Genomic DNA, 111854 nt, shown 5'->3' on the forward strand with positions numbered 1-111854 from the left:
CAGGCGCAAAGCAGCGTCAGCGCGCTCTCCTGGGGCCTGCCGGTGCGTAGCGATGTGACGCCAACCGACAGTAACTATCGGGCGGCAAAAGCGGCGCTCGACGGCGTGACAAGCTGGGAACCGAACTGGGACGATGTTGCCGTATCGCTATCGGCGGATATTGCCCGCTGGCATAAAGTGACCGACAGCGAGTAAGCCTGATGTTGATGAAAACGACTGCCTCCCACTCCCCGTCAATGACGGGGACTTCGGGGATAACCCTCGATTCTCTGCGCGTTGCGTACCACGGGAACGTGGTACTAAAACCGCTGTCGCTGACCATTGAGCCGGGCGAAGTACTGGCGCTGATTGGCCCCTCTGGATCCGGAAAAACCACGGTACTGCGGGCCATTGCCGGGTTTGTACAGCCGGCGGGTGGACGCATTTTGATTGGTGATACGGATGTGACCGGGCTGCCGCCTTACAAGCGCGGTCTTGCCATGGTGGTACAAAACTACGCTCTGTTTCCGCATATGAAGGTCGAGGATAACGTCGCCTTCGGTCTGCGGGCACAAAAGCAGCCGAAAGCGTCGATCGGTGAACGGGTGACCGAAGCGTTGAAAATTGTGGGCATGGCCGAGTACGCCACGCGCTACCCGCACCAGCTCTCCGGCGGCCAGCAGCAGCGCGTCGCCATTGCGCGAGCCATTGCCGTTCGCCCGCGGGTGCTGCTGCTCGATGAGCCGCTCTCGGCGCTGGATGCGCAAATTCGCCACAACATGGTGGAAGAAATAGCCCGTCTGCATCGCGAGCTACCGGAGCTAACCATTCTTTATGTCACCCACGATCAGACCGAAGCGCTGACCCTGGCGGATAAGATTGGCATTATGAAAGACGGGTCAATGATTGCGCATGGAGAAACGCACCGGCTTTACCATTATCCGCCTAACCGCTTCAGTGCCGAATTCCTCGGCCGCGCCAATATTCTGCAGGCCACGGCGCTGACGGATACCTCCGGCCCAGGGCTGGTCAGCGCCAGCTGCGGCGGCGGGTTGGTTCAGGCTTTCAGCCAGGGCGGACAGCATGGTAATAACAAGCTGCTGTGCATTCGCCCGCAACATATGAGCCTGGCGCCGCGCTCGGCGGCCAGCAACCGGCTTTATGCCACGCTGACGTCAGTACACTGGCAGGGGGATTTGACCCATCTGCTGTGCGACGTGGCCGGCGAATCGGTGCGTATCGTAATGACGCATGTTAATCCGCTGCCGCGCGCGGGCGATAAGCTGGCGCTCTACTTTGAACCCAACGATGCGGTCCTGATTGAGGTGTAATGATGTCGCAGACGTTAACGCTGTCGCGCCCGCTGCCGAACCTGCGTCCCTTCCTGTGGCTCCTGTTGCCGCTGCTGGTGCTGGCGACGCTGTTTTTCTACCCGCTGCTGCTGATCGCCGAACAGGCGTTGCGCGATACCCGCGGCCATTTGAGCCTCGGGACGTTCTGGCAGGTAATGGAGTCCCGCCGCTTTATCGGCGCCTTGCTAAATACTTTGCAAATTGCGGTTTTTGCCACGCTTGGCTGTCTGGTGCTGGGCAGCCTGATGGCGGTGATTCTGGTGTTTATCCCGTTCCCGGGTAGCCAGCTGATTAGCCGGGTGATTGATACTTTTATCGCCCTGCCGACCTTTCTTATCACCCTCGCCTTCACCTTTATTTATGGCTCGGCTGGCCTGCTGAACGGCACGCTGATGTCGCTGTTCGATTTTGCGCTGCCGCCGGTGGATTTTCTCTATTCGATTCAGGGCGTGATTCTGGCGGAAATCACCGTATTTACGCCGCTGGTCATGCGTCCGCTGATGGCCGGACTGCGGCAAATTGATAAAAGTCAGCTGGAGGCGGCGAGTATTCTCGGCGCCCACCCGTGGCGGGTCATTGCTGAGGTGATTTTCCCGGCGGCGCTGCCGGCGCTGATGGCGGGGGGCAGTCTGTGTCTGCTGTTAACGACGAACGAGTTCGGCATCGTACTGTTTATCGGTGCAAAAGGGGTGAACACCCTGCCGATGATGGTCTACAGCAAGGCGATTCTTGAGTCTGATTACAGCGTGGCCTGCATGATTGCGTTGATTAATATTCTGCTGTCGCTGGGGCTGTTTATGCTCTACCGGCTGGCGGCTGCGCGTACCGGCGTGAGGAGCTAACGATGTTAATTTGGTCGCATAAAGGCCGCGCGGCGGCGGGAACGCTGGCGGTGGTGTTGTTTGCCGGGTTCTTCTTCCTGCCGCTGTCGGTGATCCTGATGTCCAGTCTGAGTCAGCAGTGGAACGGCCTGCTGCCGTCCGGATTTACCTTCGGGCATTTTGTGAATGCGTTTCGCGGAGCGGCCTGGGATTCGCTGTTCTCAAGCCTGGTGGTGGGGTTTTGCGCCAGCTTGTTCGCGTTGCTGTGTGGCATGTGGGCGGCGCTGTCTCTGCGCCAGTTCAGCGCCCGGCTGCAAAAATATCTTGGTCTGGCGTTTTATCTTCCCAGCGCGATTCCTTCCGTGTCGGTGGGGTTAGGGATTCTGGTGGCTTTCAGTCAGGGACCGCTAAGGATGAATGGCACTTTCTGGATTGTACTGGCGGCCCACTTTGTCCTGATTTCGGCATTTACCTTTAGCAACGTCTCCACCGGGCTGGCGCGTATTTCGCCGGATATCGAAAATGTCGCCTCTTGCCTGGGCGCCTCGCCGTGGTATCGCCTGCGCTACGTGACGTTACCGCTGATGACGCCGTGGATGATCTCCGCGCTGGCGCTCAGTCTGTCGCTGTCGATGGGGGAGCTGGGGGCAACGGTAATGATTTATCCGCCGGGTTGGACGACGCTGCCGGTCACCATTTTCAGTCTGACCGATCGCGGGAATATTGCCGATGGCTCGGCGCTGACCATCGTGCTGGCGGGGGTGACGCTGCTGCTGATGATTAAGCTTGAGCGCATCGCTCGCCGATTGAGCCTGAGATAAGATTTCCCCGGTAGCGTGACGCTTACCGGGGGGAAGTACCTTGTCAAGCGGACTGGCGTCACACGCCGCCTCCGAGGCAAGCTATAGCATCAGAACCACGCTTCAAACATGCCGCCGACGTTCAGGGAGTCCAGCTGCTCGTCGCGGGTGCCGTTCACCTTCGCGGTATGGTTATTATCGACCTGACCGCCGGTGACGTAGAAGCGCAGCATCGGACGGAACTCCGGCCCCATCCCGATGGCGATGTTCTGCGACAGCGTCAGCTTCCAGCCGTGGTTATCCCCGCCCTGATCGTAATCAACGCGCTGGTAGCCCGCTTCCAGCCAGGTGGAGTGCACATCGTTCCAGAAGTACATCGGACGGACGATGGCGCCGTAGTTCTTGCGGTTGTCGGTGTTGTCCTTGCTGTTGTCATAGTCATGGAAGGCCAACAGGTATTCGACCTGCGCCTGCCGGGTGAACTTATAGTTACCTTCGAAGCTGGCGTAGACGGTGGTCAACCCGTCCGTTTTGTTGTAAACGCTGTTATCGGCGTTATCGGAATAGCGCAGGATAACTTTGTTCACGCCGCTGTCGTCGCTGTTGGCGTGGCTCAACAGCAGGCCGCCCTGCCAGGCATCAATCTGCGCGTCGTTGTCCACCGCTTTGGAGTCAAAGCCGTAGTTGGCGTAGACCTCGACATCGATGGGGCCGGCCTTAATGTTGTGGGTTTTGGTGGTCAGCGCATAGTGACCGTCGTCGCCGGTCCCGGAGCCGCCGGTACAGGTGATGCGCGACGGGTTAGACTCATCGGCCATGACTTCCGGACTACAGGACTCGACCTGCGAAACCGCGGCGACATCGAACTGAACGCCGCCGATATCGAAGTTTTTCACCCCGGCGCCCTGGCCGTCGTGGTTCATCCAGAAGTAGTCGTTGATCCCCTGCTGTGGACGCTGGTGGAAGTCACGACCGGCCCAGATATAGGCGCCGGGATTGGATGCCAGCACGTTGGTGACGCCAACATAGGCCTTCTTGAGGTTAACTTCGTCGCTCCAGTGGTCGAACATCACATTGATATCCCAGATGGCGCCCTGGCTGCTCTTAAAGGCTTTGGTAATCTGGAACTCGCCGCCGTTGCCTTCGTTACCCAGACGACCAATCGCCGAGGCGCCGTTATAGGAGCCATCGACGCCAACGAACTTCTGATCGCCGCTCTGGAACTGGGCGCCGTAGCGGGCGTAGCCGCTAAACTTCAGACCGAACGGAATCGCCATATCCGGCGAAGCGGCGGTGGTTTGCGGGTTGGTCATGACGTCCACTTTCTTATTGGCGGCGGCATCAATTTTAGTCTGACGATCCGCCAGCGCCTTATCGACGGCTTTCGCCACAATGGCGTCAATTTGTTCCTGAGTAAAATCTTGTGCAAGTACAGAAATTGGACACAGCGCGGCGACGACCGCCATTGCTAATGGCAGCATTTTTACAGTTTTCATCATTATCTCGCTTTTAATAATTCATATATATCCTAAATAGTTCGAGTTGCAGGAAGGCGGCAAGGGAGTGAATCCCGATGAGCTTACTTTGGTCAGTGATTCGGGTAAGCGAGCGCAGCCAACGCACATGCAGCTTGAAATATGACGGATATATTCAGATAATAGCCATCCCGCCAGGATTAGCTGGTGTATTTATTTCGGGCGCAGTTGTTAAGTATTTATATAAATTAACGCTGGTATAAATGAATTAATTCTTCTGAAAATTCACGCGCCAGCAGTGAATTCATTAAATGATCCTGAGCGTGCACCATAATTAACGTCATTGGCTGGTGCGCCTCACCGGCGTCCTGCTCGATGAGCCGGGTCTGCATCAGGTGTGCGCGGCGGGCATAGCCGTCGGCTTCATTCAGGAGTAATTTGGCTTCATTAATATTTCCGCTACGGGCGGCATGTAACGCTTCAAAACATAATGAGCGTGACTGTCCCGCATTCACGATAATTTCCATTACCGCTTCTTCTAGATCAATCATAATATTACCTGAGGTGATTAGCTTTATTATTAAAAGAATATAGCGAAAATTCCTTTTTCGCATTATTCCGGGAATGGTGATGTTTTATTATTTAAATTTTACGGAAAACAGGCCGCCAGCGGTATTTCCCCTGATTACTGGCTAACGGTTTCGGCAACCGGTACGGTATTTTTTGCTTTTTCTACTTCAGTTTTCATTAAAGAGCGTTCATAGGCGCGCAGGAACGGCAGGTAGATAACCGCTGACATCACCATGCAAATGAGGCACATGATGACCGGACTTAATGTCCAGTTAGCCGCCCATGAGGCGCCGACAGGAGCTGGCGTGGTCCATGGCGTCAGCGAGACAACCTGTGTCAGCCAGCCGAGACGGGTGGCGCCATAGGCCAGGATAGCGTTGATCATCGGGACGAAAACGAACGGGATAAACATCATCGGGTTCATAATGATCGGCGCGCCAAACAGGATCGGCTCATTAATATTGAAGAAGCTCGGCACGATGCCCATTTTGCCGATGGTCCGCAGGTGCGCCACGCGGCTACGCAGCAGCAGAAACGCCAGCGGTAAGGTCGACCCGACGCCGCCAATCAGGAGATAGTGGTCCCAGAAACCTTGCAGATAAACGTGCGGCAGGGCGGCACCGGCTGCCAGAGCCGCCTGGTTTGCCGACAGGTTTGCCATCCAGAACGGGTTCATAATGCCGGTGACAATCAGCGAGCCGTGGATCCCGGCAAACCAGAAAATCTGGCACATCAGCACGGAAAGCAGAATCGCGGGCAGGGAGTCGGAAGCGGAGACCAGCGGTGCCAGCAGGTGCATAATCGCCTGCGGCAGAATCATTCCGGTCTGGGCTTCAATAAACAGATTCAGCGGATGCAGGGTACCAATCACCACCAGTACCGGGATGAGAATTTCAAACGAACGGGCGACGCCGGTTGGCACCTCTTTCGGCAGGCGAATGGTGATGTTGTTCTGTTTCAGCCACGCGTAGACGCGGGTGGAGTAAATGGCGGTAATCAGCGCGGTGAAAATTCCCTGACCTGACAGGTACTGCGTCGAGATTTTACCGTCAGCATAAGGGGCCGCCACCAGTAAAAAGGCCATAAATGCCAGCAGGCCGGACATCACCGGGTCGAGTTGAAACTGGCGTCCCAGGCTGGCGCCAATACCGACGGAGATAAAGAAGGTCATCACCCCCATGCTCAGGTTGAACGGCAGCATCAGCTGTTCGCGGTACTGCTGCGAGAAATCCAGCCAGCCGCGGGCAAAACCGTTGGCGGTGTCCGGTGAAAAGGGGGGAAAGATAAATACCAGCATGAAAGAGCCGATGATCATAAACGGCAATGCGGCAGTGAAGCCATCGCGAATAGCGATAACGTACTTCTGCTGCCCAAGGCGTCCTGCCAGCGGAGTAATAGATTGCTCGATCACGGCAATCATGGACTGATACAGAGAGCTCATTTGCACACCTCTTATTGCGCCGGATTAATCAGCGACAGCGCATAATCCAGGACGTTATCTCCCCGTTGCATCCCGTAGTCCATGGCATTAATGGGCTGGACCGGAATATTCAGGGAGGCGGCTTTTTCTGACAACGTTTTCAACATGTATTTCACCTGCGGGCCGAGAAGCACCACCTGGTACTGCGGAAACTGCATGTCAAATTCGGAAACGCCGTAGGCGTCAATCTGCACCGGCAGGTTACGTTCTTTCGCCACGTCGACCATCTTCCTGACCAGTAAACTTGTGGACATCCCGGCAGAGCAGCACAGCATAATCTTGAACATCGACACTCATCCTCAAAATGTAAAAAGTTATTGCGTGGATGATTTGATATCAGACGGAAACCGGTTTCCATTCATAAAAAACAGAACTGTGATGACTGTCAAGATCTTCTCCTTATAGCGCTAATTAATTGGATTTTGCTCACAGATTTCGGCCGGTTTGGCGCTGTTTTTCCATGAAACGGAAAATCGGTTTCCAAATGAAAATGGAAACGGATATACTGGCGATGGTTATAATTGAAGCGATTCAGGGCCGGGGATGTACAGGGATCGGACGGGCCCTGTCAGGGGATAATGATGTCTACAATCAATGATGTATCACGTTTAGCAGGGGTGTCCAAAGCCACTGTCTCTCGGGTATTGAGCGGTTCGCGCGGAGTCAAAGAGGCCAGCCGTCAGGCGGTACTGCAGGCGGCAGAAGAACTCAATTACCGGCCCAATATGATAGCCCAGTCGCTGCTTAGCCAGAGCACCGGCTGTATCGGCGTGATTTGTGCTCAGGATAATATTAATCAAACGACCAGCTATCTGTATGCCCTGGAAAAACAGCTGAGCCTGCATCAGAAGCATCTGCTGCTCCGCTTTGCCAACACGCGCGCCGGCGTGATGAGCGCCCTCGAAGAGCTCAGCTGCGGCCTGTGTGATGATGTGTTGATTATCGGCGCGCGATTTCCATTAAATATTGACCGGCCGGATGTGGCGCTGATTGACTGCCTGGAAAGCGAAGGGGTGAACAATATTCAGTTTGACCACGCATTTGCGGCGGAAACGGCCTGTAACTACCTGATTAGCCAGGGGCGCCGACAGATTGCGCTAATTCATCCTGAAGGGAGCGGCTTTGCCGACCAGGTTTTGCTCGGCTACAAACATGCGCTGGAAAAAAATTTCCTGCCGTTTAATCGCAACCTGGTATTCCTCGACAGCACCTCGCCGTCGGTGGCGGTGCAGGAGCTGGTGAACAATGCGACAACCTTGAATTTCAATGCGTTACTGGTTGCCGATGAGCAACAGGCTCAGCACATTGTGCCGCAGCTGCTGGCGTTCAACCGGGCGGTGCCGGAAAAAGTCATGGTATTCAGCCTGGCCGGATCGTTACAGCTGCCCGGCATTCCGACCATTCCGGCGATTGAGTATTCGATGGACGCCATGGCGGCGCGCATCGTCAGCTGGCTGACGGAAAAAACCCAGATGCTCGGCGGCAGCATGTTGCGCGGTGATTTAATTATTCCGAAGCGCTGAGCGCCCTTCCTGAATCCTGCCGCGTGCGCTTTTCAGGAGGGCCGCCGCGCTGGCACCGTTCGACGGCAAAGCGTTGGCGGCAAAGCTGAGGCGATTATGTTTCCGGGCAGCTGATTTTATCGATGGCTGCCTGATAACCCTTCTGGTTATTTCGCTCTTTCGCCAGCGTGGCTTCCCGGACATATTCCTGATTTGCCTGAGAGGCGAGGATTTTATTGGCAAAATCGGTATCGCTCAGGGTCGTTTTTGGTGCGCATTTCTCTTTCACCGCTTTCAACACCAGCTGCTTTTGTTGCTCGAACTGCAGGCTCTTCAGCGGTGATTCGGCCCAGGCCGCCGTCGCGCTGAGGGTGGTAACCAGGCACAATATCCAACACGCTTTCATGGTGCTTCTCCTCAAATAGTAGCTTCAGTCAACTATATGCGCAGGATGCGAAACACGCAAATTATCAGGAAGTTAAGTTGTTTAAAATCAGATCTATGCTACCCGAACCCGGCGTCGGGAATCCACGGCGATCAGCACCACGGAGGAAAGAATCAGCAGAGTACCGAGCCAGTCCGGTAGCGTAAAGGTGATGCCCAGTAGCATGAGCGACAGCAGCGCGCTGCTCAGCGGTTCGGCGCAGCTGAGAATCCCCGCTTTCGCGCCGCCAATTTTCTGTGCCCCGTTTAAATAGAGGCTGAAGGTCAGCGAAGTGCCGATCACCACCAGATAGAAGAAAGCCAGCAGCAGACGGCCATTGACCACAAAGTGGGTACCCTGGCCACCGTAGAACGGCAGCAGCATTGCCCCTCCCAGCAGCATACTCCAGCCGACGATCGGCAGGGTGCCGTATCGGGCGATGAGCGTTGACGGCCAGGTGGTGTAGAACGCGGCGGCAAATGCTGACGCCACTCCCCAGAGCAGCGCCGACGGCGAAATGGACAACGTGGTGGGATTGCCGTGGGTTACCAGCAGGAACGTGCCTGCCAGCGATGTCCCGATGGCGGCCAGCACCAGCGGCCCCGGTCGTGTTTTGCGGGCCAGCGCAAACCAGGCGACGATAATGGTCGGCGACAGGAACTGCAGCACCGTCGCGGTCGCGGCGTTCGATTTCTCGATGGTCATCAGGAAGGTGTACTGCACGGTCAGCGCGCCACACAGCGAGAAGAACAGCAGGCTGAAGGCATCTTTGCGGTTTTGCAGGACGCGGAAAATTTTGTCGCCGTGCACAAAGGAGAGCATCAGGAGAATCAGGCCAGCGAACAGCAGACGCGTCATGGTCAGAAACGGCGATGACATCTGGCTTTGCTGCATAATGTACTGTGCGCAAACGCCGGAACTGCCCCATAGCACCGCGGCTATCAATACGTTCAGCATCCCTTTTTTGCTGGAGCCCATCTTTTCCTCGAATGAAATAGCGCAAAGGACGCATCATAGCATGAGCCAGCGAGGAGCAACGGGCAGGAAATGGTAGTCGGGCAGCAAACTGCATGGGGCTTAGTGGCAGGAGAAGTTAAATCCCGTCAAAAAGAAAATCTATTGATGCTTTAACGACTTCACGTTGGTGATTGAGATGACAAACCTCTTCCCCCAGAACGCGTTGTGGGATGCTGGCGAGTTCGTGAGTCATCACGACGTATTCTTCCCCTTCTACGGTGACAACTGGTGTTAAACGATCGGCGCGCGGACCTTTGTAATTTCTCAGCGGGAATAGTGGGATCACGACCCGGGTATTGCGCATTCCAATAATGTCACTTTGTACATCAAGGAGATAAGGATACACAGTAATTCGACCGGTATTTTTATAAACGTAATACTGTATCGTTAAAACGTCCTGTATTCGTCAGAGAGAAGTCCATTTTCCTCTGTTAAATCATTGAGGTAGTCGATTGCCCTGGCATTTTCTTTTTGCCAGCGTGCCATTTCGATGCTGTGGATTTCGCTTTTTAGAGCGCTCGTCAACGTTTGAGAAAGATTGATGCCGATCTCACGAGCCTGTTTGACCAGTATAGGATCCAGCGTCACGCTGACATTCTGCTTATTGTGTTTTACGGCTGGCATGGGGAATCTCCAGGTGTTAGTAACACGTGTAGATTATACGGAAAAAAATAAACCCGCCATGTGGCGGGTTAAATAATGTACTCCCTGATATATCCGATCCGCGCGCTAGCTCAAATCGACGTTTTTGCTGCCGAACAGCCAGGTGCAGATGAAGCCGCACAGATAGGCCACCGCCAGACCTGCGGCGTAAACCGCCATGCCGGCGTAGATCCCGCTCGCGGAGGTCATCAGCGGTAGCGCCACGAGGCCAGAAGGGCCAAAGACCGTATTCAGCCCCACCGGCAGGCCCAGCCACGCGATCAGACCGAGGAAAAAGCCGCCGCAGGCACCGCCGATACAGGCGGTGATAAACGGCTTCATGCGTGGCAGGGTTACGCCATAAATCAGCGGTTCGCCGATACCGAGAAAGCCGGGAATGATCGCCCCTTTAATCTGGGTCCGCAGCATCGAGCCGTGCTTCGCCCGCCAGTACAGCGCCAGCGCGGCACCGACCTGCCCGGCCCCTGCCATCGCCAGAATCGGGAACAGCGAGTTAAATCCTTGCGCATCGACCAGCGCAAAATAGACTGGTACGAAGCCCTGATGGACGCCGAACATCACCGCCAGCAGGAACAGACCGGCGAGCACCGCGGAGCCAAACGGGTTGCCGTTGAGATGGAGGAACAGCCACGACATCCCGGTAAACAGCCAGCCGCCGATGGGCATAATCACCGTAAAGGTCACCGCGCCCATAATCAGCAGAGTGACTGCCGAGGTCAGGATCATATCGAGGTTGGCCGGCATCACGCGGCGTACCTGCTTTTCCACCCACGCACCGAGAATCGAGGCAATCAGCACGCCGATAATGTTGCCGCGCGGGTCGATGCCGTGACCGAAGAAGGTGGTGATGCCGGAGAAGAACCCGCTGGTGGCTTCGGGGTTATAGCCGAGGACGAACAGCGACGCGATAATGGCGCCGTTGACTCCGGAACCGCCAAACGCTTTCTGCGCGTTATAGCCAATCAGGATGCTCAGGAAGGTGAACATCCCCTTGCTGAAGACTTTCATGTAGCCGATTAGCGCTACCAGCGAGGCGCTGGGATGGGCGTTCTCCAGCACGAACATCTGTTCTGCCAGCGTCGCGAAGCCGAGCAGCAGGCCGACGGCGATAAAACCGGGAATCAGCGGGGTAAAAATAGTGGCGAATTTGGCAAGAAACTTCTGCACGCCGCTGGTTTGCTTGCTTTTCAGCGCCTGTTTTTTCTCTGCCGCCACCGCCGCCAGAGACGGCGCATCGGCCGGCGCCTCTTCCAGCAGTAGGTTCATCATTTCCGCGGCGGTTTGCGCTTTACCGGGGCCGAGCACCACCTGAAACTGCTCATCGCTGACGATAACCCCCATCACCCCTTCAATCTGGCGGATGGCGGCGCTATCGGCGAGCTGCTCGTCACGTAGGGTTAAACGCAGGCGGGTCATACAGTTCCCCGCCTGGGCGACGTTTCCGGCCCCGCCAACATGCGTAAGGATCCGCGCTATCATCTCTTTATTTATTTTTGCCATTGCACGTTACCTGGTTGTCGGCGCTTAGGTGTTGCTCAGCGCTTTGCGGATAAAACCGTTATTTTGCGCCAGCAGGGATTTTGCTTCTGCAGCGCTCAGATTCGCCAGCACCATAACAATGGCGGTTTTACAGTGGCGACCGCAGGCGTCCAGCGCGGCCTGCGCGGTGGCGCGATCGCAGTCGGTTGCTTCCATAACGATCGATACCTGACGCTCAATCAGCTTCGCGTTGGTCGCTTCAACGTCAACCATCAGGTTGCTGTAAACCTTACCAACCCGGATCATGGCGCCGGTGGAGATCATGTTCAGCACCAGCTTCTGCGCGGTTCCCGCCTTCAGACGGGTAGACCCGGTGACCACTTCCGGACCCACGACCGGGGTGATGGCTACATCGGCCAGACGGGCCATTTCACCATGCGGGTTACAGCTGACGATGGCGACAAAGGCGTTCTGGCTGTGGGCATACTCCATGGCGCCAATGACGTACGGCGTACGTCCGCTGGCGGCCAGGCCAACCAGCACATCGCGGTTGCTGAAGTTAAGATTTTGCAGGTCCAGGGCGCCCTGCGCTTTGTTGTCTTCGACGTTTTCGACGGCGCTCAGAATCGCTTTGTGGCCACCGGCAATCACCCCGACCACCTGCTCCGGACGGGTACCGAAAGTCGGTGGACATTCGCTGGCATCGAGGATCCCCAGGCGACCGGAGGTCCCGGCGCCAATGTAAATCAGGCGTCCGCCGGCTTGTATCGCCGCGGCCACTTTATCTACGACCTGAGCGATTTGCGGTAAATAGGGGGCGATCGCGTGGGCCACCTGCTGGTCTTCCTGGTTAATGACCGTCAGCATCTCGACGGTGGACAGGGTGTCTATATTGGCGCTATTGGCATTGCGGCGCTCGGTCAGCAGCGCGCTCAGGTCGATACTCATACACAAACCTCTTCAATCACAGTTAAGCCAGATTCTAAGGAATTAATTATTCCAATCATGTGAAGGTTATCACGATTAACACTCAACGGATAATAAGAGATTTGCAGGCAGGTCGGGAAGCGATGCAGTAATAAATTTGGAATATTTTATTACTGCATTCGTTCTTAACGGGTCGGGTGGTTTTTTTGCAGGCCGAAGAACAGGGCGATCAGATAGCTAATGGTCATCGCGAGGCTCATTTTCAACATCGTTTCACCACCGAGCCCGGCCAGCGGCGCGGCGATGCCGCCGCAGACAAACATCAGGGTCCCCATCAGTGCCGAGGCGGTACCCGACTGCGCACGGCTGACCTCGCTCATCGCTTTTGATCCGGCAACGGTGCTGATCCCGCTCATGAACGACACGGTGAAGAACAGGCCGATTAGCGCCGGCAGCGGCAGGTGTTGCCAGGCGAGAAGCAGGGTGATGACTGCGCAGAGCACCGCCAGACTCAGTCCCCCGCGCAGCAGCGTATCGGCGCTATAGCGGCGCGAGAGGCGGGAGAAGATCTGCGCGGCGATAATCAGTCCAATGCCGTTTACGCCGAACAGCAGACTGAACTGCAGGGCCGTCATGCCGTACTCGCTCTGAATCACGAACGACGACGAGCCGATGTATGAGAACAGCCCGGCCATCATAAAGGCCTGAATCAGGCAGTAGCGCATAAAGGGACGGTTTTTCAGCACCGGGCCGTCGCTTTGCTGCTGTGTCGCGGCCGGACTTTTACCCGGCAGCGTTTCGCGCAGTACCGTCAGGCTCAGGAGCAGCAGTACGCCGCCGATAGCGGCCATCGTCCAGAACAAAATTCGCCAGTCGAACGCGGTAATGATGTAGCCGCCAATCACCGGCGACACCACCGGGGCGATGCCGTTGACGGTCATCAACAGAGCGAAAAACTGGGTCAGCTGAGTGCCCTGATATTTATCGCGAGCAATCGATCGGGAGAGCACTGAACCGCCAGCCCCGGCAAAGCCCTGCAGAAAACGCCAGCCGATCAGCATATGAATATCGTAGGTCGCGGCGCACATCGCCGACGAAAAAATAAACAGCAGCAGCGAGAGCGCCAGCGGTTTTTTGCGCCCGATGCGGTCGCTCAGTGGACCAAAAAACAGCTGACCGAGACCAAGGCCAATCAGCGCTGCGGTCAGCGAGAGCTGGGTTTGCGTGCCGCTGGCGTTCAGCTGCTGGGTTATATCCGGCAGCGCGGGCAGATAGAAATCGGTGCACAGCGGGCCGATGGCGGTTAACAGACCGAGAATTAACGCCCAGGAGAGGGAGATGCGCGGCATAAAAACTCCTTTAGCATACCGGGCGTTGCCGCCCGGTTGATATTGATTTAGCTGGCGCCGCCTCCCAGCGACTGCCAGAGCGTGATGCGGTTTTCCAAATCGGTTTGTTGCAGAGAAATTAACGTGGCCTGCGCCGACCACAGCGTGCGCTGGGCGGTCAGGACCGACAGATAATCGCCAACGCCGGTCTGATATCGCTTCAGCGCAATGTCCAGCGACGTCTGCTCGGCGGCGACATATTGCCGCTGGGCATCCAGCTGTTCGCTCAGCGTTTCCCGGCGCGCCAGCGCATCGGCCACGTCTTTGAAGGCGCTCTGAATGCTTTTCTCATAGGTGGCGATCAGTCCTTTTTTCTCCGCTTCCGCATAGCGTAGCTGGGCCAGATTGCTGCCGCCGGTAAACAGCGGCAGACTGATCGATGGGGCGAACGACCACACCTGCATTCCGTGGCTGAACAGGGAAGAGAGCGCATCGCTGCCCACGCCAGCGCTGGCGGTCAGAGAGATAGTCGGGAAGAAGTTGGCCCGCGCCGCGCCGATATCCGCATTGGCGCTCTTCAGATTATGCTCTGCCTCCTGAATATCCGGGCGGCGGAGCAGCACCGACGAGGATACGCCGGCCGGTACCAGGCGAATGCTGTGGTCGCCGAGGCTTTCCAGGGTGCCGGGCAGCAGACTGTCGGGGACGGTTTCACCGGCCAGTAAATTGAGCGCATTTTTGTCCTGCGCCACCTGGGTGCGATAGCTGGCGACGCTGGCACGCGCCTGCTGGTAAACGCTTTCGGCATCGCTGAGGTCGCCCGCGGAAGCGGTGCCTACCGCCATCTGGCGGGCGACAATTTTGCGCGAGTTCTCAGCGCTGGCCAGGGTCTGCTGGGCCAGCGCCAGATTGCTGTTATCCGCTGCGAGCGTGACCCACGCGGTGGTCAGATCGGCAATCATCGTCAGGCGCGTATTCTGCGCGGTGTATTCGCTGGCAAGCCAGGTCTCCCGTGCCGCCCGCGATAAACTCTGATTCTTACCAAACAGATCCAGCTCGAAGCTGGAAACCGCACCGTCGGCCTCTGCGGATGAGGTGAGGCCGCTGGCGACGGTTTTACTGCGGGTATGGCTAAGTTCAGCATCAACGGTGGGGAACAGCGATGCGCGAGCTTCGCCATACTGCGCCCGAGCGGCCTCAATGTCGGCAATCGCTTTCTGCAGATCGCGGTTGCTGGTCAGCGCCATGCTGACCACTTTTTTCAGCCGCGCATCGTTGACAACCTGCTGCCAGCTGCCGACCACCGCAGTGGCTTCGCCATGAGCGCCAGGGAGCGTCGCGGGAACCGGCGCCGCCGGGCGGCTATAGTCCGGATCGAGGGAAACACAGCCTGCGGTCAGGAGCGCAACAAAAACCAGGGTCAAACGAAACATAACTTACTCCTGAGTAGGGCGTTGGCGGGTGAACAGACGCTTCACCAGCACAAAGAACAGGGGAACGAAGAACACCGCCAGCAGCGTGGCGGTCAGGGTGCCGCCGATAATACCGGTCCCGATCGCCACACGGCTGTTGGCGCCGGCGCCGGTCGCTACCGCCAGCGGCAGGACCCCGGCGACAAACGCCAGCGAGGTCATCACGATGGGGCGCAGACGGGTTTGCGCAGCGCGCAGTGCGGCACGTGACAGCGAGTAGCCCTCATCCACCGCCGCTTCGGCAAATTCAACGATCAGGATGGCGTTCTTCGACGACAGGCCGATGGTGGTCAACAGTGCGACCTGGAAGTAGACATCGTTACTCAGATCGCGCATCCACGCCGCCAGCGCGGCGCCGAGCAGGCCCAGCGGGATCACCATGATCACCGAGAAGGGGACCGACCAGCTTTCATACAGCGCGGCGAGACACAGGAACACCACCAGAATCGAGATGGCATACAGGCTCATGGCCTGCCCGCTGGCCAGCTTTTCCTGAAGCGACATGCCGCTCCACGCCCAGGTGGTGCCTGCCGGCAGGCTGTTGGCCAGCGCTTCCATTTTTTCCATAGCCACGCCGGAGCTGAAGCCGGAGGCATTTTCACCCTGGATTTCGAAGGCGGCGGAGCCGTTGTAGCGCACCAGGCTTTCCGGGCCATATTGCCAATGGGTGGTGGCAAAGGCGGAGAACGGCGTCATGCTGTCATTGCTGCTGCGTACGAACCATTTACCGAGATCGGACGGCACGGCGCGGGCGTCGCTTTCTCCCTGAATGTAAACCTTCTTCACGCGTCCGCGATCGATAAAGTCGTTCACGTAGGTGCCGCCCCAGGCGCTGGAGAGCGTGTCGGTGACATCGCTCAGCGACAGTCCCAGGGAAACGGCTTTGTCATTGTCGATATCGACCTGCAGCTGCGGCATTTGCGGCAGGTCGTTGGCGCGGACCGACTGGAGTTCCGGACTTTGACTGGCGGCCGCCAGCAGCTGGCTGCGCATTTTCATCAGGCTATCGCGATCGGTACCGCCGCTGGCCATCAGCTCAAAGGTAAAGCCGTTGCTCTGCCCCAGGCCGTCCACCGACGGTGGGGTCATGGCAAACAGCGAGGCGTCGCGAATGCTGCTCAGATCCTGGGTGGCGCGCAGGGCAATCGCCTGGGCGGTGTTCTCGGCGCCTTTACGTTCGGACCAGTTTTTCAGCGACACGAAGGCCATCCCGGCGTTTTGTCCGCTGCCGCTGAAGTTAAAGCCATCGACGGTGAAAATAACGTTGGTATTGGCTTTTTCTTTGCTGAGGAACCAGTCGGTCACCTGGCGACGTACTTCGGCGGTACGCACGGCGGTGGCGCCCGCCGGGAGGGTGTACTGGACCATGATTTCGCCCTGATCCTCTACCGGCAGGAAGCTCCCCGGCAGCTTCCACATCGCCAGCGCCATGGCGCCGCAAATCAGCACAAAGGCGCCCATCATCATGGCAGAACGGCGTAGCCCGCCGAGCACGCGATGCTGGTAGCCCTGTTCGGTACGGCCCCACAGACGGTTAAACGCCCCGAAGAATCCTGTGGTATGCGGTTTAGAGTGGGAGAGCAGCGCGCCGCACAGCGCCGGCGTTAAGGTGAGAGCCACCACCACCGACAGCATCATCGCCGAGATAATCGTCACCGAGAACTGGCGATAAATCACGCCGGTCGAGCCGCCAAAGAAGGCCATCGGTAAGAAGACTGCCGACAGCACCAGCGCAATCGCGATCAGCGCCCCGGAGATTTCTCCCATCGATTTTTCGGTGGCTTCGCGGGCGGGCAGGCCCTCGTCGCGCATAATACGCTCGACGTTTTCCACCACCACGATGGCATCATCCACCAGCAGGCCGATGGCCAGTACCATCGCAAACAGGGTCAGGGTGTTGATGGAGTAGCCGAACAGGGCCAGCACGCCAAAGGTCCCCAGCAGTACCACCGGCACCGCCACCGCCGGAATCAGCGTGGCGCGGAAATTTTGCAGGAACAGGTACATCACACAAACCACCAGAATGATGGCTTCAAACAGCGTTTGAATAACATCTTCAACCGAGATTTTAATGAACTCGGTGCTGTCTTTCGGATAGGCGATATCGTAGCCCTGCGGCATCTGACGCTGATATTCAGCAATTTTACTTTTCACGCGCGTGGCGGTATCCAGCGCGTTGGCGCCCGGGGCCATCATCACCGCGATACCGGCGGCCGGGTGGCCGTTGAGGTTTGACGTGGCGGTGTAATCTTCGCTGCCCATCTCAACACGAGCGACGTCGCCCAGCCGCACCACCGAGCCGTCTGACTTGCTCTTGACGATAATATTTTTGAACTGATCGACCGTTTGCAGCCGCGACTGGGCGCGGACGGTGGCGGTTAGCTGCTGCGCGCTGGATGATGGCAGCGCGCCGATTTTACCCGCGGAAATTTGCACGTTCTGCGCTTCAATCGCCGTTTGTACATCGGAAGGCATCAGCGCGTAGGAGGCCAGTTTCGTTGGATCCATCCAGATACGCATCGCGTATTCTGCGCCGAAAACGCGCAGGCTGCCGACGCCCTCAACGCGCGCCAGCGGGTCCTGCATGTTACTGACCAGCCAGTCGGAGATATCGGAGCTGGTGGCTTTGTTATTTTTATCGTACACCGCGAGGATCAGCAGGAAGTTACTTTGCGATTTCACTACCGTGACGCCGGACTGTTGCACCTCGCTCGGCAGACGCGATTCCGCCTGCTGGACCTTGTTCTGTACCTGCACCTGGGCGGTATCCGGGTCGGTCCCCTGCTCGAAGGTGACGGTAATATCTACCGAGCCGTCAGAGCTGCTGGTGGAGGTGAAATAGAGCAGGTTATCCAGCCCGGTCAGCTGTTGTTCAATGACCTGAGTGACGCTGTTTTCCAGGGTTTCCGCAGAGGCCCCGGTATAGGTGGCCGAGATTTTTACCGCCGGAGGGGCGACGTCAGGATATTGCGCCACCGGCAGCGTCCGGATGGCGAGCACCCCGGCGAGCATGATCAGAATGGCGATAACCCAGGCGAAAACCGGGCGGCGCACAAAGAAGCGGGAAAACATCAGGCGTTGCCTCCGTCATTGTTGACTTCGACGGCTTTGACCTGCTGACCCGCAGCGACTTTGCTGGTGCCTTCAACGATCAGCTTATCGCCGCTTTTCAGGCCGTTCACTACCAGCCATTTGTCGCCGTATGCGTCACCGGTTTCGACTTCCCGTTGTTCTACTTTGCTGTTGCCATCGACGACGAGCGCGGTGGCATTGCCTTTGGCATCACGGGTGATGCCCTGCTGCGGCGCCAGGATCGCGTCGTCCATCACCCCTTCATCGACGTGGGCGCGCACGAACATTCCCGGTAACAAGACATGCTGTGGGTTCGGGAAGACTGCGCGTAGCGTGACCGAGCCGGTGGATTCGTCCACCGCCACTTCGGTCAACGCCAGATGCCCTTTTTCGCTGTAGGTGCTGCCATCTTCCAGGGTCAGGGACACGCTAAGCGTATTGTCGTTGGTCGCCAGCGCTTGTTTGCGCAGGCGCAGCAGATCGACGCTGGAGCGAGTGAGATCGACATACATGGTGTCCAGCCCGCGGATCGTCGCCAGGGCGGTATCCTGGTCGGCGGAAACCAGTGCGCCGGGGGTGACGGAAGAGATCCCGATACGTCCGGCAATTGGCGCGGTAACGGTGGTCCAGTTCAGGTTAATACGCGCGCTCTCCAGCGCCGCCTTTTTCGACTCCACGCTGGCTTTGTCCTGATTACAGGTCGACAGCGCATCGTCGGCATCCTGACGAGATACGCCGTTGTCTTTGACCAGCGCCGCGTAGCGCTGAGCTTTCTGACAGTCGGATACCACCAGAGATTGCGCCTGCTTCAGGGCGGCGGCGGCTTCGTTATAGGCCGCGCGATAGCTGGACGGGTCGATTTGATACAGCGCCTGGCCGGCTTTCACCATATCGCCCTCGGTGAACAGGCGTTTTTGAATGATGCCGCCTACCTGCGGGCGCACTTCGGCGCTGAGTGAAGCCGTGGTACGACCGGTCAGTTCGCTGATCACCGACACGGGCTGGCTTTTCAGCGTGACAACGCCCACTTCCGGCGTCACCTGTGGCGGGGCTGATGTTTGGGCATTATCGCATCCGCTCAGGATGAATAAGGCCGCTGCGATGGGGAGCATGGTATATTTCATTATATTTTTCTCAGGATGAACGACGTCCTCCCTGCTAATTAAATAGCAGGGTTCAGGCCAGCTGATGACGCATTTCCGATAAACGGAAACGACAAAAAGGGAATTTAAAATTCCCTGTTTATTAATTGCAGTTAATTATTTATCCATTAGCAACATAGCGGTTATTTCCCGATAAAGTTTCTCGAGGACTTCTGGTGCCACCGTCTGTGGAACAAGACGCCGGTAAATCGTCCCTTCCATCATCACCGCGGTGATCTCAACGCAGCAGCGGATGCGTTCGTCGCTCAGATGCGGATGCGCTTTGCGTATATGCGCACAGGCGTTGGCAAACATGCGCTTGTCGGCTTCCACCATCATGGCGGCGATTTGCGGGTTGCGGGTCGCTTCGGCGGCCATTTCCAGCATCAGCGCGTCATCATCTTCATCCAGGGTCTGTCGCCAGGCGAGCAGCCGCGGAATTTGGTCGGTCTGCGTTTTTCCGTCCATCTCGGCAATACGATAATCGATGATGCGGCGGATCATTTCCGCGATGATGGCGTCTTTATTGGCGAAGTAGCGGTAGATTTGCCCGACGCTCAGCTTCGCTTCGCTGGCGACCTGGGCCATGCTGGCTCCGTGAAAACCATGACGACGAAAGCAGTGACGTGCGGCAGCGATGATTTCATCCTGCCGGATCTTTTGCCGGGCGGCCAGTGCGTTGCTCATGGTTTTCTCCGTGGGGTCATAAAGTGAGAATGATCATTCTCATTTTTCCTTCATTATACGTTTCCAGCGGATGATGGAAAGGTTTTTTTAATTAAAAATAAGCACGGAAAATTTAGACAAGAAATAATGGAGAAAATAAGTATTTTTTGTGAAAGTAAGCGCAGAGATATCTTCATAATATTGAATTAAGGAGAATACAGATGGCATTGATTATAACTAAAAGTATTAATCCCGCGGATCAGGAAGAGTTGCTGGCAGGATTACGTGAATACAACCTGCGCTATCTGGATGCGACGCAGTTTGCTGACCTGGGCGTGTACCTCCGTGATGACGCCGGGGTCATGCTGGGCGGTTTGATTGCCAACAGAAAGGCCAACTGGCTCTGTATTAAGTATTTGTGGGTCAGCGAAGCTTCGCGCGGCAGCGGGCTGGGCGGAGAACTGATGCGCGCGGCGGAAAAGCAGGCGCGCGACGAGGGCTGTCGCCATGTTCTGGTCGATACCTTCAGCTTCCAGGCCCTGCCGTTTTATCAAAAGCAGGGCTATCAGCTGCAGATGTCGCTCCCTGATTTTCCGCACGTCGGGATGGCGCGCCACTACCTGTCAAAAGCGCTGTAGCCCCGGCGGGCAGCCGACAGCGCGTGGCTTAACCAGCAATTCCCCGGCGGATCAGCGTCAGCGCGTGGCTGACAATGGTCTGTCGGGTGACGGAGGTTAAGCGTGTGTCGCTACGCAGGCGGGAGAATGGCACCAGAACCAGGCTAATCAGGGTGGTGAACAGCAGCTCCGGCGACAGGGCCGGGTTGAGTTTGCCCTCTTCCTGCCAGCGCTTCACCGTTGTCAGCATCCGGTGATATTTATCTTCGCCAAAGCGCGCGTGCATATGCTGGCGCAGTATCGGCATTTCGCCAATCACCTCCTGCATCCACAGCGGCGCAAACCAGGTGTGCTTCTCCGCCAGCGTCCCCAGCGCCTCGATCAGCAAGGTGAAAGCGGTCACCGGATCTTGCGGATGGTCGATAAAAATCTGGCCTATCTCACTGCGCAAAGGCATGAAGCGCTCTTCCAGCAACTGGTCCACTAACGCTTCCCGCGAGCTGAAATAGTAGTGCAGCATCGCCGGCGTCACGCCTGCTTCTTTCGCAATCGCATTGAGCGAAGTATGGGCGATCCCCTGGCGGGCAAACAGCATCAGCGCAATATCCATAAGCTGCTCGCGACTGGCCGTGCCGGGCTTTTTACCCCGCGGGCGGCCCGGACGACGAGGGACATCATTGTCTTTTTGTGCGGCCATTTCTTCATCCTCTCTTGACGGGATTCATCATTTCCCTAAATATTAATTATACATTTAATTAATTTCAAGCGAGTGATGTGATGACATCTCAAGTCGCGACCCAACCGGCACCGTCGATCCGTCTGCTGTTTAGCGCGCTGATGCTGGTTATGCTGTTGTCGGCCCTGGATCAGACCATTGTGTCGACGGCGCTACCCACGATTGTTGGTGAGCTCGGCGGGCTGGATAAGCTCTCCTGGGTGGTCACCGCCTATATTCTCAGCTCGACGATTGTCGTACCGCTGTACGGTAAATTTGGCGATCTCTTCGGTCGCAAGATTGTGCTCCAGGTGGCAATCGTGCTGTTCCTGGTCGGTTCCGCGCTGTGCGGCGTCGCGCAGAATATGACTCAGCTGGTGCTGATGCGCGGGTTACAAGGGCTGGGCGGCGGCGGTCTGATGGTGATCAGTATGGCGGCGGTGGCCGATGTGATCCCCCCGGCCAACCGCGGCCGCTATCAGGGGCTGTTCGGCGGGGTATTCGGCCTGGCGACGGTGATCGGGCCGCTCATCGGCGGCTTCCTGGTGCAGCACGCCTCATGGCGCTGGATTTTCTATATCAACCTGCCGCTGGGGCTGTTTGCGCTGCTGGTGATCGGCGCGGTTTTCCACAGCAGCAATAAACGCAGCCAGCACCAGGTCGACTGGCTGGGCGCGATTTACCTGAGTATGGCGCTGCTGTGTATCATTCTCTTCACCTCTGAAGGCGGCAGCGTGCGTGCGTGGAACGACCCGCAGCTCTGGTGCATTCTCGCCTTCGGCGTGGTGGGGGTTATCGGATTTATTTATGAAGAACGGATCGCCGCGGAGCCGATTATCCCGCTCTCCCTCTTTCGCAATCGCAGCTTTCTGCTGTGCAGCCTGATTGGCTTTGTCATCGGGATGTCGTTGTTTGGTTCGGTCACCTTCCTGCCGCTCTATCTGCAGGTGGTGAAGGCGGCGACGCCGACCGAAGCCGGGATGCAGCTCATTCCGTTGATGGGCGGGCTGTTGCTGACGTCGATCGTTAGCGGGCGCATTATCAGCCGCACCGGCCGGTATCGCATGTTCCCGATTCTTGGCACGCTGTCAGGGATGGTAGGGATGGTGCTGCTGACGCGCATTACCATTTACTCGCCGATGTGGCAGCTGTATCTGTTTACCTCCGTGCTGGGAATGGGTCTGGGACTGGTGATGCAGGTGCTGGTGCTGGCGGTACAGAACGCCATGCCGGCGCAGATGTACGGCGTGGCGACCTCCGGCGTGACGCTGTTCCGTTCGATCGGCGGTTCCATCGGAGTCGCGCTGTTCGGCGCGGTGTTCACCCATGTTCTGCAAAACAACCTGCAGCGTCTGCTGCCGGCAGGGACGGAGCTGCCGCGGGCGCTGAATCCGGCCGCGGTGCATAACCTGCCGTCGGAGATCCGCCTTGATTATCTCGATGCCTTTGGCTCGGCGATTCATGCCGCCTTCCTGATGGCGGCCTGCATCATGGCGGTGGCCTTTCTGCTCTCATGGCTGCTGAAAGAGGCGCCGCTGAAAAAGGTGGCGAACTAGCCGGTTGCCGCGATGCGCGTCAGCGCCTGGCGCAGCATCGGCGTGGCGAAATCGAGAAATTTCCGCAACTTAAGAGGTGCCAGCCCGCGGGCGGTATACAGCAGGTGTACCGGCGCAGGCTCCGGTTCCATCGCCTCCAGTATCAGCGTCAGTTCACCGCACGCCAGACCAGCGATGGCCTGGTAGTGCAGCAGGCGCGCTACGCCGGCCCCCAGTCGCGCGGCATCGGCGGCGCTTTCCGGAGTGGTCACGCAGAGCACCGGCTGAAGCACCACGTGCCGGTCTTCCGCCATGGCCGCCTTAAACCGCCAGCCGCGATAGGGCATCGGTGATTCAATACGAATGGCCGGCAGCGTGCTCAGCTCACGCGGGCGCTGCGGGTGTCCGTGTTTTTCCAGCAGCGTCGGGTGGGCGCAGGTGACGATACGCATCTCGCCCAGGCGGGTGGCAACCATTCCGCTATCCGGCAGCGGACCAATGCGCACCGCGAGATCGATATGCTCGTCGAGCAGATCGGCATTACGATCGCTGAGCAGTAAACGGACGCGAATTTGCGGGTAACGTGCGAGAAACGCGGTGACAACTGGCAAAACATGCTGTCGGCCAAACATCGTCGGTGCCGCGATCGTCAGCTCGCCCTTCGGCTGCTGATATTCCCCCGCCGCCTGGCGTTCGGCCAGGTCAACCTCTTCGAGAATCCGCCGTGCGGCGGCGACATAATCGATGCCGGCGTCGGTCAGCGTCAGCTTGCGGGTGGTGCGGAGCAGCAGGCGCACGCCGAGCGTGCTCTCCAGCTCGGCAATATGGCGGCTGACGGTGGTCAACGGCATATTCAGCGCCCGTGCTGCCGCCGACATGCTGCCCAGTTCAGTAACTTTTACCAGCAGCGCCATGGCGCTCAAGCGATCCATAATTATCCCGTTTTCCGGAAAGATGATTGTCAGTATCGCAGTATTATCATTTATGGCGGCAGAGTCCATGATGAGCGCAGTAATCGCGCGTTCGGAGGATCTATGCCGGGGGACTTTCTCGATATTGCCATCACGCCTGATGTGATGGACGTTCAACATGAAATGGGGAGCGATGGTCTGTGGCAGTCGCCGTATCGCCAGCGCAGGGGAGAACGTTTCGGCGCCAGTGAAGAGGAGATGATCGCCACCCGCGACAGTGTTTATCTGGCAACGCTATCGCAAACCGGCTGGCCCTATATTCAGCATCGCGGCGGGCCGCCGGGTTTTCTCCATCTGCTGGATGACGCCACGCTGGCGATGGCGGATTTTGGCGGTAACCGGCAGTACATCACCACCGGCAACCTGCGCGGCAGCGACCGTGCCTGCCTGTTTTTGATGGATTACCCGCGCCGCGCCAGGCTGAAAATCTATGCCACCGTCGAGGTGCTGGCGAAGGACGATGATCCGGGGCTGCTGGCTCGGGTCACGCCGGACAATTACCGCGCCAGGGTGGAACGCCTGTTTCGCTTTCATCTGCAGGCGTTTGACTGGAACTGTCCGCAGCACATTACGCCGCGCTACAGCGCCCGGCAGGTGGCGGAGTATAGCCAGACGCTGCAGCAGCGTATCCAGGCGCTGGAGCAGGAAAACCTACAGCTACAACAACAGTTAACGCTAAAAGGAGAGTGACCATGACCGAAGTTCGCCCGCCGCTACCGCCGTTTACACGGGAAAGCGCGCTGCAAAAAGTTCGCGCCGCCGAAGATGGCTGGAACAGCCGCGACCCACAAAAAGTGGCGCTGGCCTATACGGCCGACAGCCAGTGGCGCAATCGCAGTGAGTTTGTCCATGGACGCGCGGAAATCATCGGCTTCCTGACGCGAAAATGGCAAAAGGAGCAGCAGTACCGGCTGATTAAGGAGCTGTGGGCATGGAACGATAACCGTATTGCGGTGCGTTTCGCCTATGAATGGTGTGACGACAGCGGCAGCTGGTTCCGCTCATATGGCAATGAAAACTGGGAGTTTGATGAGCATGGCCTGATGCATACCCGCTACGCCTGCATTAACGATCTGCCAATTGAAGCGCAGGATCGCCTGTTCCATTGGCCCCAGGGGCGCCGCCCCGATGACCATCCGGGATTGAGCGAGCTGGGGCTATAAACAGGCGATGTTATGGGTTAATCGGCTTTCGGGAAGTCGACGACCGTATCATTCACCCGGTTCACCATATTGGTGAACAGAATGGCGCTCACCGCGCTGATAATCTCAATCACCTGCTGGTCGCCGAAGCCGGTGTTACGCAGTGCGCTGACGTCGGCTTCCGGGAGCGTGCCGCGAGTGCGCACCAGGGTCTGGACAAACTTGACCAGCGCGTCGAGACGGGCATCTTCAGCAAACTCGCCGCGGCGCAGGGCATGGATTTGCTCGCCGCTGTAACCCGCTTTTTTGGCCATTAACGTATGCGCCGCCAGGCAGTAATCACAGCCGGTGGCTTCGCTCACGGCGAGGTTAATCGCTTCCAGCTCTTTGGCATTCAGGCTGCTTTTACTCAACATCGCGTTATGCGCCAGCGCTTGCTGCAATGCTGCCGGTGAATGACCGCCGATGGTCAAATAGGCATTGGGCACTTTACCCATCGCTTTTTTGATCGCCCCGAAAATTTCTGCGGCTTTACCGGTGACGTCTTGTTCACGAATATCAGCTAAACGGCTCATGGTGTGCTCCTGTGTCTGTGAGGGTGTGATGTGGCAATGGCGACATCTTAGGGATATGCGGCGTGCTAGACTGAGGCTCTTCGTCTCATTTTTTAGTCTTATCGTCTCAGGAGTGGCATGGACAGTCTCAGTCATCTGCTGGCGCTGCTGGCGCCGCGCTGCGAAGTGAATCTGCACTGCCGGTTTGGCGGTCGCTGGCAGGCCGGGCATGAGCAGATGCGCAGCGGCGTGGTACCCTGGCATTTTGTGTTGCGTGGCGAGGGGCGACTGATGGTCGGCAAACAAACCCGGCAGATGCGGGCGGGCGATGTCATCTTGCTCCCGCACGGCTCGCCGCACCTGATGGAAAGCCTGGTGGAGTGGGGGCAGATCCTGCCTGTCGCCCACCGCTTTAACGGGACCCTGACCGAGGTCCGAACCGGTACCGACCAGGATGCGCTGGAGATGCTGTGCGGCGAATTTTACTTCGGCCCGCACGTCAGCTGGTTGTTTGCAGAACCGGCGGACTTGATTCATCTGCACACCGACGAGCGGGCGGAGTGCCCGGAACTGGAGCTGCTGCTTAACGTGCTGGTACGGGAGAGCCTGATGGCGCGCCCCGGCGGCGGGGCTATCGTGCGTAGCCTCGGCGACACGCTGCTGGTTTTGCTGCTGCGCACGCTACTGGGTAGCGAAGCGCCGCCGGCAGGGCTACTGCGACTGATGAGCGATGAACGGCTGATGCCCGCTGTTTTCGCGGTGCTGGAAACGCCAGAGCAGCCCTGGACGCTGGAGAGTATGGCCGCCCGCGCTTTTTTGTCGCGCGCCACCTTCGCCCGGCATTTTGCCCGCGCGTATCACCTTACGCCGCAGGCCTGGCTTTCACAGCTGCGGATGGCAATGGCTGCGCGTCTGCTGCGCGTGGAGCGGCAGACCAACCTTGATGTGATTGCCGGGCGCTGTGGGTTCCAGTCGCAGGCCTCGTTCTCGAAGGCGTTTAAAAAACTGTATGGCGTGACGCCCGGCGAGTGGCGGCGTCGGTAAGCGGCTTGTCGCCGATGATCCTCGTGGCGGCCGGTGCCGCCAGAGGCGTAAACAAAAAATAGTCGTCCGGTTTTCGGTTGTGACGCCCGGCACGCGCGGGCCAGAATCCGCCATATCACTAGCGAACCGGAGGACTGATGGGTTTCGCACAACAGCAGCAACAGGCGACGCCTGTGCTGCTGGCGCATGAAGCCAACCACCGGTAGATGATTTTATTTCCGGTTGCTGTTTTTGCAGTTTAAAACCTGACCATAAAGTCGTTATAGTTTTGGACGAAAAATAATAACGACTTCTATGGACTGACAGGGTAAAAATGATGAAATTGCGTTTACGGACAGCCGCCGCCGTGGTGCTGGCGGGTCTGCTGCTGGCAGGCTGCGACCAGCAAGGTAGCGATGCGAAACACATTAAAGTCGGCGTCATCAACGGCGCGGAACAGGATGTCGCGGAAGTGGCTAAAAAGGTCGCCAAAGAGAAATATGGCCTGGATGTCGAGCTGGTGGGCTTCAGCGGTTCGCTTCTGCCTAACGAAGCGACGAACGCCGGCGATCTGGATGCTAACGTCTTCCAGCACCGGCCGTTCCTGGAGCAGGATAACAAAGCGCACGGCTACCATCTGGTGGCGATCGGCAACACCTTCGTGTTCCCGATGGCGGGCTATTCACGCAAAATAAAATCGGTGGTCGATCTGCAAGACGGGGCGACTATCGCCATTCCGAACGATCCCACCAACCTGGGGCGCGCGTTGCTGCTGTTGCAAAAAGAGCAGCTGATTACCCTGAAGGCGGGGACTGGCCTGCTGCCTACGGCGGTCGATATCACCGCCAACCCGCGTCACCTGAACATTATGGAGCTGGAAGGGGCGCAGCTGCCGCGCGTGCTGGACGACCCGAAAGTGGATGTGGCGATTATCAGCACCACCTATCTTCAGCAAACCGGTCTCTCGCCGGTGCATGACGGGATTTTTATTGAAGATAAAAACTCGCCGTACGTGAATATCATCGTGGCCCGCGAAGAGAATAAAGACGCGGAAAACGTGAAGGAATTTATGCAGTCCTATCAGTCGCCGGAAGTCGCCAGGGCGGCAGAGACTATCTTTAACGGTGGTGCGGTTCCCGGCTGGTAATCGTCAACACAAGGAGAGGTGAATATGGTCCGGCAGCGTCAGGCGGATTTACTGCTGGTAGCCGCTACGGTTATCGCCGCATGTGGGTGGATATTTTCTCGCGAAGCCATCGCGGGGATGCCGGTTTTCGCCTTCCTTGGGCTGCGTTTCTTTTTTGCGGCGCTGCTGCTGCTGCCGTTTTGTCGCGGCTTCCACGTGGAGAGGCGACACTGGCGGCAGATGACGATCGGCGGGCTGTGGTTTGCGCTGAACCTGTGTCTGTGGATCTACTCGGTCTCGACCACCGCCTCGCTGGGCGAGGGGGCGTTCATCATGAGCCTGTCGATGCTGTTTGTGCCGCTCACCGCATGGGTGATGATGAAAACACGCCCGGCCCGGGCATACTGGGAGTGCCTGCCGGTCGCGATCGTCGGCCTCGGGCTGCTGAGTCTGCATATGCCGATTGCCTTCCACCCCAGCCAGGGCTGGTTTCTGCTGACCGCGCTGGTGCAGTCGATCTGGTTTTGCTACACCAGCCGCTGCGCCCGCGATGTGCCCCTGATCCCGCTGACCACCGTGCAGCTGGCGATTACCGGACTCGTCGGGCTGGGGATCTCCGCCGCCGTCGAAACCTGGGACCAGCCGTTTACGCTACCCACTTTCGGCTGGCTGCTGGCCAGTATTGTTATCGCCACCAGTCTGCGCTTCGGCCTGCAAATGAAGGGGCAGAAGTACGCGGCGGTGGCAAGCGCGGCGATTATCATGGTGCTGGAGCCGCTGTTGACGGTTATTGCCGCCGCGCTGTGGTACGGCGAACAGCTGCCGTTGCAAAAGATTATTGGCGGTATGTTAATCCTGGTGGCCCAGCTGTGGTTTCGCTGGCGGATGCTCAGGCCGTTACGCTAAACCGTGATGCTGCTGCGCCATCAGATGCAGCAGCGGCACCAGCGACAGCCCGTCAGGCATCTCGCCACGGGCGATCAGCTGGCTAATTTCGGCGAAGGTAAACCAGCCTGTTTCCATCACCTCATCCTGATCCTCATCCATTCCGACATACGTCAGATCGCGGGCAAGCCAGGTGATAAACAGCTGGTCGCTGCTGCCATAGGAGGGGTTGTAGCGGATAATTTCTTCGGCCTGTTTCGCCTGATAGCCGGTCTCTTCCCGTAGCTCGCGCAGGGCCGCCGCGCGCGGCTCTTCCCCTTCATCAATACCGCCGGACGGAATAGCCCATACCACCTTATCGATCAGATACCGATAGTGGCGGATCAGCAGTACTTTGTCCTGCTGCATGGCGACAATCCCTACCGCCGGGCGCGGATAATGGACAGAGTAAAAATCGCGGCGCTCGGCGTCGGTGACGTCGATGGCCACCTTACGCATGCTGAACCACGGAGTGTGCGCAATCACTTCGGCGCCGTGCATATCGGCGACGGTCAGTCTCTTTTTCATCGTAGCCACTTCCTCAGAAAACGAGCGTTCAGGACATCATAGCCAGAGGCGGATGGCAACCGCAGAAAGTTGGCCCAATCTCATCGATCATTGCCCAAATGCCCATATTGCGCCAGGCTGGTGGGACGTACGATGTTCGCCAGATAACCGCGAAGAGGAGTGAACATCATGAAAATGACCCATATCCGTAACTCAACTCAGATTATTGAATATGCAGGAAAAAAGTTCCTGATTGACCCGATGCTGGCGGATCGTGGCGCCTGGCCGGGATTCCCGGGCACCGCCCGCGCAGAGCTGCGTAACCCGTTGGTCGGGCTGCCTTTTTCCCTTGAAACTATTATTGATGTCGATGCGGCGATCGTCACCCATACGCATGATGATCATTGGGATGAGGCGGCGATCGCCGCGATCCCGAAGACGCTGCCGGTTTTTGTCCAGCATGACGGTGATGCCGGACTGCTGCGTGGACAGGGATTTCAGGATGTCCGCCTGCTGTCGGAAGAGAGTGAGTTTGCCGGCATCCGCTTACAGAAAACTACTTCCGGGCAGCATGGCAGCGACCGCACCTATGCCGTGCCGGCTATGGCGGAGCGCCTGGGCGAAGCCTGCGGCGTGGTGTTTCGCCATCCGCAGGAGAAGACGCTGTGGCTGGTGGGCGATACCATCTGGCGCCCTGAAATTGAGGCCGATATGCTACGGCTGCGTCCCGATGTGGTGGTGCTGAATGCCGGCTACGCGCACGTGATTGGATTCGGGCCGATTATCATGGGCAAAGAAGATGTGCTGAAAGCCCATTTTACCCTGCCAGAGGCGAAAATTGTCGCTATCCATCTTGAAGCGGTCAATCACTGCCTGCTGAGCCGCGAGGAGCTGCGCGAATACGTGGCGGACAATCAGATTGCCGATTCTGTCAGCATCCCGCAGGATGGGGAAAGTATGATCTTTTAAGCCCGCCGCGAGGAACGGAGAGGATGATGAAATTAACCGATGTCGCAATTGTTGCCGTGGACGGGTTCAGCCCTTTTCACTACTCGGTTCCCTGCATGTTGTTTGGCGATAGCGTCTCGGAAACGAAACGTTTTAAGCTGCAGATTTGCGCCGAACGGCCGGGATTGTTGACCGCGCCCGACGGCTTTGCGCTCAACGCCAGCGCGGATTTCACCGCCCTTGAGCAGGCTGATATCGTGGTGGTGCCTTACTGGGGAGCGGTGCATCAGCGTCCGCCCCAGTCGTTGCTGGATAGCCTGGTGCGGGCAAGGGAGAACGGCGCTGAAATCGTCGGGCTATGCCTCGGCGCCTTTGTTCTCGGCTATGCCGGGCTGCTGGATGGCAAACGGGCGGCGACCCACTGGGAGTTTGAGCAGGCGTTTCAGCGGCAGTTTCCCGAGGTGCGGCTGGATATCAATGCGCTGTACGTCGATGACCAGCGGATCATTACTTCAGCGGGCACCGCGGCGGCGCTCGACTGCTGCCTGTATATCATTCGCCAGCGTTTCGGCAGCCTCGCGGCGAATCAGATCGCCCGGCGTATGATCGTGCCGCCCCATCGTGAAGGGGGCCAGGCGCAGTTTATCGCCCAGCCGGTACCGAAAAATACCCGCGACGCGCGGATTAACGGCCTGCTGGAGTATCTCCAGCAGCATATCGCCGAACCGCACAACCTCGACTCGCTGGCGCAGGTGGTAGCAATGAGCCGGCGCACGCTGACTCGTCACTTCACCAGGGCTACCGGCATGAGCATTGCCGACTGGCTGACCATTGAACGTCTGCGGCGCAGTCAGCTCTTGCTCGAAACGGGGAATATGCCCGTCGAGCAGGTGGCGGAAAGCGTTGGATTCCGCTCCGCCGTGACCTGGCGCCAGCAGTTTAAATCCCGCTTTGGCGTCAGCCCGGCGGAGTGGCGGCGCACCTTTCGCCGCGGGACTTAACCGGCGAGCGTCGCGCTGTCGATCACGAAGCGATATTTGACATCGCCTTTGACCATACGCTCCCAGGCTTCGTTGATCTGATCGGCGCGAATCAGCTCAATATCGGCGACGATGCTGTGTTCGGCGCAGAAATCGAGCATCTCCTGAGTTTCCGGGATCCCGCCTATCATCGAGCCCGCAATCGCACGACGGCGAAATATCAGATTAAACACTTCCGGCGAAGGATGCGGGCTGGCCGGCGCGCCGACCAGGGTCAGAGTGCCATCGCGTTTGAGTAACGTGGTGAAGGCATCGAGATTGTGCGGCGCCGCTACGGTGTTGAGGATGAAATCGAAGCTTTTCACGTGGGCGGCCATTTCATCCTCGTTGCGTGAGACAACCACCTCATCCGCGCCCAGCGCTTTTGCTGCTTCCCGCTTCGATTCTGAGGTGGTAAAGGCCACCACGTGGGCGCCCATGGCATGGGCCAACTTAATTCCCATATGTCCCAACCCGCCAATACCCACAATGCCGACTTTTTTCCCCGGCCCGACGTTCCAGTGACGCAGCGGAGAGTAGGTGGTAATCCCCGCGCAGAGCAGCGGCGCCACGGCGGCGAGTTGTTCCTTCGGATGGCGAATATGCAGCACGTAGCGCTCGTGTACCACAATCTGCTGCGAATAGCCGCCGAGGGTGTGTCCAGGCGCGTCTGCCGTGGGGCCGTTGTAGGTGAGAATCATATGGTCGCAGTAGTTTTCCAGTCCTGCTTCGCACTCTTCACACTGTTTACAGCTGTCGACCATACAGCCGACGCCGACCAGGTCGCCAACGTTGAACCCCGAGACCTGATTGCCGATGGCGGTCACCTGGCCGACGATTTCATGCCCCGGCACGCAAGGATAGAGCGTACCGGCCCATTCAGATCGTGCCTGATGAAGGTCGGAGTGGCAGACGCCGCAGTAATCGATGGCGATCTGCACATCGTGGGGGCCCGGGTCGCGGCGGGAGATAGCCATCGATTTCAGCGGTTGGGTGGCGGAGTACGTACCAATAGCATTGATCTGCATAGCGAAACCTCTTTCTGAATGAACGTGCTGGATGATTCGGAGGGGATGACCTGCTTTTTGGCGGCAACGGTAAGCGTAGCCTGGCCAGCGCGGGGCGTGGGGCGATTAGCTCAGAGTGTTAAACAGAAAAGGGAAAAAGAGACGGGGTAAAAAAGACGGGATAAAAAAGGAAGGGGGTAAAAGAGGCGGGATCCCTGCCTGACAGGGAACCCGCAGCGTTGAGGCGATTATTCAACCGGTGTCAGATAATCCAGGCGCAGCGGTTCAGCCAGCAGGCTGTCCATTTGCGCGATAAAGGCCTGAAAGTGCGGCAGGGCGATGTGCGCCTCCAGCGCGGACGGGTCACGCCACGACTCGCGCATGTAGAAGGTGTCCGGCGCATCGCGCAGCTGAAACAGGGCGTAATCCAGATTACCCGCTTCCTGACGGGTCGGCTGTAACAGCGCTTTCAGCGCCTGCCGCAGATCGGCCGTTTTTCCCGGTTTGGCTTTCAGAACCGCAATGGCAGATACCGTGTCGCTCGTCATCTTAAAACCCTTCCAGCACGATTTTGCCGACCGCGCGCCCGGTTTCCAGCTGGGTGTGCGCTCTCTGCAGGTTACTGGCGTTGATTGGACCGTAATGCTCGCCCAGGGTCGTTTTGATGGTCTTATCGTCAATCAGGGCCGCCACCCGGGTCAGCAGCTGATGCTGGGCCAGCATATCCGGTGTTTCAAACATCGAACGAGTGAACATAAACTCCCAGTGCAGCGAAATGCTTTTGGCCTTCAGCGGGCGGGCATCGAGGGTTTCCGGATCGTCAATCAACGCCAGCTTGCCCTGTGGGGCGAGGGCCGCAATCAGCTGCGCGTAATGTTGTTCAGTACTGTTGAGGCTGGCGACGTGCGTCACGGCGTTTACCCCAATCCGCGCCAGTTCTTCGCTGAGCGGCTTGCTGTGATCGATAACATGGTGTGCTCCGGCATCAAGTACCCATTTTTGGCTTTCCGGGCGCGAAGCGGTGCCGATGATCGTCATACGCGTCAGTTTGCGCGCCAGCTGCGTGAGAATGGAGCCGACGCCGCCCGCCGCGCCGACAATCAGCAGCACATCCCCGGCGTTGCCGCCTTCCTGCACGCCAAGACGGTCGAACAACAATTCCCATGCGGTGATGGCGGTCAGCGGCAGGGCGGCGGCAGAGGCGTTATCCAGCGAGCGCGGCTTCAGGGCGACGATCCGTTCGTCGACGAGCTGAAACTCGCTATTACTTCCCGCGCGCCCCAGCGCACCGGCATACCAGACTTCATCGCCCGGCGCGAACAGCGTGACCGCCTCGCCAACCGATTTTACGACGCCAACCGCATCCCAGCCCAGCACGCGCGGGGTATCGCCGGTAAATCCGGCGCGGACTTTGGTATCCACCGGATTCACGGAAATCGCCTTCACTTCAATGAGCAGGTCATGCCCTGCAGCAACCGGAACCGGCAGCTCGATGGCGCTTAAAAATGGGACGTTACTGCCTGCGGTAGCGGCGCGGGTAATGGCAATCGCTTTCATATACTCTCCGGTTTTAAATGGGATTTCTGTGGGAATCCATTAATGGTAGACCCCTGATGGGAAGGGAAAAACGGGGCCTGGGCGATAAGAGTTATATTGAAAAGCTGAAAATCGGTTTGGGGATAGATTTTGAACTTCCTGCCAGAATGACTGAGTCGTTTGGAAATCGCACCACTCTGCCCTGATGCATTCATTAGAATTTATTCGACCTCAGGCATCTCCTGATGTTTGAAGCCGTGAGACGCTAACATCAAGAGCAGACCGATGTGAGAAAGGTAAGACGATGAGTATGCGCAGCAATCAGGGATTCTCACCAGTATGAGAATGCCCTTTTCCAATATCAGCTTATTGCACCTAATGTACATTCAACTTTTGATTTTATCTCCGCGGCATCTTTCTTGCTGACTTCAATAAAGCCCTGCGCATCATATGGCACTTGCCTTGTTTGCTCGTCTTTAAACACCTGTGGGCTAATATCTATCCATGCTTTATCTTTCAGTTTTCTGGCATAGAAAGACAACTCATGATTGTTATAGGTAATTTTTGCCAATACTTTGCCTTGAGCTGTCCTGAAATCGCTATAGCAAACCGCCTTATTATCCAGTGTTATTTTGGTCGGGTCTGCAGGAGTGAGTTTTGGCGGGGTTGGTGTTTGGGTGCTCAGTTGCTGATTTCTGACCAGCGCAGCGCCAGAATGTTTACCATTGTCGTAGCAGATGGAGCCAATGGCCAGAAAGAGAGCAAGCGTAATGATGGATTGTAGCCAAAATCTATTGCCCGCTTTCTCTAATTTAGCTTGTTGTTCTTTCACCTTTGCATTCAGGTTAAGAACTTCTCTGGCTAATTCCCGGCTTTCTACCTGGACCGTCGCTAAAGCCTCTATGCTCTTATTTGCTGCCTTCAGATTGTTAGTCGCGATGGCGTATTGATCGCGTAAGTTTGAGAGTTTTAACGCATTCAGATCGGCTTCTCTTTTGCACTGTATCGCAACACGTTTAGTCTGGTGGAGATCGTCTTCAAGAGCGTTAATTTTACGCTTCAGCCCGTTAACTTCTGCTGTGTTATCCGCATGCCGATCCTCGTCTTCATCGACTTTCAGACGCAGCAAATCAGCAGGATTAATCCCGAGTTTTTGCATATTTGCTGCCGCCATTTTTAAGGCGGTGGCTGCTTCATTGGCACTACTATTATGAAGTGCAGAGCTAATAAGTTTCTTTATTCTTTTCATTTATATGGTTGGGATATATTTTTACAGCATTTTACGCTTTTAAATTTTTTGGATAAGGTCGGTTTGATCAAAAAACAACGCAATCTCTAGACGAATCCTATAACCGGCAATGAAGGAAGAACGCATCAAATAATACGATTCATCACCAGGAACGAAGGCAATGCGCGACATCCTGTTCTGGGTTTGGCGAGCGTTGCAGATGATGGTGTATTTTTTGCGCGGATGTCAGCAACCATCGATGGTCGCCTATGGACGATAGTTTTCTTCGCGTATTTTTTAATGAGAAAGTGACGAACGGGGGAGCATTTTGGCGGAAGATCACAGGAGTTGAACCTGCCCGGGACCGCTGGCGGCCCCAACTGGATTTGAAGTCCAGCCACCTCACCGGAGATGACGATCTTCCGCGCCTCGATTGCTACATGGAGGCGGGGCGCATTATAGCTACTTTCAGGCATTTACCACATACCTGAACGCACTTTTTTACTGTTAAAACTGGACTTTACAGAACAGTCTGACACAAACCCTCGTAAAATCAGCGGGTTACACTTTTATATTTTTTCTGCGAGGGCGATCTGGCAGGAAAAAACGACGCTGGAGAGATACGCAGCCGCCACCTTACGTCTCAGCCAGCAGGGCGCATGCATGCCATGTCGCTATTCGTCCTTTCCTGCCAGTGAGTTCCCCCACAGACACTCTTGCCGTTTGGTGGTAGCGTAATCTGCCGCTGAGAGGAGCCCGCCATGGACTTAGAAAATATCTTTCGTGACGTCAAGCTGAGCAAAACGGAAATGACCGTGCTGCGTTTTATCCAGAATGACCCTGAGCAGTGTGTGCGGGAAGGTATCCGCAGCGTCGCTGAGCGCTGCTATAGCAACCCCTCCTCGCTGGTGCGGCTGGCGAAGAAACTGAAGTTCAGCGGCTGGCTGGAGCTGGTCTATTTTATTAAATTCAATATCACCATGCCGAAACTCGATGTCACCAACGACATCGACTACATGAGTATTCAGCCGACAGAGCGGCTGGCGCCGCTGCTGGAAAGCCTGCAGCAGCACCGCATCCTGGTTCACGGCAGCGGCTTCTCGCAGCTGATCGCGCAATATATTTATAATAAGTTTCTGGTGACCGGCGTAAACGCCAGCCTCGCGCTGTGGCCGGATTATGAAATTCTCGAGCAAAAAAACGCCGCCAAATTTGACTCCATCTGGATCGTCTCAAAATCCGGGCGCAGCAGCTCGGCTCTGAACTGGGTTAAGGCGCTGGAAGGGAAAGAGATTAATCTGGTCTGCTTTACCGGCGATTATCAAAGCCCGTTGGCGCAGGCGGCGGATACCGCATTTATTATTCATGACCCGCAGAAGTTCGACGATGATATTTACTGGAGCAACCCGTTTTTTGGCTACTGCATATTAGGTTTTGAACGATTGCTGAAGATGTGGTTCATCGAAATGCGAAAAGAGACGCTGACTCCCCCGGTATGACTGGCTATTGATTCAGGCGCCCCGCTGAGAGAAAGCGGGGAAAGCCCGGGAGCCGATGTTCCCGGGCAAGTGCAGGTTTTCTTCGTTACCGACTATTGCCAGTCGGCGAACTGCGCCTCGTCGAGATAGGCCTCGACAAGGGCTTTGGCCAGCGAAAAAGAGCCGATCAGCGGGTGCGCCATTAATGCGCGTATCGCCAGGGATTTATCGCGCTGCAAAATGGCCGCCACTGCCAGCCGCTCATACTCTTTCACGCTGGCAATCATGTTCTTCTGCGCTGTCGGTACGTGCGCTGGCGTCACCGGTTTTAAGCCGTCTCTGCTCAGATCGCAGCTGATCTCAATCACATCGTCAGGACGCAAGAAATCGAGAGTGCCATTATTGGGCATAGAGACCACGATTCGTTTGGTGGTGCGGCTGTTGACCGCCTCCAGAATATCCAGCGCTACCCCGGCGTAGCCGCCGGTATCCGGCTCCTCGATAAACTGGCGCAGGGTTAACGGTTCGCGGGTATGGAATTTCTCCTGCTGTGACTCGTTCTGCATGTAGCTATTTTCCCGGCGCAGGTAGTGCGTCATCCACAGAGAAAACGCCGCCTGCGGATCGGCTTTCACATCAATGCCGCGCAGCGCGTCCCGCATATCGCGATTGATACGGGCAATCTGCTCGCCGCGTGTTTCGTCCGCGTCCTGAATCGCTTTTAACGCCACTTCGCGATAATAGTAATAATAGAGGTACTCGTTGAGTAATTGCTTATCACACAGCTGAACCAGCTCCGGCGAGAAATACTGCATCGCCGTTTTACGGTATAAATCCGGGTTGGCGATCAGGCGTTCGGTCACCTCTTCCCCACGCACGGTAATGTGGGTAAACCAGGAAAAATGGTTCAGCCCGTAGCACTCGACGCTGAGATCGCGCTCGTCGCAGCCGAGAATCTCGGGCAGTTCGCGAATCAGCTCCGACGGCGCATCGCAAATACCGTACACGCGGCGCTTAAAGCCGGACTTGATGATCGCCTCGGTGACCAGCCCCGATGGGTTGGTAAAGTTAAACAGGATCGCATCCTCGGCGGCATGCTCTTCGATCAGGCGACAGTAGTTGAGGATCGCCGGGATCGAACGCATCGCCATGGCAAAGCCGCCCGCGCCGGTAGTCTCCTGGCCTAAGGTATTATGCTCAAGCGCAATACGCTCATCGCGAATACGACTCTCATCGCCGCCAACCCGCAGGGTGGTAATCACATAATTTGTGCCTTTCAGCGCAGCGACCGGATCGGTGGTCGTACTGAACGCAATATCCGGACGAATCGTATTAAACACGTAACGGGCAATTTCACCAAACAGGGCCAGATTATCTTCCGAGCTGTCCAGAAATACGACTTCCGTTAAACCTATGCGGTGGGCATTATAAGCCAGAGATTTCGCCAGAAATGCAGAGCGAACGCCGCCCCCGCCTAATACGGTTAATTTCATACATCACTCCCAATTAATTTTCTGCCAGCCAGCTATCAACTCGGGAACGAACCTGTCCCACTTTGACGCCATAAATAACCTGAACTTCATTACGATTTCGTACGACGCCATTAGCACCGGTGCTTTTCAATATGAGATCATCAACCAAATCCATATTTTTAATTACCACGCGCAGGCGAGTGAAACAGTTGTCGACCGAAATAATATTTTCTTTGCCGCCGAGGCCACTAATAATCTCATCGGTCACCGACTGCGGATTACCGACCTTTTTACGATAATCTGCTTTGCTGTAGAGCTTCACGTTATCGTCGTCTTCACGGCCCGGTGTTTTTAAATTCAGCTTCACCACCAGGGTGCGGAAAATAACGTAATAAACGGCGAACTGACCGATACCGATAAGTACATACCCAGGCCAGCGCGTTAATGAGACCGGCAGCGGCAGGTTGTAAATCAGGAATTCGATAAGCCCGGATGCGCCCCACGGCCGAACGGTAAAGATGTCACAAACCGCTTGTGACGCGGCGGTCAGGGTGGCGTGAATCACCCAGAGCAGCGGCGACACGAACAGGAAGGTGAACTCAATCGGCTCCGTAATACCGGTGAGCATTGAGGTAATAATGGCGGGCAGCAGAATCGCCTTAGCCATCATTTTTTTCTCCGGTTTCGCCGTGTGATAAAAGGCCAGCGATGCGCCAGCGAGGCCGAAAATCGTGGTCATCCCCTGCTGCGAGAAACGTAGCGCATCGTTCATGACCGGGGTCAGATCCGGGTGGCGCATATAGGCGAGGAAAATCGCCTGGGTACCGGAAACGACCTGCCCGTCAACGTTTAGCGTACCGCCGATTTGCGTGAGCTGGAACGGTGACCAGACAAAATGGTGCAGGCCGGTGGGGATGAGGAATTTTTCAAAGAAGCCATAAACGAAAACCCCCGCCACGCCGGCATTTTTCATAAATCCGGTTAACGCTCCAATACCGTGGGTCATAAACGGCCAGATCCAGGTGAAGGCGATGGCATAGAAAATCACCACCGGAGTCATGGCGACCAGGGTCAGCTTGGCGCCGCCGTACATTGACAGCGCGCCGGGTAGTTCGATGTTCGAAACTTTGTTATGCACCCAGGCGATGGTACAGCCGAGGATAATGCCGAGGAACACCCCCATATCGACGACCACAAAACCGAGCAGTTGCGTCTGACCGGTGCCGTAATATTCGCCATTAATTTTTTCGGCGATGCCGTGGGTATGTTCCAGCCACGAATGGTTGGCGCCCAGAAACATAATAAAACACATCACTGAAACCAGTGCGACTTCTGTTTTTTTATCTTTCGCCAGTCCATAACTAATACCGACGCAAAAAAGTAATCCAAGATTGCCAAACAGCGGCCAGAACGTATCACCGAGTAATTGTCCTAGCTGATGTAAAAAACTGGTTTCAGAAATTAATGTCGGGTTGGTTAAGACAGAACTGAGTGCCAGAATCAGGCCAATGACGGGCAAGAACAAGACTGCACCGATCATTGCTCTGGAGAATTTTTGCATATTCTCCAGAATACGTTGACGTATTGCGGACATAGTCGTTCCTTTATTTTTATATTTACATAGGGTTTTTAATTGTTATCTCTACTTCCAGTATTTTGTTTATAGCAACTCCGATCTTTGAAAGAAACAGGTTGCGGGAAATAGGTACAGATAGCCGCAAAATGCACACAGGTTTCGCAGAGAGAAAGGAGTGCCTGAGGGGCCGATGGACGAAGAGCAGAGCGAGGCCCTCTCTCCGGCGAAGAGAGGGCGGAGGGCGATTACGGTGCTGGCGGGGGAGCGATCGGCTGAGCCGGCTCGCTGTTTAGCTGGCCGTTGCGCATTACTTGCGCAACCTGCTGTTTCTCCATATTCACCGCGCTGAGCTGGCCGTTAACCGTCGGTTTCAGCGGTGCATCGGCCTGCACGCTGCCGCTGGCGGTCAGCTGGAAATTACCGTCGCCGGAAACCGGCAGGGCGGGCCAGCCCCAGGCCTGCAGAATGTTCAGCGGTACGCCGCGGCCGTTCAGGCTCAGCGTGACCTGGCGCTGGGGAAGCTGCGACACCGCGGCGGTGGCCTGCAGAATACCGCGCTCGGTAAAGGCGCTAAGCTCGGTAATGTTGACCGTTGAGGCGTTGGCGCTGAGCTTGAGCGACGGGCGCCGGACGTCAACGCGATTAAACGTGGCGGCGGCGGCGTTCAGCGTTGCGCTGCCGCTCCATACGCCCCAGCGTCGATCCTTCACCAGCTGCAGCTCGCCGCCGTAACCGTCAAGGGCGGTGATCTGCCACGGGAACGTGGGGTCGATATCGATAACCAGGTTGCGGCTGGCGCTGAATTTCTTCAGCGTCAGGCTTTCCAGCCACGTGGGCAGCGACTCCATCCACAGCTGTTTCCAGTTTTCCGGCAGGGTATATTCCAGTCCGGCAAAGGCGGTGTCATCCAACACCAGCGCGTTACCCGCGCGCAGCCAGTTGCCAGAAGTCCGTACCATTCCGCCTTCCCAACGTGAGGAGAACTGGCGCAGCGCGATGCCCTGTGGGGAAAATTCGGCATTGGCGATGGGATCAAGCAGATGCAGCGATCCGTTAATAAATTCGCTGGCGTTCATCGACAGCGTGCCGTCATCGCTTTGCCATCCGCCCTGGCTCAGGGTCAGGTTGCGCAGATTAAGGTCGAGATCCGTCACCGCCCAGTCCGGCCCCTGCAAACGGGCGTCGGTCACGTCGAGACGGCCAATTTGCAGTGAAGGGACGCTGGTCAGCGGGGTAAAGAATTCTGTCAGCGATTTATCGCTCTGCAGGCGAATTTCGTTGAGCTGCAGATTATCAACCCGCCAGCTGCCGTCGGCGCTGCGTTTGGCGTTGCCGGTGAGCGTTCCGCGGGCAATATCGGCGCCCAGCGTGGATAACGTCACTTCACCATTATCAAGGCTTCCCTGGATCAGCACGTTACTGGCATCCACGCCGTTCAGGGTCAGCGAGCCTGCGCTCATCTGAATCTGCGCTTTTTTCCCCAGTACGTTGCCTGCTTCCGGCGCCCACGGGCTGACGCCGCCGGTTACCCGCTGCGCGCTCAGGTCCCAGCCGGTTTCCGGGCTGTTAAACGCCATATTGCGCAACTGCAGACGATCGGCGGCAAAGGGTAAAGAAGCGGAGGACGGCGAGAGATTTAACGTCCCGTCGCTCAGCACAATCTCGTCGGCGTGCAGCGGATCGCTGAACTGGCGGGTACTGAAGCCAATATCCACCGTTTTAGCGACCAGCGTCGGCGGTTTGCCGTCGCGCCCGAAAGTGACATTTTGCAGTTGCAGGTGGAGAGGTGAAGAGAAACTGTGATCCATCGCGTCGAAGGAGACCTGCCAGCCGGTGCCCTCGCTCAGCCAGGCGCTGGCCTGACGCGAGCCCCAGTGGGTCTGTAGCAGGAACCAGGCGGCAACGATGGCGACCAGCAGGGCGGTCAGCAGCCAGAGAATCAACTTTCCAGGAAATTTCATGGTCTTACATCCTGAGCGAGGCACATAAGGCTGTTATGCCCGAATTATGCGCAATCCTCAAGACAGGAATTGTGTAATCAGATGATGTGAGGGGCCAGGAGGGTCAGACTTCAGGCTGCCCCGGCCGCGCGCGACCGGGGAGCGGGGGAGGATCAGCTTTTCTCTGGCGGGAAGACCAGATTCAGCACAATCGCCGTAATACCGCCGGCGGCAATCCCTGAGGAGAGCAGGTTCTTCAGCCAGTCGGGGGCAAACTGCAGGATCAGCGGCTGCTGGGAGACGCCGAGGCCCACTGCCAGCGACAGGGCGATAATCAGAATCGCACGGCGGTTCAGCGGTTCGCGGGAGACGATACGTACCCCGGATGCGGCGATAGTACCGAACATTACCAGCGTTGCGCCGCCGAGCACCGGTTCCGGAATATGCTGGACAAAGCCGCTGACCGCCGGGAACAGGCCCAGCACGATCAGCATCAGCGCCACCACGAAGCCGACATAGCGGCTGGCGACACCGGTCAACTGAATCACGCCGTTATTCTGGCCGAAGCAGGAGTTCGGGAAGGTATTAAAGACGGCGGAGACAAAGGAGTTCAGGCCGTTAGCCAGCACGCCGCCTTTCAGGCGCTTCATATACAGCGGACCGGAGACCGGCTGTTCCGACACGTCAGACGTGGCGGTGATATCGCCGATGGTTTCCAGCGAGGTGATCATAAAGACCAGCATCAGCGGCAGCAGCAGGCTCCAGTCGATGCCCAGACCGTAATAGAGCGGGGTGGGCACGGTAATCAGACTGTCGTTCGCCGGTGCGCTGTTGGCCGGCAGCATATCGAGCAGCCAGGCCGCCAGATAACCTGCCGCCATGGCGATCACCAGCGACGCGATACGCAGATACGGGTTGCGCTGGCGGTTAAGAATAATGATTAGCGCCAGAACGATACCCGCCAGCAGCAGGTTTTTCGGCGCGCCGAAGGTATGGTCGGCCATGGCCGAGTAGCCACCGCCGATGGAGGTCAGCCCGACCTGAATCAGCGACAGGCCGATAATCATCACCACGACCCCGGAGACCAGCGGGGTAATAACCCGTCGGGCCAGGTGCAGGACGCGCGAGATGACCATTTCCGTGCAGCTTGCCAGCATCAGGGTGCCGAACAGCGCGGCCATCATCGTCGGCACGTCGGCGCCACCGGTTTTCAGCGCGGTACCGCCCATAATCAGCGGGGCGACGAAGTTAAAACTGGTGCCCTGAATCGAGAGCAGCCCGGAACCGACCGGTCCCCAGGCTTTAATCTGAATGATGGATGCCACACCGGAGGCGAACAGCGACATACTGATGATGTGCTGAGTGTCCTGAGCCGGAAGGCCCAGCGCCTGACAGATTAACAGCGCCGGCGTGATGACCGCGACAAACATCGCCAGCAGATGCTGAAAGGCGGCGAACAGGGTTTGCGGCAGCGGCGGGCGGTCTTCGAGGCGGTAGATTAATTCGCTGGTTGTTTTATGCGCAACCGGTTGCGCAGCTTCTGACTCGGCGGTGTTAACGGACATCACAAACAATCCCAAGGTGGCAAAGCGGGAATTTTATCGGACTGTAGTACAAAAGCAAACGTTTGCCAGCGTTTGCTGAGAAATATTTATACAACTAACCGGGGGGGGACATTAATTAACATTTTGTATGCTTGATCGCATCAATATCAAAACAAAATATCTTTTCCTGTCATTTTTTGCGCGGTTCTGCTTAAAATCCCCGTCCGATTCCTCAAGATGAGAAGTAATCGACACCGGGAATACCGACGCGTGTGAATGGATCATGCGCCTTTAAGGAGCTCTTTTTATGTTTCATCTCGATACCTTATCGACGCTCGTTGCCGCAACATTGGTGCTGCTGTTGGGCAGACAACTCGTGCAGAATGTCCCCTTCCTGAAAAAATACACCATCCCTGAACCCGTTGCGGGCGGCCTGCTGGTGGCGCTGGCGCTGCTGGTGCTGAAAAAAAGCATGGGTTGGGAAATCGACTTTGATATGAGTCTGAAAGACCCGCTGATGATGGCGTTCTTTGCGACCATCGGTCTGAACGCAAATCTCTCCAGCCTGCGGGCCGGCGGCAAAGTGGTGGGTACCTTCCTGATTGTGGTGGTGGGACTGCTGCTGCTGCAAAACGCCCTCGGCATCGGGATGGCGAAGCTGTTAGGACTGGACCCGCTGATGGGGCTGCTGGCTGGCTCCATTACCCTGTCTGGCGGCCATGGCACCGGCGCCGCGTGGAGTAAGCTGTTTGTTGAACGCTACGGCTTTGCCAACGCCACCGAAGTCGCAATGGCGTGCGCCACCTTTGGTCTGGTGCTGGGTGGGTTGATTGGCGGCCCGGTGGCGCGCTATCTGGTTAAACACTCTTCTTCACCGGACGGAACGCCGGATGATCAGCTGGCGCCAACCGCCTTCGAAAAACCGGATATGGGCCGCATGATCACCTCGCTGGTGCTGATTGAGAGCATCGCCTTAATCGCCATCTGCCTGACGGTAGGGAGGGTGGTTGCGCAACTGCTGACGGGCACCGTCTTTGAACTGCCCACTTTTGTCTGCGTACTGTTTATCGGGGTGATCCTCAGCAACGGTCTGGCGCTGTTAGGTTTCTATCGCGTGTTTGAGCGTGCGGTATCGGTGCTGGGCAACGTTAGCCTGTCGCTGTTCCTCGCCATGGCTCTGATGAGCCTGAAGCTGTGGGAGCTGGCTTCGCTGGCGCTGCCGATGCTGGCGATCCTCGCGGTCCAGACGGTGGCGATGGCGCTGTATGCCATCTTCGTAACCTATCGCATGATGGGGAAAAACTATGATGCCGCGGTACTGGCTGCCGGGCACTGTGGTTTTGGTCTCGGGGCGACGCCGACGGCGATTGCCAATATGCAGGCCATTACCGACCGCTTTGGCCCGTCTCATATGGCGTTTCTGGTGGTGCCGATGGTCGGCGCGTTCTTTATTGATATCGTGAATGCGCTGGTGATTAAGCTGTATCTGCTGTTGCCGATATTCGGCTGAATCCCCGCCGTCTTTCAGGCCACAGGTGCGTTGACTGCGTTTGCTTGCCCCGGTCACATCGTTATCTATGTGACCGGGGATGCATGCACTTGTCGCCTTCCAGTGACCCGAAATCCATTGGGGATTGCCGGATAAAGGTCTGTCGCCCGGTCAACGTTGCGCCACCGGGCAGTCCTGTGGTCGCGGTTACTCGTGTTCTTCCCACGCCAGCGCGCGTTTCACCGCTTTTTTCCAGCCGTTGTAGCGGTAGTTACGCTCGGTAGTTTCGATACCCGGGCGGAACTCGCGCTCAATCACCGCTTTCTCCTGCAGCTCATCCAGATTTTGCCAGAAGCCAACGGCCAGACCTGCGAGGTAAGCGGCGCCCAGCGCCGTCACTTCACGCACTTCCGGACGTTCTACGCGGGTGCCGAGAATATCGGACTGGAACTGCATCAGGAAGTTGTTGGCCACGGCACCGCCGTCGACGCGCAGGGCGTGCAGACGAATCCCTGAATCTGCCTGCATAGCTTCCAGTACATCGCGTGTCTGATAGGCAATAGACTCCAGCGTGGCGCGAATAATATGGTTGGCGTTCACCCCGCGGGTCAGGCCAAAGATGGCGCCGCGCGCATACGGGTCCCAGTAAGGCGCACCGAGACCGGTAAAGGCCGGAACCACATACACGCCGTTGGTATCTTTCACTTTAGTGGCAAAATATTCGGAATCGAAGGCGTCGTTGATCAGCTTCATTTCATCGCGCAGCCACTGAATCGAGGCGCCGGCCATGAATACTGCGCCTTCCAGCGCATAGTTCACTTCCCCACGTGGGCCGCAGCCGATAGTGGTCAGCAGGCCATGCGTTGAGGTTACCGCTTTTTCCCCGGTATTCATCAGCATAAAGCAGCCGGTGCCGTAGGTGTTTTTTGCCATCCCTTCTTTGACGCACAGCTGGCCAAACAGCGCCGCCTGCTGGTCACCGGCGATACCGGCGATAGGAATACGCGTGCCGCCTTTACCACCGATGTTGGTTTGACCGTATACCTCGGAAGACTTGCGCACTTCCGGCAGCATCGCGCGCGGAATATCCAGCGCCTCCAGCATTTTGTCGTCCCAGTCCAGCTCGTGGATGTTGAACAACATGGTACGCGAGGCGTTGGTGTAGTCGGTCACGTGGACGCGGCCCTGGGTCATTTTCCATACCAGCCAGGTATCCACGGTTCCGAACAGCAGTTCGCCGCGTTTTGCCCGCTCGCGGGCGCCTTCCACGTGATCGAGAATCCATTTTACTTTGGTACCGGAGAAGTACGGGTCAACCACCAGGCCGGTGGCCTTGCGAATGTACTCTTCCATGCCGTCACGTTTGAGCTGTTCACAGATCTCTGCGGTACGACGGCACTGCCAGACGATAGCGTTATAGATCGGTTTACCGGTTTCCCGCTCCCACACAATGGCGGTTTCACGTTGGTTGGTGATCCCGATTGCGGCGATCTCGTCGGAGCTAATATCGGCTTTTGCCAGCACTTCAACCAGCGTGGAGCTTTGCGACGCCCAGATCTCCATCGGGTCATGCTCAACCCAGCCTGGATGCGGATAAATTTGTTCAAATTCTCGCTGAGAAACGCTGACGATATTGGCATCGTGATCCATCACAACGGCCCGGGAGCTGGTGGTGCCCTGGTCGAGCGCAACGATATATTTTTTGTCGGTCATAGTATGAGTCCCGTAGTCAGATTACAGCGAAGCGTTGTGTTGCGTAGTCGAGGTGCTTTCTTTCTCTTCCTCGACACAGGTGTCGCAAGGCAGATGGCGGCCGATCAACTTACGATAGCTGAACGCGCCCAGCGCGGCGCCCACCACCGGTGCGCACAGCGGCACCAGGAAATAAGGAATATCTTTACCGCCGGTGAAGGCGACGTCACCCCAGCCGGCAAGCCAGGCGAACGTTTTTGGTCCAAGGTCGCGAGCCGGGTTCATGGCAAATCCGGTCAGCGGTCCCATAGATGCGCCGATAACCGCAATTAACAGGCCGATCAGGAGCGGCGCCAGCGGGCCACGCGGAATCCCATTACCGTCATCAGTCAGTGCCAGGATAACGCCCATCAGGATAGCGGTAATCACCATTTCTACCGCGAAAGCCTGCACAAAATTGATATGTGGGTTCGGGTAAGTGGAGAAAATACCGGCCAGCTCAAGACTTTCGACGCTGCCGCGCACCATATTGTGGCTGTGTTCGAAATCGAAGAAAAGATTGTAGTAAAGCCCGTAAACTAACGCCGCTGCGCAAAAGGCGCCTGCGAATTGAGAAATGATAAAAGGAACAACTTTACGCCCGTCGAAGCAGGCAAACAGCCACAATGCGATAGTGACCGCCGGGTTAAGGTGTGCACCGGATACGCCCGCGGTCAGGTAGATAGCCATGGCCACCCCCAGACCCCAGATGATGCTGATTTCCCACTGACCGAAGCTGGCTCCCGCAACTTTGAGCGCCGCGACGCACCCAACGCCGAAAAAGATCAACAACCCGGTACCTAGGAACTCTGCGATGCACTGGCCTTTTAATGTTGATGTTTGGCTCATATCGAATCCTGAAGCGAAGTGGTGATTATTGTATGTATGAAGGTCGTAGACGACCACGCTGCCTTGTAGGCATAGTGTTAATTTATCGTTAACGAACAAAAACGAGAAATATCGAAATATAAATGTGTGTGCTGCGTCAAGAAAATGAGCGTTTTCGCGCCATAAACGCGTGTTGTGACACATTTGCCCCGCATTTCCGGCGGATTTTGTTAACCCATTGATTAACAATTGCCGGATAACTTCCACAGAAACGCGCCGAATGCGCCAGGTAAAGACTGAAAAGTGTTGCAAACCGCAATCTGCGCGGGTTGTCGCTGGACAGGGAAGGCGGGGATTCATACAATCGACTGCATGACCACTGTAGTGCGCTTATTTTCGTTAAGGCGTCACCGCGTAGGTACACAACATCATTCGGGATGTGTCAAAACGGCAAGCGAATGAATCCTCGCCGCTTACTTCGGTAAGTGTTCGGGAAGAACCCGCTAACGCAGAAGCAGCTTGAAGGACGACGTGTACGGGATAGTACTCTATCAACGCCTTGCAAGTTCAGGAGAGGTATGACGATGTCATTAGAAGTGTTTGAGAAATTAGAATCAAAAGTACAGCAGGCGATTGATACCATCACTCTGTTGCAGATGGAAATCGAAGAGCTGAAAGAGAAGAACAACACGCTGGCGCAGGAAGTTCAGGGCGCACAGCACGGTCGTGAAGAGCTGGAGCGTGAAAACGGTCAGCTGAGAGAACAGCTGCAGGGCTGGCAGGATCGTCTGCAGGCGCTGCTGGGTCGCATGGAAGAAGTGTAACCCTCTCGCCCTCACCCTCTCCTCTCCTGGAGAGGGTAAGCATTCCCCTCCGGTTTACATATACTCGCAAGTTATAGCCAATCTTTTTTTATTCTTTAATCATTGTTTCGCTTTCTGGCACGCTTAACTCATCACAACACGACATAAAGAGAGCGGTGCGATGAACAAGTGGGGCGTTGGGTTAACTCTGTTGCTGGCATCCGCCAGCGTTCTGGCCAAAGACATTCAGTTATTAAACGTATCTTATGATCCAACGCGCGAGCTGTACGAACAGTACAACAAGGCATTCAGCGCGCACTGGAAACAAGAAACCGGCGACAATGTGGTGATTCGTCAGTCGCATGGCGGCTCCGGCAAACAGGCGACGTCGGTGATCAACGGTATCGAGGCTGATGTCGTGACGCTGGCGCTGGCCTACGATGTTGATGCGATCGCGGAACGCGGCCGTATCGATAAAAACTGGCTGAAACGTCTGCCGGATAACTCCGCGCCGTATACCTCCACCATCGTGTTCCTTGTACGTAAAGGCAACCCAAAACAGATTCATGACTGGAACGACCTGATTAAACCGGGTGTGTCGGTGATTACGCCAAACCCGAAAAGCTCCGGCGGCGCACGCTGGAACTACCTGGCCGCCTGGGGCTATGCCCTGCACCAGAATCACGGCGACCAGGCAAAAGCCCAGGAGTTTGTGAAGGCGCTGTATAAAAACGTCGAAGTGCTGGACTCCGGCGCGCGCGGTTCGACCAATACCTTTGTTGAACGCGGGATCGGCGATGTGCTGATTGCGTGGGAGAACGAAGCGCTGCTGGCGGCGAACGAGCTGGGCAAAGATAAGTTTGAAATTGTGACTCCGAGCGAATCGATTCTTGCTGAACCGACCGTCTCCGTGGTTGATAAAGTGGTCGATAAAAAAGGCACCCGCCAGGTAGCTGAAGCTTACCTGAAGTATCTCTACTCGCCGGAAGGCCAGGAGATTGCGGCGAAGAACTTCTATCGCCCACGTGACCCGGCAGTCGCGAAGAAATATGCCGATGAGTTCCCGAAACTGAAGCTGTTCACCATCGACCAGGAGTTTGGTGGCTGGACGAAGGCACAGAAAGAGCACTTCTCAAACGGCGGTACTTTCGACCAAATCAGTCAGCGTTAATCGTTCCGAACGCCCGGTTAAATAACCGGGCGTTTTTATTTAGTCATCAAACTACGCTACTCTTCCGTTTCTGGCTGGACAGGAAAAGATGATGAGAAGAGTACGATACCTTTTATGGCTGCTGCTGGTGCTTGTACTGGCAGCGGCGGCCGGCGGCTGGTACTGGCTGCATTCCGGTAACCCTGACGCGCTGCGACAGATTGTTTTGCAGCAATGCGTTCCTAATCAACAGCAGCACCAAACTCCCTCGCCGTGTGCCGACGTCAATCTGCAGGGCGGCTACGTGCTGTTTAAAGATCGCAACGGGCCCTTGCAGTATCTGCTGATGCCGACCTATCGAATTAACGGCACCGAGAGCCCGCTGCTGCTCGACCCGTTAACGCCGAACTTCTTCTGGCAGGCATGGCAGGGGCGCGACATCATGAGCGAACGCCGCGGTTCAGCGGTACCGGATAACGCCGTGTCATTAGCCATTAACTCCCGCAGCGGACGCACGCAAAACCATTTCCATATTCATATCTCCTGCTTACGCGAAGATGTGCGCGCCCGGCTGGATAACGATGCCGCCGCTATCAGCAGCCGATGGCTGCCGCTTCCCGGTGGTTTGCTCGGCCATGAATATCTCGCGCGGCGAGTCACTGAGTCCGAGCTGGCGCAGCGTAGCCCGTTTCTGATGCTGGCGGAAGAGGTGCCGGAGGCGCGTGAACATATGGGGCGCTTTGCGCTGGCGATGGCGAAGCAGAGCGATGGCTCGCTGGTGCTGCTGGCAACCGAGCGCAACCTGCTGACCCTGAATCGCGCCTCTGCTGAAGAGATCCAGGACCATCGCTGCTTGATTCTGAAATAACCTTTATTGCTGAGCCATGCAGGTTCCTGCATGGCTGGCTATTTTTTGATAGGTTTACCTGCCTCGCCCCCGATCGTATTCTTGCTGAAAAAACGACAGGAGACAGGCATGTCGCTCTGGTTTTCTCACCCTCTGTTTCTTCCCTCGCTGATTATCGCGATAACCATTGTGCTGTGGGCGACCTCGCTGTTGCCGGAGTTTATGACCGCGCTGCTGTTTTTCGCGGCGGCGATGATCGCCAAAATTGCGCCGCCGGAAGCGATCTTTGGCGGGTTTGCCTCGTCGGCATTCTGGCTGGTATTCAGCGGCTTCGTTCTCGGGATTGCGATTCGTAAAACCGGGCTGGCGGACAGAGCGGCACAGGCGCTATCGGCGCGACTGACGGACTCCTGGCCGTTGATGGTGGGTAGCGTCGTGCTACTCAGCTATGCGCTGGCCTTCGTGATGCCGTCGAATATGGGACGCATCGCGCTGCTGATGCCCATCGTGGCGGCGATGGCGAAACGGGCCGGTATCGCAGACGGTTCGCGGGCCTGGTATGGCCTGGCGCTGGCGGTGGGTTTTGGGACCTTTCAGCTGTCGGCGACCATTCTGCCCGCCAACGTCCCGAACCTGGTGATGAGCGGCGCGGCCGAAGGTTCTTACGGGATCCACCTTAACTACCTGCCGTATCTGCTGCTGCACACGCCGGTGCTGGGCTGGCTAAAGGGGGGAGTATTAATTGCCCTGATCTGCTGGCTGTTTCCTGGCAAACCGCATCCGCCGCGCGAACTGATCCCGCTTCCGCCGATGAGTCGGGACGAGAAGCGCCTGGCCTGGCTGCTGGCCGTGGTGCTGGTGCTGTGGGTGAGCGAGAGCTGGCACGGTATCGGGCCAGCCTGGACGGGGCTGGCAGCGGCAGTCGTCACGCTGCTGCCGCGGGTTGGCTTTATCAGCGGCGAGGAGTTTTCCAGCGGGGTGAATATTCGTACCTGCATTTACGTCGCCGGGATCCTCGGACTGGCGATTACCGTGACCCAAACCGGCATCGGTGAGGTGGTCGGCAATGCGCTGCTGCACGTGATGCCGCTCGACAAAGAGAGTCCGTTCACCAGCTTCCTGGCATTAACCGGCATGACCAGCGCCCTGAACTTTATTATGACCGCCAACGGCGTACCCGCGCTATACACCACGTTTGCCCAGAGCTTTTCCGATGCCACCGGTTTCCCGCTGCTCAGCGTGATTATGATTCAGGTATTGGGCTATTCCACGCCGCTGCTGCCGTATCAGGCGTCGCCGATTGTCGTGGCGATGGGGTTAGGGAAAGTGCCGGCAAGGGCGGGAATGCTGCTGTGTATCGCCCTGGCGGCGGTGAGCTATTTGATTCTGCTGCCGCTGGACTATCTGTGGTATCAAGCGTTGGGGAAATTGTAGCGGCATAAAAAAGCCCGGATGCGGCGCCTGCGCGCGTTGTCCGGGCTCCTCGTATTGCGTTATTCCTTCGCCCCGGTAAGCGGTACGCCGCCGGGGCCGGACTTAGCGCAGGTTACGCTTTTTTCGCTGCTTCAGCAGCTTTCACGATCACCGCGAAAGCGTCTGCTTTCAGGGAGGCGCCGCCAACCAGCGCGCCATCGATGTCCGGCTGGGTGAACAGTTCTGCTGCGTTAGATGCGTTAACGGAACCGCCGTACTGGATGATGACCTGCTCAGCCACTTTCGCGTCTGCTTTCGCAATGTGATCGCGAATGAATTTATGCACCGCCTGAGCCTGTGCCGGAGTCGCTGATTTGCCGGTGCCGATTGCCCAGACCGGTTCGTAAGCGATAACCACGCCTTCGAATGCCGCAGCGCCCTGAGTTTTCAGAACGGCGTCAATCTGACGTGCGCACACTTCTTCCGTTTTGCCCGCTTCGTTTTCTGCTTCAGTTTCGCCGATGCACAGAACCGGAATCAGACCCTGTTCTTTCAGAACCGCGAATTTCTTAGCGATGAACTCGTCAGACTCGTTGTGGTAAGTACGACGCTCAGAGTGACCGATGATGATGTATTCAGCACCGACATCTTTCAGCATTTGAGCAGAGGTTTCACCGGTGAATGCGCCGGACAGGTTCAGGTCAACGTTCTGCGCGCCCAGGTGAATGTGGCTACCTTCTGCCGCATGCTTAGCCAGATCGATGTACATTTCTGGCGGAGCGATTGCAACGGCACAGCCAGAAACGCCAGCCAGTTCGGTACGCAGGTTAGCAACCAGTTCGTTTACCATATGGCGGCTGCCGTTCAGTTTCCAGTTACCCATCACTAAAGGATGTCGCATTTTAATTCTCCACGCTACGTTAAGCGAATTAAGGAATATAGCCACCCGTCAGGGCAGCATGGTCTGTCAAACAGTATAGAGATTCATCGTTGGAAAGGCTTTGCTTTTTGTCATTTATTATTGCTCTCCAGCGTTTCAGATAGCGCCAGCTTAATCGGTTCAACAGCGAAGGTCAGCCCTTTTTCACCGTTGTCTGCGACAACATAACGTATCGCGCCTTCCGTTTCAGAGAAGTAACGTTTTCCCTTGCCGGCGGCGAGCATTTTCTGCAGTTTTTGCTGGCTCTGAGCCACGCTTAAGGTGGGCGCGAACATGCGTAACACGGCGCTCATATACTCCTGCGCTTTGGCCTTCGCCGCTTTCTGCTCGGGCCCCTGAATAGGGAGCCAGGTCACCTGCATCGATTTTATTTTCAGGGTGCCGCGCTCCAGCGCCGTGGAGGCGTAAAGATTTTCATTAATTTTGCTCGCCGCACGCGTCAGATTTTCTCTGTCGCGGCTGGAGGCAATGGCGCGAAATTCATTCAGCTGAAGCTTCGGATTCGCCGCGTTGAATTTTTCCCGAAAGTCGCTGATAGACATATCAAAGGTAGGGGCGCCCGCCAGCAGATAAGGGGCCGTGGCGGAGGATTCGGGCACCGCGGACAACGCCTTCGGGCCGACGGATAAGGCCGTCAGCCCAATAAAACATACAGTCATCCACGTCTTCATGCCGGTCTTTCCTTTTTTTGCCTGCAGACGATTAAAACGGGAACCGTCGCGCTTGTCAAAAAGTGACGGCTTCAGGGTAAACTACGCGAATGATGATGATAAGGAATAAAACATGACCCTACAGCAGTGGATGTTCTCAATTAAGGGGCGTATCGGGCGCCGTGACTTCTGGATCTGGATGGCCATCTGGGTTCTTGCCATGAGCGTGCTCTTTACCCTGGCCGGCACCAATTTGCTCAATGTGCAGACCGCTGCGTTTATCCTGGTGTGCCTGCTGTGGCCGACGGCGGCGGTGACGATCAAACGCCTGCACGATCGCGGTAAATCGGGGATCTGGGCGCTGCTGATGATTCTGGCGTGGATGCTGCTGGCGGGGAACTGGTCGGTGCTGCCTGGCGTCTGGCAATGGGTTGTCGGGCGGTTTGTGCCGACGCTGATTATCGTCATGATGTTCATCGACCTGGGCGCGTTTGTCGGTACCCAGGGCGAGAATAAATTTGGTAAAGATACACAGGATGTTCGCTGGAAGGCGGAGCCCTGATTACCAGTATTGCTCGGCGGTCATGTGGCCCGGCCGGCGGCGTAAATGTTTCGTCATCTGCCGGGTTTCTTTCAACAGCTGCTGGGTATCACGCACCATCTGCGGGTTTCCACACAGCATCACGTGGCTATTATCGGCGTTCATCGGCAGGCCAACGGCCTCTTCCAGGGCGCCGGTGTCGATAAGAAACGGAATCCGTCCGGCCAGCGAACCGGCGGCGGTTTCACGGCTCACGATGGTCTGAATCCGCAGCTTGCCGCCATAGCGCTGTGCTAATTCGCGCATCAGCGGCAGGTAGCTTAAATCGGCCTCATAGCGCACGGCGTGGACCAGCACCAGATTTTTGAAGCGCTCAAGGTCTTTACCTTCCTGCAGAATTGACAGATACGGGCCGAGCGCGGTGCCGGTCGCCAGCATCCATAAGGTCTCGCAGTCAGGTACCTCTTCCAGAACGAAGAATCCCGCGGCCTCGCTGACCAGCTGAACGTCATCGCCCGGTTTGAGCGCCGCAAGGCGTGGGCTGAGCTTACCGTCCGGGACGGTGACCAGATAGAACTCCAGATCGGGATTGCCCGGTGCGTTAACGTAGGAATAGGCGCGCTGAACGCGCTCCCCGTCAATTTCCAGCCCGAGCTTGGTAAATTGCCCGGCGGTAAACGGGTGAACCGGCGCGTGGACGTACAAACTGAACAGCGTATCGGTCCAGAACTCTATTTTTTTTACTTTACCGTTAACCCAGTCCGCCATCATCTTCTCCCGTTGCGCAAAGCGTTGCCTTATCTTCGTTGCACGCGGCAAAGATTTCCAGCCTGACGGCGCCGAAAAGCTCTATTGATCAAATATTCTCGTCATACTTCAATTGCCTGTGCGTTGGCGGCAGCCGTTTTCGGCCCGTCCCTGGGCCTGGCGCCAGCGTGCAATCCGCACGCGCGATCGGAGGCTTACAGAATATGCAGCTGAATATCCGGGTCTTTACGGTCGAGATAATGAATGGACTGAATGCGGCGAATCGTACGGGATTTACCGCGGATCAGCAGCGTTTCGGTGGTGGCCATATTGCCCTTACGGGTAATGCCATCCAGCAGATCGCCTTTGGTGATCCCGGTTGCGGAGAACACCACATTATCGCTGCGGGCCATTTCGTCCAGGCGCAGCACTTTGCCTGCTTCGATGCCCATCTCTTTGCAGCGCGCCAGTTCGTTCTCGCCGATACGACGGTTTTCTGCGGTATCGCCTTTTACATCGTGACGAGCCAGCAGGCGACCCTGCATGTCGCCGTCCAGAGCGCGGATCACTGCGGCAGAAACTACCCCTTCCGGCGCGCCGCCGATGCCGTACAGGACGTCTACTTCGCTGTCCGGCATGCAGGTCAGAATCGACGCCGCTACGTCGCCATCCGGAATGGCGAAGACGCGAACGCCCGACTGCTGGAGTTCGGCAATCACCGCGTCGTGACGCGGTTTGGCCAGAATGGTGACGGTCAGCTCGGCCAGCGGTTTATTCAGCGCCGCGGCGACATTACGCAGGTTCTCCGCCAGCGGCAGATTGAGGTCAATCGCCCCTTTTGCCCCTGGGCCGACAATCAGTTTTTCCATGTACATATCCGGCGCGTTCAGGAAGCAGCCTTTATCGCCGACCGCCATCACCGCCAGCGCATTGGCCTGGCCCATGGCCGTCATGCGCGTCCCTTCGATAGGGTCAACGGCGATATCCACCGCATCGCCGTTGCCGGTGCCGACCTTCTCACCGATATACAGCATCGGCGCTTCATCGATTTCACCTTCGCCAATGACGATGGTGCCGTCGATATTAATCAGGTTGAGCATAATGCGCATGGCATTGACGGCGGCGCCGTCGGCGGTATTTTTATCGCCGCGGCCCAGCCATTTATAGCCCGCCAGCGCGGCAGCCTCGGTGACACGCGAAAATTCGATGGCCAGTTCTCGTTTCATAATCCACTCGTTGTGAAGATAAATTGCGCGAAGCGTCCTGGTCTGGCCCTGCGGGACAGAGTCGACGCTAGGCGTTGGAATAGCGTTCGGTTTCCGGCATCCAGCGTTCAATAAGCGCCTGGGCCTGCTGAGAATAACGTTCGTGAATATGGCGAGCAATGCGCTGAACGTCAGGGATCATGGCCTGATCGCGCAGCAGATCGGCGACTTTAAACTCGGCGGTGCCGGTTTGTCGGGTGCCGAGCAGCTCGCCGGGGCCGCGGATTTCCAGGTCTTTCTGGGCAATAACGAAACCGTCGTTGCTGTCGCGCAGAACCTGCAGGCGTTTCTGCGCCGTTTTTGACAGCGGTGATTTATAGAGTAGCACGCAGTGGGAGGCGACCGCGCCGCGCCCGACGCGTCCTCTGAGCTGATGCAGCTGCGCCAGCCCCAGACGTTCCGGGTTTTCGATAATCATCAGGCTGGCATTCGGTACGTCGACCCCAACCTCAATAACCGTGGTGGCGATCAGCAGGTGCAGTTCGCCCTGCTTGAAGGCCTGCATAACCGCCTGTTTATCTGCCGGTTTCATCCGGCCATGTACGAGGCCGATATTCAGCTCCGGCAGCGCGAGCTTAAGCTCTTCCCATGTCGCCTCTGCCGCCTGCGCTTCCAGCAGATCGGACTCTTCAATCAGGGTGCAGACCCAGTAGGCCTGACGCCCTTCCTGAGTACAGGCGTTGCGAACCCTATCAATAATATCGTGGCGACGAGTATCGGGGATGGCCACCGTGGTGACCGGCGTCCGGCCCGGCGGCAGTTCGTCGATAACCGAGGTATCAAGATCGGCATAAGCCGTCATCGCCAGGGTTCGTGGAATCGGGGTAGCGGTCATGATCAGCTGATGGGGATGGAAGCCCTGCTGCTGGCCTTTTTCCCACAGCGCCAGACGCTGGTGAACGCCGAAGCGGTGCTGCTCATCAATAATGACCAGCGCCAGACCGTTGAACTGCACCTGTTCCTGAAAAATGGCGTGAGTGCCGACGATCATCTGTACCTGGCCGCTGGCGATGGCCTCCTGCTGCGCCTGGCGGGCTTTCCCTTTCTGTTTGCCGGCCAGCCAGCCTACTTCGATGCCCAGCGGCGCGAACCACTGGCGGAAGTTATTGGCGTGTTGTTCCGCCAGCAGTTCGGTCGGCGCCATCAGCGCTACCTGTTTGCCGTGAGCGATCGCCCGCAGCGCTGCGAGGGCGGCAACCAGCGTTTTACCGGAGCCGACGTCGCCCTGTACCAGACGCATCATCGGCACATCAAGCGCCATATCGCGTTCAATTTCGGCGGTGACTCGCTGTTGTGCGCCGGTTGGCTTAAAGGGCAGGGAGGCCAGCAGCTGGTTTTTGAATGTGTCGTTCGCACCGAGTGCCAGGGCATGATAACGCTGGGCGCCGGCGCGTAGCGCCAGCATGCTCAGGTTATGCGCCAGCAGTTCTTCCAGAATTAAGCGCTGTTGCGCCGGATGCTTACCGCTTTCCAGGTCACTGAGCTGCAGCGACGGCGGCGGACGGTGTAATGTGCGTAGCGCCTCCGGCAGGCTCATCATTCCCTGCGCCAGTTCGGGTGGCAACAGCTCGGCGATGGCACAGGTATCCAGTAATTCCAGCGCCTGATCGGTGAGCTTGCGCAACGTCGCCTGCTTGATGCCTTCGGTGGTGGGATAAACCGGCGTCAGCGTTTCCTGGAGATCGGGGGTGCTCATGTCACCCTGCACGCGGTATTCCGGGTGAATCATCTCCGCTCCGTATTTCCCCCGTTTGGCTTCTCCATAGGCCAGCACGCGCCGGCCGGTCGCCAGGCTGTTTTTCATGGCGGCGTTGAAGTTGAAAAAGCGCATGGTGAGAATACCGGAACCGTCGCTGATCTGGCAGGTCATCATTCGGCGGCCGCCGAAGGTGATGTTGCTGCTGAGAACTTCACCTTCAACGGTGGCGTAAACGCCCGGTAGCAGCTCGCCTATCTGATAAAGATGGGTGCGGTCTTCATAGCGTAGCGGCAGGTGCAGAAGGAGATCCTGCACGGTATGCAGGCCGATTTTCGCCAGTTTGTTGCTTTGCGCCGCTCCAACGCCGGTGAGCGAATTGAGCGGGACGGCATCTAACAGGCGACCGGCCATTTACCCTTCATCCTTCAGACTGCATCTTGTCTGGCCTGCTTTGGCACGATTGTCGCGCCTGCTAGCGTGAGCGGTACCGGAAGCCTGCATGGTTGCCCACCACGCGTCATCGGCTTCGATTTCGCCCTGCGCATTCACGTAGGGGTAAGGCAGACCTTTTTGTTTTGCCACTCTGGCCAGTACCGGATACCCGCCTTCAAACAGCAGGCGCTGCTGTTCTTCTTCCGGCAGCATGCTGTTCTCACGCTTATACATCCCCGCATTTTGCCGCTGGCGCTGGGCTTCATACAGAATCAGAGCCGAGGCGACGGAGACATTTAGCGACTGCACCATGCCAGTCATCGGAATGATGATGTCCCGATCGGCCAGCGCCAGAGCTTGCCGGGTAATGCCGGTTTTTTCCTGACCCATCAGGATGCAGGTAGGACGGGTATAGTCGATTTCACGGAAATCGACGGCTTTGTCAGAGAGGTGAGTGGCCAGGATCTGCATGCCCTGGCCCTTTAAATGGCTGACGGCATCGTCAATTGAGCGGTGGGTTTTAACCTGCACCCAGCTATTGCTGCCGGCGGCGGCTGAGGCCATCGTGCGCATGCGGCTGCTGGGCCAGATGGCGTGGACTTCATGTACGCCAACGGCGTCTGCGGTACGAATCACCGCAGAGACGTTATGAGGTTTATGGACCTGCTCCATGCAGACCGTCAGGTCAGGCTGGCGCCTGGCGAGCATCTCGCAGATACGCGCATAACGCTGTGGATTCATAAACACTTCATCCTTCAAATTGCCTCGGCGTTAGCCGTACTCATTACCCCCGGTTACGTACTCCTGTACGGGACGGGTAATTCATTCGCTCGCCGCGCGATCCGGCTGACCGCCCGCCCCTTCGGGACCGGTACCCGTGCGGTGCAAAACGCGAATGATTTTGTGCGCAAGGCTAGTTTCGGTTACGGGTGACTTTTATTACATCCGGCATAACGCGAATTTTGCGCATAATATTCGCCAGATGTACGCGATCGCGCGCCGTCAGGCGGATAAACGCGCTGTACACGCGACCATCTTTTTCTTCGGTATTCAGACTCTGAATATTAGAAGAGGCGGTATTAATGGCCGCGGTGAGGTTCGCCAGTGCACCCTGGTGGTTAAACATATCCACCTTAATTTCGGTGATAAATTCCTGCGCGGTCTCTTTATCCCACTCGACGGCCATAAACTTCTCTGGCTCTTTCTGATAGCCACGAATGTTACGGCAGGACTCATGGTGAATGACCAGGCCTTTGCCAGGGCTGACATGGGCGATAATCGGGTCGCCGGGAATCGGACGGCAGCACTTCGCAAAGGTAATCAGAACGCCGTCAGCGCCTTTAATCGGCAGATGACCATGGCCTGAAGAGGCGCCTTGCGCCGGTGCGGTGACGGTCTCGCCCTGTTGCAGGTTTTTGGCTACCACCACGCTCATCGCGTTGCCGAGGCCAATTTCCGCCAGTAGATCGTCAAGGCTGGCCAGCTTCATGCGTTCCAGTTCACGCTGAATGCTCTCCTGCGGGATTTCAGCCAGTTTACGGCTACCGCCGAGGGCGTGGTTGAGCAGACGGCGACCCAGGCTGACGGAGTCATCGCGCTTAAGGTTTTTCAACAGCTGGCGAATTTTGGCGCGCGCTTTTGAGCTGACGACAAAGTTCAGCCACGCGGCATTCGGACGTGCGCCCGGTGCGGTGATGATTTCCACCGTCTGGCCGCTGGAAAGCGACTGGGACAATGGATACGGCTGGCGGTCGACGCGTGCGCCAACGCAGGCATGGCCGATATCGGTATGTACCGCGTAGGCGAAGTCCACCGGCGTGGCGCCAGCGGGGAGTTCGACAATGCGCCCTTCCGGGGTGAAAACGTAAATCTCATCCGGGAACAGATCGGATTTGACGCTCTCGATAAATTCAAACGAGCTGCCTGCGCTTTGCTGCAGCTCCAGCAGGCTCTGCATCCAGCGCTGGGCGCGGATTTGTGCGGTGGTGCTGCTTTCGCCGCCGTGCTCTTTATAGGCCCAGTGCGCCGCAACCCCCATTTCTGCCATCTGGTCCATGTCTTCGGTACGAATTTGTACTTCAACCGGGACGCCGTGAGGGCCGATCATCGAGGTGTGCAAAGATTGATAGCCGTTCGCCTTGGGAATGGCGATGTAATCTTTCATCCTGCCAGGACGAGGCTTGTAAAGGCTATGCATCTGGCCAAGCACGCGGTAGCAGGTGTCAGCATCATGCACAATCACGCGGAAGGCGTAGATATCCATAATCGAGTGAAAACGCTGCTCTTTCAGCACCATTTTGCAGTAGATGGAGTACAGATGCTTCTCGCGACCGCTGACGCGACAGGGGATTCCCGCTTCCTGTAAACGCCCTTCGATTTCAGAGAGGATCTTTTGAATCATCTCTTTACGGTTGCCGCGCGCTGCTTTGACGACTTCTTTGATGACGCGATAGCGGTTGGGATACAGCGCTTCAAAGCCCAGCTCTTCGAGCTCGGTTTTGATGTGGTGGATACCTAAACGGTGGGCCAGCGGGCTGTAGATCTCCAGCGTTTCGCGGGCAATGCGGCGGCGTTTATCCGGGCGGAGTGAGCCCAGGGTGCGCATGTTGTGCGTGCGGTCGGCAAGTTTGATCAGGATGACGCGGATATCCTGCACCATCGCCATAATCATTTTGCGAAAGTTTTCGGCCTGCGCCTCTTTCTTATCGCGGAACTTGAGTTTATCAAGTTTCGATACCCCCTCTACCAGCTCAGCAACGCTTTTGCCAAAGAGCTGCTCCATATCCTGGTAGGTGGCAGGGGTATCTTCAATCACGTCATGCAGTAGCGCAGCCATCAGCGTTTCATGGTCGAGTTTCATCTCGGCCAGAATGCAGGCTACCGCTACCGGGTGCGTGATATAAGGTTCACCGCTTGAACGTGTCTGGCCCTCGTGAGCGTCACGTGCAACGAGATATGCCTGCCGAAGACGCTTGATTTGCTCTTCCGGCAGGTAATTTTGAATCAGCTGATTCAGGCTTTCAAACAGATACAAGGGCTACCCACTGCGTGATTAACGACGGCCTTCGGCAATAGCGGTAACGGCTTGTAATTCAGCGGCTTCCTGCTCTTGCTGCTCTTGACGATCGCGGACGTCGAGGATCTGATTGTTGATCAGACCTTCTTCGATTTCGCGCAGTGCAATAACGGTAGTTTTATCGTTTTCTTCCGGTACCAGCGGATCTTTTCCGCCAACCTGCATCTGACGAGCGCGACGCGCGGCGACCAGTACCAGGTCAAAACGGTTACCAATTTTCTCTACAGCGTCCTGAACAGTTACGCGTGCCATACTTAAAATGCTCCACAGATGAAGAAATGACTGGGCATGATACTGAATGTGGGTTCAGTCTGCCAACAGTTTGGTGATTAAAGCGCCATGTCGCTGCTTTTGGCGGCTCATGCGCAGACGTTCGGCGCGAATAATGTTTTTCAGATCGCTCAGGGCGGTATCAAAATCATCATTCACAATAAGGTAATCATATTCCGCGTAATGACTCATTTCTGCAACAGCCTGAGCCATACGTTTTGCGATCACCTCTTCGCTGTCCTGGCCGCGGCCACGCAGGCGACGGTCAAGCTCATCTTTTGACGGCGGCAGAATAAAGATGCTGCGCGCGCCAGCCATTTTTTGACGGATTTGCTGAGCGCCCTGCCAGTCGATATCCAGGAAGACGTCGACGCCGGTTGCCAGTACCTGCTCGATGGTTTCGCGCGAGGTGCCGTAATAGTTGCCAAAAACTTCCGCGTGCTCAAGAAATGCGTCTCTGCTAATCATCGCCCTGAAATCGTCGTGATTAACGAAGAAATAGTGTTCGCCGTGCACTTCACCCGGACGCGGCGCGCGCGTGGTATGTGAAACAGAGACCTGGGTGTCGTACAGCGGTTGGGTTTTCAATAAAGCCTGAATCAGGCTGGATTTACCCGCGCCACTTGGGGCGGAAACAATATAAAGCGTGCCTTGAGCCATGAGAGTCTTTTGTATGTGATTGTCGAAAGAGATACTACATACGAGCCTATTATACACGGCGCCGCACCGTGACGCAGTCCCTGTCACACTTTTTGCTTCTGTTTCTTTCATTTTGCCAGCCGTTTCCCTGATTTCGCCGTGTATTGCGCAGCAGGCAAACAAAGTCTGGATGTCCGATCGCAGCATGATAAATCCCTCGTCGCCGAATAAAACCGCTCTCCTGCAGAATGTTTGCGGGTAAACAGGAGGTGGAGTCATGCATAAATGGATCTGGATGATTGGCGCGTGGGCGGTGGCTGGATACGGACAGGCTACCTGTCCTGAATGGCCGCAGGCACAGGCCCGGCAGGAGGTACATCGTCTCAATCAACAGGTGACGGCCTGGAACAATGCGTACTGGCGACAGGGGAGCAGTGGGGTCAGTGATGAAGTATACGACCAGCTTTCGGCGCGACTTATGCAGTGGCGGCGCTGTTTTTCGCTGCTATCGCCTGCGGATAACGATGATGTGCCGCCCGCTACCGGAGAGGTCAGGCATCCGGTTGCCCATACCGGCGTGCGTAAACTGGCCGATAAATCGGATGTTGCGCGGTGGATGCGCGATAAAACGGATCTCTGGGTGCAGCCGAAAGTGGACGGTGTCGCCGTGACGCTGGTGTATCGCCACGGGCGGCTGGCACAGGCCATTAGCCGTGGCGATGGTCGAGCCGGGGAGGATTGGACCGCCAGGGTGAGGCTGATTCCGGCCGTGCCGAAGATGACGGAGGGCGAGCTGGCGAACAGCGTGCTGCAGGGAGAGATTTTCCTGCAGCGCGACGGGCATGTGCAGAAGCAAATGGGGGGAATGAATGCCCGGGCGAAAGTGGCCGGTACTCTGATGCGCCTCGATACCCCGGCGCAGCTTGCGGAACTGGGGATCTTTATCTGGGCATGGCCAGATGGCCCTCAGGACATGCGCCAGCGTCTGGCTCTGTTGCGCAAGAGTGGATTTCTCCACAGCACCTCTTTTACGCATCCCGTTACGGATGCGCGGCAGGTGGCACGGTGGCGAGAGCGCTGGTTAACCTCGCCTCTGCCTTTTACTACCGACGGCGTGGTCGTGCGCCGCGGCCACGAACCCGGCGGGCGATTGTGGTCGCCAGGGCAGGGTGAGTGGGTCGTTGCGTGGAAATATCCGCCGGCATCGCGGTTAATGGAAGTGCGCGGCATTCGCTTTCAGGTCGGGCGCAGCGGCAAAATTTCCGTCGTCGCTCTGCTGGAGCCGCAGCGCCTTGACGACAAACGGGTTAAGCAAGTCAGTATTGGCTCGCTTTCTCGCTGGAAGCGCCTGGATATTGGCCTCGGCGATCAGCTGCAAATCAGTCTGGCGGGCCAGGGCATTCCGCGCCTCGACAGCGTAGTATGGCGATCGGCGCAGCGTACGAAACCGCAGCCTCCCCCGGAACGGTTTACCCCGTTGACCTGCTATTTCACCACGCCGGGGTGTGATGCGCAGTTTCTCTCAAGGCTTATCTGGTTATCGTCAAAACCGGTTCTGAATCTTGATGGCGTGGGTGAATCAGTATGGCGCACGGTGCAACATGCGCGCCCGCTGGCGCATCTGTTCTCGTGGCTGGCATTGACGCCAGCGCAGCTGCAGGGGATTCCGGGGATAACCTCCGGGCGCGGGCAGCGGCTTTGGCACCAGTTTAACCTGGCGCGCGAGCAGCCCTTTCTGCGCTGGGTCCAGGCGATTGGCGTACCGATTCCCCGGGCGGCGCTTGCCGGTCTGGCGAGGGAAAACTGGCAGCAGCTACGAGAACGTTCTGAAGAACAGTGGCAGCGTCTGCCGGGCATGGGGGCAGGGAGAGCGAGGCAGCTGGTTGCCTTTCTCCAGCACCCGGATGTTGCCGCGCTGGCGCAGTGGCTCAGCGGGCAACATATACCCGGGTTTTGAGAGGATCAGTGGGCGTTATGGTTGTAGTGGAAGACGGGCAGCCCCAGCTTCCAGCGCAGCGCCAGCATGCGAGCGGTGAAGCCAAACAGCAAGGTGGAGATCACCACCACGTCGTGGCTGCTGACGTAATGCTGCAGGGCAATATAGAGAATTGCGGCCGCAAACGAGATGCCGGCATACAGCTCCTTCTGGAAAACCAGCGGAATGCGCTTGCAGAACATGTCCCGCAGTACGCCGCCAAATACGCCGGTAATCACGGCGGCGATAGAGGCGATCACCGGTCCTTCTCCCATATCCAGCGCGATTTGCGCGCCGATAATTGAGAACACCACCAGCCCCAGGGCATCCAGAACCAGAAACAGACGGCGTAGATGGGGCATGACCGGCGCAGCAATAGTCGTTAACACTGCCGCGACGGCGACGATAATGACGTATTCCGGATGTTTTACCCACCCCAGCGGGTAGTGGCCCAGCAGAATATCCCGGACTGAGCCGCCGCCCAGCGCGGTGGCGGTAGCAATGATGATGACTCCAAAAGTGTCCATCCGGCGGCGACCGGCCGCCAGAGCGCCGGTCATCGCTTCCGCAGTAATACCGATTAAATACAGAATATGAAGCAGCATAAATCCCCCACAATGATGTCGGGCAGATTAGCGATTTGTGCGTAAGATCACGATTGAGATTTTCTAAGGTGAATCATTTTCCCCAGGAAAAACTAATGTGAGAGGTGTTTTATGAGTAGTAGTGCAGGGAGATGTTGATCGACGGATGATAAAAACAGATAAGTAAAAGTAATGCTGGCTCACAACAAGAGGAGCCAGCAAAAGAGATTACTCGATGTTCTGGATCTGCTCGCGCATTTGCTCGATCAGGACTTTCAGTTCGATGGCGGAATTGGTCACTTCGGCATTAATGGATTTCGATGCCAGCGTGTTCGACTCGCGGTTAAATTCCTGCATCATAAAGTCAAGACGGCGGCCAACGGCTTCTTTCTTCTTCAGGATGTTCCAGGTCTCTTTTACGTGCGCTTCCAGACGATCCAGCTCTTCGGCGACGTCGATACGCTGCGCCATCAGCACCAGCTCTTGTTCGAGACGGTTGTTTTCCAGCTGCACTTCCGCATCTTCCAGTCGGGAAACCAGGCGCTCGCGCTGCCACTGTAAGATTTCCGGCATATGGGCGCGCACTTTGGCGACTTCGGCGGTGACGCCTTCCAGACGCTGCTCAATAAGCGCTTTCAGCGCCTGACCTTCGGTCTCGCGGGCAACGATAAAATCATCCAGCGCACCGTTCAGGGCCGACAGAATATCGGCGGCAATCGCATCGAGATCCTGTTCCTGAGCAGCCATTACGCCAGGCCAGCGCAGAATATCAACCGGGTTGATTTCGCCTTCGTCGCTCTGCATCTTGACCCAGTTGGCGGCATTGACCAGCTGTTTTGCAAGGCTTTCGTTCAGAATCAGCTCGCCCTGGGCGCTGGGATCCTGATCAAAACGTAAGGTACATTCAACTTTGCCACGGGTCAGGCGAGAACGGATGCGCTCGCGCACGACAGGCTCCAGGCTACGGAACTGCTCCGGCAGACGGAAATAAGTTTCCAGATATCGTTGGTTTACCGAGCGCAGTTCCCATGCGGCGCTGCCCCATTCACCCTTGATTTCACGCCGGGCATAGGCGGTCATACTGCGGATCATAGACGTTCCTGTTTTTAAAGGAGAGTGAGGTGGATTATAGCTTTCAGGGCCTTATCAGGATAGGAATAAGCGAGCATTATCCGTATATACACGTTATCCTTCTGGCAGCCCCTCTGTTGGCGGCATTGCTCAGCCCTGAGCGCCAGTTATCTACGCCGTCAGAGGCGCGTCACCTCATGCATCCCGCATGATTTTGTGTATAATGCGCGCCACATTCGTTTCAAGCCGGAGAGATCATTATGCGTCCAGCAGGTCGTAGCGCTAATCAGGTGCGTCCCGTCACCCTGACCCGTAACTATACAATACACGCAGAAGGCTCCGTGCTGGTCGAATTTGGTGACACTAAAGTGTTGTGCACCGCATCGATCGATGAAGGCGTGCCGCGCTTCCTGAAAGGCCAGGGCCAGGGTTGGATCACGGCAGAATATGGCATGCTGCCGCGCGCAACGCATACCCGTAACGCGCGTGAAGCCGCGAAAGGGAAACAGGGCGGCCGTACTATGGAAATCCAGCGTCTGATTGCCCGTGCGCTGCGTGCGGCGGTCGATCTGAAAGCGTTGGGCGAATTCACCATTACTCTCGATTGTGATGTTTTGCAGGCTGACGGTGGCACCCGTACCGCATCCATTACCGGGGCCTGCGTGGCGCTGGCCGATGCGCTGAATAAGCTGGTGGCGGCCGGCAAGCTGAAAAGCAATCCAATGAAAGGGATGGTCGCCGCGGTTTCCGTTGGTATCGTCAATGGCGAAGCGCTGTGCGATCTGGAATATGTCGAGGATTCAGCGGCGGAAACCGATATGAACGTGGTGATGACCGAAGATGGTCGCATCATTGAGGTACAGGGCACCGCGGAAGGCGAGCCGTTTACCCACGAAGAGCTACTCACCTTGCTGGCGCTGGCCCGCGGGGGTATCGAATCCATTGTCGCGACGCAGAAAGCGGCATTAGAAAATTAATTTTAAGGGCGGCTGATGAGTCGCCCTTTTTTTTACGTTTTATTCTTCATGCGGTCTTTCTCGGCTGCCGCACGCGACCGGCTCACAGCGTTATCGACGTATCTGTGCCGCCTGATGACGCGTGAAGAATTTGGCGTAAACCTAAATGATGAAAAGTAAGATAAGGAGCGAATCCATGAAACCGTATCAGCGCCAGTTTATTGAGTTTGCGCTTAACAAGCAGGTACTTAAGTTTGGCGAATTTACGCTGAAATCCGGGCGTAAGAGCCCCTATTTCTTCAACGCCGGCCTGTTTAATACCGGGCGCGATCTGGCACTGTTAGGCCGTTTCTACGCCGAAGCGCTGGTCGATTCCGGAATTGATTTCGATCTGCTGTTTGGGCCGGCTTATAAAGGGATTCCTATCGCGACGACTACCGCGGTTGCGCTGGCGGAGCACCATGACCTGGATTTGCCTTACTGCTTTAACCGCAAAGAAGCAAAAACCCACGGTGAGGGGGGCAATCTGGTCGGCAGCCCGCTGCAGGGGCGCGTCATGCTGGTTGATGATGTCATTACCGCAGGTACCGCGATTCGCGAGTCGATGGAAATTATCCAGGCGCACGGCGCGGAACTGGCCGGCGTGCTGATCTCTCTGGACCGTCAGGAGCGCGGCCGCGGCGAAATCTCGGCGATTCAGGAGGTCGAGCGTGACTACGGCTGCAAAGTGATTTCTATCGTGACGCTGAAAGACCTGATTGCCTATCTGGAAGAGAAGCCGGAGATGGCTGAACATCTGGCGACGGTACGTGCTTACCGCGAAGAGTTTGGTGTATAAGTCGAAAGCCCCGGAGGCGATATGCCTCCGGGATTTCCGCTACTGCAGCTGAGCGGCGACCAGCGGCCAGCGGGCGTCAAAATCATCCGTCGGACGATATTTAAACTCGCTGCGAACAAAACGCGACAGCATGCCTTCGCAAAATGCCAGCAGCTGGCTGGCCAGCAGCGCCTCATCGATGGTGTAACCTTCACCTTCCCGCATTTTCTTCTCACGCATGACCTGGCGCAGCTGAACCTCGATACGCTCAAACAGCTGGTTAATCCGCCCCTGGAGACGATCCTGTTCGAACATCAGCGCATGGCCGGTCAGAATTCGCGTCAGCCCAGGATTACGCTCACCAAACCCAAGAATCAGCAGCACAATCAGACGCAGGCGCGCCGACGTGTCTTTTTCATCTTTTAAAATCAAATTGATGCGCGTAATCAGACTGTCTTCGATAAACTCGATCAGGCTATCGAACATGCGGGTTTTACTGGGGAAATGGCGGTACAACGCCGCTTCGGATACCCCGACAGACGCCGCCAGTTTCGCTGTGGTAATGCGCTGACTTCCATCGCTGGATTCAAGCATCAGGGCCAGAGACTGAAGTATTTCTTCGCGACGATTCCTTTTCGCAGTTTGTTTTTCTGCCATGTTTTAAAATACCCCTGAAAATAAGCACTTGTCAGGCAGACATCCACAAAGTGACCGCAAACGGTCGTTTGCGGCGATGTTATTGCATTAGTGCACTTTGGGATGCGGATTCGATGTGGTCGGGCTTATGCGCGCCCTGAGTGACCAAAGCCACCTTCGCCACGTTCGGTGGCGTCAAAATCTTCCACCAGGTTAAATTCCGCCTGTACGACGGGTACAAAGACCATTTGAGCGATGCGCTCGCCAGGTTCAATCGTAAAGCTCTGCTGGCCGCGGTTCCAGACGGAAACCATCAGCTGCCCCTGATAGTCGGAGTCGATAAGACCAACCAGGTTGCCCAGAACCACGCCGTGCTTATGGCCCAGCCCGGAGCGCGGCAAAATCACCGCCGCCAGAGAGGGATCGGCGATATGAATAGCCAGACCGGTCGGCAACAGCGTGGTTGCACCCGGCGCCAGCTCTACGGCGTCGTCGAGACAGGCTCGCAGGTCAAGTCCGGCGGAGCCGGAGGTGGCATAGGTCGGCAGCGGAAATTGCTGGCCAACGCGCGGGTCCAGAATCTTAACGTCGATTTTTTTCATCATAACGGGTCACGATCTCGTCGAGTAATAATTGGCCAAGGAGTTCTTTACGCTCAAGTGGCAAGCGCTTATCTCCATCCTGCCAGAAAAGGTGTAATGCGTTGCTGTCGCTGTTAAAGCCTTGATCAGGCTGCGAAACATCGTTAGCGCAAATCAGGTCGAGATTTTTGCGCGCGCGTTTTTGCTTCGCGTATTCTTCCACATTATTCGTTTCGGCGGCAAACCCTACGACAAAAGGCCGATTAGCCGCGAGTGCCGCCACCCCGGCAACAATATCCGGATTTTTGACCATTTTGAGGGTGAGTTCATCACCTTGCTTTTTAATTTTTTCTTCAGCGATGGCGACGGCACGATAGTCTGCTACGGCGGCACAACCAATAAAAATCTGCTGCTGCTGGGCGTTTTGCTGGACCGCAGCTTCCATTTCCAGCGCGGTCGTTACATCGATTCGCTGTACAAACGGCGGCGTCGGCAATGTAACCGGCCCGCTCACCAGCGTGACGTTTGCCCCGCGGCTTGCGGCCGCGGCGGCAATGGCAAACCCCATCTTGCCGGAGCTGTGGTTAGTAATATAACGCACCGGATCCAGAGGTTCACGCGTGGGGCCCGCGGTAATCATGATGTTGAGATGTTGCAAATCTTTGACAGGCGAAAAATGCGCAGCGGCTAAATCAACAATCGTCATCGGATCCAGCATGCGGCCAGGGCCAATGTCGCCACAGGCCTGGCTACCGCTGTCCGGCCCCCAGAGCAGCAGGCCGCGTGAGGCGAGTACCTCGAGGTTATGCTGCGTGGCCGCTGCGCGGTACATTTGCTGATTCATCGCCGGGACAACGGCAACCGGAGAGGGGGTCGCGAGGCAGATAGTAGAAACCAGATCGTTGGCCATACCGGCCGCAACGCGGGCAATCAGATCGGCGGTTGCCGGGGCGAGGATAACCAGGTCCGCCCATTTGCCCAGCTCTATGTGACCCATCGCCGCTTCCGCTGCCGGATCGAGCAGACTATCGGAGACCGGATAGCCAGACACCGCCTGCAGGCTCAGTGGCGTAATGAAGGCTTTGGCGGCTTCCGTCATGGCAACACGCACATCCGCGCCACGGTCACGCAGGCGGCGCACCAGTTCCGGCGTTTTATAAGCAGCAATGCCGCCGCTCACGCCAAGAACGATCTTTTTACCAGCCAGACTCATCATGATTCTTTCCTGTTGCAGTACACCAGAATCCGCGCATATTACCACAATCCCGTCGCCGTCGCGTGACTGCCAGGCATTCACTTTGCGAGGCGCTACGCAACAGGTAGATACGGCAGTCGGCAGCACCGTCGGGCTGTGCCAGGATGGGGACACGAGAAAGGAGAGGCCCTATGGATGCACCGGAACCCCTGATGCCACGGGAAAAAATGTGGCTTTACGGCATTGAAACGTTGTCGGACGTTGAGCTGCTGGCGCTGTTTTTACGCACCGGGACGCGGGACAAAGATGTCATGGCGTACTCGCATGACCTGTTACAGCGTTTTGGTTCGCTGTATGGCCTGCTGTCAGCGAATAAAGCACAGTTTGAGACGGTCGACGGGATTGGCCTGGCGAAATATGCTCAGCTAAAAGGAGTGGCTGAGCTGGCGCGGCGCTATTTTAGCCTGCGGCTGGTTGAAGAGCCCTCTCTGGTCACGCCGATGATGACGCTGGAGTTTTTGCAAAGCCATCTCTCCGATGAAGAGCGGGAGATCTTCATCGTGATCTTTTTAGATAATCAGAACCGGGTATTGAAACATAGCCGGCTTTTTTCTGGTACTCTTAGCCACGTAGAGGTGCATCCGCGAGAAATTGTACGCGAAGCCATCAAAGTGAACGCCGCTGCGGTGATCCTTGCACATAATCATCCGTCCGGTAGTCCCGAGCCGAGTAAGGCCGACAGACTGATGACCGAACGTGTGGTAAAGTGTTGTGGTTTCATGGATATACGAGTACTCGATCATCTTGTAATCGGCCGCGGTGCGTACGTATCTTTTGCCGAACGCGGCTGGATTTAGCCCCGATCACGCGATCCAGCGGGATCTTTGTCTGTTCGGGACTTGAGCACATCGCCGAGTCAGCGTATACTACGCCACCTTTGAGAATCTCGGGTTTGGCATTTGGGCCTGGCAATCGATGGTTCACTTAGAACTGCGATGACCGGGCTGTAAAGCCTGACGAGGCGCCGATACCCCATACGAAGCTCGAGCTAATTTGATTTTTGGAGAATAGACATGTCCCGAGTCTGCCAAGTTACTGGCAAGCGTCCGGTGACCGGTAACAACCGTTCCCACGCACTGAACGCGACCAAACGCCGTTTCCTGCCGAACCTGCACTCTCACCGTTTCTGGGTTGAGAGCGAAAAGCGTTTTGTCACCCTGCGTGTATCTGCTAAAGGTATGCGTGTTATTGATAAGAAAGGCATCGATACAGTTCTGTCTGAACTGCGTGCCCGTGGCGAAAAGTACTAAGTACTAAGAGGAAATAAATCATGGCTAAAGGTATTCGTGAGAAAATCAAGCTGGTTTCTTCTGCTGGTACTGGTCACTTCTATACCACCACGAAGAACAAACGTACTAAGCCGGAAAAACTGGAACTGAAAAAATTCGATCCAGTTGTCCGTCAGCACGTTTTATACAAAGAAGCTAAAATCAAATAATTTTAGTTTCCTTGTAAAGAAAACCCCGCTCCGGCGGGGTTTTTTGTTTTTTGTCCGGCAGAACCCGTCGGATAAACCCTGCCGGGAATTTGCTTCCCTGTCGTCTGTTGCTGCAGCACAATACTCTGGGTTAACGGAGGAAAACGAATGCCTGAATTACCTGAGGTAGAAACCAGCCGGCGTGGCATCGAACCATACCTGGTGGGCGCAACCATTCTGCACGCCGTTATTCGCAACGGGCGTCTGCGCTGGCCGGTCAGTGAAGAAATCTATCGTTTGAGCGACATACCGGTGCTGAGCGTGCAGCGCCGTGCCAAATATCTGCTGCTTGAGCTGCCCGGCGGCTGGATTATCGTCCACCTTGGGATGTCGGGAAGTCTGCGAATTCTGAGTGAAGAGCTGCCTGCAGAAAAGCACGATCATGTTGACCTCGTGATGAGTAATGGCAAGGTCCTGCGCTACACCGACCCACGCCGCTTTGGCGCCTGGCTGTGGACCCGCTCGCTGGAAGGGCATCCTGCGCTGGCACATCTTGGCCCAGAGCCCTTGAGCGATGATTTTAATGCCGACTATTTGCAGCAGAAGTGCGCGAAAAAGAAAACCGCTATTAAGCCCTGGCTGATGGATAACAAACTGGTGGTCGGGGTCGGCAATATCTACGCCAGCGAATCGCTGTTTTCGGCCGGGATCCATCCCGATCGGCTGGCGTCTTCGCTTTCACGCGAAGAGTGTGAACGGCTGGTAAAAGTGATTAAAGCGGTGCTGCTACGCTCGATTGAGCAGGGGGGCACGACGCTGAAGGATTTCCTGCAAAGTGATGGCAAGCCGGGCTACTTCGCCCAGGAGCTGCAGGTTTATGGCCGCAAGGGCGAGCTTTGTCGCGTTTGCGGCACGCCGATTACAGCCAGCAAACATGCTCAGCGGGCAACATTTTATTGCCGCCAGTGTCAGAAGTAAGGTGCTGATGTCGCCACGATCCCGGTGACGCCTCGCCAGCCAGGTACGGGTTCACGCGATTGCTGGCGGGTAGCCCGGACGGCGCAAGATTACAGCTTTTTCAGCAGCGCCTGGTGTACGTTGGCCGGCAGGAAGTGGGAAACATCGCCCTGGTGGCGCGCCACTTCCTTCACCAGCGATGAAGAGATAAACGACCACTCTTTGCAGGGCATCAGGAAGACGCTTTCCAGGGTTGGCATCAGGTGGCGGTTCATATGTGCCAGCTGCATCTCATATTCGAAGTCCGCCACCGCACGTAAACCGCGAATGAGGATATTCGCCTGCTGCGCGCGGGCAAAATTCGCCATCAGATCGCTGAAACCAACCACCTCGACGTTGACCAGATGCGCCGTTGCCTGCTCCGCCAGCGCAATACGCTCGTCGAGGGTGAACATCGGTTTTTTGCTCGGGCTGGCGGCAATGGCCAGCAGCACCTTGTCAAACATGCTGGCGGCACGCGTGACGATATCGATATGCCCGTTGGTAATGGGGTCGAAGGTGCCCGGATAGATCGCTTTTGTGCTCATAATTACACTTTCTCTGAGTAGCCGCGGCTCAGCGCCCACAGCTCGGTGTATTTATTAAACGTATACTGCGCGTTGACCACGGCAAGTAGCCAGCCCTGTTTACCATCCAGCACGCCGCCGCGTAGCAGCAGCGTTTTCACAAAAGCCCCCAGCGTATGGCCGAAAATGCTCGCCAGAGAGGTCTTCTTCCCCTTCTGGTGGCGCTCCCGTGCCCAGGCAGAGGCATAGGCCAGCTGCTTTTGCTGGAAGCCGGAGAAGTCGCGGCAGGTCAGATGCAGTAAATCGCCCGACAGTTCGATAACCTGCGCGCCTTTGGCATCGAGCGATTCGTGCACCAGATTATTGTTATAGCGGAAACGGCTGCGTTCGTACAAACGCATGACGCGGTCGGGATACCAGCCGCTATGGCGCATAAAGCGGCCAAGGAAATAGTTACGCCGGGCGATGCTGTAGACGGCACCTTTTTGGGGCGCCTCCAGTACACGGCGAAGTGAGCAGGCCAGCTCCGGCGTCACGCGTTCATCGGTATCAATCATCAACACATAGTCGCCGGTCGCGTAGTCCTGGGCGCGCTGACGCTGAATACCGTAGCCTTGCCAGTCGCTGTTGATGTAGACCGTTGCGCCGAGGCGACGGGCCAGTTCGACGGTGTTATCGCTACTGCCGGAGTCCAGCAGCACGATTTCATCGGCCCACGCTACCGAGGCCAGGCAATCAGCCAGCAGATCCGCCGCATTTTTGGCGATCATTACGACGGACAGTCGGGTCGACATTAGTGGCTCCGCTGCGGCAGATAGGGTTGCAGTAAATGTAGCAGACGCGAGAGCGCGCCCTGGTTTTGATGCAACACTTCTACCGCGTGGCGGCCGTACCACAGACGATAGTCTTCATCGGTGAGCAGATTGGAGACCTGGGTGACCAGCGAACTGACGTCGGTGACCGTAATCAGGCCATCGTCCTGCTGCAACTTGGCGCAAATATCTTTGAAGTTGAACGTGTGCGGGCCCATCAGTACCGGGATGGCGTGTGCCGCCGGCTCCAGCGGGTTGTGACCGCCGCGTTCGACCAGGCTGCCGCCGACGAAGGCGAGGTCGGCAATGCCGTACAGCAGCATCAGCTCGCCCATGGTATCGCCGATCACCACCTGGGTACTGTTCGACGGGATTTCGCCGGTGCTGCGTAGCGTGAAGCTCATCCCCGCTTTCTGCACCATTTCTCGTGCATCGGCGAAGCGCTCCGGGTGACGAGGGACGAGAATCAACAGCAGATCCGGGAAAGTATCGAGCAGCTTCCTGTGCGCCTGCAGGATAATTTGTTCTTCACCGTCGTGGGTGCTGGTGGCGATCCAGACTTTGCGGTGCGGCGCCCACTGGCGGCGGAGGGTAATTGCGCGCGCGGCCAGCTCTGGCGTCACGGAAATATCAAATTTGAGGCTGCCGGTGACCGCCAGCTGGTTGCGCTTCAGGCCCAGAGCCAGAAAGCGATTGCCGTCTTCTTCATTCTGCGCCGCAATCAGCGTGATGCGACTGAGCAGCCGACGCATAAATTTCCCCAGTTTCGCGTAGCCTTTGGCGGAACGCTCCGACAGACGGGCGTTGGCGATGACCAGGGGGATTTTACGTTTGTGCAGCGCGGCGACCATATTTGGCCACAGCTCGGTTTCCATCACGATAACCAGCTTCGGTTGCACCGTGTTGAGGAAGCGGTTCATTGCGCAGGGCAAATCGTAAGGCAGATAGACATGATGAACATCTTTGCCGAAGGCGGACATGGCGCGTTCTGAGCCGGTCGGCGTCATGGTGGTGACGGTGATAGGCAGCGAGGGGTAGCGGTGGCGCAGCGCGCGCACGAGCGGGATAGCAGCAAGCGTCTCACCCACGGAAACGGAATGCAGCAGAATCCCATCCGGCGCTACCTTGTTCTGACAGAAGCCATAACGTTCAGCCCAGCGCTTTCGGTAGGCAGGGGCCTTACGGCTGCGCAGCAGCAGTCGCAGCCATACCAGCGGCTGAATAAGATAGAGTAGGGTGGTATAAAGCAATTCCAAGCGATTTATCCGATTTATGTTTTAGCGGGCAAATTCTAAGCATTTAGCCCGCGTAAAGCTATCTCTTTGGCGGAAACAACGGGATTCAGAGTCAGGTCGCGTCGCGATAGCGTTTAATGCGCAAATAGCGTCGGCCAAGGCGCCAGCGTAAACGGAAGGTACGCGCATTTTTCCAGATCAGACGCCAGATGCCGCGGTCAAAGAATTCTTTAATGATAATATGCTTTTTTGACTCATCTTTCATGCTATCAAAGGTATGAATAATTCCCAGCCCCTCTTTGGCAATTTGCCAGCGGCAGGCGGAAATATGACGCACCTTATCAGGATAGCGTTGGTTGATGGCCTCCAGCATCTCCAGAATTTTCATGTAGTGGCGCGCCGAGCGCATCAACGTATCGTCATTGTCCGGTTTGTGCGACACCGATTCCGAGTGAATATAGTAATCGTAGAACTGTTCGCTGGTGTACTGCACGCGTTCAGCCGCCAGCAGCGCTTCGGTGGTCCACGGAATGTCCTGATGACGTAATCCGGGCTCGAAGTGGAACTTGTGCTGCATGATAAATTCGCGGCGATAGATATTCAGCCAGGTCACGTGCAGGAACTTGCGCGAATCCAGCGCCTGTTTAAGCCAGACGTGGCCTGGCAGGATGCCGGTCGACGGCAGACGGTCCGGTGGAAGAATAGGGTGGATATCTTTGCGGGTTTCGTAAACGTAGCGGCCGTTACAGGTGGCGACATCAAGGCGGCCCTTTTCGGCCATCTCCAGCAGCGTACGGTACATCCCGGGATAAAGCTTATCGTCAATATCCGGGAAGGCCAGGTACTTGCCGGTTGCCACCGCCAGACCGGTATTACGCGCGACCGAGACGCCCTGGTTTTCCTGTTCCAGCACGATAATATGGGGTAAGCGCGCTTTCCATTCGTCGATAACCGCCAGGCTACCGTCCGTCGAACCGTCGTTGACCAGGATCAGCTCATAGCTTTCCAGCTGCTGTTGTTCAATGCACTCAAAGAATTGCGCAAGGAATTTTTCGCCGTTATAAACGGCAGCCACAATGCTCAGTAAAGGCGTTTGACTCATAAATCATTCGATCCTGGTTAAATAGCGGCGTCAGCCGCGACGCAGCTGACGGTACTGCTGACAAATCGTATCCACGCTGAATTTTTCCAGTGCGGAAGGTTCGATAGCTGGTGGGTTATGGTAAATGCTTTGCATCGTCCGGGCCAGCGCCGGGCTGTTCAGATCGGCCAGGCCGCTGGCTAATTCGCCGGTGAGAATTTCCGTCACCCCGCCAGGACAGCGGGTGCTGGCCACCGGGGTATTTAGCAGCAGCGCCTCAACCACCACGTTACCAAAGCCTTCGCTGTCGGAGCTGAGCACCAGCATCCGCGCATGCTTAATCCACGGCAGCGGGTTTTTCTGAAAGCCTTTAAACAGAACACGATCGGCAACCTGTAGCTGCTGCGCCAGCTGGCGCAGGCGCTGTTCCTGCTCCGGTTTACCCTGACCCAGCAGCACCAGCGGCGCGGTGATTCCGCTTTGCGCATAGGCTTCGATCAGGCGATCGTGGCGTTTCCCCGGGTGGAACCGACCGACGTGAATAATATAATCCCCCGCGGGCTGCTCGCCAGGCGCATCGGCGGCGGCGCGCAGAGCGGGAATATCGAACGGGTTATAAATGGTTTTTAACTGTGCCGGGCGGATGGCGAACTGTTCGACCAGATCCTGACCTACCGCATCGGAGACGGTAATGACGTTGCGTCCCTGATAGACACGCTTAATCTTCTGCTGTTTCATCCAGCGATCAAATCCGGTGCGATGGCCCAGATATGATGTGGAAAAGACGCCATGCAGGCAGAACCAGACGTTCCGGTTTTTCAGCGACCGGCTGCGGGCGACAATGCGATCGGTTTTATGCAGGTTGGAGAGCACCAGATCGAATTCACCCTGCTGTTCGGCTGTGACGATGGCGGCATCCAGCTGGCGGGCGCGGCGCGAAAGTTCGGTGATTTTGCGCCAGGGTGTCCGGCTGCGGTCACTCACAACCTGATAATCCAGCCCTTCCGGCAGCGCATAATCGCAGACGTCGCGCAGGGAAAACAGTGAGACCCGTTCGCCCTGGCGCAGAAAATGCTCAGCCAGGGTCAGCACGACCTTCTCCGCCCCGCCGCCGGGCAGGCCGTCGATCACAAACAGTATACGCATCGTTATTTCACCAGATCCTGATAGAGGGAGAGCAGCTGCGTCGAGAGTCGTTCGCTGGTGCAGGTCATGATGCGCTCGCGGGCGCGTTCCCCTTCCGCAGAGCCTAACGCCCGGGCGGGCAGGGCGCTAACCGACTCCTGCAGGGCCGGGATATCCAGCGCATCGCAAACGTAGCCATTGCTGCCCTGAACGATAAACTCCGCGCCGCCGCAGCCGGTGGTGGTAATGACCGGCAGGCCGCAGGCCATCGCTTCGAGAATAACGTTGGGGAACGGATCGTACAGCGTCGGCAGCAGCAGGCCGTCGGCCATCTGATAGAACGGCAGGGTTTCCGACTGCATGCCGAAAAAGCGGACCCGCTCCTCGCAGTTGAGGGTTTTCGCCAGCGACTGATAGCGATTCTGATCTTTGTCTTTACCGACGACCAGCAGATAGCGATCGGTGGGGGCGATGGCGCGGATCGCCGCATCCAGCCCCTTGCGCTCAAAGCCGGAGCCGACGTAGATCAGGCAGGTCGCCTGCAGCGGCAGATTCCATTGGTGACGTAGCGCAACAAAGGCCGCTTCCGTAGGCGGCAGAAAACGCTGGTTATCAATGGCGTTATAGATAACGTGGATTTTCTCCGCCGGCAGGCCGAAGTCTTCAATAATCTCGCGTTTTATCATCTCCGCGTTGCAGATGACGCCGCGCAGGTGCGAGTCCTGGTACATTTCGCGCTCAGCCTGCATGACATAGCGATGGTAGCGGTCGGCAAACAGCAGGCGGCTTTTCCAGCCGGGCAAAATGCGCGAGCGCTGCTGTAGCCAGCGGCGGTGCACGCCGTCCCCGGCGCGGTACAGGTCGCAGCCGGGAATGCGTTCGTGGCTCTGCACCAGATCGAAATGTTCGCTCTGCCACAGCCGGCGGGCGGCGTCGGCGAAACCACGTTCGCGGCTGATCCGCCCCCACTTACGCGGGTTGCAGATATGAATATTCCAGTCGGGTTTCACCGGCCCTTGCCATTCGCGAGTAATGACGTTCAGTTCAAGATTGCTGCTATCAAGGGCTTCCAGCGCGCGGGAGACAAAGCGCTCCGCGCCGCCGTCCGGGCGATATTTCTGTCGCACCAGGGCCAGCCTGAATTTGCTCATGCCAGTACCTTTTTCGCCGCCGCGATAACCGCGTCGGTGGGAATTAAATCGAGATAACGTTCGTCTGTGCCGGTGTCGATATCATCCGGGTCGGGAATAGCGCCGAAATCACCTGCCCAGATCACCTCACCTTTCGCCTGCCATGGACGCCAGAAGGTGAGTTTGGAGGGGCCGAACAGCGCCACCAGCGGCGTACCCAGCGCGGCGGCCATATGCATCGGTACGGAGTCGACGCCGATAAACAGGCGGCCATGATCGATGACGGATGCCAGCTGGCGCAGAGTCAGCTGACCGGCGAGGGAGTGCAAACGAGCATTGGGGCAGCCCGCCATAATGGTGTCGATCATCTGCTTCTCTTTGGCATCGGGACCGGAGGTCAGCACGACCGGGTAGCCTGCGTCAGAGAGGGCGTTAATCAGGGCGCTCATTCGCTCTTCGCGCCAGCACTTAAAGAACCAGCGGGAGGTCGGTTGAATGACGATATAGTTGTCCTGAAATCCTTCCGGCAGCAGCGCGCGGCTGACGTGCCAGTCCTGCTCGCTGTAGCCCATTTTCGCCGGCGCGTCATTCATCTCCAGCCCAAGCGGCGCCAGAATCGACAGATTCTGCTGCACGGTGTGCTGCTGGTTATGCTGCTGTGTTGAGGCGAGAGCGGTATGACAAAAACGCCATGCCGGGTGACGACGCTTCGGGAAGTCAAAGCCGATGCGGATTGGCGCGCCGGTCAGTTTCGTGATAATTGCGCTTGGCCACTGATCGGCAAGATTGAGCACCATATCGTAGCGCTGCTGGCGCAGCGCACGAATCAGCTGCCACTCCATCTTGAGCTGGTGGCCGGTGCCCTGTTTTTTCCAACGCCGATCAATGGCGAAAATCTGATTGATATCAGGATTGGCGGCGAGCATATCCCGGGTTTCTTCATACAGCAGGACATCAACGTTGGCCGCGGGATATTGCTGTTTGAGGGCGTGAATGAGCGGCGTGATCAGCAGCATATCGCCATGATGGCGCAGCTTAATAACCAGGATTCGCGTCGGGGTCACAGGGCCGGAAGAGCGGGTTTCAGGCGTCATTCTCTGTTCTTCATTCAATATCAGGTTTCCGATTCTAGGGGATCAGACTGATTGAGAGAAGCGTTGTATTGCTCTACCATGACCCGATACGTATGCTCTGAGGACGTTTTCGTGCACAATCCCGCATTTCTCATCACGATTGATACAGAGGGCGATAACCTCTGGCAAAAACATGACAGCATTACCACCGAGAATGCGCGCTATTTACCGCGTTTTCAGCAGCTTTGCGAAAAGTATGGTTTTAAACCGGTCTATTTGACCAACTATGAAATGGCGATCGATCCCTTTTATATCGAATTCGCCAAAGATGTGATTGCCCGCGGGACGGCGGAAATCGGCATGCACCTCCATGCCTGGAACAGCCCGCCGACGGACCCGTTGACCGATGACGACTGGCGTCATAAACCCTATCTGATTGAATATTCCGATGCGGCGATGCGCGAAAAAGTCGCTTACATGACGCATCTGCTGGAAGACACTTTCCAGACGAAAATGGTCAGCCATCGCGCCGGACGCTGGGCGTTTGATGAGCGCTACGCCCGCCTGCTGGTGGAGCATGGCTATCTGGTTGACTGCTCGGTCACGCCGCGGGTCAACTGGAAGACGGCGAAAGGCGCCCCGCAGGGGGACGGTGGTACCGATTACCGTCGTTTCCCGCAGCATGCCTATTTCCTTGACGAGAACGATATCAGTCGCGAAGGCGGCTCTTCGCTGCTGGAAGTGCCGATGAGCATTCAATATAAGCACTCCGGCTGGATGAACAGCGTGAAGCAGGGCTACGATCGCTTGCGCGGCAAAGTGCGTTCGCCTTCCGTTCACTGGCTGCGCCCGATGGGGGGAAATGTCGACACCATGAAGAAAGTGGTGCAGCAGACATTGACTCAGGGCAATGATTACGTCGAATATATGCTGCACTCTTCTGAGTATATGCCCGGCGGCAGCCCAACATTTAAAAATAAACAGGATATCGAGCAGTTATATGTCGACCTGGAAGCATTTTTTAACTGGCTGGCGCCGCAGGTGAAGGGGATGACGTTGGCAGAATATTACCAGCGGAAACACACACAGCGATAAAAGGCACCCTAAGGTACCGTATGCGTATCCTTAAACAACTGACGCGGAAGAAAAATGCTTTTTTCCGCGACATTAAATTTAATTTAATTAATTTTCGTTATAGAAATAAAGCTGAGCGCCAGCCGTTCAATCCCGCTCAGGTGAAGCGCATTTTATTACTGCGTCTGGATGATAAAGTCGGCGACATGGTGGTAACCACCGGCTGTGCCAGACTTCTCGCCGAGCACGGCTATAAAGTTTCTGTCCTCACCGGTCCTGTATGCATGCAAATATTAGCAGGCTCAATATTTCTTGAGAATGTATATTTGTATAAACCGCGCATGTCACTCGCGGCGTTACGCGCACTTAATTTTGATGCGGTTATAGATTTTGATGACGTGAAAACCTATGAACGGTTTAAGTTTCTCTCTGATTTACGCGCGCCCTGCGTCATTGGTTTTAATAAAGAGAAATATAAGCTGTATGACCAGTCAATCACCTTTTATGATAGCAAAAGCCATATTTCCGCCCGCTATAAACAGGTGGTTAAGCTTTTTGGCGTGAGAGATGAGCACTATCATTATCACGTTCCCGGCGATATACGCGAGCGCCAGCGAGTGGAAAAGTTACTGGCGACAGAAAGTGACAGACAGCTATGCGTGGCCATCAATCCTTTTACCGCCTCAACAGATAAGGATTTCTGCCGTCATCAGGTCGCCGCGCTCATTGAACGGCTCCGTCAGCTCCCCTATAAAGTGAGCGTGGTGATGGTCGGTCGCAGCGAGAAAATCCGTCAGCTTGGGCTGGATATGGCCCTGTATCTGGCTGACAGCAATATCAACTCGGCGGTAGAAGTTATCCGCTGCTGCGATCTGGTGATTACCGCTGACACTTCCATTGTGCATATTGCCAGGGTGTTTGATAAGCCGATGGTGGCGGTCTATAACAAGCGCAAGCTCAAGGATACTGGCCTGCCGGGTTATACCATTTGGGCTCCGGGTTATGCTAAGGCCAGGCAGATTGTCTGCGAGGAAGAGAACGTGGCGGATGTCCCGATTGACGCCATATGGCCGATGATCCAGGAGCAGGCTGATAGTCTGGTTGCCACGCGTTTGCGGTAATAAAAAAGGGCCCGGACGGGCCCTTTTCGGTTACGCTTTCACGACGGCCTTACGGCCGTTTCGCCGTCAGGCTGTTGCTCAACGCAATCCCGAGCGGTAGCCAGAACAGCACCCAGGTTTCTCGCGGGTTGCTGACGATAAACATCCCCTGCGACGCCATAAAAATCAATGCATACATGAAAATCGCCAGGCTGTATCGGCTGTCGCCGCGGCGTTTGCACCATGCCCGCCATAATCCGCTGGCGATGACCGCCAGCAGCAGCAGCAGGCCAATGATGCCGCCTTTCAGCAGCGAGCCGAGATAGACGCTGTGGGTGGTGGTGATGTGTTCACCGCTGTAGTTAATGAATTCGAGTCCATAATCGAACCCCCGACCCAGCCAGGGATGGTCCGCGATTTCCGCCAGCGTATGGCGCCAGATACTGAAACGTAGACCACTCTGTGTCCCCATCTCCTCAAAGCGGGCTAACAGCAGGTCGCCAACCGGCGTCAGGAAGAAGACCAGCCCGAGCACCACCGCCAGCGTGGCGACGATCGCTAAATTACGGCGCGTAAATACCTGCAGATGCAGCGTGCAGCAGAAGGCCAGCGCCAGGGCGATAATCGGCCCGCGACTCTGGGTAAAGACCATCATCACCAGCAGGATAGCGATCGGCACATAGAGATAATGGCTGGCTTTCTCTTGCAACAGCAGGCAGCAAATTAAGATGGCGATGCCACAGTATCCTGCCAGGTCGATAACGTTGGTCGGGCCTGGGTTTTCCGCTGAGACTTCGCGTAAGGTCAGAACCAGCGTATGGTCTATCGCCAGCGTCCAGACAGACAGCACGGTGACTCCGGCAACCACGCTGAGCAGCGCCAGATGCCGGGTGCGGGGATGGCCCATCAGGGTGGTGAGCAGCAGCAGGTAGAAGATGAGGTAGGTGCCGTGAGTCAGCGGCGAGTCAATATGTTGCGGCGTATGCCCCCAGAGATTGCTGAGCGCATAGTAGACAAAGAAGACCACCAGCAGCGCATAGGTCAGCCATTGCTGGCGGGTGCTCTCCGCCAGCGCCTGGCGATGGTCTTTGTTCAGTAAAGACAGCAGGAACAGCAGAATCGACAGGTGGAGCAGGTTATTCGTCCGGGTGGAGATGCAAAAAATAGCGCTGAAAAATAAAAATAAGGGAAAGAAAATGGAGTAACCCTGAATGGCATAGTTACTTATTTTTAAAGTACGCATCAAAAGAAACCTTTGCAAAAATCGATTCCGGCACCGCGCTCTCCTGGGAGAAATTGATGACCCGAATATGGTTTTGTTGTAGCACACAAGCGGCGTGCGAAAAGGACGGCATGACCAGGTCATCCACTTTGTTTGCCAGGTAGGAAGGCAGTTTATTCTGTTGTGTTTCGTAGAACCGCGGTTCGTGGAAATTATTCATGTCCAGCCCGCTGATAAGAATAGTGTCGAACCCCAGCCAGGCGAGGATCTGTAAGGACCAGTAGACCACGGTGCCGGCATCAAAGACCCCGTGGCGGATATCGGTGCTAAAGCAGATATCCTGGCGCTCAGGGTGGAAGCGCAGCGCTTCGATATGCTGATAGGTTTGCCGCATCATGCTGCTGGCGACTTTAGGCTGGTAAATTTTATAGCAGCCGTCTTCAATCAGCGCCAGGCGGCAGCGCAGATCGGCCGGATAGCGATCGTAGATTTTGGCGATCCCGTGCATGGTGGTAAACAGCACAAGATCGGGCTGGCCGATCACCGAGCGAATAATGTCGGGTTGCTTGTCGTAAAACTCCATATCGACAATGGTGTAGAACGAAAACCTGAGCGTATCAGAGAGAAACCAGGCGCCGTTGACACCCATCACCGGCACGCTCTCCGGCAGCCGTGAAAAATCAATACGGCGGGTGGAGGGGCCGGTCGCCGTCAACAAAACCTCGCCATGCGCGCTGTTTTTTAACGCGCTCAGGCTGACCAGCGGAACGTGTTGACCTTTGTACTGCAGCGTGCGGATTTCACCGCTTTCGGCACGGGTGATTTTGGTATACGGCCAGAGATTTTCGTTATGGCGAAAAGCCCGCGGACGCGTGTAGCGGTAAATTTGCTTGTACAGTGAACCCATTAAATCAGCCCCTGAGATTGCAGCAGCTGCGCGATACGGGCGGCGGAAATATCCCCGGTACTGTTGCCGCTTTCCGGACGTACGACATACTGATTTTTACCGTAACCGCCAATCAACCCCGGGTCGGTGGGACCATATAACGTAAAATTGGTTTTATCGAGCGCGGCGGTCAGATGGCTCAGGCCGGTATCAACGGAAATCACGCCTCTGGCGCCCGCCAGAACCTGAGCGACCTGCTCCAGACTCATGCGCGGCAGTACTTCGACAAAGTCGTGGCCATCCGCCAGCCGTTTGGCCCGCGCTTCTTCATGCGGGGCGCCCCACGGCAACTTAATCTGCAGGCCGCTGTCGGCCAGCAGAGCGATAAGCGCCTGCCAGTGGCTTTCTGGCCAGTGTTTGTCATCGCGGGTCGTGGCATGGAGGAAGACGAGATACGGCACCGCAGAGGCGGCATCCTGGCGGGTAAAGTGGCGGGCGATGGCATAATCTCCCTGACTCTCCGGCCGGGTGTAGCCCAGGCTTTTGGCGAACAGTTCGCGGGTGCGCTCAACGGCATGCTGCTGCTTCGCGATATGGTGACGGCGATTGTAGAACAAGCTGGCCAGCGGCTCGCGGGCGGTTTGCCAGTCCATACCGTGCTTCACGCCGTGCGCCAGCCGGGTGACCAGCGCGGCGCTTTTGACCAGACCCTGAGCATCGATAATCGCGTCATATTTCTGTGCCCGTACGGCATCGCGAAAGGCCTGGCGTTCGCCCCTGATGGGGGCAGAAAACCAGGCTTTACGCCAGCGACGAATGGCGACGGGAATCACCCGATCGACCGCTTCATGCCAGGACGGGATCTGTGCGAACCCCTCCTCGACGACCCAGTCAAAGCGAATGCCGGGAAAAGCTTGCACAGCATCGGTCAGCGCGGGCAGCGTATGCAGGACGTCGCCCATGGACGAGGTTTTTACGATCAATACCCGCATCCGCTACGCTTCCTCTTTATCGGTTTTTTCCTGCAGGAGCGCGTTTAGCTCTTCCTGTACGCGCTGTGGCGTAATATCGATCAGGCTCTGATGATAACCTTCCGCGGCATCGCCCTTACGGACTTTGTGGTAGCCGCTAATCAGGCGAATCACCCGCGCTTTGTGGGACAGCGGTGGGGTGAAGTCGGGGCTGCTTGGGCCATACAGCGCCACCAGCGGGCGGTTCAATGCCGCGGCAACATGCATCAGACCGGAATCGTTACTGACGACGGCCGTACAGGCGGCAATCAGGACGACCGCCTGTTCAAGCTGGGTTTCTCCGGCCAGATTGCGACACCATGCCTGCTGCCGGGTATTCAGCGCGGCAAGGATATCGTTGCCGGCGTCATGGTCTTTGGCCGAACCGAACAGAACCACCTGATACCCCTCGTCGATAAGCTGCTTTGCCAGCTCGGCGTAGTGGTAGTGCGGCCAGCGTTTTGCCGGGCCAAACTCCGCTCCGGGGCAGAAGCCGATGATCGGACGGTCGGCAGAGATGTTGAATGCATTGCAGACCTGCGATTTTTCCCCGTCAAAAACCTGCAGCTGCGGCCACAGCAGCGGCTGCGGCAGGTCTTTGGCGCTGAGCATGACCCCTTTGTCATAGGCCAGCGCGACATAGCGTTCAACCATCAGCGGCCAGGCGTCTTTATCCAGCACCCGCGCGTCGTTCAGCAGACCGTAGCGCATCTCACCGCGCCAGCCGGTGCGGTGCGGGATGTTGGCGAAGAAGGGAACCAGCGCCGATTTAAATGAGTTCGGCAGCACGTAGGCGCGGTCGTAGCGTCGTTCGCGCAGACTGTGTCCGAGCTTACGGCGCTCGCCTATCGCCAGCGCGCCATGGCCGAGCGGCATCGGGATGGCTTCGTTGACTTCCGGCATTCGTGACAGCAACGGACGGCACCATGCGGGTGCCATCACGTCGATGATTGCCTGGGGATAGCGCGCTCTGAGCGTGCGATAGAGACTTTGCGACATCATCATGTCGCCCACCCATGACGGGCCAACCACCAATATTTTCATTCACTTCATCCTTCAAGCCATCTCTGCGTTGGCTGCCTGCGTTCATCCCGGTCACTGACTTTAGTAAGCCCCCGGAGATTTACTTCGTTGCCGCCTTGCTATCGCTTGAATGATTTTGTGAACCGGCGTCAGTTTCGCGATTGAGCCAGGCCATATATTCCGTTACGCCTTCGGCAACGGTCTTGAACGGCTTGTCGTAGCCCGCAGCGCGCAGGTTGGTCAGATCCGCCTGGGTAAATGCCTGGTAGCGGCCTTTCAGCTTTTCCGGGAACGGGATGTATTCGATGCTGCCTTTCTTATGGTATGCCAGCGTGGCATCGGCTACCGCCTGGAAAGATTCCGCACGGCCGGTGCCGAGGTTGAAAATGCCGGATACGCCGTTTTCCCAGAACCACAGGTTTACCGCGGCCACGTCGCCTACGTAGACGAAATCGCGTTTGAAGCCATCGCTGCCTTCGAACAGTTTCGGGCTTTCGCCGTTATTCAACTGGGTGTTGAGGTGGAAAGCCACGCTCGCCATGCTGCCTTTGTGCCCTTCGCGCGGCCCGTAGACGTTGAAATAGCGGAAGCCAACGATCTGCGAGTCGGCTTCCGGCAGGATCTGGCGGACGTATTCGTCGAACAGGAATTTGGAGTAGCCATAAACGTTCAGCGGCTGCTCATATTCACGGGATTCGATAAAGTCGCTGGTGCGGCCGCCGTAGGTTGCCGCCGACGAGGCGTACAGGAACGGAATCTGACGCTCCAGGCAGTAATGCAGCACCTCTTTGGAGTACTGATAGTTGTTATCCATCATGTACTTGCCGTCCCACTCCGTGGTGGAAGAGCAGGCGCCTTCGTGGAATATGGCTTCAATTTCGCCGAACTCTTCCCCGGCCATCACCTGAATCAGGAAGTCTTCTTTATCCATGTAATCAGCGATATCCAGGTCTACCAGGTTAGCAAACTTGGTGCCGTCTTTCAGATTATCTACGACCAAAATGTCGGTAATGCCTTTGTCATTCAGGGCTTTAACGATGTTGCTGCCGATAAACCCTGCGCCGCCGGTAACGATGATCATAACTGTAACCTTTGAAGTATGGAGTCCAGAGACAATCCGGACATGAATACTCATATCATATCACCACATGGAGCAGGCTTCAGCCATTCGCCGAAAAGCGGTTGGCGAGCGTGATTTATGCTGCAAATAATTCATCCAGGCATGCATCATCTCGTATCAGCGTATAGCTTTGGGTAATATGTGCCAAATTTTGCCAAATCTGGAGAGTTGCAATGCGTGGTGATTTTTACGAACAGTTGACCAATAGCCTCGAGACCGCTCGCGCGGAAGGGTTATTTAAAGAAGAACGCATTATTACGTCGGCGCAGCAGGCGGATATTACCGTCGGCGGCAGCAACGTGATTAACTTCTGCGCCAATAACTATCTGGGTCTGGCTAACCATCCGGAGCTGATTGCCGCCGCGAAAGCGGGGATGGACAGCCACGGTTTTGGTATGGCTTCCGTGCGCTTTATTTGCGGTACGCAGGATAGCCACAAAGCGCTTGAGAAGAAGCTGGCTGAGTTCCTCGGCATGGAAGATGCGATTCTCTACTCCTCCTGTTTCGATGCCAACGGCGGCCTGTTTGAAACCTTGTTGGGCCCGGAAGATGCCATTATTTCTGATGCCCTGAACCACGCTTCCATCATTGATGGCGTGCGTTTGTGCAAAGCAAAACGCTACCGTTATGCCAACAACGATATGCAGGAGCTGGAAGCACGTCTGAAAGAGGCCCGTGAAGCCGGCGCACGCCACGTGCTGATCGCCACCGACGGCGTATTCTCCATGGACGGCGTGATCGCCAACCTGAAAGGCGTCTGCGATCTGGCGGACCAGTTCGATGCGCTGGTGATGGTCGACGATTCCCACGCCGTCGGCTTTGTCGGTGAAAACGGCCGCGGCTCTCATGAATACTGCGATGTGATGGGCCGTGTCGATATCATCACCGGGACATTAGGTAAAGCGCTGGGCGGCGCATCCGGCGGCTATACCGCTGCACGTAAAGAGGTCGTTGAATGGCTGCGTCAGCGTTCGCGTCCGTATCTGTTCTCCAACTCGCTGGCCCCGGCGATTGTTGCTGCCTCTATCAAAGTGCTGGAGATGGTGGAATCCGGTGCTGAACTGCGCGATCGCCTGTGGTCCAACGCGCGCCTGTTCCGCGAAAAAATGACCGCCGCGGGCTTTATGTTGGCCGGTGCCGACCACGCGATTATCCCGGTTATGCTGGGCGAAGCCGTGATTGCGCAAAACTTTGCGCGCGAGCTGCAAAAAGAAGGGATTTACGTCACCGGGTTCTTCTATCCGGTGGTACCAAAAGGCCAGGCGCGTATTCGCACCCAGATGTCTGCGGCGCATACCCCTGAACAAATTGAACGTGCGGTAGAAGCCTTTACCCGCATCGGTAAACAACTGGGCGTGATTGCCTGAGGGCGTGAGATGAAAGCGTTATCCAAACTGAAAGCGGAAGAAGGCATCTGGATGACCGACGTACCGGAACCGGAAGTCGGCCATAACGATCTGCTGATCAAAATCCGCAAGACCGCGATTTGCGGTACCGACGTACACATTTATAACTGGGATGAATGGTCGCAAAAAACCATCCCGGTGCCGATGGTAGTAGGGCATGAGTACGTGGGTGAAGTCGTGGGTATCGGCCAGGAAGTACGCGGCTTTAAGATTGGCGATCGCGTTTCCGGCGAAGGGCATATTACCTGCGGCCACTGCCGCAACTGCCGTGCTGGCCGTACACATCTGTGTCGTAACACGATCGGCGTAGGCGTGAACCGTCCGGGCTGTTTCGCGGAATATCTGGTCATTCCGGCTTTCAATGCCTTCAAAATCCCGGACAATATTTCTGACGATCTGGCGTCGATTTTTGACCCGTTTGGCAACGCGGTCCACACGGCGCTCTCGTTCGATCTGGTTGGCGAAGATGTACTGGTATCCGGCGCAGGCCCGATTGGGATCATGGCGGCTGCGGTCGCGAAACACGTCGGCGCACGTAATGTGGTTATTACTGACGTGAACGAATATCGACTGGGTCTGGCGCGTAAAATGGGCGTGACGCGTGCTGTGAATGTTGCGCAAGAGAGCCTGACCGATGTGATGGCCGAACTGGGGATGACCGAAGGGTTCGACGTGGGCCTGGAAATGTCCGGCGCGCCGCCGGCATTCCGCACCATGCTGGATACCATGAACCACGGCGGTCGTATTGCGATGCTCGGTATTCCGCCGTCGGATATGTCCATCGACTGGACAAAAGTTATTTTCAAGGGGCTGTTTATCAAAGGGATTTATGGCCGGGAAATGTTCGAGACCTGGTACAAGATGGCCGCACTGATCCAGTCCGGGCTGGATTTGTCACCGATCATTACCCACCGTTTTGGCATCGATGAGTTCCAGCAGGGCTTTGATGCGATGCGCTCCGGCCAGTCCGGAAAAGTGGTGCTGAGCTGGGATTAAATCTGATAAAACGGCAGCCCGGCTGCGGCCGGGTTTTATGCTGAGATACGCTGAGCGCCTGCGGGCGCTTTTTTTTATTTAGATTTGGATAACATTTCACAGATCCTTCATCGTGAACGCACTTTTTCTAAATCGATTTTTGGCCTATTCGTTTATACAGTTCGTTTAACTACCGTTTAATTTTATAAACACCATGCTTAAACTCTCTGTATGCTTACTGACCTGTAATTCTGCCCGCCTGCTAGGCCAGGTTTTACCTCCGCTCCTGAAGGTGGCGGATGAGTGCATTGTTGTGGATTCAGGCAGCACCGATGCGACGCTGGATATCTGTCGCCAGTTTGGGCTGACGGTACATCATCACCCCTACACCGCTCACGGGGCGCAGATGAACTACGCGACGACGCTGGCCAGCCATGACTGGGTGCTGTGCATGGATAGCGATGAAATTCTCGATAATGAGGTTGTCGCTGAGATTCTGAGGCTTAAGGCCGGCGAGGATCTCGACCCCGCCTGTGCCTGGCGCCTGCCGCGCTACTGGTATGTGCTTGGCGAACCCGTCAGGACTATTTATCCCGTCTCATCGCCGGATTATCCGGTTCGCTTATTCAATCGTACTACGGCGGCCTTTAACAACCGCGCGGTTGACGATCAGGTGGTTGGTCACGCCCGATCCCTCAAACTCCCGGGTCGGGTGCGTCACGATACCTTTTATTCGCTGCACGAAGTCTTTAGTAAGCTCAATAGTTATACCACCCGGCTGGTGAAACATCAGAAGATCAGGCCCTCTCTGGGCCGCGGGATCATCAGCGCGATTGGCGCCTTTTTTAAGTGGTATCTGTTTAGCGGGGCATGGCGGAATGGGAAGGTGGGGGCCGTGACCGGGCTATATGCAACCCTGTACAGTTTTATGAAGTATTTTAAAGCCTGGTATGCCTTTGAAGATAAACGGGAATCTGCCGCTGAAAAACGAACAGATTCCCGATCCGCTTAGTTCGTTGGGTTGTCCCAGCCCTGCCATTTCAGCTGGTAGTACTGCACCAGAGGGCTCTGGCGGATACTTTCGCTCAGGATGCTGAAGAAGCGGCTGGCGTATACCGGCTCCGGCGGATGCTTCGGTTTACAGAACTTCACGCCGCGGAACGGGTTACGCGGCGATGTTGGCGGCGTCGTTTTCGACGGCGGTAGCCCGCTGTCGGGCCTTGAGGTATCGACCTGCGGCTCGTTCAGCAGGTTGCTCGGACGCACCAGGGTGATATCCGGCGGCAGGTTATAGACCATTTGCTGCAGGACGCGCACCGTGGTGGGGTGCGGATGACCAATAGCAATGGCGGAACCGTTGCGGCGCGCCAGCGCGATGGCACGGTTGAACTGCACGCGAATATCGGCCTCATTCTGCGTGTCATCGAGGAACACCTTACGCTTGATCACCTTCACCCCGGTACCCTGCGCCGCGCGCATGGCCTGGGTGTTGCCGATGGTAACGCTGTCGAGGAAATAGAGATTGTAGCGCTCCAGCGCCTGCATCACCTTTTGCATTCCGAACAGGCTGGAGGTCATCGCGCTGCCCATATGATTGTTCAGGCCCACGGCGTACGGCACTTTGCCATAGGCGTCGCGGATGATGCGCTCGATCTCGTCGCTGCTCATCTCCGGGCGCAGCGTATCTTTTTCCAGCGGTTGCTTGCTGAGCGGCGCCATCGGCAGGTGAATAAGCACCTCGTGGCCGAGATTGTGCGCTTTAGTCGCCATTTCACGGGCGTGTGGCGCGTTGGGTAAGACGGCGACGGAGATGGTTGCTGGCAGCGCCAGTACCTGATTTTCAGTCTGTGGACGATAGCCAAAGTCGTCAATAACAATGGAGAGTTTACCGGCAAATGCCGGCGATGCCATAGCCAGCGTACCGGCTACCGCGAATGCAATTCTGCGAAATTGAAGCAAAACTTATCTTCCCAACCACGGCTGTGGATTGACCGCCTGACCCTGGCGACGAATTTCGAAATAGAGCGACGGACGGCCCTGACCGCCGCTGCTGCCTACGAGAGCAATCGGCTGGCCCGCCCGGACCTGAGTGCCGACGCTGACCAGCGCGCTTTGGTTATAGCCGTAAAGGCTCATATCGCCTTTACCGTGTTCAACAACCACAACCAGGCCATAGCCCTGTAGCCAGTCGGCGAGAATCACCCGGCCATCGGCAATTGCCTTGACCTCGGTACCTTCAGACGCAGCGATAACCATCCCTTTCCAACGTAGTTCACCTTGCAGCTGTTCGCCATAACGATGAAGCAACGTTCCGCGAACCGGCCAGTAGGCCTGACCGCGCGGAGAGCCCAGACCGCCGGTGCGGGACATCAGCGAACGCTCGCTTTCGGTCGGTTTGTAGGTGGTACCTTTACGGGATGCATCCTGCTGACGATCGCGCACGGCCTGAGCCTCGCGAGCTTCTCGCTCTGCGCGGGCCTTCGCTGCGGCTTCTGCTTGCGCGATCCGACCGCGCAGGCGCGATTCGTTGGCCCGCATTTCGCCCAGCTGCTGCTGACCTTGCTGAATAGACGATTCAAGGCCTGAAAGGGTTTTCTTACGTTCGTTCCGCGCCTGTTCCAGTTTTGCCTGCTGTGCGCGCTGCTCGTAAACCAGCGTCTGCTGTTGGCTCTGCTTTTCTTCCAGCTCCGCCTTTTGCGCGGCGACCTCTTCACGCGTCTGTTTCAGCTGGGCGATGGTCTCCTGGCGGGCCTGGTTAAGATAACCGTAGTAAACCTGCATGCGCTGGTTACGCTGACCCTCTTCACCGCTGAGGATCATTTGCATCCCGGTATGCGGCCCCTGACGGAACGCGGCATCAAGCTGCGCCGACAGGTTACGCTCCTGAGTGGCGCGCTGACGTTCCAGCTTTGCGATTGAAGCGTTCATTTCGTCAATCTGCTTATTCAGCTGGTTCAGGGTATCCTGGGTTTCACGCAGTTTGCGGGCGGCGGCAGAGATGGCCTCTTCCTGTGCTTTGAGCTGGGCAAGCAGGGAGGCGCGTTGCTGTTGCTGTTGCTTGATCGCCCGCTGCTTTGCGGCGATATCGGCCTGAATAGATTTGAGCTGGTCGCGGTCATCCGCCTGAGCAGGTGCGGCGCACAGCAATACGCCAGCGCTGAGTGCGCTGGCGTAAAGGACGGATCGAACAGCCGTTGCGATCCATGTATTTGAATAAGTCGCCTTTCCCCTCATGGGGAAGGATTATTCCACGATGAACAGCGGCTTGCCAGTCATCTCTTGCGGGATTTCCATTCCCATCAGCGACAACATGGTTGGCGCGATATCGGAAAGCTTGCCACCTTCGGCGACTTTCACGGCTTTATCGCCAACGTAGATCAGCGGTACCGGCAGGTTGGTGTGGGCCGTGTGGGCCTGGCCGGTTGCCGGATCGCGCATCTGTTCAGCGTTACCGTGATCGGCGGTAATCAGCAGCTGGCCGCCGACGGATTCTACCGCTTTGGCAACCTGATCGATGCAGTTGTCCAGCGTTTCAACGGCTTTAATTGCCGCTTCCATGACGCCGGTATGACCGACCATATCGCCGTTCGGATAGTTACAGATGATGGTGTCGTACTGACCGCCCTTGATAGCAGCAACCAGTTTTTCGGTCAGCTCGGCGGAGCTCATTTCCGGCTGCAGGTCGTAGGTTGCGACTTTCGGCGAGTTAATCAGAATACGATCTTCGCCTTTGAACGGCTCTTCAACGCCGCCGTTAAAGAAGAAGGTCACGTGCGCGTATTTCTCGGTTTCGGAGATGCGCAGCTGAGTCTTGTCGTTCTTTGCCATCCACTCGCCGAAGGTATTGGCCAGGGACGCCGGCGGGTATGCGCAGGCGACTTTAATGTCGGCGGCATATTCGGTCAGCATCACGAAGTCGAGTTTGACCTCTTTCTTACGGGCGAAACCGTCGAAATCGGCGTTGACGAAGGCGCGGGTGATTTCACGGGCGCGGTCAGCACGGAAGTTCATGAAAATCAGCGCGTCGCCGTCTTCCATCGCGGCATCGGCCTGGCCTTCGGCACGGATCACGGTCGCCTTCACGAATTCATCGTTTTCATCGCGAGCGTAAGCGGCCTGCAGACCGGCAACGGCGGTGTCGGCCTGGAACTCGCCCTTCGCCAGGGTCATCAGATCATATGCCTGCTCAACGCGGTCCCAGCGATTGTCGCGGTCCATGGCGTAGTAGCGGCCAATAATGGAAGCCACGCGGCCTTTACCGAGAGCGGCAAATTTTTCTTCAAATTTCGCCAGTGAGTTTTCAGCGCTGCGCGGCGGCGTGTCGCGGCCATCGAGGAAAGCGTGCAGGTAGATTTTTTCTGCTCCGCGCTCGGCGGCCAGCTCTACCATCGCCATAATGTGGTCTTCGTGGCTGTGAACGCCGCCAGGGGACATCAGGCCCATAATGTGCACGGCTTTACCCGCAGCAACGGCTTTGTCGACCGCGGCGGTCAGCACCGGGTTTGCAAAAAACGTGCGTTCTTTGATTTCGACATCAAGACGGGTCAGATCCTGGTAAACGATACGACCGGCGCCGAGGTTAACGTGACCCACTTCAGAGTTGCCCATCTGGCGATCCGGCAGACCAACCTCCAGGCCAGAAGCATCAATCAGCGTATGGGGACGTTTCGCCCACAATGCGTCCATGACTGGCGTTTTCGCGCTATAAATCGCGTTATCCTGCTGGTCTTCACGATAGCCATAGCCATCCAGAATGACCAGTACCATCGGCTTTTTAGAATTCGACATTGCGACAACCTCATGCTCAAAGACAGAAAATTTGCGTAATTTTACTACAGCTGAATCGTTCAAAGCACCGTAAAAGATCAAAGAAAGAGAGCGTCGGGCCCGCACGAAAGTCGTCGGAAGGGGATTTTTTCGTGACGGGCCGCAGAAAATACATTACATCGCGCTCACTGGCTGTATTTGCCGCAATGCACAGGTATACTCCTTCCCTGGTTTTTTTATCACTTAGTCGGGAGTTGTAACCCCCCATGCAAGAAATTATGCAATTCGTCGGCCGTCACCCCGTCCTGAGCATCGCGTGGATCGCGCTGCTGGTGGCGGTGCTGTTCACCACCTTTAAGGGGCTGATGTCGAAAGTTAAAGTCATTACCCGTGGTGAAGCGACGCGTCTGATCAACAAAGAAGATGCCGTGGTTGTCGACCTGCGTCAGCGTGACGACTTCCGTAAAGGCCATATCGCGGGCTCCATCAACCTGCTGCCGACCGAAATCAAGGCAAATAACGTTGGTGAGTTGGAAAAACACAAAGCACAACCCATTATAGTGGTAGACGGTTCCGGTATGCAGGCGCAAGAGCCTGCCAGCGCGCTGAATAAAGCCGGATTCGAAAAGGTCTTTGTACTGAAAGAAGGCATCGCTGGCTGGAGCGGCGAAAACCTTCCGCTGGTACGCGGCAAATAAATTTACCCACGTCTTTATGACGTAGTCAGGTTTCCCCCGCTGCGGCGATCCGTTGGGGGCAGCCTTGTCTGCGGCGTAACATCCTGCGGGTAAAAACAGGAGTGAAGTCATGGCCAATATTGATATCTACACCAAAGCGACCTGTCCGTTCTGTATCCGTGCGAAAGCACTGCTGAACAGCAAAGGCGTAACGTTCAATGAACTGCCGATTGATGGCAATGCCGCGAAGCGTGAAGAGATGATTCAACGCAGCGGTCGCACGACGGTTCCGCAGATTTTTATTGATGAGCAGCACATTGGCGGCTGTGACGACTTGTATGCGCTTGATTCACGTGGTGGACTTGATCCCCTGCTGCGCTAATTTTGCGTCCACCCAGGCCGGGTAGGCGTATTTAAGGACAACACGAAAGGGTTTTACTATGTCAGAACAAAACAGCACCGAAATGACTTTCCAGATCCAGCGTATCTATACCAAGGATATTTCCTTTGAAGCGCCAAATGCGCCGCAAGTTTTCCAGAAAGACTGGCAGCCGGAAGTTAAACTTGATCTGGACACCGCTTCCAGCCAGCTGGCTGAAGGCGTCTACGAAGTGGTGCTGCGCGTAACCGTAACCGCTGCGCTGGGCGAAGAAACCGCGTTCCTGTGTGAAGTACAGCAGGGCGGCATCTTCTCTATCGACGGCATTGACGGCAACCAGATGGCGCATTGCCTCGGCGCATACTGCCCGAACATTCTGTTCCCGTATGCTCGTGAGTGCATTACCAGCCTGGTGTCTCGCGGTACCTTCCCGCAACTGAACCTTGCGCCAGTGAACTTTGATGCGCTGTTCATGAACTATCTGCAGCAGCAAGCTGGCGAAGGTGCCGAACAACATCAGGATGCCTGATGAACGCACTTAATGCTGCAATGACTGTGATCGGTGCCGGCTCATACGGCACCGCTCTTGCCATCACACTGGCAAGAAATGGCCACGATGTTGTGCTCTGGGGCCATGACCCGAAACATATCGCGACGCTGCAACATGACCGCTGCAATGCCGCTTTCCTTCCTGACGTCCCTTTCCCTGACACGCTGCATCTTGAAAGCGATCTGTCTGCCGCGCTGGCTGCCAGCCGCGACATTCTGGTTGTGGTGCCAAGCCACGTCTTTGGTGAGGTTCTGCGACAGATTAAACCGCTGATGCGTCCGGATGCGCGCCTGGTCTGGGCGACGAAAGGCCTTGAGGCTGAAACCGGTCGCCTGCTGCAGGATGTCGCGCGCGAAGCGCTGGGCGACACGATCCCGCTGGCGGTTATTTCCGGCCCGACCTTCGCCAAAGAGCTGGCGGCAGGGCTGCCGACGGCCATTTCGCTGGCATCCACGGAGCCGCAATTTGCCGACGACCTGCAGCGCTTGCTGCACTGCGGTAAAAGCTTCCGCGTCTATATCAACCCGGATTTTATCGGCGTGCAGCTTGGCGGGGCGGTGAAAAACGTCATCGCCATTGGCGCCGGGATGTCTGACGGCATCGGCTTTGGCGCCAATGCGCGTACGGCCCTGATAACCCGTGGTCTGGTTGAAATGTCGCGTCTCGGTACCGCGCTGGGCGCCGATCCGGAAACCTTTATGGGGATGGCGGGGCTGGGCGATCTGGTGCTGACCTGTACCGATAACCAATCGCGTAACCGCCGTTTTGGCATGATGCTCGGCCAGGGTATGGATGTGCAAAGCGCGCAGGATAAGATTGGCCAGGTGGTTGAAGGCTATCGCAATACCAAGGAAGTTCGCGTTCTGGCACAGCGTTTAGGTGTCGAAATGCCAATAACCGAGGAAATTTATCAGGTATTGTATTGCGGAAAAATTGCGCGCGAGGCAGCATTGACTTTATTAGGCCGCGCACGCAAGGACGAGCGCAGCAATTAAGCTTAAAGGAACCTTTGTCACCTCGATGACCCGGTCAGCGTAGAACTGGCCGGTCATTCTGCTATCGCCTGGAGTCAGCAATGCCGTGTGAAGAACTGGATATCGTCTGGAACAATATTAAAGCCGAAGCCCGGGCTCTGGCCGACTGTGAGCCTATGCTCGCCAGTTTTTACCACGCAACGCTCCTCAAGCACGAAAATCTGGGCAGCGCCCTGAGCTATATGCTGGCGAATAAGCTGGCGTCGCCGATTATGCCCGCCATCGCCATTCGTGAGGTGGTGGAAGAGGCCTATGCCGCCGATCCGGAGATGATCGCCTCCGCCGCCTGCGATATTCAGGCCGTGCGCACCCGCGACCCGGCGGTCGATAAGTACTCCACGCCGCTGCTGTACCTGAAAGGTTTCCACGCGCTGCAGGCCTATCGCATTGGCCACTGGCTGTGGAATCAGGGGCGCCGGGCGCTGGCGATTTTCCTGCAAAATCAGGTTTCCGTTTCTTTCCAGGTGGATATCCATCCGGCGGCGAAAATTGGCCGTGGGATTATGCTCGATCACGCTACCGGTATTGTGGTTGGCGAAACGGCGGTGATTGAGGACGACGTGTCGATTCTGCAGTCCGTGACCCTCGGCGGTACCGGTAAAACCAGCGGCGATCGTCACCCGAAAATCCGTGAAGGCGTGATGATTGGCGCCGGCGCGAAGATCCTCGGCAATATCGAAGTGGGTCGGGGGGCGAAAATTGGCGCCGGTTCCGTGGTGCTACAGCCCGTACCGCCGCACACCACCGCTGCCGGCGTACCGGCGCGTATCGTCGGTAAACCAGAGAGCGACAAGCCGGCGATGGATATGGATCAGCACTTTAATGGTATTCACCATACCTTTGAGTACGGCGATGGTATCTAGAAGCGGGTTATCCCGATAACGCGCTGCCTGCGTAGCGAGGATCGGGCGCCTGCGCCGCTATCGCGGAATCCGCTGCCGTACTGCTTTCCCCCGGCTGGCGCTTAGCCGGGCTACGGACCCGTGACATCGGGTCGCCCGGATAAGGCGCAGCGCGCCGCAATCCGGGAATAACTCAGGCTAACTGCGCAATAGCGCGCCCGGGTACCCCAGCTGGCGCCAGGCCTCGTACACCACCACCGACACCGCATTTGACAGGTTCATACTGCGGCTGTCCGGCATCATCGGAATACGGATTTTCTGCTGTGCCGGCAGGGCATCAAGAATGCTGGCCGGCAGGCCGCGCGTTTCCGGGCCAAACATCAAAAAATCGCCATCCTGATAGCTGACCGCGCTGTGAGCCGGTGTGCCTTTCGTGGTCAGGGCGAACAGGCGCTGCGGCCTGGCGCTTTCCACGAAGGCAGCATAATCACGATGGCGCTGAACGGCGGTAAATTCATGGTAATCCAGCCCGGCGCGACGCAGGCGTTTATCGTCCCAGGTGAAACCCATCGGCTCAATAATATGCAGATTGAAGCCGGTGTTGGCGCACAGGCGGATGATGTTCCCGGTATTTGGCGGGATCTCAGGTTCGAATAGTACAATGTTCAGCATGCTGCCCTGTCTCATTAGGCTCTTAATCGCGCGGGCAGAATAGCAGATATTTGCCCGGCCCTCATCCCTGTGGGTGAGCGCCGGGCGGGGGGATTACGCAGCGTTACCCTGCTTAATCGCATTGAAGGTTTGCAGCGCGTCGGCGTTCTGAACCAGAGAGTCGCGGCTGATTTCACCGATGGTTTTGGTTCCGGTCAGGGTCATCGCCACCTTCATCTCTTTCTCGATCAGATTCAGCAGGTTGGCTACGCCCTGCTTACCGTGGGTAGCCAGCGCGTACAGATAGGCGCGGCCCAGCAGCACGCTATCGGCGCCCAGCGCGATCATGCGCACCACATCGAGACCGTTACGAATACCACTGTCGGCGAGGATGGTGATATCGCCTTTTACCGCATCGGCGATGGCCGGCAGCGCACGGGCTGAGGAGAGAACGCCGTCGAGCTGGCGGCCGCCGTGGTTGGAGACCACGATCCCGTCGGCGCCGAAGCGCACCGCATCCCGCGCATCCTGCGGATCGAGGATCCCCTTGATCACCATCGGGCCGTCCCAGAATTCGCGGATCCACTCAAGGTCTTTCCAGGAAATGGACGGATCGAAGTTGTTGGCCAGCCAGCCAATGTAGTCCTCAAGTCCGGTCGGCTTACCCAGATAGGCGGAAATATTGCCGAGGTCATGCGGGCGGCCGTTTAAGCCAACGTCCCATGCCCACTGCGGATGGGTCATCGCCTGCCAGTAGCGGCGCATCGCCGCATTCGGGCCGCTCATGCCGGAATGGGCATCGCGATAGCGGGCGCCCGGCGTCGGCATATCAACGGTAAAGACCAGAGTTGAACAGCCCGCAGCCTTGGCGCGCTCCAGCGCATTGCGCATAAAGCCGCGATCGCGCAGGACATACAGCTGGAACCACATCGGGCGCTTGATGGTCGGAGCGACCTCTTCAATCGGGCACACGGAAACGGTGGAGAGGGTAAACGGAATGCCTTTATCATCCGCGGCGCCTGCCGCCTGTACTTCACCGCGGCGAGCGTACATCCCGCATAGCCCGACCGGTGCCAGCGCCACCGGCATGGAGAGCTTTTCTTTGAACAGCGTCGTCTCCAGGCTCAGGTCCGACATATTCTTCAGCACCCGCTGGCGGAGCGCCACATCAGACAGGTCTTCAACGTTGCGGCGCAGCGTGTGCTCGGCATAGGCGCCGCCGTCGATATAGTGGAACAGGAACGGTGGCAGGATTCGCTGTGCGGCTGCGCGATAGTCGCTGGCGGCTGAAATAATCATCACGGGTTCTCCCTGGCATTTTCATTGTGGTCACCGGGCAGGCGGGTAATTCGCGCCTGGCGGGCCTGGTCTTCATCAAAGTGTTTAATCGTGGCGTGGACAAAGCCTAAATGCGCCATCATCGCCTGACGCGCGCCTTCGGCGTCACCGGCGAAAATGGCCTCCATCACGGCCTGGTGCTGCTCAGTCAGACGGGCGAATACCGGCGGGACAAGGTACATCCGCTGGCGGCTCTGTTTGACCGAGGATTGCAGGAGATCGAAAAAGCCGCGCATGGTTTGTAGCAGCACCACATTGTGCGAGGCTTCGGCAATCGCCAGATGAAAGCGAACATCAGCCTGCGAGGCCAGGTCCGGGTCTTCGCTCTGGGTCGCTTCAAAGCACAGGCGAATGCGCTCTTTTTCGGCGTCGGTGGCGCGCATCGCCGCATGCCAGGCCGTGCTGGCTTCGATGGCGTGGCGGGCTTCCAGAATATCAAAGCTGTAATCGGGATCGTCGGCAAGCAGCGTTTTTAGCGGCTGAACGATATTCTGTTCCGACCACGCTTCGTGCTGCCAGCGCACGAAAGTCCCGCCGCCGCGGCGGCTGACCAGCAGGCCTTCGTTCACCAGCATCGCCAGCGCTTCGCGCAGCGAGTTGCGCGATACGCCAAGCAGGGCGGCCAGCTGGCGCTCGGCGGGCAGTCGCATGCCCGCCTCCAGCTTCTGTTCTTCAATCAGCGCCCGCACACGACGGGCTACATCGTCTGCAAGGCGCCGGGGCATCACTATCATGGGATCATCCAGGTTAAGACATAGGCCTGTAGCGTGGTAATAACGCCAACCATGCAGGTAAAGATCAGGCTGTGTTTTACGGTAAAGCGGAACAGGTCCGACTCTTTCCCCACCAGGCCTACCGCCGCACAGGCGATGGCAATGGACTGCGGCGAAATCATTTTGCCGGTGACGCCGCCGGTGGTGTTGGCCGCGACCAGCAGAATATCGGAGACGCCGATCTGCTGTGCCGCGGTTGCCTGCAGCGCGGCGAACAGCGCGTTAGACGAAGTGTCTGAACCGGTCAGGAACACCCCCAGCCAGCCGAGGAACGGCGAGAAGAAGGTAAACGCGTGGCCGGTGTGCGCCAGCGCGAGGGCCAGCGTCGACGATAGCCCGGAATAGTTTGAGATAAAGGCGAACGCCAGCACCATGCCGATGGAGTAAATCGGCAGAGCCAGTTCTTTTAACGTGCTGCCAAAGGTGACCAGCGCATCTTTTGGCTTCATACGCAGCCAGACGATGGAAAGTATAGCCGCAAACAGGATGGCGGTGCCGGTGGCAGACAGCCAGTCGAACTTATACACCGCAGCGTAAGGGGTGGCTGCGCTGACAACCGGCGGCATGCGGGCCACCATTTTATCGAGGAATGGCACGGAGATATTGATGACGAAGTCATACATCGCCCCGCCGGGAGCAAACAGGGCCTTAAACGGCGGGATGCTCCACAAAGTCACGGTGGCGGTCAGGAACAGGAACGGCGACCAGGCGCGGACGACCTGCCCGGCGCTGTAATGGGTGCGCGCCAGCGTTTGATCGACCTGGGCGGCGCCCATATCGCCGAAGCGGAAGATACGGACCGGCTGCCAGCGTTTGAGGAACAGGGTCAGGCAAACCAGCGACACCAGAGAGGAGATGATGTCCGGCAGTTCCGGGCCAAGGAAGTTAGAGCTGAGGTACTGCGCGATGGCGAACGAGCCACCGGCGACCATGACCGCCGGCCAGGTCTCTTTGATACCGCGCCAGCCGTCCATAATCGCCATAATCCAGAACAGGACGATGATGGTCAGGAACGGCAGTTGACGACCGACCATCTGGCCGATGGCAAAGCTGTCGATACCGGTGACCTGGCCGGCGACCAGAATCGGAATGCCCATCGCACCAAAGGCCACCGGCGCGGTGTTGACAATCAGACACAGCCCCGCCGCATACAGCGGGTTAAAGCCCAGGCCGACCAGCAGCGCGGCGGTAATCGCCACCGGAGCGCCAAAGCCGGCCGCACCTTCGAGGAAAGCCCCGAAGGAGAAGCCGACAATCAGCATCTGCAGGCGCTGGTCAGGGGTAATCGAGAGAATCGACGAGCGAATAATGTCGAACTGTCCGGTCTTGACCGAAATTTTATAGACGAAAACCGCGGCGATAATAATCCATGCGATGGGCCACAGGCCGTAAAAGAAGCCGTAGACCACGGAAGTCAGCGCGCGGTCAACGGGCATCTTATAGAACAGCAGCGCGACCGACAGCGCAATGGCTACGGTCCATGTCGCCGCCAGGTACCCTTTGAGCTTGAGCTTTATCAGGGCAAAAAAGAAAAACAGAATCGGTAACGAGGCGATAAGACTTGAGAGCCAGATATTACCGGCCGGATCGTAATTTTGTTGCCAGAGGTTCATGCAGGTCTCCATCGGGCCGCAAAGATGTGGTGCTGAGTCTGCGCTCCTTGCAGATCACATCTTTTGTAAAACTGGCCCAGCCAAAATTGAGTTGTAGGGTTAACGACAACGAATGGTTAACCAAATGTTATTGGCAGGCAATATATCTGTGACTAAAAATGATGGATATGTGAACCGTTGAGTGGTTTAAGAAATAATTGGTAGGGCCAATAGGGCAGGGAGAAAGATCATGGATGTGAATGACAGGTGAATCAGCGCCTGTCCGGCCAGCGACTGGCTGCGAATGTGTTTCCGTAGCCCCGGTGAGCGTAGCACTACACGGGAGGGAGGGGGGATTCCCGGACATGGCGCCTGATACGCCTGTCCGGCCAGCGGCTGGCAGCGAATGTATTCCCGTAGCCCCGGTGAGCGTAGCACTACACGGGAGGGAAGGGGATTCCCGGACACGGCGCCTGATACGCCTGTCCGGCCAGCGGCTGGCAGCGAATGTGTTTCCGTAGCCCCGGTGAGCGTAGCACTACACGGGAGGGAGGGGGGATTCCCGGACATGGCGCCTGATACGCCTGTCCGGCCAGCGGCTGGCAGCGAATGTGTTTCCGTAGCCCCGGTCAGCGCAGCGCCACCGGGGAGGCCTCGGGACTAAAAGATTAGAACTCGGTTTTAGCGAAGCCGGTCATTTCTTTGAGGTTCATCTCGCGACCGAGGGCGGTCATCGGATGAACAATCACCAGTCCGCGAACGCTTTTCTTCAGCTTGCCCATATCGGCCTGCTCTTTTTTCGTAATCGCGCGGCGATGCGGCAGGCTCATCAGCTTCTGCGCTTCTTTGCTCAGTTTCTGGCCCTGAACTTCGCGCAGGCGAATAATTTCGGCTTCGAGGGTCGTTTTTTCTTTTTCCAGCTCGGCGTATTTGTCCGCAGCTTCCACCAGAGACAGGTCTGCCTGCTGGTGGCGGATGGCGTCGAGGCGGTCGCTCAAACGCTTGATTTCATTCTTTTCGACTTCTTTCATGATGACTTGATCTATTAATAAAGGGATTTCGACAACATATAGTATGTGCTGTGACTTCTGTTGTGGGTAGTCATTTATCCACAATCCGGCGTTTTTTCCGCGGAAGTCTCAGAGGTAATGATTTCTAATTATATGAATGTTAATAATATTATGACTAAGAGTGGCCTGTTTTTCATCTCTGTGAAGTCTGTCGTCTATACCGCACGTTTTCCTCAACCCTGACCTCGCTTTTCGCTAATCCTTTACAGGATGATCCCTGAAAACTGGAGGGCGAGATGGCAAAAATCGGTGACGGCGTACCGCGTATTATCGACAAGACAGTTGATTTTATGGCTTCAAGCCAGGCTTTTATGGAGTATCTGAAAAAATCCCCGCGTTTGCAGAACGTGCCGCGGGAAATTCCGCAGAACAAAGAGGCGCTGTATCTGAGTCGTCTGGAGTATTACAGGCAGCTTTACCGGCCGGCTTGTGACCAGGTGGAATCCGGGTCAGAGCGTTGATTTCTGAAAGGCTTTTTTCAAGCTGATTCGGGAAATCAGCTCGGTCAGAGACAGCATCATTGTTGAACGTACAACCTGCTGGTAGCGCAGCTTCTGCATTGCCAGCAGTTCTTCGTCGCTGTCATCAAACAGCGGCGTCGGCGGCAGGGCGGTCACACAATGCAGTTCGCCAAAAGGCCCAAGAATCTCATCATCGGTAAAACTGTACTCATTTCCGTCGTGATTCAACTCTTCACGCAGGGCCATCAGCAGCTCGGCGTCTTCGTATTCGGCGCGGCTAATCACCCCAAGGCCGTAAATCAGCTTCAGGCGTACAGAAAGGTCCCCCAGCGGCCCATCGCCATCCAGCAATGGCTCCACTGCGTATTTCACCGCGTAGTCGTCTTTACGGAACACCTGAAGCACCAGAATATTGACCGCTTCCGTGAGTAGCTCGACGGTGGCGATCAGGAAGCTTCGTACGGTTTTGCCAGCATTCAGACGCTCAAGCACGCGGTTTTCAAATGCCTGTGTTTCTTCCATTATTGCCTGCATATCTGACAGGAGTAGTAATGGGCGCGGTTCGTACCGCGCCAGGTCTTGCCTCATTTGGTGGCGTTGTAGTCGTTAACGGCCTCGGTCACCACGGCACTTGCTGCATCCAGACCAGAAATCTGTGCCAGCGCAGCCTGGGGGCCCTTCTCGTTAATCAAGGCTGCCAGCTCCTGCGCCTGCGGGTCTTCTTCGCTGCGGAAGTGCATTGCCGCAGCGATCCCTTTGACCAGATTGACGTGCGGCAGAGCATATTCCAGCGTACCAAGCAGCGGCTTAATCAGACGATCGCCCGCGCTCAGTTTACGCAGCGGCTGACGACCTACGCGCTCAACGTCATCTTTCAGGTACGGATTCTCGAAACGGCCGAGGATTTTCTGGATGTAGGCGGCGTGCTTCTGTGCATCAAAGCCGTAGCGCTTGATCAGTACCGCGCCGCTCTCTTCCATCGCCCCTTTCACCACGGCGCGAATGTTCTCATCGAGAATCGCGTCGCGGATCGTCTGGTGCCCGGCCAGTTTTCCGAGGTAGGCGGTTATAGCATGTCCGGTGTTTAAGGTGAATAGCTTACGTTCGACAAATGCCATCAGGTTGTCGGTTAATTCCATGCCAGGGATCGCCGGCAAAGTGCCTTTAAACTGAGTTTTATCGACGATCCACTCGCTGAAGGTTTCCACGGTCACTTCCAGCGGGTCATGCGTCGCAGAGGCGGACGGGGGAACAATACGGTCAACGGCGGAATCGACAAAGCCGACGTTGGCTTCTACCCAGGCTTTGTCTTCTTCCGCCAGAGCGTTAAACACGTGGCCTTTAAGCTGCGTGGTTCCGCGCACCATGTTTTCACAGGCAATGATGTTTAGCGGGGCGGTGATTCCCTGCGCTTTACGCTTCGCCAGCCCCTGCGCTATAGCCGGCGCAATGCGCTCCAGCACAACCGGGCCGACGGCGGTGGTGATCAGGTCAACGCGGGCAATCAGGTCAATCACTTCATCGCCGATGCTGCTGACGGCATTGACGCCGGAAACGGTATCGACCTGCTCGTTTTCACCGACGACGTGAACCTGATAGCTATGACGGGCATTCAGGGCGTCAAGTACCACCTGATTCACATCGGCGAATGTTAACGCGATCCCCGCGTCAGCCAGCAATTTGCCGATGAAGCCACGTCCGATATTACCTGCGCCAAAATGTAATGCATTCATAGTATTAACCTTCATTAATGTTTTTACCTGAGAGGGTTCGGGTGAGGCTTGCCCCTCACCCGAACCCTCTCTCTCCAGTCAGAGAGAGAGGGTGATTCGTCTCCCGGCGTGGCCGGGACCGTTTACGCTTTGGTGCCTTTCAGCAGCGCCAGCACTTCTTCAACGCTGGTGGTGCGGGTCAGGCGCTCAATCACCGACTCATCATCCAGCGCGTTAGTCAGGCTGGTAATCACGTGAATGTGCTCGTTATTGCGTGCCGCGATACCGATAACCAGACGGGCTACGTCATCTTCGTCTTCGCCAAAGCGAACCCCTTCCGGATACTGGCAGAACACTACGCCGGTCTTCAGGACGCGATCTTTAGCTTCAATCGTGCCGTGTGGTACCGCGATGGACTCGCCCAGATAGGTGGAGGTCAGTTTTTCACGATCCAGCATCGCCTGGACATATTCAGGCTCAACGTAGCCGCCTTTCACCAGCTGCTCGCCCGCGAAGCGGATCGCCTCTTCTTTGGTCGCCGCTTTGCGACCGAGGAAGATATTCTCTGCGCCAAGCTTAAACAGATTTGTATCGGCGGCCTCGAAGCTGTCTTTCAGACTGCCGCGGACTTTCTCTTCGTTGTCAGTATGGCGCTGCGCCGCAACCAGACGCTCGGTCAGGCTGGTGTACAGGCCGCTGTCGAGGAAGTTGGTCAGCGAAATGTGCTGGGCCTGCGGCACCTGGCGCATCGCCCGCTCGGTCAGATCGCGGTGGGTAATCACCAGGTCGACATCCGGCGGCAGGTTGTTAATGGCGCAGTTGGTGACGGAGATATTGCCCAGCCCCGCATCCTGCACTTTTTTACGCAGCACCCCGGCACCCATGGCGCTGGAACCCATGCCGGCATCGCAGGCCACGATGATTTTGCGCACGTGGCTCAGATCGTTAGCCACGGTACCTGCAGACAGCGGAGTAGCCGCGCCTTTGGATTCAGCTTTCATATCCTGCATGCGACGGGTCGCAGCATCGATATCATCTTCTTCTTTCACTTTGCTGGTTTTCAGCAGAATGGCGGAGACCACAAAGGAGACGGCCATTGCAGCAATAATGGCCGCGATGTTAGCGAAGTACGCCCCTTTCGGCGTCATCGCCAGCACCGCAAGGATAGAACCTGGGGAAGCAGGAGAAACCAGACCGCCGTTGAGGATAGTCAGGGTGAACACGCCGGTCATACCGCCGAGAATAACGGCAAGGATCAGACGCGGGTTCATCAGTACGTACGGGAAGTAGATTTCGTGGATACCGCCCAGGAAGTGGATGATTGCCGCACCGCCTGCAGACTGCTTCGCGTTACCGCGACCAAAGAACATGTATGCCAGCAGTACGCCCATCCCCGGGCCCGGGTTGGCTTCAATCAGGAAGAAGATTGATTTGCCCAGCTCATGAGACTGCTGAATACCCAGCGGCGAGAAGATACCGTGGTTGATAGCATTGTTCAGGAACAGGATTTTCGCCGGTTCAACGAAGATAGATGCCAGCGGCAGCATGTCATGGACAACCATGAAGTTAACGCCCGCCGCCAGAATTTTGGACAGGACTTCAACCGCCGGGCCAATGCCGAGGAATGCCAGAATGGCGAGGATCATCCCGATAATACCGGCGGAGAAGTTGTTCACCAGCATCTCGAAACCGGACTTAATCTTACCGTCTACCCAGCTATCAAAATGTTTAATCGCCCAGCCGCCCAGTGGACCTGCGATCATGGCGCCGAGGAACATCGGCATGTCCGCGCCGACGATGACGCCCATGGTGGTAATGGCACCGACGACGCCGCCACGCTCACCGCCAATTAACTTACCGCCGGTATAGCCGATAAGCAGCGGCAGCAGGTAGGTGATCATCGGGCCGACTAACTTCGCCAGCGTCTCATTCGGTAACCACCCTGTCGGTATGAATAATGCGGTGATGATACCCCACGCGATAAACGCGCCGATGTTTGGCATCACCATATTGCTGAGGAAACGACCAAAGCTTTGCACCTTGATCTTGATATCGGATGACATAAAACACCCCTTCTTCTGTTTTGCTTATCGCGTAGGCTAAAAGCCCGAGGCTTGTTGTGAATATGGCGGCAGAGGTCGCCGGACCCTGATTGATAAAGCGAATCTGGCACTGAATCGTTAAACTGTCCAGTCGGTGGGTTTTAGTGTGATTCTGATCACATGAATATAGGTATCTGGCAGGTATTTGTAGTGATGTGCATCACAAAATGGGTGTGCAAAAAAAAGACAATGGGTCAAAATTCGCCTGATTAGGCTAATTAATGTGAATTGCATCACATAATATTGTTTTCGATTTGTCTCGATATTGTGACTTTGTTCACAAAAAATAATTCGCTGAATTTTGCGGATGTGATCGCCGGCAAACTCTGTTCGCTCGCACTATGGCCGGCGTCGGTAAACAGGCTGCAGAATGAAAAAACATCATCGGCGTACCGTATGGAAAAAAGTCAGAATGTGGCTTAAGCTCAACATGTAAAGATAAGTCTATAGTTCTTCAGGATATATTTTGTCACGCTTAAAAACTTGCAAGGAGAATAACTAAAAACAATACTCCCCGGCCTTAAATTATAAGTGCATTTTCCTTTTACTTAAATTTCATTAATTAATTTGGTTGCTTACCATTTTATATCATTGATGAGCTGACGTCGTGTTTAGTGAGGCACATATGTTTCTCAACTATTTTGCGCTGGGTGTATTGATCTTCGTTTTTCTGGTTCTCTTTTATGGAATTATCGCGATTCATGATATTCCCTATTTAATGGCTAAAAAACGTAATCATCCCCACGCTGATGCCATCCATACCGCCGGGTGGGTGAGCCTGTTTACGCTGCATGTTATCTGGCCATTCCTGTGGATCTGGGCCACTCTCTACCAGCCTGAGCGCGGGTGGGGAATGAAATCTCATCTTCCTCCATCTGAACGCGATCCCGATATCGATCGGCTTTCACAACGTGTTGCCGAGCTGGAAAAAAGACTGGGTGCGGTGCCCTCATCCGCAGATAAAGAGACCCCGGAGCGCTAATCATGGATCTGTTAATTGTATTGACCTATGTGGCGATTGCATGGGCGGTTTTTAAGATATTTCGCATTCCGGTTAACCAGTGGACTCTCGCCACGGCGGCATTAGGCGGTATATTTCTCGTCAGCGCCCTTATTTTATTAATGAACTATAACCATCCTTATACATTTACTGCACAAAAGGCGGTTATTTCGATTCCCATTACGCCACAGGTGACCGGTATCGTCAGTACCGTGACGGATAAAACGAATCAACGTGTTAATAAGGGTGATGTCCTGTTTACGATTGATCCCGTGCGCTATCAGGCCCGGGTAGATAGACTGCAGGCCGATCTGGTGACCGCGCTGCACAGCATCAACACTCTGAAGGCGCAGCTTTCAGAAGCGCAGGCAAACACGGTGCGTGTTTCCGCCGAGCGCGATCGGCTCTACAAAGACTACCAACGCTACCTGAAAGGCAGCCAGGCGCGGGTCAACCCGTTCTCTGAAAGCGATATCGATAATGCCCGGCAAAACTATCTGGCGCAGGATGCGTTAGTAAAAGCATCGGTTGCCGAGCAGGCACAGATTCAGAGTCAACTGGACAGCATGGTGGGCGGTGAGCAGTCGCAGGTTGTCAGTCTGCGCGCGCAGTTGGCGGAGGCGAAATATAACCTCGACCAGACCGTTATTCGCGCGCCAAGCAACGGCTATGTTACCCAGGTGCTGATCCGTCCCGGCACCTATGCGGCAGCGCTGCCGCTGCGCCCGGTGATGGTCTTTATCCCGGAACAAAAACGGCAGATTGTTGCTCAGTTCCGCCAAAACTCGCTGCTGCGACTGAAGCCAGGCGATGATGCCGAAGTGGTCTTTAACGCGCTGCCGGGCCAGGTATTCCATGGCAAGCTGACCAATATTCTTCCGGTGGTCCCGGGTGGATCTTACCAGGCTCAAGGGGCATTACAGTCGCTGACGGTCTTACCGGGAACCGATGGCGTACTGGCGACAATTGAGCTGGATCCCAACGCGGATGTCGACTCGCTGCCGGACGGTATTTATGCTCAGGTGGCGGTCTATTCCGACCACTTCAGCCATGTATCGGTCATGAGAAAGGTCCTGCTGCGCATGACTAGCTGGATGCACTACCTCTACCTGGATCATTAATTGCGATGAAGGCAGGCTGACGTTAAGTCTGACCTGCCTTTTGCCTGCGCCTGAACCATACTTATACCCGTCATACTTCAAGTTGCATGGTCGTTGGCAATACTCGGCCCATCCCTGGGCCTTGCCCTACGGGCGCTGCGAACAGCGTTCAAATTCGTTCCTGACGAATTTGTCCTCGTTCACCCCAGTCACTTACTTGAGTAAGTGACTGGGGGTTCTCTGCGTCGCCGCGTTACTCGGCCTTCGGCCTCGCCCCTGTGGGGGCAGCGTAAACGCTGTTCAACAACGTCGAAAACGTTGTGGTCCTGCAACTCGAACTATTTTGGCTATAGAGCCTGTCCCATCAGGCTTCTACTTTTTTGTTGGCGAAAGGAGCAGGTAATGAAACTGATCGGCAGCTACACCAGTCCCTTTGTGCGTAAAATCTCCGTCATTCTGCTGGAGAAAAACCTCCCCTTCGAATTCGTCAATGAATTTCCCTACCAGGACGTGAACGGCGTCGGGAAATACAATCCCTTGGGTAAGGTGCCGGTGCTGGTCACGGACGGCGGCGAATGTTGGTATGACTCCCCCATTATCGCGCAATACCTTGATCAACTCGGCGCTGCGCCGGCAATGGTGCCAGCGGACCCGAAAGCGGCGTTGAAAATGCGTCAGCTGGAGGCGCTGGCCGACGGCGTAATGGAGGCGGCGCAGGCGCTGGTGCGCGAAAAGAGCCGTCCGGCTGCGCAGCAGTCAGAAAGCGAGCTGCTGCGCCAGCGGGAGAAAGTGACCCGGGGACTCGATGCGCTGGAAGCCTATGTCGCCGATGGCAGTCTGCGTATCGACGAGGTCAATCTGGCCACGATTTCAGCGGCGTGCGCGATTGCCTATCTCAACTTTCGGCGGGTTGCGCCCGGCTGGTGCGCGACGCGGCCTCAGCTGATTAAGCTGGTCGATGCGCTTTTCCAGCGCGCCAGTTTTGCCCGTACCGAACCGCCAAGGACTTGACCCAGGCAGGTAACAGTTTCCTCCCGGAGACGTTACAATCACCGCTGATTTGTTGACTCCCTCTCCCGTCGGGAGGGGGGTAAATAACTTACCGCCAGGTCCATTCATGACTACCGATATTCGTGCGCTTTACACCCGGCTGCCGGCCACCGACCGTTTGCTTCGCGATCCCGCTTTTTCTGCTGTGCTGGCCCGCTATGGCCATGCTCAGGTGGTGGCGCTGTTGCGCCAGATGCTGGAGGAGGCGCGGGAATACATTCGTCAGCAGCAGGCGCTGCCGGCCTGGTGCGATGACTGGCCGCAGGAAACCGGGCGACGGCTGGCGCAAACGCTGCAAAGCGCGCTGCGCCCGGTGTTCAATCTCACCGGCACGGTGCTGCATACCAACCTGGGGCGCGCAATTCAGGCAGAAGCGGCGGTTGACGCAGTTGCACAGGCGATGCGTGCGCCGGTCACGCTGGAGTACAGCCTGGATGATGCCGGGCGCGGCCACCGCGATCGGGCGCTGGCGGAGCTGCTGTGCCGCATAACCGGCGCGGAAGATGCCTGCATCGTCAACAATAACGCTGCGGCGGTGCTGCTGATGCTGGCGGCCACCGCCGGCGGTAAAGAAGTGGTGCTCTCGCGCGGCGAGCTGGTGGAGATCGGCGGTGCATTCCGTATTCCCGATGTGATGCGCCAGGCGGGTTGTATCCTGCATGAAGTCGGCACCACCAACCGCACCCATGCGAAAGATTATCGTCAGGCCGTGAATGAGAATACCGGGCTGTTGATGAAGGTCCATACCAGCAATTACAGCATCGAGGGCTTCACGACGGCCGTCGATGAGGCCGGACTGGCGGCGATTGGCCGCGAAACGGGGATTCCGGTGGTGGCTGATTTGGGCAGTGGTTCGCTGGTTGACCTGAGCCAGTATGGTCTGCCGAAAGAGCCGATGCCGCAGGAGATGATCGCGGCGGGAGTCAGTCTGGTGAGCTTCTCCGGCGATAAGCTGCTGGGTGGTCCGCAGGCGGGGATTATCGTTGGTGAGAAGGCGATGATTGCCCGTCTGCAGCAGCACCCGCTTAAGCGCGCGCTGCGAGCGGATAAAATGACCCTTGCCGCGCTGGAAGCCACTCTGCGGCTCTATCTGCATCCGGAAACGCTGGCCGATCGGCTGCCCACCCTGCGCCTGCTGACCCGCACGGCGGAGGCGATTCAGGCGCAAGCGTTGCGCCTGCAGCCGTTGCTGGCCGCGCACTACACGCAGTTTGAGGTGCGGGTGGAGCCATGTCAGTCGCAAATTGGCAGCGGTTCGCTACCGGTAGACCGTCTGCCTGGGGCGGCGCTGACCTTTACGCCGCGCGATGGTCGTGGCAGTCAGCTGGAGGCGCTGGCGGCCCGTTGGCGCGGGCTGACGATCCCGGTTATCGGACGGATTTACGATGGGCGTCTGTGGCTGGACTTGCGCTGTCTTGAAGATGAACCCCGGTTTATGGAGATGTTATTACAATGATTATTGCCACCGCCGGACATGTTGACCACGGTAAAACAACGCTGCTGCAGGCGATTACCGGCGTTAATGCTGACCGCCTGCCGGAAGAGAAATCACGCGGGATGACGATCGATCTGGGGTACGCCTATTGGCCGCAGCCCGACGGTCGCGTTCTGGGGTTTATCGATGTGCCTGGCCACGAAAAGTTTTTGTCTAACATGCTGGCGGGCGTGGGTGGCATTGACCACGCGCTGCTGGTGGTGGCCTGCGATGATGGCGTGATGGCGCAGACCCGCGAGCATCTGGCCATCCTGCAGCTGACGGGAAAGCCGTCGCTGACCGTCGCGCTGACCAAAGCGGACCGCGTCGAGGCGCAGCGCGTTGAAGAGGTGCGTGGCGACGTGACGGCGGTGCTGGCAGAATTTGGTTTTACCGACGCCACGTTGTTTGCCACCGCGGCTACTGAAAACCAGGGGATCGCCGAACTGCGCGAGCATTTACTGCAGCTGTCCGCCCGTGCGCACCCGCAGCACCAGCGTTTTCGCCTGGCGATCGACCGGGCCTTTACGGTTAAAGGTGCCGGGCTGGTGGTGACCGGAACGGCGCTATCGGGCGAGGTCAATGTGGGTGATACGCTGTGGCTGACCGGGGTCGATAAACCGATGCGCGTGCGCGGTCTGCAC

Annotated in this window: 110 protein-coding genes and 1 tRNA gene (2 of these 111 cut by a window edge); 44 read left to right on the forward strand and 67 right to left on the reverse strand. The window is 56.7% G+C overall.

Annotation, left to right across the window (positions count from 1 at the left end; translation table 11 throughout):
- The 4 genes in view from phnS to phnV are tightly spaced (at most 5 nt apart) and all read left to right on the forward strand, a layout consistent with a single transcriptional unit that may run on beyond the window.
- Positions 1 to 195: the 3' portion of a 2-aminoethylphosphonate ABC transporter substrate-binding protein gene (gene phnS, locus Q1L34_RS00260; protein ID WP_015585482.1), read on the forward strand. It extends 819 nt beyond the left edge of the window; only the last 195 of its 1014 coding nucleotides appear in the window; the start codon falls outside the window, past its left edge; its stop codon occupies positions 193 to 195.
- 5 nt (positions 196 to 200) lie between these two features.
- Positions 201 to 1310 carry a 2-aminoethylphosphonate ABC transport system ATP-binding subunit PhnT gene (gene phnT / locus Q1L34_RS00265; RefSeq protein ID WP_004869069.1) on the forward strand — a complete coding sequence of 370 codons (1110 nt, stop codon included), beginning with the start codon at positions 201 to 203 and terminating at the stop codon, positions 1308 to 1310.
- Between the two features lie 2 nt (positions 1311 to 1312).
- A complete protein-coding gene (phnU, locus tag Q1L34_RS00270) occupies positions 1313 to 2173 on the forward strand; it encodes a 2-aminoethylphosphonate ABC transporter permease subunit (protein WP_015585483.1) in 861 nt (286 codons plus the stop codon).
- A gap of 2 nt (positions 2174 to 2175) precedes the next feature.
- Entirely contained in the window at positions 2176 to 2973 is a 798-nt protein-coding gene (gene phnV / locus Q1L34_RS00275; RefSeq protein ID WP_032718430.1) for a 2-aminoethylphosphonate ABC transport system, membrane component PhnV, read from the forward strand.
- A gap of 89 nt (positions 2974 to 3062) precedes the next feature.
- Here phnV and Q1L34_RS00280 read toward each other — a convergent pair whose 3' ends face one another.
- From Q1L34_RS00280 to Q1L34_RS00295, 4 genes are all read right to left on the reverse strand, one after another.
- Positions 3063 to 4448 (reverse strand): carbohydrate porin, encoded by a 1386-nt coding sequence (locus Q1L34_RS00280; protein ID WP_004869066.1) that lies wholly within the window; start codon positions 4446 to 4448, stop codon positions 3063 to 3065.
- A 227-nt stretch (positions 4449 to 4675) separates the two neighbouring features.
- Entirely contained in the window at positions 4676 to 4978 is a 303-nt protein-coding gene (locus Q1L34_RS00285; RefSeq protein ID WP_004869065.1) for a PTS lactose/cellobiose transporter subunit IIA, read from the reverse strand.
- A gap of 134 nt (positions 4979 to 5112) precedes the next feature.
- On the reverse strand, positions 5113 to 6438 hold the full coding sequence (locus tag Q1L34_RS00290) for a PTS cellobiose transporter subunit IIC (RefSeq protein ID WP_004869064.1): 1326 nt from the start codon (positions 6436 to 6438) through the stop codon (positions 5113 to 5115).
- 11 nt (positions 6439 to 6449) lie between these two features.
- Positions 6450 to 6764, reverse strand: coding sequence for a PTS sugar transporter subunit IIB (locus Q1L34_RS00295; protein WP_004869063.1), 315 nt, complete (start codon positions 6762 to 6764; stop codon positions 6450 to 6452).
- Between the two features lie 294 nt (positions 6765 to 7058).
- On the opposite strand from Q1L34_RS00295, the gene Q1L34_RS00300 reads away from it, so the two are divergent.
- Positions 7059 to 8000, forward strand: a complete 942-nt coding sequence (locus Q1L34_RS00300) for a LacI family DNA-binding transcriptional regulator (protein ID WP_015585487.1) — start codon at positions 7059 to 7061, stop codon at positions 7998 to 8000.
- A gap of 94 nt (positions 8001 to 8094) precedes the next feature.
- Here the strand turns inward: Q1L34_RS00300 and Q1L34_RS00305 are convergent, their stop codons facing one another.
- The 11 genes from Q1L34_RS00305 to Q1L34_RS00355 form a co-directional block, all read right to left on the reverse strand.
- A complete protein-coding gene (locus tag Q1L34_RS00305) occupies positions 8095 to 8385 on the reverse strand; it encodes a YicS family protein (protein WP_004869061.1) in 291 nt (96 codons plus the stop codon).
- A gap of 93 nt (positions 8386 to 8478) precedes the next feature.
- Positions 8479 to 9381, reverse strand: coding sequence for an EamA family transporter (locus Q1L34_RS00310; RefSeq protein WP_015585496.1), 903 nt, complete (start codon positions 9379 to 9381; stop codon positions 8479 to 8481).
- 115 nt (positions 9382 to 9496) lie between these two features.
- Complete coding sequence (locus Q1L34_RS00315) at positions 9497 to 9805, reverse strand: CcdB family protein (RefSeq protein WP_048025274.1); 309 nt, start codon at positions 9803 to 9805, stop codon at positions 9497 to 9499.
- A gap of 2 nt (positions 9806 to 9807) precedes the next feature.
- Positions 9808 to 10044, reverse strand: a complete 237-nt coding sequence (locus Q1L34_RS00320) for a type II toxin-antitoxin system CcdA family antitoxin (protein ID WP_004869059.1) — start codon at positions 10042 to 10044, stop codon at positions 9808 to 9810.
- Between the two features lie 105 nt (positions 10045 to 10149).
- Positions 10150 to 11583, reverse strand: a complete 1434-nt coding sequence (gene murP, locus Q1L34_RS00325) for a PTS N-acetylmuramic acid transporter subunit IIBC (protein WP_004869058.1) — start codon at positions 11581 to 11583, stop codon at positions 10150 to 10152.
- 24 nt (positions 11584 to 11607) lie between these two features.
- Positions 11608 to 12510, reverse strand: coding sequence for an N-acetylmuramic acid 6-phosphate etherase (gene murQ / locus Q1L34_RS00330; RefSeq protein WP_044350979.1), 903 nt, complete (start codon positions 12508 to 12510; stop codon positions 11608 to 11610).
- Between the two features lie 164 nt (positions 12511 to 12674).
- Entirely contained in the window at positions 12675 to 13838 is a 1164-nt protein-coding gene (locus Q1L34_RS00335) for a multidrug effflux MFS transporter (RefSeq protein ID WP_004869055.1), read from the reverse strand.
- A gap of 47 nt (positions 13839 to 13885) precedes the next feature.
- Positions 13886 to 15250 carry an efflux transporter outer membrane subunit gene (locus Q1L34_RS00340; protein WP_032718423.1) on the reverse strand — a complete coding sequence of 455 codons (1365 nt, stop codon included), beginning with the start codon at positions 15248 to 15250 and terminating at the stop codon, positions 13886 to 13888.
- A gap of 3 nt (positions 15251 to 15253) precedes the next feature.
- Entirely contained in the window at positions 15254 to 18361 is a 3108-nt protein-coding gene (locus tag Q1L34_RS00345; RefSeq protein ID WP_032718422.1) for an efflux RND transporter permease subunit, read from the reverse strand.
- The gene (locus tag Q1L34_RS00350) at positions 18361 to 19485 is read right to left on the reverse strand and encodes an efflux RND transporter periplasmic adaptor subunit (RefSeq protein WP_004869049.1); all 1125 of its coding nucleotides are present in this window, start codon (positions 19483 to 19485) and stop codon (positions 18361 to 18363) included. Before Q1L34_RS00350 ends, Q1L34_RS00345 begins: the two co-directional genes overlap by 1 nt.
- A 135-nt stretch (positions 19486 to 19620) precedes the next feature.
- Positions 19621 to 20190: a TetR/AcrR family transcriptional regulator gene (locus Q1L34_RS00355; RefSeq protein ID WP_004869046.1), complete on the reverse strand. Its 570-nt coding sequence runs from the start codon at positions 20188 to 20190 to the stop codon at positions 19621 to 19623.
- Positions 20191 to 20390: 200 nt separating this feature from the next.
- On the opposite strand from Q1L34_RS00355, the gene Q1L34_RS00360 reads away from it, so the two are divergent.
- The gene (locus Q1L34_RS00360) at positions 20391 to 20807 is read left to right on the forward strand and encodes a GNAT family N-acetyltransferase (protein ID WP_075808132.1); all 417 of its coding nucleotides are present in this window, start codon (positions 20391 to 20393) and stop codon (positions 20805 to 20807) included.
- A 28-nt stretch (positions 20808 to 20835) separates the two neighbouring features.
- Here Q1L34_RS00360 and Q1L34_RS00365 read toward each other — a convergent pair whose 3' ends face one another.
- Positions 20836 to 21483 (reverse strand): TetR/AcrR family transcriptional regulator, encoded by a 648-nt coding sequence (locus Q1L34_RS00365; RefSeq protein ID WP_004869043.1) that lies wholly within the window; start codon positions 21481 to 21483, stop codon positions 20836 to 20838.
- Between the two features lie 80 nt (positions 21484 to 21563).
- Here Q1L34_RS00365 and Q1L34_RS00370 point away from each other — a divergent pair, with 80 nt between their 5' ends.
- Positions 21564 to 23057 (forward strand): MDR family MFS transporter, encoded by a 1494-nt coding sequence (locus Q1L34_RS00370; RefSeq protein WP_004869040.1) that lies wholly within the window; start codon positions 21564 to 21566, stop codon positions 23055 to 23057.
- Here the strand turns inward: Q1L34_RS00370 and Q1L34_RS00375 are convergent.
- Positions 23054 to 23968, reverse strand: a complete 915-nt coding sequence (locus Q1L34_RS00375) for a LysR family transcriptional regulator (protein WP_004869036.1) — start codon at positions 23966 to 23968, stop codon at positions 23054 to 23056. The two genes, Q1L34_RS00370 and Q1L34_RS00375, sit on opposite strands and share 4 nt — an antisense overlap.
- Positions 23969 to 24070: 102 nt before the next feature.
- Between Q1L34_RS00375 and Q1L34_RS00380 the strand changes: the two genes are divergently transcribed.
- Positions 24071 to 24697 carry a pyridoxamine 5'-phosphate oxidase family protein gene (locus Q1L34_RS00380; protein ID WP_004869035.1) on the forward strand — a complete coding sequence of 209 codons (627 nt, stop codon included), beginning with the start codon at positions 24071 to 24073 and terminating at the stop codon, positions 24695 to 24697.
- A gap of 2 nt (positions 24698 to 24699) precedes the next feature.
- Positions 24700 to 25170, forward strand: coding sequence for a nuclear transport factor 2 family protein (locus Q1L34_RS00385; RefSeq protein ID WP_015585501.1), 471 nt, complete (start codon positions 24700 to 24702; stop codon positions 25168 to 25170).
- 17 nt (positions 25171 to 25187) lie between these two features.
- On the opposite strand, the gene Q1L34_RS00390 is transcribed toward Q1L34_RS00385, so the two are convergent.
- Positions 25188 to 25724: a carboxymuconolactone decarboxylase family protein gene (locus Q1L34_RS00390; RefSeq protein WP_004869032.1), complete on the reverse strand. Its 537-nt coding sequence runs from the start codon at positions 25722 to 25724 to the stop codon at positions 25188 to 25190.
- 117 nt (positions 25725 to 25841) lie between these two features.
- Here Q1L34_RS00390 and Q1L34_RS00395 point away from each other — a divergent pair, with 117 nt between their 5' ends.
- The 3 genes from Q1L34_RS00395 to Q1L34_RS00405 all read left to right on the forward strand — a co-directional run bounded on the left by Q1L34_RS00395 (position 25842) and on the right by Q1L34_RS00405 (position 28758).
- Complete coding sequence (locus Q1L34_RS00395) at positions 25842 to 26747, forward strand: AraC family transcriptional regulator (protein WP_004869029.1); 906 nt, start codon at positions 25842 to 25844, stop codon at positions 26745 to 26747.
- 316 nt (positions 26748 to 27063) lie between these two features.
- Positions 27064 to 27873 (forward strand): lipoprotein NlpA, encoded by an 810-nt coding sequence (gene nlpA / locus Q1L34_RS00400; protein ID WP_069476358.1) that lies wholly within the window; start codon positions 27064 to 27066, stop codon positions 27871 to 27873.
- A 24-nt stretch (positions 27874 to 27897) separates the two neighbouring features.
- Positions 27898 to 28758: a DMT family transporter gene (locus Q1L34_RS00405; RefSeq protein WP_004869025.1), complete on the forward strand. Its 861-nt coding sequence runs from the start codon at positions 27898 to 27900 to the stop codon at positions 28756 to 28758.
- Here the strand turns inward: Q1L34_RS00405 and Q1L34_RS00410 are convergent.
- Positions 28750 to 29304, reverse strand: a complete 555-nt coding sequence (locus Q1L34_RS00410; protein WP_152309044.1) for an NUDIX domain-containing protein — start codon at positions 29302 to 29304, stop codon at positions 28750 to 28752. The two genes, Q1L34_RS00405 and Q1L34_RS00410, sit on opposite strands and share 9 nt — an antisense overlap.
- Before the next feature lie 168 nt (positions 29305 to 29472).
- Here Q1L34_RS00410 and Q1L34_RS00415 point away from each other — a divergent pair, with 168 nt between their 5' ends.
- On the forward strand, positions 29473 to 30252 hold the full coding sequence (locus Q1L34_RS00415) for an MBL fold metallo-hydrolase (RefSeq protein WP_004869022.1): 780 nt from the start codon (positions 29473 to 29475) through the stop codon (positions 30250 to 30252).
- Positions 30253 to 30278: 26 nt separating this feature from the next.
- Positions 30279 to 31232: a GlxA family transcriptional regulator gene (locus Q1L34_RS00420; RefSeq protein WP_004869020.1), complete on the forward strand. Its 954-nt coding sequence runs from the start codon at positions 30279 to 30281 to the stop codon at positions 31230 to 31232.
- Here Q1L34_RS00420 and Q1L34_RS00425 read toward each other — a convergent pair.
- From Q1L34_RS00425 to Q1L34_RS00445, 5 genes are all read right to left on the reverse strand, one after another.
- Positions 31229 to 32278 (reverse strand): NAD(P)-dependent alcohol dehydrogenase, encoded by a 1050-nt coding sequence (locus Q1L34_RS00425; protein ID WP_004869018.1) that lies wholly within the window; start codon positions 32276 to 32278, stop codon positions 31229 to 31231. The two genes, Q1L34_RS00420 and Q1L34_RS00425, sit on opposite strands and share 4 nt — an antisense overlap.
- 227 nt (positions 32279 to 32505) lie before the next feature.
- Positions 32506 to 32805, reverse strand: a complete 300-nt coding sequence (locus tag Q1L34_RS00430) for a putative quinol monooxygenase (RefSeq protein ID WP_004869015.1) — start codon at positions 32803 to 32805, stop codon at positions 32506 to 32508.
- Position 32806: 1 nt separating this feature from the next.
- On the reverse strand, positions 32807 to 33814 hold the full coding sequence (locus tag Q1L34_RS00435; RefSeq protein ID WP_015585507.1) for a zinc-binding alcohol dehydrogenase family protein: 1008 nt from the start codon (positions 33812 to 33814) through the stop codon (positions 32807 to 32809).
- A gap of 340 nt (positions 33815 to 34154) precedes the next feature.
- On the reverse strand, positions 34155 to 35042 hold the full coding sequence (locus Q1L34_RS00440; RefSeq protein ID WP_227520596.1) for a hypothetical protein: 888 nt from the start codon (positions 35040 to 35042) through the stop codon (positions 34155 to 34157).
- 308 nt (positions 35043 to 35350) lie between these two features.
- Positions 35351 to 35445: transfer RNA gene (locus tag Q1L34_RS00445), tRNA-Sec, on the reverse strand.
- Between the two features lie 337 nt (positions 35446 to 35782).
- On the opposite strand from Q1L34_RS00445, the gene Q1L34_RS00450 reads away from it, so the two are divergent.
- A complete protein-coding gene (locus Q1L34_RS00450) occupies positions 35783 to 36520 on the forward strand; it encodes a MurR/RpiR family transcriptional regulator (RefSeq protein WP_004869009.1) in 738 nt (245 codons plus the stop codon).
- Between the two features lie 92 nt (positions 36521 to 36612).
- Here the strand turns inward: Q1L34_RS00450 and Q1L34_RS00455 are convergent, their stop codons facing one another.
- The 4 genes from Q1L34_RS00455 to Q1L34_RS00470 all read right to left on the reverse strand — a co-directional run bounded on the left by Q1L34_RS00455 (position 36613) and on the right by Q1L34_RS00470 (position 43052).
- Positions 36613 to 37992, reverse strand: coding sequence for a family 4 glycosyl hydrolase (locus Q1L34_RS00455; protein ID WP_004869008.1), 1380 nt, complete (start codon positions 37990 to 37992; stop codon positions 36613 to 36615).
- Positions 37993 to 38005: 13 nt separating this feature from the next.
- Entirely contained in the window at positions 38006 to 39565 is a 1560-nt protein-coding gene (locus Q1L34_RS00460) for a PTS transporter subunit EIIC (protein ID WP_015585509.1), read from the reverse strand.
- Between the two features lie 227 nt (positions 39566 to 39792).
- Complete coding sequence (locus tag Q1L34_RS00465) at positions 39793 to 41508, reverse strand: AsmA family protein (protein ID WP_327204329.1); 1716 nt, start codon at positions 41506 to 41508, stop codon at positions 39793 to 39795.
- A gap of 152 nt (positions 41509 to 41660) precedes the next feature.
- Entirely contained in the window at positions 41661 to 43052 is a 1392-nt protein-coding gene (locus Q1L34_RS00470) for a nucleobase:cation symporter-2 family protein (protein WP_004869002.1), read from the reverse strand.
- A gap of 286 nt (positions 43053 to 43338) precedes the next feature.
- Here Q1L34_RS00470 and gltS point away from each other — a divergent pair, with 286 nt between their 5' ends.
- Positions 43339 to 44541, forward strand: coding sequence for a sodium/glutamate symporter (gene gltS, locus Q1L34_RS00475; RefSeq protein ID WP_004868999.1), 1203 nt, complete (start codon positions 43339 to 43341; stop codon positions 44539 to 44541).
- A gap of 186 nt (positions 44542 to 44727) precedes the next feature.
- Here gltS and glpK read toward each other — a convergent pair whose 3' ends face one another.
- Positions 44728 to 46233 carry a glycerol kinase GlpK gene (gene glpK, locus Q1L34_RS00480; protein ID WP_004868997.1) on the reverse strand — a complete coding sequence of 502 codons (1506 nt, stop codon included), beginning with the start codon at positions 46231 to 46233 and terminating at the stop codon, positions 44728 to 44730.
- A gap of 21 nt (positions 46234 to 46254) precedes the next feature.
- Entirely contained in the window at positions 46255 to 47100 is an 846-nt protein-coding gene (locus Q1L34_RS00485; protein ID WP_004868993.1) for an MIP/aquaporin family protein, read from the reverse strand.
- Positions 47101 to 47657: 557 nt separating this feature from the next.
- Between Q1L34_RS00485 and zapB the strand changes: the two genes are divergently transcribed.
- The 4 genes from zapB (at position 47658) to Q1L34_RS00505 (ending at position 51313) form a co-directional block, all read left to right on the forward strand.
- Entirely contained in the window at positions 47658 to 47903 is a 246-nt protein-coding gene (gene zapB / locus Q1L34_RS00490; protein WP_086815662.1) for a septal ring assembly protein ZapB, read from the forward strand.
- A 160-nt stretch (positions 47904 to 48063) separates the two neighbouring features.
- Positions 48064 to 49053, forward strand: coding sequence for a sulfate ABC transporter substrate-binding protein (locus Q1L34_RS00495; RefSeq protein ID WP_004868989.1), 990 nt, complete (start codon positions 48064 to 48066; stop codon positions 49051 to 49053).
- A 91-nt stretch (positions 49054 to 49144) separates the two neighbouring features.
- The gene (locus Q1L34_RS00500; RefSeq protein ID WP_004868986.1) at positions 49145 to 49900 is read left to right on the forward strand and encodes a CDP-diacylglycerol diphosphatase; all 756 of its coding nucleotides are present in this window, start codon (positions 49145 to 49147) and stop codon (positions 49898 to 49900) included.
- A 108-nt stretch (positions 49901 to 50008) separates the two neighbouring features.
- A complete protein-coding gene (locus Q1L34_RS00505; RefSeq protein WP_004868985.1) occupies positions 50009 to 51313 on the forward strand; it encodes an SLC13 family permease in 1305 nt (434 codons plus the stop codon).
- Between the two features lie 112 nt (positions 51314 to 51425).
- Here the strand turns inward: Q1L34_RS00505 and tpiA are convergent, their stop codons facing one another.
- Together tpiA and Q1L34_RS00515 are read right to left on the reverse strand one after the other, a co-directional pair.
- Positions 51426 to 52193: a triose-phosphate isomerase gene (tpiA, locus tag Q1L34_RS00510; RefSeq protein ID WP_015585511.1), complete on the reverse strand. Its 768-nt coding sequence runs from the start codon at positions 52191 to 52193 to the stop codon at positions 51426 to 51428.
- Positions 52194 to 52303: 110 nt separating this feature from the next.
- Positions 52304 to 52903, reverse strand: coding sequence for a DUF1454 family protein (locus Q1L34_RS00515; protein WP_004868981.1), 600 nt, complete (start codon positions 52901 to 52903; stop codon positions 52304 to 52306).
- A 112-nt stretch (positions 52904 to 53015) separates the two neighbouring features.
- Here Q1L34_RS00515 and Q1L34_RS00520 point away from each other — a divergent pair, with 112 nt between their 5' ends.
- On the forward strand, positions 53016 to 53444 hold the full coding sequence (locus Q1L34_RS00520; protein ID WP_004868978.1) for a DUF805 domain-containing protein: 429 nt from the start codon (positions 53016 to 53018) through the stop codon (positions 53442 to 53444).
- Here the strand turns inward: Q1L34_RS00520 and fpr are convergent, their stop codons facing one another.
- The 7 genes from fpr to gmk all read right to left on the reverse strand — a co-directional run bounded on the left by fpr (position 53445) and on the right by gmk (position 61572).
- Positions 53445 to 54191, reverse strand: coding sequence for a ferredoxin--NADP(+) reductase (gene fpr, locus Q1L34_RS00525; RefSeq protein ID WP_327204592.1), 747 nt, complete (start codon positions 54189 to 54191; stop codon positions 53445 to 53447).
- A 194-nt stretch (positions 54192 to 54385) separates the two neighbouring features.
- Positions 54386 to 55396 carry a class II fructose-bisphosphatase gene (gene glpX, locus Q1L34_RS00530; RefSeq protein ID WP_004868975.1) on the reverse strand — a complete coding sequence of 337 codons (1011 nt, stop codon included), beginning with the start codon at positions 55394 to 55396 and terminating at the stop codon, positions 54386 to 54388.
- Between the two features lie 67 nt (positions 55397 to 55463).
- Complete coding sequence (gene recG / locus Q1L34_RS00535; protein ID WP_004868972.1) at positions 55464 to 57545, reverse strand: ATP-dependent DNA helicase RecG; 2082 nt, start codon at positions 57543 to 57545, stop codon at positions 55464 to 55466.
- Positions 57546 to 58307 (reverse strand): tRNA (guanosine(18)-2'-O)-methyltransferase TrmH, encoded by a 762-nt coding sequence (gene trmH, locus Q1L34_RS00540; protein WP_327204330.1) that lies wholly within the window; start codon positions 58305 to 58307, stop codon positions 57546 to 57548.
- Between the two features lie 172 nt (positions 58308 to 58479).
- Complete coding sequence (gene spoT / locus Q1L34_RS00545; protein ID WP_004868967.1) at positions 58480 to 60600, reverse strand: bifunctional GTP diphosphokinase/guanosine-3',5'-bis pyrophosphate 3'-pyrophosphohydrolase; 2121 nt, start codon at positions 60598 to 60600, stop codon at positions 58480 to 58482.
- A gap of 18 nt (positions 60601 to 60618) precedes the next feature.
- The gene (gene rpoZ, locus Q1L34_RS00550; RefSeq protein ID WP_004868966.1) at positions 60619 to 60894 is read right to left on the reverse strand and encodes a DNA-directed RNA polymerase subunit omega; all 276 of its coding nucleotides are present in this window, start codon (positions 60892 to 60894) and stop codon (positions 60619 to 60621) included.
- A gap of 54 nt (positions 60895 to 60948) precedes the next feature.
- Complete coding sequence (gmk, locus tag Q1L34_RS00555) at positions 60949 to 61572, reverse strand: guanylate kinase (RefSeq protein ID WP_004868963.1); 624 nt, start codon at positions 61570 to 61572, stop codon at positions 60949 to 60951.
- Between the two features lie 256 nt (positions 61573 to 61828).
- Between gmk and ligB the strand changes: the two genes are divergently transcribed.
- Positions 61829 to 63508, forward strand: a complete 1680-nt coding sequence (ligB, locus tag Q1L34_RS00560) for an NAD-dependent DNA ligase LigB (RefSeq protein WP_100663183.1) — start codon at positions 61829 to 61831, stop codon at positions 63506 to 63508.
- 5 nt (positions 63509 to 63513) lie between these two features.
- Here the strand turns inward: ligB and Q1L34_RS00565 are convergent, their stop codons facing one another.
- On the reverse strand, positions 63514 to 64131 hold the full coding sequence (locus Q1L34_RS00565; RefSeq protein WP_004868959.1) for a trimeric intracellular cation channel family protein: 618 nt from the start codon (positions 64129 to 64131) through the stop codon (positions 63514 to 63516).
- Between the two features lie 207 nt (positions 64132 to 64338).
- Complete coding sequence (locus Q1L34_RS00570) at positions 64339 to 65202, reverse strand: YicC/YloC family endoribonuclease (protein ID WP_004868955.1); 864 nt, start codon at positions 65200 to 65202, stop codon at positions 64339 to 64341.
- A 239-nt stretch (positions 65203 to 65441) separates the two neighbouring features.
- On the opposite strand from Q1L34_RS00570, the gene rph reads away from it, so the two are divergent.
- Positions 65442 to 66158, forward strand: coding sequence for a ribonuclease PH (gene rph, locus Q1L34_RS00575; protein WP_004868954.1), 717 nt, complete (start codon positions 65442 to 65444; stop codon positions 66156 to 66158).
- Positions 66159 to 66333: 175 nt separating this feature from the next.
- A complete protein-coding gene (gene pyrE, locus Q1L34_RS00580; RefSeq protein WP_004868953.1) occupies positions 66334 to 66975 on the forward strand; it encodes an orotate phosphoribosyltransferase in 642 nt (213 codons plus the stop codon).
- 39 nt (positions 66976 to 67014) lie between these two features.
- Here the strand turns inward: pyrE and slmA are convergent, their stop codons facing one another.
- The 3 genes from slmA to coaBC all read right to left on the reverse strand — a co-directional run bounded on the left by slmA (position 67015) and on the right by coaBC (position 69384).
- A complete protein-coding gene (gene slmA / locus Q1L34_RS00585; RefSeq protein WP_004868952.1) occupies positions 67015 to 67611 on the reverse strand; it encodes a nucleoid occlusion factor SlmA in 597 nt (198 codons plus the stop codon).
- Positions 67612 to 67736: 125 nt separating this feature from the next.
- Positions 67737 to 68195 carry a dUTP diphosphatase gene (gene dut, locus Q1L34_RS00590; RefSeq protein WP_004868951.1) on the reverse strand — a complete coding sequence of 153 codons (459 nt, stop codon included), beginning with the start codon at positions 68193 to 68195 and terminating at the stop codon, positions 67737 to 67739.
- The gene (coaBC, locus tag Q1L34_RS00595) at positions 68173 to 69384 is read right to left on the reverse strand and encodes a bifunctional phosphopantothenoylcysteine decarboxylase/phosphopantothenate--cysteine ligase CoaBC (protein WP_305841752.1); all 1212 of its coding nucleotides are present in this window, start codon (positions 69382 to 69384) and stop codon (positions 68173 to 68175) included. Before coaBC ends, dut begins: the two co-directional genes overlap by 23 nt.
- A 173-nt stretch (positions 69385 to 69557) precedes the next feature.
- Between coaBC and radC the strand changes: the two genes are divergently transcribed.
- The 4 genes from radC (at position 69558) to mutM (ending at position 71821) form a co-directional block, all read left to right on the forward strand.
- Entirely contained in the window at positions 69558 to 70223 is a 666-nt protein-coding gene (gene radC, locus Q1L34_RS00600; protein WP_004868949.1) for a RadC family protein, read from the forward strand.
- Positions 70224 to 70439: 216 nt separating this feature from the next.
- Complete coding sequence (gene rpmB, locus Q1L34_RS00605) at positions 70440 to 70676, forward strand: 50S ribosomal protein L28 (protein WP_002436699.1); 237 nt, start codon at positions 70440 to 70442, stop codon at positions 70674 to 70676.
- Between the two features lie 20 nt (positions 70677 to 70696).
- A complete protein-coding gene (rpmG, locus tag Q1L34_RS00610; protein ID WP_003024094.1) occupies positions 70697 to 70864 on the forward strand; it encodes a 50S ribosomal protein L33 in 168 nt (55 codons plus the stop codon).
- Positions 70865 to 71011: 147 nt separating this feature from the next.
- Positions 71012 to 71821, forward strand: coding sequence for a bifunctional DNA-formamidopyrimidine glycosylase/DNA-(apurinic or apyrimidinic site) lyase (gene mutM / locus Q1L34_RS00615; RefSeq protein WP_004868948.1), 810 nt, complete (start codon positions 71012 to 71014; stop codon positions 71819 to 71821).
- Between the two features lie 89 nt (positions 71822 to 71910).
- Here mutM and coaD read toward each other — a convergent pair whose 3' ends face one another.
- The 7 genes from coaD to rfaQ all read right to left on the reverse strand — a co-directional run bounded on the left by coaD (position 71911) and on the right by rfaQ (position 78843).
- A complete protein-coding gene (coaD, locus tag Q1L34_RS00620; protein WP_004868947.1) occupies positions 71911 to 72387 on the reverse strand; it encodes a pantetheine-phosphate adenylyltransferase in 477 nt (158 codons plus the stop codon).
- Positions 72388 to 72389: 2 nt separating this feature from the next.
- Complete coding sequence (locus Q1L34_RS00625; RefSeq protein ID WP_004868946.1) at positions 72390 to 73160, reverse strand: glycosyltransferase family 2 protein; 771 nt, start codon at positions 73158 to 73160, stop codon at positions 72390 to 72392.
- Positions 73160 to 74434 carry a lipid IV(A) 3-deoxy-D-manno-octulosonic acid transferase gene (waaA, locus tag Q1L34_RS00630; protein WP_004868944.1) on the reverse strand — a complete coding sequence of 425 codons (1275 nt, stop codon included), beginning with the start codon at positions 74432 to 74434 and terminating at the stop codon, positions 73160 to 73162. The genes Q1L34_RS00625 and waaA overlap by 1 nt, the downstream gene beginning before the upstream one ends.
- 91 nt (positions 74435 to 74525) lie before the next feature.
- Positions 74526 to 75515, reverse strand: coding sequence for a glycosyltransferase (locus Q1L34_RS00635; RefSeq protein WP_004868941.1), 990 nt, complete (start codon positions 75513 to 75515; stop codon positions 74526 to 74528).
- 30 nt (positions 75516 to 75545) lie between these two features.
- Entirely contained in the window at positions 75546 to 76640 is a 1095-nt protein-coding gene (locus Q1L34_RS00640; protein ID WP_004868939.1) for a glycosyltransferase, read from the reverse strand.
- Positions 76641 to 76642: 2 nt separating this feature from the next.
- Positions 76643 to 77770, reverse strand: coding sequence for a glycosyltransferase family 4 protein (locus Q1L34_RS00645; protein ID WP_004868936.1), 1128 nt, complete (start codon positions 77768 to 77770; stop codon positions 76643 to 76645).
- Positions 77767 to 78843: a putative lipopolysaccharide heptosyltransferase III gene (gene rfaQ, locus Q1L34_RS00650; RefSeq protein WP_099144771.1), complete on the reverse strand. Its 1077-nt coding sequence runs from the start codon at positions 78841 to 78843 to the stop codon at positions 77767 to 77769. Before rfaQ ends, Q1L34_RS00645 begins: the two co-directional genes overlap by 4 nt.
- A gap of 111 nt (positions 78844 to 78954) precedes the next feature.
- Between rfaQ and Q1L34_RS00655 the strand changes: the two genes are divergently transcribed.
- Both Q1L34_RS00655 and Q1L34_RS00660 read left to right on the forward strand, forming a co-directional pair.
- Positions 78955 to 79917, forward strand: coding sequence for a polysaccharide deacetylase family protein (locus tag Q1L34_RS00655; protein ID WP_004868934.1), 963 nt, complete (start codon positions 78955 to 78957; stop codon positions 79915 to 79917).
- A 20-nt stretch (positions 79918 to 79937) separates the two neighbouring features.
- Positions 79938 to 81017, forward strand: a complete 1080-nt coding sequence (locus Q1L34_RS00660) for a glycosyltransferase family 9 protein (protein ID WP_032718395.1) — start codon at positions 79938 to 79940, stop codon at positions 81015 to 81017.
- A gap of 49 nt (positions 81018 to 81066) precedes the next feature.
- Here the strand turns inward: Q1L34_RS00660 and Q1L34_RS00665 are convergent, their stop codons facing one another.
- The 5 genes from Q1L34_RS00665 to rfaD form a co-directional block, all read right to left on the reverse strand.
- The gene (locus Q1L34_RS00665; protein WP_032718394.1) at positions 81067 to 82239 is read right to left on the reverse strand and encodes an O-antigen ligase family protein; all 1173 of its coding nucleotides are present in this window, start codon (positions 82237 to 82239) and stop codon (positions 81067 to 81069) included.
- Entirely contained in the window at positions 82217 to 83125 is a 909-nt protein-coding gene (locus Q1L34_RS00670) for a WaaZ-like lipopolysaccharide core biosynthesis protein (protein ID WP_004868927.1), read from the reverse strand. Before Q1L34_RS00670 ends, Q1L34_RS00665 begins: the two co-directional genes overlap by 23 nt.
- A complete protein-coding gene (rfaC, locus tag Q1L34_RS00675; RefSeq protein WP_065907237.1) occupies positions 83125 to 84096 on the reverse strand; it encodes a lipopolysaccharide heptosyltransferase RfaC in 972 nt (323 codons plus the stop codon). Before rfaC ends, Q1L34_RS00670 begins: the two co-directional genes overlap by 1 nt.
- A gap of 3 nt (positions 84097 to 84099) precedes the next feature.
- A complete protein-coding gene (gene rfaF, locus Q1L34_RS00680; protein ID WP_004868923.1) occupies positions 84100 to 85158 on the reverse strand; it encodes an ADP-heptose--LPS heptosyltransferase RfaF in 1059 nt (352 codons plus the stop codon).
- Positions 85159 to 85237: 79 nt separating this feature from the next.
- Positions 85238 to 86218 carry an ADP-glyceromanno-heptose 6-epimerase gene (gene rfaD / locus Q1L34_RS00685; protein ID WP_004868921.1) on the reverse strand — a complete coding sequence of 327 codons (981 nt, stop codon included), beginning with the start codon at positions 86216 to 86218 and terminating at the stop codon, positions 85238 to 85240.
- A gap of 212 nt (positions 86219 to 86430) precedes the next feature.
- Between rfaD and kbl the strand changes: the two genes are divergently transcribed.
- From kbl to Q1L34_RS00700, 3 genes are all read left to right on the forward strand, one after another.
- A complete protein-coding gene (kbl, locus tag Q1L34_RS00690) occupies positions 86431 to 87624 on the forward strand; it encodes a glycine C-acetyltransferase (protein WP_071359036.1) in 1194 nt (397 codons plus the stop codon).
- Between the two features lie 9 nt (positions 87625 to 87633).
- On the forward strand, positions 87634 to 88659 hold the full coding sequence (tdh, locus tag Q1L34_RS00695) for an L-threonine 3-dehydrogenase (RefSeq protein WP_004868917.1): 1026 nt from the start codon (positions 87634 to 87636) through the stop codon (positions 88657 to 88659).
- Positions 88660 to 88852: 193 nt separating this feature from the next.
- Complete coding sequence (locus Q1L34_RS00700) at positions 88853 to 89650, forward strand: glycosyltransferase family 2 protein (protein WP_004868916.1); 798 nt, start codon at positions 88853 to 88855, stop codon at positions 89648 to 89650.
- Here Q1L34_RS00700 and Q1L34_RS00705 read toward each other — a convergent pair.
- Genes Q1L34_RS00705 through gpmM form a run of 3 tightly spaced genes read right to left on the reverse strand, consistent with a single transcriptional unit; the run spans position 89647 to position 93426 of the window.
- A complete protein-coding gene (locus Q1L34_RS00705; RefSeq protein WP_044346796.1) occupies positions 89647 to 90597 on the reverse strand; it encodes a divergent polysaccharide deacetylase family protein in 951 nt (316 codons plus the stop codon). The genes Q1L34_RS00700 and Q1L34_RS00705 overlap by 4 nt on opposite strands.
- Positions 90598 to 90600: 3 nt before the next feature.
- Complete coding sequence (gene envC, locus Q1L34_RS00710; protein ID WP_015585524.1) at positions 90601 to 91872, reverse strand: murein hydrolase activator EnvC; 1272 nt, start codon at positions 91870 to 91872, stop codon at positions 90601 to 90603.
- Between the two features lie 9 nt (positions 91873 to 91881).
- Positions 91882 to 93426, reverse strand: a complete 1545-nt coding sequence (gpmM, locus tag Q1L34_RS00715) for a 2,3-bisphosphoglycerate-independent phosphoglycerate mutase (RefSeq protein WP_032718389.1) — start codon at positions 93424 to 93426, stop codon at positions 91882 to 91884.
- Positions 93427 to 93671: 245 nt separating this feature from the next.
- Between gpmM and Q1L34_RS00720 the strand changes: the two genes are divergently transcribed.
- From Q1L34_RS00720 to cysE, 5 genes are all read left to right on the forward strand, one after another.
- Positions 93672 to 94103 (forward strand): rhodanese-like domain-containing protein, encoded by a 432-nt coding sequence (locus Q1L34_RS00720; protein ID WP_004868909.1) that lies wholly within the window; start codon positions 93672 to 93674, stop codon positions 94101 to 94103.
- 109 nt (positions 94104 to 94212) lie between these two features.
- On the forward strand, positions 94213 to 94464 hold the full coding sequence (gene grxC / locus Q1L34_RS00725; RefSeq protein WP_004868906.1) for a glutaredoxin 3: 252 nt from the start codon (positions 94213 to 94215) through the stop codon (positions 94462 to 94464).
- Between the two features lie 58 nt (positions 94465 to 94522).
- Positions 94523 to 94990 carry a protein-export chaperone SecB gene (gene secB / locus Q1L34_RS00730; RefSeq protein WP_004868904.1) on the forward strand — a complete coding sequence of 156 codons (468 nt, stop codon included), beginning with the start codon at positions 94523 to 94525 and terminating at the stop codon, positions 94988 to 94990.
- A complete protein-coding gene (gene gpsA / locus Q1L34_RS00735) occupies positions 94990 to 96006 on the forward strand; it encodes an NAD(P)H-dependent glycerol-3-phosphate dehydrogenase (RefSeq protein ID WP_004868903.1) in 1017 nt (338 codons plus the stop codon). The genes secB and gpsA overlap by 1 nt, the downstream gene beginning before the upstream one ends.
- Before the next feature lie 80 nt (positions 96007 to 96086).
- The gene (gene cysE / locus Q1L34_RS00740) at positions 96087 to 96908 is read left to right on the forward strand and encodes a serine O-acetyltransferase (protein WP_004106845.1); all 822 of its coding nucleotides are present in this window, start codon (positions 96087 to 96089) and stop codon (positions 96906 to 96908) included.
- 177 nt (positions 96909 to 97085) lie between these two features.
- On the opposite strand, the gene trmL is transcribed toward cysE, so the two are convergent.
- The 5 genes from trmL to Q1L34_RS00765 all read right to left on the reverse strand — a co-directional run bounded on the left by trmL (position 97086) and on the right by Q1L34_RS00765 (position 102272).
- Positions 97086 to 97559, reverse strand: coding sequence for a tRNA (uridine(34)/cytosine(34)/5-carboxymethylaminomethyluridine(34)-2'-O)-methyltransferase TrmL (trmL, locus tag Q1L34_RS00745; RefSeq protein ID WP_004868901.1), 474 nt, complete (start codon positions 97557 to 97559; stop codon positions 97086 to 97088).
- 93 nt (positions 97560 to 97652) lie between these two features.
- A complete protein-coding gene (gene lldD, locus Q1L34_RS00750; RefSeq protein ID WP_004868899.1) occupies positions 97653 to 98837 on the reverse strand; it encodes an FMN-dependent L-lactate dehydrogenase LldD in 1185 nt (394 codons plus the stop codon).
- Positions 98837 to 99610, reverse strand: a complete 774-nt coding sequence (gene lldR, locus Q1L34_RS00755; protein WP_004868896.1) for a transcriptional regulator LldR — start codon at positions 99608 to 99610, stop codon at positions 98837 to 98839. Before lldR ends, lldD begins: the two co-directional genes overlap by 1 nt.
- Complete coding sequence (gene lldP, locus Q1L34_RS00760) at positions 99607 to 101262, reverse strand: L-lactate permease (RefSeq protein ID WP_004868894.1); 1656 nt, start codon at positions 101260 to 101262, stop codon at positions 99607 to 99609. Before lldP ends, lldR begins: the two co-directional genes overlap by 4 nt.
- A gap of 647 nt (positions 101263 to 101909) precedes the next feature.
- Positions 101910 to 102272, reverse strand: coding sequence for a YibL family ribosome-associated protein (locus Q1L34_RS00765; protein WP_004868892.1), 363 nt, complete (start codon positions 102270 to 102272; stop codon positions 101910 to 101912).
- A 275-nt stretch (positions 102273 to 102547) separates the two neighbouring features.
- On the opposite strand from Q1L34_RS00765, the gene Q1L34_RS00770 reads away from it, so the two are divergent.
- Positions 102548 to 102772, forward strand: coding sequence for a hypothetical protein (locus Q1L34_RS00770; protein WP_004868890.1), 225 nt, complete (start codon positions 102548 to 102550; stop codon positions 102770 to 102772).
- Here Q1L34_RS00770 and mtlR read toward each other — a convergent pair.
- The 3 genes from mtlR to Q1L34_RS00785 form a co-directional block, all read right to left on the reverse strand.
- On the reverse strand, positions 102761 to 103360 hold the full coding sequence (gene mtlR, locus Q1L34_RS00775) for a mannitol operon repressor MtlR (RefSeq protein WP_015585526.1): 600 nt from the start codon (positions 103358 to 103360) through the stop codon (positions 102761 to 102763). The genes Q1L34_RS00770 and mtlR overlap by 12 nt on opposite strands.
- Complete coding sequence (gene mtlD, locus Q1L34_RS00780; RefSeq protein ID WP_004868885.1) at positions 103357 to 104505, reverse strand: mannitol-1-phosphate 5-dehydrogenase; 1149 nt, start codon at positions 104503 to 104505, stop codon at positions 103357 to 103359. Before mtlD ends, mtlR begins: the two co-directional genes overlap by 4 nt.
- A 122-nt stretch (positions 104506 to 104627) precedes the next feature.
- Positions 104628 to 106547: a PTS mannitol transporter subunit IICBA gene (locus Q1L34_RS00785; RefSeq protein ID WP_075808152.1), complete on the reverse strand. Its 1920-nt coding sequence runs from the start codon at positions 106545 to 106547 to the stop codon at positions 104628 to 104630.
- 664 nt (positions 106548 to 107211) lie between these two features.
- Between Q1L34_RS00785 and Q1L34_RS00790 the strand changes: the two genes are divergently transcribed.
- The 5 genes from Q1L34_RS00790 to selB form a co-directional block, all read left to right on the forward strand.
- Positions 107212 to 107568, forward strand: a complete 357-nt coding sequence (locus Q1L34_RS00790; protein ID WP_004868882.1) for a DUF3302 domain-containing protein — start codon at positions 107212 to 107214, stop codon at positions 107566 to 107568.
- A 2-nt stretch (positions 107569 to 107570) separates the two neighbouring features.
- Positions 107571 to 108707 carry an HlyD family secretion protein gene (locus Q1L34_RS00795; protein ID WP_004868880.1) on the forward strand — a complete coding sequence of 379 codons (1137 nt, stop codon included), beginning with the start codon at positions 107571 to 107573 and terminating at the stop codon, positions 108705 to 108707.
- Positions 108708 to 109088: 381 nt separating this feature from the next.
- On the forward strand, positions 109089 to 109697 hold the full coding sequence (locus tag Q1L34_RS00800) for a glutathione S-transferase (RefSeq protein ID WP_015585527.1): 609 nt from the start codon (positions 109089 to 109091) through the stop codon (positions 109695 to 109697).
- A 106-nt stretch (positions 109698 to 109803) separates the two neighbouring features.
- Positions 109804 to 111192 (forward strand): L-seryl-tRNA(Sec) selenium transferase, encoded by a 1389-nt coding sequence (gene selA, locus Q1L34_RS00805; protein WP_004868874.1) that lies wholly within the window; start codon positions 109804 to 109806, stop codon positions 111190 to 111192.
- On the forward strand, positions 111189 to 111854 hold the 5' portion of the coding sequence (gene selB / locus Q1L34_RS00810) for a selenocysteine-specific translation elongation factor (protein ID WP_097357968.1). 1176 nt of this gene lie beyond the right edge of the window; only the first 666 of its 1842 coding nucleotides appear in the window; its start codon is at positions 111189 to 111191; its stop codon lies beyond the right edge, outside the window. Before selA ends, selB begins: the two co-directional genes overlap by 4 nt.

It is taken from the genome of Klebsiella ornithinolytica (genome assembly GCF_030505655.1).
Classification (GTDB): domain Bacteria; phylum Pseudomonadota; class Gammaproteobacteria; order Enterobacterales; family Enterobacteriaceae; genus Klebsiella; species Klebsiella ornithinolytica.

What these genes read in the sequence shown, in the direction of transcription:
- Q1L34_RS00495 (WP_004868989.1), top strand. Translation starts at nt 48,064, where the DNA reads ATGAACAAGTGGGGCGTTGGGTTAACTCTGTTGCTGGCATCCGCCAGC.
- dut (WP_004868951.1), bottom strand. Translation starts at nt 68,195, where the DNA reads ATGATGAAAAAAATCGACGTTAAGATTCTGGACCCGCGCGTTGGCCAG.
- Q1L34_RS00410 (WP_152309044.1), bottom strand. Translation starts at nt 29,304, where the DNA reads ATGAAAAAGAGACTGACCGTCGCCGATATGCACGGCGCCGAAGTGATT.
- selA (WP_004868874.1), top strand. Translation starts at nt 109,804, where the DNA reads ATGACTACCGATATTCGTGCGCTTTACACCCGGCTGCCGGCCACCGAC.
- Q1L34_RS00305 (WP_004869061.1), bottom strand. Translation starts at nt 8,385, where the DNA reads ATGAAAGCGTGTTGGATATTGTGCCTGGTTACCACCCTCAGCGCGACG.
- glpK (WP_004868997.1), bottom strand. Translation starts at nt 46,233, where the DNA reads ATGACCGACAAAAAATATATCGTTGCGCTCGACCAGGGCACCACCAGC.
- trmH (WP_327204330.1), bottom strand. Translation starts at nt 58,307, where the DNA reads ATGAATCCACAGCGTTATGCGCGTATCTGCGAGATGCTCGCCAGGCGC.
- Q1L34_RS00485 (WP_004868993.1), bottom strand. Translation starts at nt 47,100, where the DNA reads ATGAGCCAAACATCAACATTAAAAGGCCAGTGCATCGCAGAGTTCCTA.
- Q1L34_RS00800 (WP_015585527.1), top strand. Translation starts at nt 109,089, where the DNA reads ATGAAACTGATCGGCAGCTACACCAGTCCCTTTGTGCGTAAAATCTCC.
- mutM (WP_004868948.1), top strand. Translation starts at nt 71,012, where the DNA reads ATGCCTGAATTACCTGAGGTAGAAACCAGCCGGCGTGGCATCGAACCA.
- recG (WP_004868972.1), bottom strand. Translation starts at nt 57,545, where the DNA reads ATGGCCGGTCGCCTGTTAGATGCCGTCCCGCTCAATTCGCTCACCGGC.
- gmk (WP_004868963.1), bottom strand. Translation starts at nt 61,572, where the DNA reads ATGGCTCAAGGCACGCTTTATATTGTTTCCGCCCCAAGTGGCGCGGGT.
- cysE (WP_004106845.1), top strand. Translation starts at nt 96,087, where the DNA reads ATGCCGTGTGAAGAACTGGATATCGTCTGGAACAATATTAAAGCCGAA.
- Q1L34_RS00345 (WP_032718422.1), bottom strand. Translation starts at nt 18,361, where the DNA reads ATGTTTTCCCGCTTCTTTGTGCGCCGCCCGGTTTTCGCCTGGGTTATC.
- envC (WP_015585524.1), bottom strand. Translation starts at nt 91,872, where the DNA reads ATGAGGGGAAAGGCGACTTATTCAAATACATGGATCGCAACGGCTGTT.
- Q1L34_RS00565 (WP_004868959.1), bottom strand. Translation starts at nt 64,131, where the DNA reads ATGCTGCTTCATATTCTGTATTTAATCGGTATTACTGCGGAAGCGATG.
- Q1L34_RS00465 (WP_327204329.1), bottom strand. Translation starts at nt 41,508, where the DNA reads ATGAAATTTCCTGGAAAGTTGATTCTCTGGCTGCTGACCGCCCTGCTG.
- Q1L34_RS00770 (WP_004868890.1), top strand. Translation starts at nt 102,548, where the DNA reads ATGGCAAAAATCGGTGACGGCGTACCGCGTATTATCGACAAGACAGTT.
- coaBC (WP_305841752.1), bottom strand. Translation starts at nt 69,384, where the DNA reads ATGAGTCTGGCTGGTAAAAAGATCGTTCTTGGCGTGAGCGGCGGCATT.
- coaD (WP_004868947.1), bottom strand. Translation starts at nt 72,387, where the DNA reads ATGAGCACAAAAGCGATCTATCCGGGCACCTTCGACCCCATTACCAAC.
- Q1L34_RS00625 (WP_004868946.1), bottom strand. Translation starts at nt 73,160, where the DNA reads ATGTCGACCCGACTGTCCGTCGTAATGATCGCCAAAAATGCGGCGGAT.
- Q1L34_RS00790 (WP_004868882.1), top strand. Translation starts at nt 107,212, where the DNA reads ATGTTTCTCAACTATTTTGCGCTGGGTGTATTGATCTTCGTTTTTCTG.
- Q1L34_RS00470 (WP_004869002.1), bottom strand. Translation starts at nt 43,052, where the DNA reads ATGTCCGTTAACACCGCCGAGTCAGAAGCTGCGCAACCGGTTGCGCAT.
- zapB (WP_086815662.1), top strand. Translation starts at nt 47,658, where the DNA reads ATGACGATGTCATTAGAAGTGTTTGAGAAATTAGAATCAAAAGTACAG.
- Q1L34_RS00765 (WP_004868892.1), bottom strand. Translation starts at nt 102,272, where the DNA reads ATGAAAGAAGTCGAAAAGAATGAAATCAAGCGTTTGAGCGACCGCCTC.
- Q1L34_RS00285 (WP_004869065.1), bottom strand. Translation starts at nt 4,978, where the DNA reads ATGATTGATCTAGAAGAAGCGGTAATGGAAATTATCGTGAATGCGGGA.
- mtlD (WP_004868885.1), bottom strand. Translation starts at nt 104,505, where the DNA reads ATGAATGCATTACATTTTGGCGCAGGTAATATCGGACGTGGCTTCATC.
- pyrE (WP_004868953.1), top strand. Translation starts at nt 66,334, where the DNA reads ATGAAACCGTATCAGCGCCAGTTTATTGAGTTTGCGCTTAACAAGCAG.
- ligB (WP_100663183.1), top strand. Translation starts at nt 61,829, where the DNA reads ATGCATAAATGGATCTGGATGATTGGCGCGTGGGCGGTGGCTGGATAC.
- lldD (WP_004868899.1), bottom strand. Translation starts at nt 98,837, where the DNA reads ATGATTATTTCAGCCGCCAGCGACTATCGCGCAGCCGCACAGCGAATC.
- Q1L34_RS00375 (WP_004869036.1), bottom strand. Translation starts at nt 23,968, where the DNA reads ATGGATCGCTTGAGCGCCATGGCGCTGCTGGTAAAAGTTACTGAACTG.
- Q1L34_RS00300 (WP_015585487.1), top strand. Translation starts at nt 7,059, where the DNA reads ATGTCTACAATCAATGATGTATCACGTTTAGCAGGGGTGTCCAAAGCC.
- Q1L34_RS00785 (WP_075808152.1), bottom strand. Translation starts at nt 106,547, where the DNA reads ATGTCATCCGATATCAAGATCAAGGTGCAAAGCTTTGGTCGTTTCCTC.
- trmL (WP_004868901.1), bottom strand. Translation starts at nt 97,559, where the DNA reads ATGCTGAACATTGTACTATTCGAACCTGAGATCCCGCCAAATACCGGG.
- slmA (WP_004868952.1), bottom strand. Translation starts at nt 67,611, where the DNA reads ATGGCAGAAAAACAAACTGCGAAAAGGAATCGTCGCGAAGAAATACTT.
- Q1L34_RS00280 (WP_004869066.1), bottom strand. Translation starts at nt 4,448, where the DNA reads ATGAAAACTGTAAAAATGCTGCCATTAGCAATGGCGGTCGTCGCCGCG.
- Q1L34_RS00660 (WP_032718395.1), top strand. Translation starts at nt 79,938, where the DNA reads ATGCGTATCCTTAAACAACTGACGCGGAAGAAAAATGCTTTTTTCCGC.
- Q1L34_RS00455 (WP_004869008.1), bottom strand. Translation starts at nt 37,992, where the DNA reads ATGAAATTAACCGTATTAGGCGGGGGCGGCGTTCGCTCTGCATTTCTG.
- Q1L34_RS00635 (WP_004868941.1), bottom strand. Translation starts at nt 75,515, where the DNA reads ATGAGTCAAACGCCTTTACTGAGCATTGTGGCTGCCGTTTATAACGGC.
- Q1L34_RS00645 (WP_004868936.1), bottom strand. Translation starts at nt 77,770, where the DNA reads ATGAGCAAATTCAGGCTGGCCCTGGTGCGACAGAAATATCGCCCGGAC.
- gltS (WP_004868999.1), top strand. Translation starts at nt 43,339, where the DNA reads ATGTTTCATCTCGATACCTTATCGACGCTCGTTGCCGCAACATTGGTG.
- Q1L34_RS00670 (WP_004868927.1), bottom strand. Translation starts at nt 83,125, where the DNA reads ATGGGTTCACTGTACAAGCAAATTTACCGCTACACGCGTCCGCGGGCT.
- rfaD (WP_004868921.1), bottom strand. Translation starts at nt 86,218, where the DNA reads ATGATCATCGTTACCGGCGGCGCAGGGTTTATCGGCAGCAACATCGTT.
- Q1L34_RS00500 (WP_004868986.1), top strand. Translation starts at nt 49,145, where the DNA reads ATGAGAAGAGTACGATACCTTTTATGGCTGCTGCTGGTGCTTGTACTG.
- Q1L34_RS00440 (WP_227520596.1), bottom strand. Translation starts at nt 35,042, where the DNA reads ATGAAAAGAATAAAGAAACTTATTAGCTCTGCACTTCATAATAGTAGT.
- Q1L34_RS00795 (WP_004868880.1), top strand. Translation starts at nt 107,571, where the DNA reads ATGGATCTGTTAATTGTATTGACCTATGTGGCGATTGCATGGGCGGTT.
- Q1L34_RS00360 (WP_075808132.1), top strand. Translation starts at nt 20,391, where the DNA reads ATGGCATTGATTATAACTAAAAGTATTAATCCCGCGGATCAGGAAGAG.
- Q1L34_RS00450 (WP_004869009.1), top strand. Translation starts at nt 35,783, where the DNA reads ATGGACTTAGAAAATATCTTTCGTGACGTCAAGCTGAGCAAAACGGAA.
- Q1L34_RS00720 (WP_004868909.1), top strand. Translation starts at nt 93,672, where the DNA reads ATGCAAGAAATTATGCAATTCGTCGGCCGTCACCCCGTCCTGAGCATC.
- secB (WP_004868904.1), top strand. Translation starts at nt 94,523, where the DNA reads ATGTCAGAACAAAACAGCACCGAAATGACTTTCCAGATCCAGCGTATC.
- rpmB (WP_002436699.1), top strand. Translation starts at nt 70,440, where the DNA reads ATGTCCCGAGTCTGCCAAGTTACTGGCAAGCGTCCGGTGACCGGTAAC.
- Q1L34_RS00380 (WP_004869035.1), top strand. Translation starts at nt 24,071, where the DNA reads ATGCCGGGGGACTTTCTCGATATTGCCATCACGCCTGATGTGATGGAC.
- rph (WP_004868954.1), top strand. Translation starts at nt 65,442, where the DNA reads ATGCGTCCAGCAGGTCGTAGCGCTAATCAGGTGCGTCCCGTCACCCTG.
- radC (WP_004868949.1), top strand. Translation starts at nt 69,558, where the DNA reads ATGGATGCACCGGAACCCCTGATGCCACGGGAAAAAATGTGGCTTTAC.
- Q1L34_RS00505 (WP_004868985.1), top strand. Translation starts at nt 50,009, where the DNA reads ATGTCGCTCTGGTTTTCTCACCCTCTGTTTCTTCCCTCGCTGATTATC.
- lldR (WP_004868896.1), bottom strand. Translation starts at nt 99,610, where the DNA reads ATGATAGTGATGCCCCGGCGCCTTGCAGACGATGTAGCCCGTCGTGTG.
- Q1L34_RS00355 (WP_004869046.1), bottom strand. Translation starts at nt 20,190, where the DNA reads ATGAGCAACGCACTGGCCGCCCGGCAAAAGATCCGGCAGGATGAAATC.
- Q1L34_RS00570 (WP_004868955.1), bottom strand. Translation starts at nt 65,202, where the DNA reads ATGATCCGCAGTATGACCGCCTATGCCCGGCGTGAAATCAAGGGTGAA.
- Q1L34_RS00390 (WP_004869032.1), bottom strand. Translation starts at nt 25,724, where the DNA reads ATGAGCCGTTTAGCTGATATTCGTGAACAAGACGTCACCGGTAAAGCC.
- Q1L34_RS00365 (WP_004869043.1), bottom strand. Translation starts at nt 21,483, where the DNA reads ATGGCCGCACAAAAAGACAATGATGTCCCTCGTCGTCCGGGCCGCCCG.
- Q1L34_RS00515 (WP_004868981.1), bottom strand. Translation starts at nt 52,903, where the DNA reads ATGAAGACGTGGATGACTGTATGTTTTATTGGGCTGACGGCCTTATCC.
- mtlR (WP_015585526.1), bottom strand. Translation starts at nt 103,360, where the DNA reads ATGAGGCAAGACCTGGCGCGGTACGAACCGCGCCCATTACTACTCCTG.
- gpsA (WP_004868903.1), top strand. Translation starts at nt 94,990, where the DNA reads ATGAACGCACTTAATGCTGCAATGACTGTGATCGGTGCCGGCTCATAC.
- rfaF (WP_004868923.1), bottom strand. Translation starts at nt 85,158, where the DNA reads ATGAAAATATTGGTGGTTGGCCCGTCATGGGTGGGCGACATGATGATG.
- nlpA (WP_069476358.1), top strand. Translation starts at nt 27,064, where the DNA reads ATGAAATTGCGTTTACGGACAGCCGCCGCCGTGGTGCTGGCGGGTCTG.
- fpr (WP_327204592.1), bottom strand. Translation starts at nt 54,191, where the DNA reads ATGGCGGACTGGGTTAACGGTAAAGTAAAAAAAATAGAGTTCTGGACC.
- Q1L34_RS00415 (WP_004869022.1), top strand. Translation starts at nt 29,473, where the DNA reads ATGAAAATGACCCATATCCGTAACTCAACTCAGATTATTGAATATGCA.
- phnV (WP_032718430.1), top strand. Translation starts at nt 2,176, where the DNA reads ATGTTAATTTGGTCGCATAAAGGCCGCGCGGCGGCGGGAACGCTGGCG.
- tpiA (WP_015585511.1), bottom strand. Translation starts at nt 52,193, where the DNA reads ATGCGACATCCTTTAGTGATGGGTAACTGGAAACTGAACGGCAGCCGC.
- Q1L34_RS00335 (WP_004869055.1), bottom strand. Translation starts at nt 13,838, where the DNA reads ATGCCGCGCATCTCCCTCTCCTGGGCGTTAATTCTCGGTCTGTTAACC.
- Q1L34_RS00425 (WP_004869018.1), bottom strand. Translation starts at nt 32,278, where the DNA reads ATGCAGATCAATGCTATTGGTACGTACTCCGCCACCCAACCGCTGAAA.
- rfaC (WP_065907237.1), bottom strand. Translation starts at nt 84,096, where the DNA reads ATGCGGGTATTGATCGTAAAAACCTCGTCCATGGGCGACGTCCTGCAT.
- Q1L34_RS00370 (WP_004869040.1), top strand. Translation starts at nt 21,564, where the DNA reads ATGACATCTCAAGTCGCGACCCAACCGGCACCGTCGATCCGTCTGCTG.
- rfaQ (WP_099144771.1), bottom strand. Translation starts at nt 78,843, where the DNA reads ATGACGCCTGAAACCCGCTCTTCCGGCCCTGTGACCCCGACGCGAATC.
- Q1L34_RS00405 (WP_004869025.1), top strand. Translation starts at nt 27,898, where the DNA reads ATGGTCCGGCAGCGTCAGGCGGATTTACTGCTGGTAGCCGCTACGGTT.
- Q1L34_RS00385 (WP_015585501.1), top strand. Translation starts at nt 24,700, where the DNA reads ATGACCGAAGTTCGCCCGCCGCTACCGCCGTTTACACGGGAAAGCGCG.
- Q1L34_RS00430 (WP_004869015.1), bottom strand. Translation starts at nt 32,805, where the DNA reads ATGACGAGCGACACGGTATCTGCCATTGCGGTTCTGAAAGCCAAACCG.
- Q1L34_RS00640 (WP_004868939.1), bottom strand. Translation starts at nt 76,640, where the DNA reads ATGCGTATACTGTTTGTGATCGACGGCCTGCCCGGCGGCGGGGCGGAG.
- murQ (WP_044350979.1), bottom strand. Translation starts at nt 12,510, where the DNA reads ATGAGTATCGACCTGAGCGCGCTGCTGACCGAGCGCCGCAATGCCAAT.
- grxC (WP_004868906.1), top strand. Translation starts at nt 94,213, where the DNA reads ATGGCCAATATTGATATCTACACCAAAGCGACCTGTCCGTTCTGTATC.
- phnT (WP_004869069.1), top strand. Translation starts at nt 201, where the DNA reads ATGTTGATGAAAACGACTGCCTCCCACTCCCCGTCAATGACGGGGACT.
- Q1L34_RS00350 (WP_004869049.1), bottom strand. Translation starts at nt 19,485, where the DNA reads ATGAAATATACCATGCTCCCCATCGCAGCGGCCTTATTCATCCTGAGC.
- gpmM (WP_032718389.1), bottom strand. Translation starts at nt 93,426, where the DNA reads ATGTCGAATTCTAAAAAGCCGATGGTACTGGTCATTCTGGATGGCTAT.
- murP (WP_004869058.1), bottom strand. Translation starts at nt 11,583, where the DNA reads ATGGCAAAAATAAATAAAGAGATGATAGCGCGGATCCTTACGCATGTT.
- Q1L34_RS00295 (WP_004869063.1), bottom strand. Translation starts at nt 6,764, where the DNA reads ATGTTCAAGATTATGCTGTGCTGCTCTGCCGGGATGTCCACAAGTTTA.
- Q1L34_RS00320 (WP_004869059.1), bottom strand. Translation starts at nt 10,044, where the DNA reads ATGCCAGCCGTAAAACACAATAAGCAGAATGTCAGCGTGACGCTGGAT.
- Q1L34_RS00435 (WP_015585507.1), bottom strand. Translation starts at nt 33,814, where the DNA reads ATGAAAGCGATTGCCATTACCCGCGCCGCTACCGCAGGCAGTAACGTC.
- rpmG (WP_003024094.1), top strand. Translation starts at nt 70,697, where the DNA reads ATGGCTAAAGGTATTCGTGAGAAAATCAAGCTGGTTTCTTCTGCTGGT.
- lldP (WP_004868894.1), bottom strand. Translation starts at nt 101,262, where the DNA reads ATGAACCTCTGGCAACAAAATTACGATCCGGCCGGTAATATCTGGCTC.
- Q1L34_RS00290 (WP_004869064.1), bottom strand. Translation starts at nt 6,438, where the DNA reads ATGAGCTCTCTGTATCAGTCCATGATTGCCGTGATCGAGCAATCTATT.
- Q1L34_RS00520 (WP_004868978.1), top strand. Translation starts at nt 53,016, where the DNA reads ATGACCCTACAGCAGTGGATGTTCTCAATTAAGGGGCGTATCGGGCGC.
- Q1L34_RS00340 (WP_032718423.1), bottom strand. Translation starts at nt 15,250, where the DNA reads ATGTTTCGTTTGACCCTGGTTTTTGTTGCGCTCCTGACCGCAGGCTGT.
- Q1L34_RS00420 (WP_004869020.1), top strand. Translation starts at nt 30,279, where the DNA reads ATGAAATTAACCGATGTCGCAATTGTTGCCGTGGACGGGTTCAGCCCT.
- Q1L34_RS00700 (WP_004868916.1), top strand. Translation starts at nt 88,853, where the DNA reads ATGCTTAAACTCTCTGTATGCTTACTGACCTGTAATTCTGCCCGCCTG.
- rpoZ (WP_004868966.1), bottom strand. Translation starts at nt 60,894, where the DNA reads ATGGCACGCGTAACTGTTCAGGACGCTGTAGAGAAAATTGGTAACCGT.
- tdh (WP_004868917.1), top strand. Translation starts at nt 87,634, where the DNA reads ATGAAAGCGTTATCCAAACTGAAAGCGGAAGAAGGCATCTGGATGACC.
- kbl (WP_071359036.1), top strand. Translation starts at nt 86,431, where the DNA reads ATGCGTGGTGATTTTTACGAACAGTTGACCAATAGCCTCGAGACCGCT.
- glpX (WP_004868975.1), bottom strand. Translation starts at nt 55,396, where the DNA reads ATGAAACGAGAACTGGCCATCGAATTTTCGCGTGTCACCGAGGCTGCC.
- Q1L34_RS00460 (WP_015585509.1), bottom strand. Translation starts at nt 39,565, where the DNA reads ATGTCCGCAATACGTCAACGTATTCTGGAGAATATGCAAAAATTCTCC.
- Q1L34_RS00665 (WP_032718394.1), bottom strand. Translation starts at nt 82,239, where the DNA reads ATGCGTACTTTAAAAATAAGTAACTATGCCATTCAGGGTTACTCCATT.
- phnU (WP_015585483.1), top strand. Translation starts at nt 1,313, where the DNA reads ATGTCGCAGACGTTAACGCTGTCGCGCCCGCTGCCGAACCTGCGTCCC.
- Q1L34_RS00395 (WP_004869029.1), top strand. Translation starts at nt 25,842, where the DNA reads ATGGACAGTCTCAGTCATCTGCTGGCGCTGCTGGCGCCGCGCTGCGAA.
- Q1L34_RS00310 (WP_015585496.1), bottom strand. Translation starts at nt 9,381, where the DNA reads ATGGGCTCCAGCAAAAAAGGGATGCTGAACGTATTGATAGCCGCGGTG.